Raw genomic sequence first — 112374 nt, forward strand, 5'->3', positions numbered from 1 at the left:
GATGGTCAGCATCATGAAGATGAATGCCTGCAGGGTGATGATCAGGATGTGGAAGATGGCCCAGGCCAGCTGCAGCACACCACCCAGACCGCCCAGCAGCATGCCGCCGCTGTACATGATGGCGATCAGGATGAAGATCAGTTCACCGGCATACAGGTTGCCGAACAGTCGCAGGGCCAGGGAGACCGGTTTGGCGATCAGGGTGACGAATTCGAGCAGGAAGTTCACCGGGATCAGCAGGATCTTCACGGCAATATTCTTGGCATTGAACGGGTGCAGGGTCAGTTCACCCAGGAAACCACCAATACCCTTGACCTTGATGCTGTAGAAGATGATCAGGGCGAACACCGATAGAGCCAGGCCCAGAGTGGCATTCGGGTCGGTGGTCGGAACCGCACGGAAATACAGATGCGGATCACCAACAATGGTGGCAGCCAGCATCGGCAGCCAGTCAACCGGCAGAAGATCCATGAAGTTCATCAGGAAAACCCAGACGAAAATGGTCAGGGCCAGAGGTGCGATCAGCGGATTGCGGCCGTGAAAGGTGTCCTTCACGCTGCTGTCGACAAAGCCGACGATGACCTCAATGAAATTCTGCAGCCCGCCGGGAGTATCCGAGGTTGCCTTGCTGGCCGCCAGGCGGAAAAGCGCAATGAAGATCAGGCCGAGAACTACGGACACTCCGAGAGTGTCCAAGTGAAAGGCCCAGAAACCCATTTCCTGAGCTTCTTGTGTGGTGTGGGCGAAACTCCAGCCATTTACCGGGTGCTGACCGAAGGTCAGATTCGACAAGTGGTGCTGGATGTAACCCGAAGCGGTATCTGCTGCCATTATTTGCCCCGAACGCTTTAAGGTCTTGAAAATGTCTTTATCAGTAGCGGGGCAAACCAGCTCACCATCAGGGTCAGCAGGTAGACACCGAACAGTGCCGGTGCCGCCAGTGGTTTCACGCCCGCAAACGTCAGTGCAAAAAGCACAAACGTCAAAATCAGTTTTCCCGCCTCGCCGGTATAAAAAGACCGGACGATCTCTCTCGCAGCCCTCGCACCGCTATGGCGGAACGCCTTGTGGGCAAAGTACAGGTTCGGCAGCCAGGCGATCACTCCGCCCAACAGGGCCGAATAGCCGGCCACGCTGCCGCGCCATTGCCAGCACGCCGCAGCGGCCAGCAGCAGTACGATGAGTTGAGCCACCAGCACCGGAAAGACCGGCAAACGATGGAAAGGCAGGCGCTTCGGCATGCGGCGTTCCATCTACTGGGACCTCGTCTATCGAACGCTTTTAACTCCATGAATTGGCATAAAAAGTGCCAATAAAATTGCGCGCAGAGTATAGGTGGCCTATCCCCCCCGTTCAACTGCACGGTAGTGTTTTCCGACCGTGCGCTACACCGCCAGATGTGGCGAATTGTTTCAACGGATATGGGCCAGCACGCCCTGCAACTCATCAAGGGAGTTGTAGCGGATAACCAGCTGCCCCTTGCCGCCGGAGCCATGTTTTATCTGCACTGGCGAGCCCAGGCGCTCTGCCAGCCGCTGTTCCAGGCGACTGATGTCAGGGTCAGTCTTGGCCTTCTGCGGGGCCGGTTTGGCGTTCAGCCACTGACGCACCAGGGCTTCAGTCTGGCGGACGGTAAGAGCGCGTGCGACAACATGTCGCGCAGCTTCGACCTGTCTTTCCAGGGGCAGACCGAGCAAAGCACGGGCATGGCCCATCTCCAGATCGCCATGAGCAAGCAGGGTCTTTATTTCGTCCGGCAAGGCGATCAGGCGCAACAGGTTGGCGATGGTGGCGCGGGACTTGCCAACTGCATCAGCGACCTGTTGCTGAGTCAGTTCGAATTCCTGCTGCAGCCGCTGCAGAGCGACAGCTTCCTCGATGGGGTTGAGATCTTCGCGCTGGATGTTCTCGATCAGCGCCATGGCAATCGCTGCTTCGTCCGGCAGCTCACGCACCATCGCCGGGATCTTCTCCTGACCAGCCAGTTGGCTGGCTCGCCAGCGGCGTTCACCGGCGACGATCTCGAAACGGCCACCACCAATGGGGCGCAGCACGATGGGCTGCATCACGCCCTGGGCACGGATCGAGGCAGCCAATTCTTCCAGGGCGGTCTGATCCATGTCGCGACGTGGCTGGTACTTGCCGCGCTGAATCAGATCCAGCGGCACATATTGCAGTTCGCGGGTGTCGGCCTTGGCGGCTTCCTCCTGCAGGGCACTGACGGTATTGCCTGCCAGCAGAGCGTCCAGACCTCGACCCAGACCTCGTTTCTTCGCAGCCATGCGGATGTTCCTTAAGCGGTAGCGGTTTTTGCGGCGGCGCGCTGACGACGCACCAGTTCGCCAGCCAGCGCCAGATAGGCGATGGCCCCACGGGATTGTTTGTCGTAGACCAGTGCCGGCATGCCAAAGCTGGGCGCCTCGGCCAGCCTCACGTTGCGCGGAATCACTGCGTCATAGAGCTTGTCGCCAAAGTGCGCCTTGAGCTGGGCACTGACATCGTTGGTCAGACTGATGCGCGGATCGTACATGGTGCGCAACAGCCCTTCGATCTGCAGCTTGGGGTTGAGCAATTGACTGATGCGCTGAATGCTGTTGACCAGATCGGAAAGTCCTTCCAGTGCGTAATACTCGCACTGCATGGGGATGATCACACCATCGGCCGCCACCAGCGCGTTGATGGTCAGCATGTTCAGTGATGGCGGACAGTCGATGAGGATGTAGTCGTAGTTCTCGCGGATCGGCGCCAGAGCGTAGCGCAGGCGGCTCTCCTTCATCTTCATTTCCAGCAGCGCAACTTCGGCCGCGGTCAGGTCGCGGTTGGCCGGCAGCAACTGGTAACCACCATGCTCGGAGTACTGCATGACCTGGCTGAGGTCGCATTCGCCGATCAGCACGTCATAGATGGAATGCTCCAGACTGTGCTTGTCGATGCCGCTCCCCATGGTGGCGTTGCCCTGCGGGTCGAGGTCAATCAACAGCACACGACGTTTGGTCGCCACCAGCGAAGCTGCCAGGTTGACGCAGGTCGTGGTCTTGCCGACGCCGCCCTTCTGGTTGGCAATCGCGAATACCTTGGCCATCTTCTTTCCCCCTAGACCGAGCGACGCAGTATCAGCAGATGGCGCTGACCTTGGCAACCGGGCACCCGCAGCACCTGCGTAGTCTCAAGTCGGAAGTCTGCCGGCAATGCCTGCAGCTCGTCATCCGGATGCACGCCCTTCATCGCCAGCCAGCGGGTGCCGGCGTCACCCAGATGACGCGTCCAGTTGCTGAAGTCTTCCAGGCTGCTGAAAGCCCGCGAACTGATGCCGTCGAACGGCTGAGGAGGACGGTAAGCCTCTACCCGGCTGTGGACAACCTCAAGGTTGGCAAGTTTCAGCTCCAGTTTGACCTGAGTCAGGAAACGGGTTTTCTTGCCATTGGAGTCGAGCAGGGTGAATTGCCGCTCGGGGAACATGATCGCCAGGGGAATGCCCGGCATGCCGCCGCCGCTGCCAACGTCCAGCCAGCGCTCGCCTCCGAGCTCTACATAGGGCACCACTGACAGGCTGTCGAGCAGATGGCGCGAAACCATCTCGTCCGGGTCACGCACTGCGGTAAGGTTATAGGCCTTGTTCCATTTGATCAGCAGGCCCAGGTAGGCGAGCAATTGTTCCTGCTGAAGGGCACCAAGCTCAATGCCGAGTTCACGGGCGCCCAGGACAAGCTCTTCGGCGTGACGTTGAGTAACCGACATCAGGCGCTCTGCTCCAGCTTCTGGCCGGCGCTGCGCTTTTTCAGATGAATCAGCAGCAGGGAAATGGCGGCCGGGGTGACGCCGGGAATACGCCCGGCCTGGCCAAGGGTGGCCGGACGGGCATTGCCCAGCTTGAACTGGATTTCCTTGGATAGCCCGGCAATGGCGGCGTAGTCCAGGTCATCCGGCAGGCGGGTGTCTTCGCTGGCTCTCAGGCGGGCGATCTCGTCCTGCTGACGCTCGATGTAGCCAGCGTACTTGGTTTTGATCTCCACCTGCTCAGCCACCTGATTATCCACAGCTGGTGCCACTGTCAGTTCGGCCAGGCTGGCATAGTCGATTTCCGGGCGAGCCAGCAGGTTAAGCAGATTGTACTCGTGGTTCAGCGGTGTGCCGAAACGCTCGGCTATAGCATCGCCCTGTGGTGTACCCGGACGCACCCAGGTGCTTTTCAGGCGCTGCTCTTCGGCGACGATGGCTTCGCGCTTAGCCTCAAAGGCTGCCCAGCGCACGTCATCCACCAACCCCAGTTCGCGGCCCTTCTCGGTAAGGCGCAGATCGGCGTTGTCCTCGCGCAGAATCAGCCTGTACTCGGCACGTGAAGTGAACATGCGGTAGGGCTCTTGCGTTCCCAGGGTGATCAGATCGTCGACCAGTACGCCGATGTAGGCCTCATCGCGGCGTGGGCACCAGGGCTCTTTGCCCTGTGCGCGGAGCGCGGCGTTGCAGCCGGCGAGCAGCCCCTGGGCACCGGCCTCTTCGTAACCGGTAGTGCCGTTGATCTGGCCGGCGAAGAACAGACCGCCGATGACCTTGGTCTCCAGGCTGTACTTGAGATCGCGCGGGTCGAAGTAGTCGTACTCGATGGCGTAGCCCGGGCGCACGATATGAGCGTTTTCCATACCGCGGATCGAACGCACGATCTGTAGCTGCACGTCAAACGGCAGCGATGTGGAGATGCCGTTGGGATACAACTCATGGGTGGTCAGTCCTTCAGGCTCGATAAACACCTGATGGCTGTCCTTGTCGGCAAAGCGGTGGATCTTGTCTTCGATCGACGGACAGTAACGCGGACCTACTCCTTCGATAACTCCCGAGTACATCGGCGAGCGATCCAGGTTGGCGGCGATGATTTCATGGGTGCGCGCGTTGGTATGGGTGATCCAGCAGCTGATTTGTCGCGGCTGATGCTCGCGTTTGCCGAGGAAGGACATCAGCGGCGTCGGGGTATCGCCCGGCTGCTCGGTCATCACCGAAAAATCCACGCTGCGGCCATCGATACGCGGCGGGGTACCGGTTTTCAGCCGGCCAACACGCAGCGGCAGCTCACGCAGGCGTTGGGCCAGGGCTATGGAGGGTGGATCACCGGCACGACCGCCGGAGTAATTCTGCAAGCCAATGTGGATAAGTCCGCCAAGGAAGGTACCGGTGGTCAGTACCACGGAATCCGCGTGAAACCTGAGGCCCATCTGGGTAACGACTCCCCGGACCTGATCGTTTTCCACAATCAGGTCATCGGCTGCCTGTTGAAAAATCCACAGATTGGGTTGGTTTTCCAGAATCTCGCGGATAGCCGCCTTGTACAGCACCCGGTCAGCCTGAGCGCGGGTGGCCCGAACAGCCGGGCCCTTGCGGCTGTTGAGGATACGGAACTGAATACCGCCTCGATCCGTAGCGCTCGCCATGGCGCCGCCCAAGGCGTCGATCTCCTTGACCAGGTGGCTCTTGCCGATACCACCAATGGCTGGGTTACAGCTCATTTGCCCAAGAGTCTCGACATTGTGGGTGAGCAGCAGGGTCTTCACGCCCATGCGTGCCGCAGCCAGAGCTGCTTCGGTACCGGCATGACCGCCGCCGATCACGATCACGTCAAAACGGGAAGGGAAATCCACCACGCACCTCGTGCCTGTTGAGAAGGGAAATTGGGGAAGGCGGCAAGTATAGGGATTTCGTTCTGCTGAATGAAGCCTTCTGCACAAAAAATAGCCAAATCTGAGATCAGTGTGCTGCTTTAACCTGCCCTGCCGATTACACCGTGTAAGGAAACCTGATGGCGAGCTTATAGGAATTAGAAAAATAGAATATTTATAAAGCTTGTTCTTTATGTTTATTAATAGGTTGGATCATTTCTGTGGATAAGCTCATGTAGCCCTTGCCCTGCAAGAGATTTGGCGAAGGAAAACACTGTGTTGATCCTGCTCTCTTCCGCTGAAAAAGCAGGGCATGGCCTGTGAGTCGAACGAGTTCTTATCAACAGGTGTTTTTTCCAGCGACTTGCCCAGAGACTTATGGGTATGGTTCAGGGCTGTTTTTCCACAGGTTTCAGGAAAGCAGAATAACTCCGTACAGGCGAGACGGACTCGCCCTTCAGGATCATCGTGGGAAAGAGATGAAGGGCACCGCGATACGATGCTTTGAATTACTTACCGATGCAGAAGCTGGAAAAGATCCTTCCCAGCAAATCGTCACTACTAAAGGCACCAGTGATCTCGCCAAGAGCCTGCTGGGCCATGCGCAGATCTTCAGCCAACAGTTCCCCGGCACCCAGCAGGGTTAGCTGCTGGCGACCGTGCTCAAGGTAGCGTTCGGCCTGGTGCAGAGCTTCCAGATGGCGTCGGCGTGCGCTGAAGCCGCTTTCGGCCGTTTGTTGATAGCCCATGCAGGCCTTAAGGTGATCGCGCAGTAGATCCAGGCCAGCGGCGGATTTGGCCGAAAGAGACAGGGTTACGTGTCCATCTCCACTGGTTTGCAGTGTGATGGCTTCGCCGGATAGATCAGCCTTGTTACGGATCAGCGTGACACGTGCTGGATCCGGGCGACTATCGAGAAATTCCGGCCAAAGAGCGAAGGGGTCGACTGCTTCCGGTGCGGTGGAGTCCACTACCAGAAGTACCCGGTCGGCCTCGCCGATGGCTTTGAGCGCACGTTCCACGCCGATACGTTCGACCTGGTCGTCGGTGTCGCGCAGCCCGGCGGTATCGACAACATGCAGCGGCATGTCGTCAATGTGGATATGTTCGCGCAGCACGTCACGGGTGGTACCGGCGATATCGGTGACGATGGCCGCCTCGCGGCCGGCCAGGGCGTTGAGCAGGCTTGACTTGCCTGCGTTGGGGCGGCCGGCAATGACCACCGTCATGCCATCGCGCAACAAAGCTCCCTGCCCTGCTTCGCGCAGCACGGCGCTCAGTTCGGCGCGCACTTCGTCCAGTTGAGCCAGTACCTTGCCGTCGGCAAGAAAGTCGATCTCCTCCTCGGGAAAATCGATGGACGCCTCGACATAGATACGCAGTCGGATCAGCGATTCGGTCAGCGCGTGTACACGACGGGAGAACTCCCCTTGCAGAGAACGCAGGGCGTTGCGAGCAGCCTGCTCGGAGCTGGCTTCGATCAGGTCGGCAATCGCTTCGGCCTGAGCCAGATCCAGCTTGTCGTTGAGGAAGGCACGTTCGCTGAACTCTCCCGGGCGTGCCAGGCGGGCACCCAACTGCAGGCAGCGCCGCAGCAGCAGGTCGAGCACCACCGGGCCTCCGTGTCCCTGCAGCTCCAGTACATCCTCGCCAGTGAAGGAATGCGGCCCGGGAAAGAAGATTGCCAGACCTTCGTCCAGAGGCTGGCGATCTTCGCCATAGAACGGCCCGTGATGGGCATAGCGCGGCTTGAGCGGCCGGCGACAGATGGAGTCGGCCAGTTGCCCAGCCAGCGGGCCTGAAATGCGCACTATTCCCACTCCACCACGGCCCTGGGCTGTGGCGACGGCGGCGATGGTGTCTCGGGCATGGTGCATAGCGGGCTCTCGTATTCGTCAGACAGCAAAACGCCCCGGTCAAGGGGCGTTTGCGGGTGGCCGTAAGAGGCTGGCAGGTCAGGCTCCGGCCGGCTTCGCTGCCGCTTCGATCCTGCGGGTAATGTACCACTGCTGGGCGATGGACAGGATGTTGTTGACCACCCAGTACAGTACCAGGCCTGCAGGGAACCACAGGAAGAAGAAAGTGAAGATGATCGGCATCAGTTTCAGTACGCGCGCCTGCATGGGATCCGGAGGCGTCGGGTTGAGCTGCTGCTGAATGAACATGGTGGCGCCCATGATGATCGGCAGAATGAAGAACGGATCCTTGATCGACAGGTCCGTGATCCACAGCAGCCAGGGCGCCTGGCGCATTTCCACGGATTCCAGCAGTACCCAGTACAGAGCGAGGAATACCGGCATCTGCACGAGAATCGGCAGGCAGCCGCCCAGCGGGTTTATCTTCTCCTTCTTGTACAGCTCCATCATCGCCTGAGACATCTTCTGGCGATCATCACCGTACTGCTCTTTGAGCGCTTGCAGCTTCGGCGATACCGCACGCATGCGGGCCATCGACTTGTAGCTGGCGGCCGACAGTGGGAAGAAGATCAGCTTGATGATGATGGTCAGAACAATGATGGACCAACCCCAGTTGCCCAGCAGGCCGTGAATTACTTCCAGCAGCCAGAAAATGGGTTGGGCGAGGAACCAGAGGAAACCGTAGTCGACGGTCAGCTCCAGGCCAGGGGACAACGAGCCCAGGTGCTCCTGCAGCTTGGGGCCGGCGTAGAGGACTGCACCGGTTTCGCCCTTGGCGCCGGCAGCGACCTGAAGTGCCGGACCGGTGAAGCCGACGATGTAGTTGCCCTGGCTGTCCTTGCGGGTCTGAACCAGGTTGCTGCTGTTGGCGTCCGGTACCCAGGCAGTGACGAAGTAGTGTTGCAGCCAGGCAACCCAGCCACCTTGCACAGTGTCCTTGAAGGGTTGCTTGTCGATGTCCTTCATCGACAGCTTTTTATAAGGCTCATCGGCCGTCCATACCGCAGCACCCAGATAGGTAGCGGTGCCGGTAGCAGTGGTGGAGGACGGATCGCCGCTGCTGTCACGCTTGAGTTGGGCAAACAGGTTTCCGCTCCAGGCCTGCTCGCTCTGGTTGTCGATCAGGTAGCGAACATCCACCTGATAGGCGGCCGGATCCACGCAGCCGGTTTTCTTCTGCTGCTGCTCACGGGCGGAGCACTGGGGGTTGAGGCCGCGCTTGAAGCTGTAGCGCTTGATGTAGTTCACACCGTTGTTGCTGTAGGTCAGATCGACCACCAGGCTGTCTTGGCCGTCGGCCAGGCTGTAGTTGTTCTTTGCACTGTGCCAGAGAGCGCGACCGGCAGAGCTGTCCGGAGCGTTCTGGCCGATCAGCCCGCTCTGTGCCAGGTAGGTGCGCTCACTGCCGTTGTCGAACAGCTGGAACGGGACATCCGGGCGATCCTGACGACGCGGGTATTGCGGCAGGCGCAGCTGTACCACATCGCCACCGCGTGGATCGATGGCCAGATCCAATACGTCGGTGGTGACGCGGATCAGTTCCTCATTGCGGGCAACAACCGGAGCAACTGTTGCTGCGCTGGGTTCAGCAACGGCTGTCGGCACATCATCGGTATTCTGGCTGGAGGACGCCGCAGGGGCATCCGGCAGGGCGGGCGTCAGCGATGCCGAGGTACTGGCCTCGGCAGGCAGGGCAGCCTGACCATAATCCTCGTTCCATTGAAGAACCATGAGGTAGGACACGACTGCCAGGGCGACGATCAGGATCGAGCGTTGGATATCCATGATTATTCGGCCATCGAAGGGGAACGGGATGAATTGGCGGGTGGAACCGGATCATAACCGCCGGGATTCCAGGGGTGACAACGGCCGAGACGGCGCGCTGCCAGCCAGCCACCGCGAACGAAGCCATGCTGTTCGATGGCTTCGTAGGCGTAGTTGGAGCAACTGGGGTAAAAGCGACAGTGGCATGCCATCAGCGGACTGATCGCATAGCGATACACCTGGATACAGGCTAGGGCCGCCTTACGCATGGGAGTGGTCGCTTGTCCCGGGGGAGTTTTCAGCGTTTTCGGTTGATCGGTTGCGGGCCAGACGTTTCCAAAGCTTGCCGAACTGGCGTGCCAGCTCAGCATTCTCCAGATCGCCCAGCCCCTTGCGGGCAACCACCACGATATCCCAGCCTGCCAGGCAGTCCTGGTTGAGACGGAAGGATTCGCGGATTTGACGCTTGATGCGGTTGCGTTCGACTGCGAGCTTGACGCTCTTCTTGCCGATCACCAAACCCAGGCGGGGGTGACCGAGCTGGTTGTCGCGCGCCAGTAGCAGGACATTTCTGCCCGGAGCCTTACCGCTGGGGGAGTCGAAGACTGCCTTGAATTGCCGGGGAGTGAGCAGTCGCTTATCCCGGCTGAAGCCTCGACTCACCACCTGTCTGGATGAATTAGACAGTCAGACGCTTGCGGCCCTTGGCGCGACGACGCGACAGGACGGCACGACCGTTCTTAGTAGCCATGCGAGCACGGAAACCGTGGGTACGAGCGCGCTTGATGGTGCTGGGTTGGAAAGTGCGTTTCATGGTGCTTTACCTGGGTGATCGACGAGGGTCGGAATGACCCTGGTTTAAAGAGACCGGCAATTCTAGTGAAAGCCTCGCGGCAGGTCAATTTCCAACCAGCCTTAATCGTCTGGTCCAGGCAGATAAAAGAAAGATAAGAAGAAAAGCATTTAAAGCTCTTTTTCTATATTTATGTATATAGGCAAGTCAGTCATCTGTGGAAAACCCCTTCAGAGCTTAGAGCTACCTGGCTTTGCTGATCTGATAAAGCTGTCCGGAACCCGTGTGCTTTCGGTGTGAAGGCTTGTGGCAGCCTGAGGATGAAAAGGATAATTATCCACAGAATAGGTTATCCCTCACCCTCTCCCCAGTGATTTACCCATGGTTCAGGAAGCCTTATCCACAAGTCTTGTTTGGTGCTGCCTGTATCATGATGGAGTAAATAACACCTTGATTTTGCTTGGCGATCTTCGTCTGCTCATGTGGATAACCTCGGCCTGGACCGGTACAATGACGATCGTTCAAGCATCGCCGCCTATATAGAGGTAGTCAGTGTCAGTGGAACTATGGCAGCAATGCGTCGAGCTATTGCGCGACGAATTGCCCGCTCAGCAATTCAACACCTGGATCCGTCCTCTACAGGTTGAAGCCGAAGGCGACGAGCTGCGCGTTTATGCGCCTAATCGCTTCGTGCTCGATTGGGTCAACGAAAAATACCTCAGTCGCCTGCTGGAGCTGTTGGGAGAGCGTAGCGATGGCATGGTTCCGGCGCTTTCACTGCTAATTGGCAGTCGGCGGGCTGCTACCGCACGAGTGGCACCAACAGCGCCGCTTTCGGCTGCTGCGCGTGTGGCTCAGCAGCAGGGACTGCAGCAATCCCGTACAGCTGTGACTAAACCTGCTGTATCGGTTCAGGAAACGTCGCATAACAGCTTCGACTCCATGGCCGGACAATTGCCGCCACCGCAGGTACCTGCGGTGGCACCACGTCCCGAGCGTACGGTACAGGTTGAAGGTGGGCTCAAGCACACCAGTTACCTGAACCGCACCTTCACCTTCGACAATTTCGTTGAGGGCAAGTCCAACCAACTGGCACGGGCTGCCGCCTGGCAGGTGGCCGACAATCTCAAGCATGGCTACAACCCGTTGTTTCTCTATGGCGGCGTAGGTCTTGGCAAGACTCACCTGATGCACGCTGTGGGTAACCATTTGTTGGCCAAGAACCCCAATGCCAAGGTGGTCTATCTGCATTCCGAGCGCTTCGTGGCCGACATGGTCAAGGCGTTGCAGCTCAATGCGATCAACGAGTTCAAGCGGTTCTACCGCTCAGTGGATGCACTCCTGATTGACGACATCCAGTTTTTCGCCAAGAAGGAGCGTTCCCAGGAAGAGTTTTTCCACACCTTCAATGCCCTGCTTGAGGGCGGTCAGCAGGTGATCATTACCAGCGACCGTTACCCGAAGGAAATCGAAGGGCTTGAGGAGCGCTTGAAGTCTCGCTTCGGCTGGGGTCTGACCGTCGCTGTTGAGCCGCCGGAGCTGGAAACTCGTGTCGCCATTCTGATGAAGAAGGCAGACCAGGCCAAGGTGGAACTGCCACACGACGCAGCATTCTTTATTGCCCAGCGCATTCGCTCCAACGTGCGTGAGTTGGAAGGTGCGCTGAAGCGGGTGATTGCTCATTCGCACTTTATGGGGCGTGAGATCACCATCGAGCTGATCCGAGAGTCACTCAAGGATCTGCTGGCTCTGCAGGACAAGCTGGTAAGCATCGACAATATCCAGCGCACCACTGCCGAGTACTACAAGATCAAAATGTCGGATCTGCTCTCCAAGCGGCGCTCGCGTTCCATTGCGCGGCCGCGGCAGGTGGCTATGGCGCTGTCGAAAGAGCTGACCAATCACAGCCTGCCGGAGATCGGCGTAGCCTTCGGCGGGCGGGATCATACTACGGTATTGCATGCATGCCGTAAGATTGCTGAACTTAGGGAATCCGACGCGGACATCCGTGAAGACTACAAGAATCTGTTGCGTACCCTGACCACCTGATCGCGATCGGGGTGAGGCAAAGACGAGCTCCTTAATTACGAATATCCACGAGGCAAGGGACTAGACCATGCATTTCACCATTCAACGCGAAGCCCTGTTGAAACCCCTGCAACTGGTCGCCGGCGTCGTGGAGCGACGCCAGACGCTGCCGGTACTGTCCAATGTGCTGATGGTGGTCGAGGGACAGCAACTGTCGCTGACCGGTACCGATCTGGAGGTTGAGCTGGTAGGCCGGGTCACGCTGGAGGATGCGGCTGAGCCGGGGGAAATCACCGTTCCGGCGCGCAAGCTGATGGACATCTGCAAGAGCCTTCCGGCCGATGCGCTGATCGACATCCGGGTCGACGAACAGAAGCTGCTGGTCAAGGCCGGTCGCAGCCGTTTCACGCTGTCCACTCTGCCCGCCAACGACTTTCCCGCTGTTGAGGAAGGCCCGGGCTCATTGACCTTCAACCTGCCACAGGCCAAGTTGCGCCGTCTGATTGACCGCACCAGTTTTGCCATGGCCCAGCAGGACGTGCGCTATTACCTCAACGGGATGCTGCTGGAAGTGCAAAACGGCTTGCTGCGTGCGGTGGCTACCGATGGCCATCGTCTGGCGCTGTGTTCGATGGAAGCCGCCATTCAGCAGGACGGCAAGCACCAGGTCATCGTGCCGCGCAAGGGGATTCTCGAACTGGCCCGCCTGCTTACCGAGCAGGATGCTGAGGTAAGCATCCTGCTGGGTCAGCACCATATTCGCGCCAATACCGGGGAATTTACCTTCACTTCCAAACTGGTTGACGGCAAGTTCCCGGACTACGAGCGCGTGCTGCCACGTGGTGGTGACAAGTTGGTAGTGGCGGATCGTCAGGGCCTGCGTGAGGCCTTCAGTCGTACTGCCATCCTGTCCAACGAAAAGTATCGTGGGATCCGTCTGACCCTGGCAGCAGATTTGCTGAAAATCCAGGCTAACAACCCCGAGCAGGAAGAAGCCGAGGAGGAAATTGCCATCGAGTACGCTGGCGGTAATCTGGAAATCGGCTTCAACGTCAGTTATCTGCTTGATGTGCTGGGTGTGATGACTGCTGAACAGGTTCGTCTGACTTTGTCTGACTCCAACAGCAGTGCCCTGCTGCAGGAAGCGGACAATGAGGATTCCGCCTACGTTGTCATGCCCATGCGCCTCTGATTCAACAGCATGGCCGGAGGGGGATAGATCCTCCGCTTTCAATTTCCTCCTCCGCTACTGTCTCTGTTCCGATCCCGCTTTAGAGCGGGATCGGTTTCCGCCAAAGGTCAACGGATGTCACTGAGCCGCATCACGATCACCGCGGTGCGAAATCTGCAGCCGGTTACCCTCTCCCCTTCCCCTCGCATCAATATCCTTCACGGTGCCAACGGCAGCGGCAAGACCAGTGTGCTGGAAGCCGTACATCTGTTGGGCCTGGCCCGCTCTTTTCGTAGTGCCCGTCTGCAACCGGTCATCCACTACGATCAGCCGAGTTGTACTGTCTTTGGGCAGGTTCAGCTGGGTGAGGGAAGTGTGGCCAACCTGGGAATTTTTCGAGATCGTCAGGGTGAATTACAAATCCGTATCGACGGACAGAATGTGCGAAGCGCAGCTCAGTTGGCCGACCTGTTGCCGTTACAGCTTATAAATCCGGATAGTTTTCGCCTGCTGGAGGGCGCACCGAAGATACGTCGACAGTTTCTCGATTGGGGAGTGTTCCACGTGGAACATCGCTTCCTCCGAGCTTGGCAACGATTGCAGAAGGCCCTGCGGCAGCGGAACTCGTGGCTGCGTCATGGTACACTTGACACGGTTTCGCAAGCCGCTTGGGATCGCGAACTGTGCAGTGCCAGCGAGGAAATCGATAGCTATCGTCGCGCCTACATACAGGCCCTTAAGCCGGTGTTCGAGCGCACGCTTGCCGAACTGCTACAGCTCAATGGGCTTACCCTGAGTTACTACCGTGGCTGGGACAAGGATCGTGCATTGAGCGAAGTGCTCGCCGCTTCCCTGCCCCGCGATCAGCAACTTGGACATACCCAGGCGGGGCCGCAGCGCGCTGACTTGCGTTTGCGCCTTGCTGGACACAATGCGGCAGAGATTTTGTCGCGCGGACAGCAGAAGCTGGTGGTGTGTGCGCTGCGTATTGCTCAGGGGCACCTGGTCAACGAGCGCAAGCGAGGCCAGTGTATCTATCTGGTGGACGATCTGCCGTCCGAACTGGATGAACAGCATCGCCGAGCCCTGTGCCGGCTGCTGGAAGAATTGCATTGTCAGGTGTTTATCACCTGTGTGGATTATGAATTGTTGAGGGAAGGCTGGCACAAGGATACGCCGGTTGCCATGTTCCACGTGGAACATGGTCGTATCACCCAGACCCAAGACCATCGGGAGTGAAGGCATGAGCGATAACCAAACGTACGACTCCTCCAGCATCAAGGTGCTGAAAGGGCTGGATGCCGTACGCAAACGTCCCGGGATGTATATCGGTGACACAGACGATGGTAGCGGTCTGCACCACATGGTGTTCGAGGTGGTCGACAACTCGATCGACGAGGCGCTGGCAGGTTACTGCAGCGAGATCAGCATCACCATTCACCCTGATGAATCCATCACCGTGCGTGACAACGGGCGTGGTATTCCGGTGGATATCCACAAGGATGAAGGGGTTTCCGCGGCCGAAGTGATCATGACCGTGCTTCATGCCGGCGGTAAGTTCGACGACAACAGTTACAAGGTATCGGGCGGCCTGCACGGCGTGGGTGTTTCCGTGGTCAACGCGCTGTCCAAGGAACTGGTGCTGACCATTCGCCGGGCCGGAAAGATCTGGGAACAGACCTATGTGCACGGCGTTCCGCAAGCCCCGCTCAGCCCTGTTGGAGAAACCGAAGGTACTGGTACGCAGATTCATTTCAAACCGTCTGAAGAGACCTTCCGCAACATCCACTTCAGTTGGGATATCCTGGCCAAGCGTCTACGTGAACTGTCTTTCCTGAATTCCGGCGTGGGTATCCTGCTGAAGGATGAGCGTACCGGGAAAGAAGAGCTGTTCAAATACGAAGGTGGCCTGAAGGCTTTCGTCGAGTTCCTCAACACCAACAAGAATGTGGTGAACCAGGTATTCCACTTCAGCGTTCAGAGGGAAGACGATGGTGTTGGCGTTGAGGTCGCCCTGCAGTGGAATGACAGCTTCAACGAGAACATCCTTTGCTTCACCAACAACATTCCTCAGCGTGACGGTGGTACTCACCTGGCGGGTTTCCGCTCTGCCCTCACCCGCCATCTGAACAACTACATTGAGCAGGAAGGTCTGGCTAAGAAATTCAAGGTTTCCACCACTGGCGACGACGCTCGTGAAGGCCTGACCGCGATCATCTCGGTGAAAGTGCCGGATCCGAAATTCAGCTCACAGACCAAGGACAAGCTGGTTTCCAGCGAGGTGAAGACTGCTGTCGAGCAGGAAATGGGCAAGTACTTCGCCGACTTCCTGCTGGAACACCCCAATGAAGCCAAGGCCGTGGTCGGCAAGATGATTGACGCCGCGCGTGCCCGAGAGGCTGCACGCAAGGCCCGCGAAATGACCCGTCGCAAGGGAGCTCTGGATATCGCCGGGCTGCCGGGAAAACTCGCGGATTGCCAGGAGAAGGATCCGGCGCTTTCCGAGCTCTACATCGTGGAGGGTGACTCCGCGGGCGGTTCTGCCAAGCAGGGTCGCAACCGCAAGACCCAGGCGATTCTGCCGCTCAAGGGCAAGATTCTTAACGTTGAAAAGGCTCGCTTCGACAAGATGCTTTCCTCGCAAGAGGTGGGCACCCTGATTACCGCACTGGGCTGCGGTATTGGTCGCGAGGAATACAATATCGACAAGTTGCGTTACCACAACATCATCATCATGACCGATGCTGACGTTGACGGTTCGCACATCCGTACCCTTCTGCTGACCTTCTTCTTCCGTCAACTGCCGGAACTGATCGAACGTGGCTACATCTACATCGCCCAGCCGCCGCTGTACAAGGTGAAAAAAGGCAAGCAGGAGCAATACATCAAGGACGACGAGGCCATGGAGGAATACATGACCCAGTCGGCTCTCGAAGATGCCAGCCTGCACGTCAACGAGAACGCCCCGGGACTGTCCGGCGAGGCGCTGGAGAAACTGGTGAGCGAATACCGGGCGGTGATGAAGACGCTGGATCGCCTGTCCCGTGTTTACCCGAAGGAAATCACCGAGCACCTGGTTTATCTGCCGCGCATCGGTCAGGAGAACCTGGCCGATCAGGCTTTCATGCAGCAGTGGCTGGAAGGCTTTACCGCGCGCCTGAAAGCCAGCGAAAAGTCCGGGCAAACCTACAGCGTCAGTCTGCGTGAGGATACCGAACGCCGCCTGTGGCTGCCGGAGGTGGAAATCACGGCTCACGGGCTGTCCAACTACACCACCTTCAACCGTGACTTCTTCGCCAGCAATGACTATCGCAGCGTCACTCTGCTGGGCGATCAACTCAACAACCTGTTGGAGCCCGGTGCCTACGTACAGCGTGGCGAGCGCAAGAAGCCGGTAGCCAGCTTCAAGGAAGCACTGGACTGGCTGATGACAGAAAGCACTCGCCGTCACAGTATCCAGCGCTACAAGGGGCTTGGCGAGATGAACCCGGATCAGTTGTGGGAAACCACCATGGATCCGGAAGTTCGGCGCATGCTGAAAGTGACGATTGAGGACGCCATCGCCGCCGATCAGATCTTCAATACTCTGATGGGCGACGCCGTGGAACCCCGCCGCGACTTTATCGAGGCCAATGCCCTGGCGGTGTCGAACCTGGATTTCTGATGGTTTTGTCGACGGGCAGGTTAATTGGCATGATTTAACGAGTTATTGTCATGACAATTTCTGTCACTACCCCGGCCTAGCGCCGGGGTTTTTCTTTGTAGATCAGGCAGTTGGACATAGCCACACAGTCCCGCATAGGTGTGCTGTGTAGTGAAGCTACAAGGAATAGGCGAAAAATCTCGTTTTGGCGTGGACGAATTCTGGGAGATTCGGCGGGGCGGATGGATCGCCTCAATTCATGCCAATCAAAATAGCATCGCCCATCAGTAGTCATTACTGATGGGCAGTGCGATGCGACCCGCTTGCGGCTTCTTTAAAACGAACCGCATGCTGATGTGCCTTCCACCCTTCCACCCTTCCACCCTTCCACCCTTCTGGAGGTGGGCAAAGTTATTTTGTAGTGGTCAAGCCATCCCGGACAGTGGGTTAAGGTTTTCTTCAGCAACGGCGGGCGGTAGCCCGTCGTTGAATTGATGCGGCCTGATCCAGTTGTAGCGATGCATCAGGTAGTGGCTGATGTCCCGTTGTGCCTCCTGGGCGGTTAGGTAACCGGTCGGCGGAACCCACTCCGACTTCAGGCTCCGGAACAACCGCTCCATCGGAGAGTTATCCCAGCAATTTCCCCGGCGGCTCATGCTCTGTTCCATCCGATATCGCCACAACCGTTGCCGAAACAGGCGACTGGCATATTGGCTGCCCTGATCGGAATGAAACAGCACCTGCTGTGGTTTTCCTCGTTGCTCGTAGGCCATATCCAGCGCCTTGATGACCAAGTCTGCATCCGGCTTGGCGGAGAATGCCCAGCCAATTATTCGTCGTGTATGCAGATCCAATACCGCCGCCAAGTAATGCCAGCGGCCTTGTGCCCAGATGTAGGTAATGTCGCCGCACCACACCTGGTTGGGGCGTTCGGTGTTGAACTCACGGTTCAGCCGGTTCGGGATATCTGGTCGCTCAACCGTAGCCTGCTTGTATGCGTGCGAGCCCGGCTGCTTGCCAATCAGGCCCAGCTCACGCATCAACCGACGTACACGAAAGCGGCCAATTCTCACGCCATCCTCACGCAGCATGCCCAGAATGCTTCGGCTGCCAGCCGAGCCTCGACACTGATTGCACAGCTGGTTGACCTGGCTGCGCAGTGCAACGCGGCGCGCATCAACACGGCAGCGTCGAAGGCGATAGGCGTAGTAGCAAGATCGCACCACGTTGAAGGCTGAACAGACCACTTCCACCGACTCCCGCTCACTTAACTGGTCTATCAGCGCGTACGATTGAGTTCGTCCGACATCAAGAGAGCGGTAGCCTTTTTTAGAATCGCTTTCTCCCGTTCCAGTCGGTCGATCCTGGTTTCCAGCTCTTGGATTTTCTGCTGCTCGGCGATGGCCAGCGCAAGCGCGCCACCTTGGAGACGGTCGGGCGGATTTTCTGAGGGAGTTGTGGCCTGAAGGGGGATTCGAACCGGGCTTCGCATAACACCGGTTCGGTTAGATGGCGGGGACGATCCCGCCCGCTGAAACGCCAGGAGTGATCGTGATGGATAAGCCGAGTCAGGCCGATGTTATTCACTGCGCGGTATGCGGCATTGACACGCGTGTATCTGGCTACGGTCAGCAATTTGGCAGCTTGCAAGCGCTGTGGGGGTATGGCTCGCAGCACGATGGCGAGCGTTACCGCGTGCATCTTTGCGAGCCATGTTTCTTCGGGACGTTGGCCTATCTTCGCGAGCAGCGCCGTATCCACACGATGTTTGATGATGATCAACCCACGGATAATCAGGAATTTGGAAGGGTTGCTCGCGATGACTTTTTTGGTGAGTCGTAACGAGCTTTTCGACGCCATGGTCGGGACGAACAAGACTACTTGCTGAGTGCCAGCAGACGCTTAACCCTACAGGCTCCTCTGCCAAAAGCGGAATGACCGCATAGTGCTCCGCATGCTCGGTCGCGGAACGCTCAATTTCCCGTAGCTCATTGACCGCCCGCTAATGTGATTACCGATCTGTAAGCCGAATACCTGGCCCACATTGGAGGCTGGATCAGTGCTCACCAGCAGCACCCGCTTGCCCTGACGGCTCAGCTCCAAGGCTGTCGCCTAGGCAATGGACGTCTTGCCGACCCCGTCCTTGCCGGTAAAAACAGGAAGCGCGGTGCAGTCGATAAAGCGCATGGCAGCCCCCTTAGCGGTGGTTGAGGCTGTTCTCGTACCAATTGCGTGTGTTGTTGACCATTCGTACCAGGCAGAGCATCACCGGCACTTCTATCAGCACGCCGACCACTGTCGCCAGGGCGGCGCCCGAGTTGAAACCGTACAGGACAATAGCCACGGCAACCGCCAGCTCGAAGAAGTTCGAAGCGCCGATCATGGTGGCCGGGCCTGCCACGTCATGGCGCACTTTCAGCGTATGGCAGAGCCAGTAACCCAGCGCCGCGATGAACAGTGTCTGCACCAGCAGGGGAATTGCGATGATGCCGATGACCAAAGGCTGCTCGACAATCGACTCCCCCTGGAAGGAGAACAGCAGCACTAGGGTTGCCAGCAGAGCCAGAATGGAGAACGGAGAGATTCTGGCCAGAGCCTTCTGAAAGCTCGCTTCGCCACGCTTCATCAAGTGAACTCGCAGAAACTGGGCGATGGCCAGCGGGATGACGATGTACATCACCACGGAAAGCAGCAAGGTGTCCCAGGGCACCGGGATCGAAGAGACGCCGAGCAGCAAGGCGACGATGGGCGCAAAGGCAAACACCATGACCAGATCGTTGAGCGCTACCTGGGTCAGTGTGAAGTTGGCATTGCCCTTACACAGGTTGCTCCAGACGAACACCATCGCCGTGCAGGGCGCCGCACCGAGCAGAATCAGGCCGGCCATATAGCTATCCAGCTCCTCGGCGGGTAGCCAGGGTGCAAACACCTGCTTGATGAAAAACCAGCCAATCAGCGCCATGGAAAACGGCTTGACCGCCCAGTTGACGAACAGGGTGACGAACATGCCGTTCTTCTGTTGGCGCACTTCACTGATTGCGCTGAAGTCGATCTTCATCAGCATCGGGATGATCATCACCCAGATCAGCAGACCGACCGGGATATTGACCTTGGCGACTTCCAGGGCGCCTACGGCCTGGGCCGCTTGCGGAACAACCAGGCCAAGGATGGTGCCCGCCACGATGCACAGGAACACCCACAGGGTCAGGTAACGCTCAAAAACACCCAGCGGAGCCCCGGAGGCCTGTTTCAGGGCGACTTCACACGCATTCGTCATCTTTGCTGCCTTCCTCGTTCGCCTGGCGCGCAGAGCGCCATATATTCACTTTTCCACATATTCGGAAAAGGTAATATATTGGCTCGCATGCATGTTGGATAGGGGGCAGCATGAGTCAGACAAAGCCAAATACAGAGCCCAACGGCAGCCAACCCATGTCGCCAATCGAGGTGTTCAAATGCCTGTCCGATGAGACGCGGGCGCGCATCGTTTTTCTGGTGACCCAGGAGCAGGAGCTGTGTGTCTGTGAACTGACCTCGGCACTGGAAGCAGCACAACCAAAGATTTCCCGACACCTGGCCATGCTGCGCAGCGGCGGCCTACTGGAAGATCGACGCAAAGGCCAGTGGGTGTACTACCGCTTGCATCCGCAGTTGCCGGAATGGGTGAGCGAGATCTTGAAAAAGACCCTGGACAGCAATGCCGAATGGTTGCGCCAGGACGTGCAGCGCCTCCGGCAAATGCGTGATCGCCTCGGGAGCAAGACTGCCTGCGATTAGACGCAAACGCTCAACTCGAAAGCGATGCACTCAAGTCCAAGCCGAACAGAAGCGGCCAGCTGTAGCCCAATAGGTAATGACCCCATGATTGACAATCTGCCCAACGTCGTCGAGGAGCTGTTTGACCGCTCTATCCCGGCAAAACTGAATCTCCCCGAAGGGGGGCACAAGCCGCGCATTCTGCTGCTCTATGGCTCCAACCGAGAGCGCTCCTACAGTCGACTGCTAACTCAGGAAGCGGCACGCTTGCTGGAAGCCTTCGGTGCGGAAACCAGAATCTTCAATCCTTCCGGCCTGCCCATGCCGGACGATACTGACAGCAGCCATCCCAAGGTCAAGGAACTCATCGACTTGGTGCTCTGGTCGGAAGGTCAGGTGTGGTGCTCACCGGAGCGCCATGGAGCCATGACCGGCGTGTTCAAATCGCAGATCGACTGGATACCGCTGGCCATGGGTGCCATCCGCCCCAGTCAGGGCAAGACCCTGGCCGTCATGCAGGTCTGTGGCGGCTCGCAATCCTTCAATGCGGTTAACCAGATGCGCGTTCTGGGGCGCTGGATGCGCATGTTTACTATCCCCAACCAATCGTCGGTGCCCAAGGCCTACCTTGAATTCGACGAGGCCGGACGCATGAAACCCTCCAGCTATTACGACCGCGTAGTGGACGTCATGGAGGAACTGGTCAAGTTCACCCTGCTGCTGCGGGGGCACAGCGACTATCTGGTCGACCGCTACTCGGAACGTAAAGAGTCCGCTGAAGAACTCTCCAGGCGCGTCAACCAACGCAACCTCTGACTGAAAGATATCGTTGCCGATAGGGCACAGGAGCACAGCATGCGAGTTCTCTTTATGTGCACAGCCAACAGCTGCCGCAGCATCCTGTCCGAGGCGATGTTCAATCATCTGGCCCCAGATGGCTTCGAAGCGGTCAGCTCTGGCAGCTTTCCCAAGGGGCAGGTGCTGCCGCGCAGCCTGACGACTCTGCAACAAGCTGGAATCTCCACCGAGGGGCTGAGCAGCAAGGGCAATGATGCGTTCGAGGGAAACCCTCCGGACATCGCCATCACGGTCTGCGACAAGGCTGCCGGCGAGGCCTGTCCGGTGTACTTCGGCTCGGCGCTGAAGGCCCACTGGGGGCTGGCGGATCCCTCGGACGTGCAAGGCACTGATAGCGAGGTGGATGCTGCCTTTCGAAGCATCCTGACGCGGATCGAGAAGCGCTGTCGTGCGTTCCTCGCCTTGCCCTTCGAACAGCTGAGCCGCGACGAACTCCAGCGTGAGCTTGACAGAATCGGAACGATCTAAGCGCGATATGAACACCGGAGGGTGAGATGTCACTTCAGGCCAAAATTGTTCTGCCGGATGAATTTCCCGCCCTTGCAAAAGCACTTCAGGACGCGGGGCTGCCAGCTGATGACATTGCTCTTCTTGGGCGAGTCTTCTACTCATTTTCCTTGGATGGGCAACACATCGGTTATGCCGGGTTAGAGATCTATGGCCCTGTCGCCTTGCTTCGTTCGGTATGGGTTGCGGAGCAGCATCGCCAGCGCGGGCTAGGCAGCCGAGTGGTCAGTGAGATGGAAAGGATCGCCTTTCAGAGCGGCGTCGAAAGCCTGCATCTTCTGACTAAGAACCAAGCTACATTCTTGGGTTTACCCCATTTCCACGGACGGTTCCACAACGCATGCGCGGATTATGAAAGTGCTCGTGTAATTAGCAGGGCCGCACGCGTCTGCTACGACTGATTTCATGCCAGACGAGCGAAGAGGTTTTCACTGGTGGTGTTGTCGCCGCAATGCCCGAAGGCTTGCCTTGTGATTGCCCCCGGAAATGTGTGAAGACCATTTTTATTGTTGCTTGAAGGCTTCCTCCTTCTCCCGGGCTCCCGCCACCCGCAGGGTATTACGCCCGGCATTCTTGGCGGCATAGAGTGCCGTGTCGGCCTGATGCAGCAGCTCAGTGAGATTCGTGTGTTCGTCCACATGCGATACGCCGCAAATACCGGCGCTGAAGCTTAGGTTGATGGAGTGTCCAGCAAATCGCGCCGGTTTGTCGCAGAAGGTGCGACGTAACTGGTCGACCAGTTGCAACGCTCCGTCCGCATCGGTACCGGGTAGCACCAGCAGGAACTCTTCCCCACCGTAGCGTCCTACATGATCATGCCTGCGTAAACGGCGTTGCAGGTGTGTAGCGCAGTACTTGAGCACGTCGTCGCCGATCAGATGGCCGTAACTGTCGTTGATCCGCTTGAAGTGGTCGACATCGAGCATAGCGATGGCCAGAGGAGTCTTCAGCCGGCAGGCACGCTCTATTTCATCGGTGAAATGTTCGATAATCGCCCGGCGGTTGGGGATACCAGTTAGCGTGTCGAGCATTGCCGTCTGGCGTAGCTGGGATTCGATGCGCTCGCGGGATAGCAACACCAGACCGAAAGACAGCATCAGCACCGTAGCTGCGCCGATGGAAACCGAGAAGGTCTGTTTCAGGTTGCTGACGTTGTAGTGCATTTCTGCCGGTGCACCGCTGAGTATCACCACAACGCGCATACCCAGACCAGTGAGACTGAGGGCAGAACCGAATAGCAGTACGCGGTGAGCCCGGCCGCCTGGCACGGAATATCGGCGACTGAAGTGGAAAACCAGCAGGCACTGGCACAGTAGCACCATACAAGCTGTCAGTTGGCGGGGTATCTGGGTGTTGAGCAGTACAGTCAGCAACACGACCTGTACTACGGGGAAAGTGAAGGCCAGTTTCCAGGGCGGCGGACGGCCGTGGATCAATGGCAGACTGACGGTATAGAAGGCCATGGCGGTCGACAGCAGGGTGTTGGCCAGCACGTAGCTGATCCACAGTGGCGCATGACCGAATAGGGTGTAACCAACATAGGCGAGTGAATGCGAGAGCATTCCAAGGCCGGTGGTGAGCATGCCATCTCGGTGATCCAGCCGGCCCACCAGAATCAAGCAACTGCCCATCAGCACCGCGACCAGTGCCACAGCACCGAACAGCGTCTGGGTATGGGCGACCATGATTTTCCATTGTCTTTATCGGGTGGTCTACTGTATTACAGTCGCCCGCTGACGAGATAGCAAAATGACATCCCTGCTTCTGTCGCGCACTATGTAAAAGATCTCCAACGTGGGGAGCACAACTGAGTAGAGACAGCCGAGTGCTGTTATGTGCCGTATCTGACCTTCACGCTGTGATTGCGGATGACCAGGTCGTCGGTAAAACCAGCCAGGCAGATGGCTGGAAGAGCCGGCAGCGTGCAGAGCAAAGGGGGATGCAGCTGCGACCAAAGGGCACTTGGCTGACGCTCACGTCATGGATCTGAAATCCGCCGCAGCAGGTTTTACAAGACTGGCTTGAGCGAATAGATGCCGAACTCTTTTCCCCGGGCGGTTATCCCGGATAACCCGTCCCGGCGCAGCTTCTGGCGGTGTGCTTTACGCGTTCGTCCGTGTCCTGCCGGTTAACGTATGCCCTGTGTGAGCCTCTTTCGCTTGATGGCTTTTTGCTATAAGACCAGCAAGATACGTGGCACCGTAGCCCTGCCCGGTCTTTTTATGAACATCTTATCCACAGTTAGCGGGCTTCGGCCGGCGTCTCTGCTGACAGTGCTTCACCACGCAGGGCTGCTTGCTGACATCTGACCCACTGGTAGGCGCGCTCGTTGAGTTCGGCGATAGCACGTGGGCCCTCCCCCTCGGCGTGCATAGGCGCGCCAATGATCACCTGAATGGTGCCGGGGCGCTTGCCCCAGCCTTCCTTGGGCCAGAATTCGCCGGCATTGTGTGCGATCGGCAATACCGGCAGACCAGCGTTCACCGCCAGCGCCGCTCCGCCACGGGAGAACTTGCCGAGTTGCTCCGGCGGGTTTCGCGTACCCTCGGGAAATACCAGCACCCAGGCACCCTGGCGCAGTCGCTCGTCGCCCTGGCGGGCCATCTGCTTGAGCGCCGCCTTGGGATTGCTGCGATCGATGGCGATAGGTTTGAGCAGAGCCATGCCCCAACCGAAGAACGGCACATGCAGCAGTTCACGCTTGACTACCTGTGATAGCGGCTCGAACAGCGCGGAGAGGAAGAAGGTTTCCCAGGTACTCTGGTGGTTGGCGAGAATCACGCAGGGGCGCTGGGGGATGTTCTCCAGGCCGCGTACCTCGTAGCGGATGCCGGCCACCACCCGAGCTAGCCAGACTGCGCAGCGACACCAGGTCTGAATGACGAAGCGATAGCGCTGACGAAATGGAAGTAGTGGTGCTACCAACAGACTGATCAGGCACCAGAAGAACGAACTGGACGACAGCAGCAGGTAGAAAAGCGTGGTTCTGAAAGCCTGCAGTATCGTCATGGAGCCTCGTACCTTAGGAAGTGAGCAGTTGGTCGGCGACCGCTGCGAGATCATCGAACACCAGGGTTCCTGGTGGCAACGGCCTGGTCAGGGTGCGTTCGCCCTTGCCGGTTTTTACCAGAACGGGCTGACAGTCGACGGTCAGCGCCGCCTGCAGGTCACTGCTGCTATCGCCGACGAACCAGACTCCTGCCAGATCTGTGGCGTAGTGTGCAGCAATCTGCCAAAGCAGGCCGGGCTTAGGCTTGCGACACTCGCAGTGGTCATCCGGCCCGTGCGGGCAGTAGGCGATCAGGCCAAGCTCACCACCCTGCTCTGTCACCAGTTGGCGCAGGCGTGCGTGCATCGATTCCAAAGTCGCCAGATCGTAGTAGCCGCGAGCGATGCCGGACTGGTTGGTGGCTACCGCCACGATCCAGCCGGACCTGGACAGACGTGCGATGGCACTGATCGACGAGGGGATCGGAATCCACTCGTCGAGTGACTTGATGTAGGCGTCGGAGTCTTCGTTAATGACGCCGTCGCGGTCGAGAATCAGCAGTTTCATTCGGCGATCCGGGGGCCGACGGGTGGGCGCGAAGGCTCCCACCCGGTCTGCCCGTGCCTCTTTCAGCCAAGCAGCGAGATGTCTGCCACGCCGAGGAACAGCCCGCGCAGGCGGGCCAGCAGGGCGTAACGGTTGGCGCGCACGCGGGCGTCCTCGGCGTTGACCAGTACCGCCTCGAAGAAGGCGTCTACCGGGTCGCGCAGATCCGCCAGTCGGGCCAGTGCCTCACGATACTGGCGTGCGACGGACAGCGGCTGCACGGCCTGGTCGGCCTGCTGAATGGCCGCGTGCAGGGCGAACTCGCTGGGGCTGTCGAAGTAGTGAGCCTCGACCTGTTCGGCGATACTGCCTTCGGCCTTGCTCAGCAGGTTCGATACACGCTTGTTGGCGGCGGCCAGGGCTTCGGCCTGTGGCAGTGCGCGGAACGCCTGCACGGCCTGTATGCGCTGGTCGAAGTCCAGTGCCGATACTGGGCTTACCGCGCGTACAGCCTGGTACACGGCGACATCGATGCCCTCGTCTTCGTAGCGGGCACGCAGGCGGTCGAAGATGAAGTCCAGTACCTGGGGGGCCAGGCCCTGGGCCTTGACCTTGTCGCCGTATTGGCCGATGGCGAAGTTCACCGCGGCGACCAGGTCGAGATCCAGGCCCTTCTCGATCAGGATGCGCAGTACGCCGAGAGCAGCACGACGCAGGGCATAGGGATCCTTGGAGCCGGTCGGCAGCATGCCAATGCCGAAGATGCCGACCAGGGTGTCGAGCTTGTCGGCCACCGCGACTGCAGCACCGGTGAGGGTGCTCGGCAGCTCGGCGCCGGCGCCACGCGGCATGTACTGTTCGTTCAACGCCAGGGCGACGTCTTCCGGTTCGCCATCGTTGAGTGCGTAGTAGTAACCGGCGATACCCTGCATTTCTGGGAACTCGCCGACCATCTCAGTGGCCAGGTCGCATTTGGACAGCAGGCCGGCACGGGCAGCGCGCTGCTCGTCACCACCGACCTGGCTGGCGATGAAACCGGCCAGCGCGGAGACGCGGCGAGCCTTGTCGAACACCGAGCCAAGCTGGGCCTGGAATACCACGTTGGCCAGGCGCTGGTTGAAGCTTTCCAGACTTTGCTTCTTGTCCTGTTTGAAGAAGAACTCGGCATCGGTCAGACGTGGACGCACCACCTTCTCGTTGCCGGCGACGATTTGTGCCGGATCCTTGGACTCGACGTTGGCCACGGTGATGAAGCGCGGCAGCAGCTTGCCGCCCGCATCGAGCAGGCAGAAGTACTTCTGGTTGTCCTGCATGGTGCTGATCAGCGCTTCCTGCGGAACCTCGAGGAAGCGTTCCTCGAAGGAGCAGACCAGCGGCACTGGCCACTCGACCAGCGCAGTGACTTCATCGAGTAGTGCCGGCGGCACGATGGCGGTGCCGTTCTCGGCTGCGGCCAGCTCGTCGACACGGCGGCTGATCAACTCGCGGCGCTCGGCGAAGTCGGCCAGCACGAAGGCGCTGCGCAGATCCTCGACGTAGCTGGCCGGGCTGCTGATGTGCACCTCGCGGTTGGCATGGAAGCGGTGACCACGAGACACGCGACCGGCCTTCTGTGCGAGGATCTCGCAGTCGACCACGGTGTCGCCGAACAGCATCACCAGCCACTGGGTCGGACGCACGAACTCGTCGCGGCGTGCGGCCCAGCGCATGCGTTTGGGGATCGGCAGGTCGTTCAGCGAGTCGCTGACGATGGTCGGCAGCAGGTTCACCGCCGGCTGGCCGGCAATGTGCTGGGCGTAGCGCAGTTTCGGGCCACTGCGGTCGATTTCGCTGATGTCCACGCCGCACTTGCGGGCGAAGCCCAGCGCGGCCTGGGTCGGGTTGCCGTCAGCGTCGAAGGCGGCCTGGATGGGCGGGCCGTCGAGGTTCATGCTGCGATCCGGCTGTTGGCTGGCCAGCTGTTCTACCAGTACTGCCAGACGACGCGGCGCGGCATATACGTGAGCGTTCGCATAGTTCAGGCCGGCGGCCTTCAGGCCTTTTTCAATACCGGCGAGGAAGGCGTCACCGAGAGATTTGAGCGCCTTCGGTGGCAGCTCTTCGGTACCCAGTTCGACCAGGAAATCTTGTGCACTCATGCTTGCGCCTCCAGCTTGGCCAGTACTTCGTCACGCAGTTCGGGGGTGGCCATGGGGAAGCCGAGTCGGGCGCGGGCCTGCAGGTAGCTCTGCGCCACGGCGCGGGCCAGGGTGCGCACGCGCAGGATGTACTGCTGGCGCGCGGTCACAGAGATGGCGCGGCGGGCATCCAGCAGGTTGAAGGTGTGCGAGGCCTTGAGCACCATCTCGTAGGTTGGCAGCGGCAGCTGCAGTTCGATCAGGCGGTTGGCTTCGCTCTCGTAGAAGTCGAACAGCTCGAACAGCTTCTCGACGTTGGCGTGCTCGAAGTTGTAGGTGGACTGCTCCACCTCGTTCTGATGGAACACGTCGCCGTAGGTCACGGTGCCGAACGGGCCGTCGGTCCAGATCAGGTCGTAGACCGAATCGACGCCCTGCAGGTACATGGCCAGGCGCTCCAGGCCGTAGGTGATCTCGCCGGTCACCGGGTAGCACTCGATGCCGCCAACCTGCTGGAAGTAGGTGAACTGGGTGACCTCCATGCCGTTGAGCCAGATTTCCCAGCCCAGCCCCCAGGCGCCGAGGGTCGGCGACTCCCAGTTGTCTTCGACAAAGCGGATGTCATGCACTTCCGGATCCAGGCCGATGGCCCTGAGCGAGCCCAGGTACAGCTCCTGGAAGTTTTCCGGATTGGGCTTCAACACCACCTGGAACTGGTAGTAGTGCTGCAGGCGGTTGGGGTTTTCGCCATAGCGGCCATCGGTCGGACGGCGCGAGGGCTGCACGTAGGCGGCGTTCCAGGTTTCTGGACCGACGGCGCGCAGGAAGGTGGCGGTATGGAAGGTTCCGGCGCCCACTTCCATGTCATAGGGTTGCAGCACCACGCAGCCCTGCTCGGCCCAGTAGTTCTGCAAGGCCAGGATCAGATCCTGGAAGGTGCGCACGGCAGGCTTGTTCTGGCTCACGAAAAAGTTACCTGTGGAGGCTTGCGAGGAAAGCTGGGGAGTATATCGAAACTCGACGCAGGCCGCAGGGTACGGCACGTTGGCATCGTCCCATCAGGTGCAATGGCTGTATTTATATCCAGATATATTGTCGTTATAGTCGCCGCATCATCCTGACCGAGGCTTTTTCCATGCCCCGCTGCTTCTGGTGTACCGACGATCCCCTGTACCAGGCCTATCACGACGAGGAGTGGGGTGTGCCGCAGCGCGATCCGCAGCATCTGTTCGAGATGCTGTTGCTCGAAGGCGCGCAGGCCGGTCTGTCGTGGATCACCGTGCTGAAGAAGCGCGAACGCTATCGCCAGGTGCTGCACGGTTTCGACCCCGAGCATCTGGCGCGGTTGAGCGATGACGAGATCGAGGTGCTGATGCAGGATCCGGGCATCATTCGCAACCGCCTCAAGCTCAGGGCCGTGCGGCAGAACGCCCGGGCCTGGCTGCAGCTGGAAGATCCGGCGGGTTTCCTCTGGTCGTTTGTCGGCGGCGCACCAAAGATCAATCATTTCAGCGAACGTAGCCAGGTGCCGGCGGTAACGGCGGAGGCCGCTGCCATGAGTAAGGCGTTGAAGAGAGCCGGTTTCACCTTTGTTGGGCCAACCATCTGCTATGCCTTCATGCAGGCCACCGGCATGGTGATGGATCACACAACCGATTGTGACCGCTATGAGCAACTGAAGGCCGGCTAAACGCCGGCTTTACTGACTGGGCTGACCTGCGCCGCTACAATTGATGCTTTTCTGAGCGGTAGGAGTCTGTCGTGGAAAAACTCAAGGGCGCCTTGGTGGTCGGCTTTTTGCGCCTGTTCGCGTTGCTGCCATGGCCTGTAGTGCAGGCGCTGGGCAACGCCATCGGCTGGCTGATGTGGAAGCTGCCGAACGGCTCGCGCGAAGTGGTGCGGATCAATTTGAGCAAGTGCTTCCCCGAGTTGAACGAGGCCGAACTGGACAAGCTGGTTGGACAAAGCCTCAAGGACATCGGCAAGACCCTCACCGAGAGCGCCTGTGCCTGGATCTGGCCGGCGCAGAAATCGCTCAAGCTGATCCGCGAAGTGGAAGGCCTGGAGGTGCTGCAGCAGGCCCTGGCCTCGGGCAAGGGTGTGGTCGGCATCACCAGTCACCTGGGCAACTGGGAAGTGCTCAACCACTTCTACTGCAACCAGTGCAAACCGATCATTTTCTATCGCCCGCCCAAGCTCAAGGCGGTCGATGAACTGCTGCAGAAGCAGCGCGTGCAGATGGGCAACCGCGTTGCGCCATCGACCAAGGAAGGCATCCTCAGCGTCATCAAGGAAGTGCGCAAGGGCGGCGCCGTGGGCATTCCGGCCGACCCCGAGCCGAGTCGCTCGTCGGGTGTGTTCGTGCCCTTTCTCGGTACCACCGCCCTGACCAGCAAGTTCGTCCCCGGCATGCTCAGCGGTGGCAAGGCAGTCGGCGTGTTCCTGCATGCGCTGCGCCTGCCGGACGGCAGCGGTTACAAGGTGATTCTCGAGGCGGCGCCCGAGGGCATGTACAGCGATAACGTCGAGGAAGGCGTGGCGGCCATGAGCGAAGTGGTCTCGCGCTACGTGCGCGCCTACCCGAGCCAGTACATGTGGAGCATGAAGCGCTTCAAGAAGCGTCCGGATGGCGAGGCCAAGTGGTACTGAAGCGGCTGCGTCAACCGCTCTAAAGCTCCAGTTCCAGCCTTTTGCCAGTGAAATCCCGCAATTTGCCGTGCAGCAGCAACTGGCGAATCCAGGGGCCGAGCAGATCCTGCCGGCCGTCGAGCATCTGCGCCGGCCCCCAGTGTCCGGCGCAGTCGGCGAAACGCTGATGCTGGGCGCTGACGGCTTCGAGGATGCGCTTGTCCTGGCGCAGCACCACGCCCAGTAGCGGCCGCATCACAGCCTGCTTCAGCCAGCCGGGTAGCCAGCCGCGGCGGCTGACGATGCGCGCGATCACCTGCAACTGACCGGCTTCGGCAGGGATCAGCCAGGCGCTGATCAGCAGCGTGAGCCGGCCGCGGGCGTCGCGGTACTCGATTTCCGCCAGGCCCGGCAGGCGGAAGCGGCCGAAACTCTCGCCGCGGCTGCCTTCGAACAGGCGCGAGATCAGCCCGGCCTGCTTGCCCTCCTCGCTGTAACGCGCCTCGATCCCGTCTTCCAGCGCGCGGATATCGGCGATCACCCGCTGGCGCCTGTCGTCGCGGCGAATCCAGCCGGCGTGGACGAAATGGGTATGGAAGGCGTCGAGGAAGTTCTCCGCCGCCTCCTGCAGGCTGCAACGCACCTGGTCGTGCATCCAGAACTGATCCACATCTTCCTGTACCGCGCCATTGGGATTGGGCAATGGCGGGGTCGGCAGCATGCTGTCGCGTACCCAGATCAGGCCGTGTGCCTCCAGCGTCTGCAGCGGCTGCAACAGCCTGGTGGTGCTGCCCTGGTCGAGACTGCCGGGGGCGCGGATGCACTGCCCGGCGCCGTCGAAACGCCAGCCGTGGTAGGGGCACTCGACCGCACCGTCGCGCACGCAACCGGCGCTGAGTGGCGCGAAGCGGTGCGGACAGCGATCCGGCAATGCCGCCGGGCGGCCGTCACTCTCGCGAAACAGCACCAGCGGCCGGCCATGCAGCACGCGCGCCAGCGGTCGGCGGGTGCCGAGCTGGTGGCTGGTCGCCAGCGGCCACCAGTACGCCAGAGGCTGCTCGGTCGGATTCATAGTTTCAGCTTCCTCATCAGCGGTACGCCCAGCCCCTGCAGCAGTGCGGCCAGGGTGCGCCAGACCAGGCGCTGGCGCAGTGGCAGGTGGGCGATATGCACCAGGCTGTACTCGATCTGCGGCTGACCGCCGCGCAGGCGCTTGAAGTGTGCCGCACCGGAGCTGAAGTTGAGCAGCATGTGGCGTCTGGCCGCCTCCTCCAGGCACAGCCGGGTCAGCTGGCGATAGAGCCCGGTGCGCTGTGGCAGTGCGGTGTCATAGCCGACGATGGGCGCGCTGAGCACGCTATCGCTGGCGAACCAGCCGGCGACCCCGTCGATGCGCCCGCAGGCCGCGCGCATTACGCGCAGTTCGAGCCAGCCGTCCCGCTGGCCCTGTTCCAGCCAGGCCGCGCTGTAATGCGGGTTGAGAACGCTGTACTTGTCCAGATAGAGCAGGTTGTAGAGCGCTTCGATGCGCTCGAACTCGGCGTGGCTGAGGTTTGCTCCGGTCTCCACCCGGTAACCGCTGCGCCGCAGCAGCGTGGCATCGAGCCGGCAGTTGTGGTGACGCAGATAGGCGCTGTCGGCGCCGTCGCGGCCATCGAACAGATAGATCTGGCGGCTGGGCACGGCGAGGTAGCCGAGCGCGTGCAGGCGTTCCAGCAGTACGCCATTGCTAGCCGGGTTGAGCGAGCGAAAGCCGAAGGCATGAGTCGGAAAGCGCTGGCGCAGCAGTGCGGTCAGCTCCTCCAGTCCTTCGCCCTGCCAGTGCGTCGGGTACAGATTGGTCGACAGCAGCCAGTTGTTGACCTGCACGATGCGGTCGATGCGGGCGCTGCGCAGCAGCCGTTCGACGCCATCGACCAGCGGCTTGAGCAGTTTCGCCAGCGGCCGGCTGGGCAGACGCTGCAACTCGTCACGGGCATAACCGCTGTAGGCGGTCAGGGGCGAGACCACGTAGCAGTTGTCGATTCGCTCGCCGCCCTGGTTGATCGATACCGGCATCTGCCAGCGGCCCAGATCGAGCAGTTGCAGTTCGCAGGCAAGGTTGCCGATACCGCGTTCGGCATGTTCGCGGACGTAACGCGCGGCGGCGCTGTCGAGCTGCGCCAGCTGTGGATCGTCGGCAGTCAGCAGCTTCATGACCCTGGCGCTCCATCGAGCGGCTGGCCGTCCCATTCGATATCCGCTGTCGAGGCTGCCAGCAGACCGCGTCGGCGCCTCAGCGCACGTACCGCAATCTCGCCGACACCGAGCAGCTGCGCCGCCAGCGGACCGAGGTCGCCGCCGCGCAGGATCACGTCGCGCGCCGCGCGGTAGTCGGACCAGAAGCGGCGGCTGGCGAGATGACGCGGGGCGCCGATCAGCAGCATCGCCAGCGCCACCATGCGCGGCGCCGGGCTCGGCAGCAGCGGTTCGCCGGGCGTGTTCAGGGCGTTCACCAGCGCCGTGGGCCGGTCGCCGAACAGATGGATGCCGCTGGTTGCGCGCGGGTTGCATTCGAGGACGTGAAAGCGCCCCTGGGCATCGGTGATGAAGTCGAAGCCGACCTGGCCGGTATAGCCGGTGGCGCGGCCAAAGTCCTCGACGAACGCCTGCACGGCTTGCGGCCGTACCGGCTGGAAATAGATACCCGAGCCGCGCCCGACGCGGTACAGCGGCCGGTAGCAGGCATGGGCGCGCAACTGTCCGTCGACCAGCAGGCTGAAGCTGCAGTGCTCGTCGCCGGCAACGAAGCGCTGGGCGACCCAGGGCTGCTCCGCTGTCGGCCGCAACGCCTCGACGGCGCGCGCATGCGGGCGAATCAGGGTGCGTGAGGCAAAGCGCGAGTAGGCCGGCTTGAACACCCAGTCGCCGTGCTCGGCGGCCAGGGCGAGGCAGTCTTCGCGGCTTTGCAGCAGGCGTGTATCGGGCGCTTCCAGCGGCCAGCCGCGGCTCATTTCGGCGAAACGGCCCTTGTGATGCAGGCGGTGCAGCAGCTCGAAATCGCTGGTCAGCACCCGGCACAACGGCGCCAGTTGCGCCAGGCCATGGGCCAGGTAGAAGGCTTCCTCGCAGGTCGGCACGATCAGCTCGATGCCGTCCTGGCGAACGCGCCCGGCCAGGGCCTCGATCCAGGCCTGCGGGTTGCTGCGCGGCTCCGGCAGGCGGACGAAATGGTCCACCGCCCGGCTGGAACGCGCCAGTGGCCAGGCCAGCGAGTCGCCGACGCTGACGGTCCAGCCGCTGGCGGCAAATGCCCGGGCCCATTCCAGACAGGCCGGCGCCCGCGCGCCGAGGATCAGTACGTGCATGGCGTTTCCTCCGGGCGGCGCTGCAGCAGCAGGCGGCGGCGCTTGGCGCCGGGCGCATCCGCCTGCCATTGGCTGACATGCAGCGTTGCAGGCTGCACCTGCTGTTGTTTAAAGAATCTCGTCAGTGCCTGACGCAGGGCCGCCTCCGCCGGGTCATGCTGCGCCGCCTGCAGTTGCAGCTGCCAGTCCATGCCGTCCTGGCAGATGCGCCACTGCTCCAGCTGCGTGGCGGCGGTGGCGACGGCGCGGCGCAGCAGGTCGGGATAGAGCGGGCGCAGGCCACTGCCATCCAGCGCCGGCAGCCACAGCACTTCATCGGCGCGGCCCTCGATGGCGGCCAGGGTGCGTTCGGCGCGGCCGCAGGGGCAGGGCTCGGGCGCCAGTTGCAGGATGTCGTTGAGGCGATAGCGCACGATGATCTGCGTGGTGCGCGAGAAGTCGGTGACCAGCGGCTGGAAGCGCCGCTGCTGGTTGTCCAGCCACTGCGGCTCGATCAGCAGGTGGCTTTCGTTCAGGTGCAGGTTGCCGTGCTCGCAGCTGTAGCCGAGAAAGCCTTCGCTGGCCTGGTAAATCTGCGCCGGGCGGCGGCCGAACACCTGCTCGATGCGCCGGGCATCCTCTTCCTCCAGCACCTCGGCCACCGAGACCAGATGCCGTGGGGCGATGTTCAGGCGCCCGCTCGCCTGCAGCTCGGCCAGGCCGCGCAGCACCGTGGCCGGGGCCACCAGCACATGCGGCTGCTGACCTTCGAGTTTGCCCAGCGCGGCGTCCAGGCCGAGCAGCAGGTCATGGAAGACGAAGTCGATACGGCGGCTGGACAGCGTGGTGTACAGCCGGCTGTTGGCGCGCAGGAAGAAGGCGATGCGCAGCGGCGGCCGCCACGGCAGCAGATGGCCGAGCAGGCCTGTCGGCAAGGTGCGCGCCAGCAGCGTGCCGGCCCAGCGTTCGCGTTCCTCGCGGCTGACCAGAAAGACCCCGCGATGGCCGGATGTGCCGCTGGAAAGGCCAACGGTCAGTTCGCCCAGCTGCGGGCTGAAATCCCGCGACTGTTCGGCCTGCAGCGCAACCTCCAGAGCAGGCTGCAGCTCGATGCCGCGGCTGTTGCAGGCGCCGAATTCGCTCATCAGCAGCGCCTTGTCCATCTCCGGCCAGCGCTCCAGCGGCAGCCCGCGAAAGGCGCGCAGGCGCGGCGCCTGCGGCGCGGTTTCACGCAGAAAGCGCCGCAGCTGGCGCGCCTGCCAGGCCTCCAGCCGGCGCCGGTCGGAGAAGCGCAGCCACCAGCGGCTGTGGATGAAGCTGCCGGCAACCCGCAGCAGGCTGCGCAGATGCTCAAGGCCGTGCATGCAATGCCTCTGCGGCGATTTCGCAGTGCGACGGTAGGATCAGCAGCGACGGTTCGCGACGGGCCAGCTCGCCGATGGCGGCGAAGGTCTGGCGATAGGTGCGTATCCCGCTGCTGCTGAAGCACAGGGTCGGGGCCGGTGGCAAGCGGCCTTCGCGGCAGGCAGGCAGCGAATAGCAGGCGTCGGCCACCAGCAGCAGCGGCCCGCCGCTGGCGTCGGGGATGCACAGGCCGAGCTGGCCGTGGCTGTGGCCGGGCAGCGCGACACCGAGCAGGCTGCCATCGCTGAGCAGGTCGAAGCCTTGCGTGAAGGGTGCCATCCACGCCGGCAGCGAGCGCTGCGGACAGTCGTCGGCATGTTCCAGGCGCGTGGCGAAATCGTCCGGCAGCATACCCGGCAGCCGTCCCTGCACGGTGGCGCGCCAGCGTCTGCCGCGCAGTGCCAGCACATGCTCGCTCTCGGTACGCAGGGCGATGATGCGGGCCTGGGGAAAGTCACGCAGACCGGCGACATGGTCGCCATGAAAATGCGAGACGATCACTGCGCCGATATCCTCGCGGCGGATGCCGCGTGCGGCGAGCTGCGCCGACAGGCACTCGTGGGCAGGGAGATGCACCGGTAACAGGCTGCCGTAGAGGCGCTCGGGAAACACGGCGGTGGCATCGAGAAAGTGCTGCGCATAGCCGGTGTCGTAGAGCATCCAGCCGCGCGTCGGGTGGCGCAGCAGGGCGCAGTAGGAAGGAAAGTCCACCTGATGCAGCCCGGCTCCGCGCGCAGCCATGCAGGCCAGGTGGCGGCAACTGCCGACTCGCAGCCAGGCGACGTCGATCGATGCGCTCATCGGCTGTGCTCCAGCCACCAGGCTGCGTGGCGGCGAATGCCCTCTTCGAGATCGACACCGGGCTGCCAGCCCAGCTCGCGGCGAATCGCCGAGGTATCCAGCGTCTGGCTGAAGGCGAGTACGCCGGCGCTGTAGCGGGTCAGCAGCGGCTCCCTGCCGCCGCTCAGATGCGCGCCGGCTTCGAACAGGCGGGCGACGCCGGACACCAGCGGCCAGGGCAGCCGGCGGGTGTGCAGCGGCAGTGCGAAGGCCGTGGCGACGCGCTCCAGCAGATGGTCGAGGCGGATCGCTTGGCCATTGCTGACGTTGTACAGGTTGTAGCGACGCGGCAAGGGGCGGGTGAGGCCGAGCCAGACGGCATCGACCAGGTTGTCGATATAGGTCAGGTCGAGTTCGGCCCGCCCGCCGCGCATCAGCGGAATCGCACCACGGCGCATCACACGCAGCATGCGCGGCATCAGCGTGGCGTCCCATGGGCCGAACACGGCGCGCGGACGCAGCACCACGGTCTGCGCGATATCGGCTTCCCGCAGCAGCGTCTCGGCCATGCCCTTGGTTTGCGCATATCGGTTTACCGGGGGCGGCAGGGGATCGTCCTCGCGTACGCCGAGGCGGTCCTGAAAGGCGAAGTACAGGCTCGGTGTCGAGAGATGCACCAGGCGCTCGATGCCATGCGAGCGGCAGGCGTGAATGACCTCCTCGGTCGAGGCGACGTTGGCGCGCCGAAACGCCTCGGCGCTGCCCCATGGCGCCGACAGCGCGGCGCAGTGCACCAGGGCATCGGCGCCTGCGGCGGCTTCGCTCAATGCCGCCTGCGCCTGCGGCGTGCCGTGTTCGACGGGCAGGAAGCGCATCGCGCCAGGGGCGTGGGCCAGGACTTCATCGGCGGCCTCGCGGCTGCGGCCGCAGAACACCACCTCGCAACCCTCGGCAGCCAGGCGCCAGGCGATATGCCGTCCGACGAAGCCGGTGCCTCCGGTGAGCAGAACCTTCATTGCAGCTCCAGCAGCATGCCGCCCAGCGAAAGCCCGGCGCCGGTGCCGAGTAGCAGCACGCGCTGGCCGGCGTCGATACGACCGTCGCGCAGGCCGATGTCGAGGGCGGTCGGCAGCGAGGCGGCCACCTGATTGCCGTACTCGGCAAAAATGTCAATCACCTGCTCGCTGGCAAAACCCAGGCGTTTGCGCAGGTGTTCCATCGCCAGGTGACTGGCCTGGTGCGGAACCACCCGGTCGATTTGCACCTGCTGCAAGCCCGCCTCATCGAGCAGTGATTGCAGAAATGCCGGCAGATGAGTCGAGGCCAGGCGGAATACCGCCTTGCCCTGCATGCTGAAGCGGCTCAGTGCGGCGAAGTTCTGCTCGCCGCGCGACGGATGATGACGTGAGCCGCCCGCGGCGATCTGGCACAGCGTGGCGCCCTCGGAGTAGGTGCGCAGCTGCGCCGCGAGAATGTTCAGCCTCAGCCCGTCGCCATCGTGCCCGAGCACCACAGCGGCGGCGCCGTCGCCGAAGATGGCGGCGCTGTGCAGCTGCTGCCAGTCCAGGCCGCAGGAGGCGATATCGGCGCATACCAGCAGCACCCGGCGATAACGCCCGGCTGCCAGCGCCCAGGAAATCTGATCCAGGGCAGCGATGAAGCCCAGGCAGCTGGCGTTGATGTCGAAGGCGGGAATGCCGCTTGCGCCCAGGCCAAGTTCGCGGTGGATGAGCGCGGCATTGCAGGGCATGCCCTGATCCATGGTGCCGCTGGCGGCGATCACGCAGTCGAGCTCCCCGGCAGTCAGCCCGGCGGCCTGCAGCGCCTTCTGCGCGGCCTGCGAGGCAAGGGCGGCGGCAGTGTCTGCGGCAGATGCCACGGCGCGGCTGCGTACGCCGCTCAGGCGTTCGGTGCTGCCGTCGGGCAGGCCGAGAGAACGGTCGATTTCGCTGCTCTTCAGGCGCTGCGCTGGCAGGGCATGGCCGCTACCCAGCAGTGTCAGGATGCGGCGCGGTAAGGAGTCGACTGGCATGCACAGTCCATTGTTCAGGCATCGGTTGTAGCCCGCCATGATGAACCAGCGGGGCGTTCAAGCCTACTCCCCATGCAGCCTTGCGCTGTTTTTTCGTGAGCCAGGGCGCTATTGCTCCCGGAGCGCTCGTCAGTATCCGGCGGCGGCCGCCATTCGGCGCTTTGTGTGTGCGTGCCCGGGGTAGCAAACTGCTCTGGTCTCAGCGCAGCACGAGGGCTCGCCTGAGCTTTTTGCTGGGCGCCTGCGCGCTAATGCGTTATTAAGGGCGACATCGCTTGTCCATTCATGGAGCCGTCATGTCGAACCAGCGTCAGCAGGTGCGTACCCCGATGAAGTGTCGGATCAAGATCAGCCATCCGAATTTCGGTGAACTGCTGGCGCAGACACGCGACCTGTCCGACAGCGGCGTCTATGTGAAGCACCCGGATATGGCGGCTCTGTCGATTGGCGCGGAAGTGACCGGCCAGGTGCAGGACCTGCCCTTTCCCGCGCCGGTACTGAAGATGGAAGTGATGCGCGTGGACGCCGAAGGGGCTGGCCTGCGGTTTATCGGCGAAGCCTGAACGAGGCTGCCCAACCGGCAGGCGCAATGAATGCCGGATGACGCTCCAGCAGGCGCTTCAGCCGTGATTTTTTGCCGGCTTCGGCGCCGCTGAAGTGCATCAGTGCGCTTCGTTGACCGCGCTGAGAAAGGCCTGCGTGCGCTCCTGTTGCGGGTTGCCGAACAGCTGCTCCGGGGTGCCCTGTTCGTGAATGCAGCCCTGGTGGAAGAAGCACACACGGTCGGCGAACTCGCGGGCGAAGCCCATCTGGTGAGTGACCATCAGCATGGTCAGGTTGTGTTCGCTGCCCAGGCGGCGGATCACGTTGAGCACCTCGCCGCACAGTTCGGGGTCGAGTGCCGAAGTCACCTCGTCGAACAGCATCACCTTGGGCCGCATGGCCAGGGCGCGGGCGATGGCCACGCGTTGCTGCTGGCCGCCCGATAGCTGCGAGGGATAGTGGCCGAGCTTCTCGCCCAGACCGACCATCGCCAGCAGGTCCTCGGCGCGTTCCGTGGCTTCCTTCTTGCTCATGCCCAGCACCTGCACCGGAGCCTCGATGACGTTCTGCAGCGCGCTCATGTGCGGGAACAGGTTGAAGCTCTGGAACACCATGCCGATCTTGCCGCGCACCTTGCGCTGGTGGCTGGCGCTGGCCGGCACCAGGCGGCCAGCGCGCGCGGGCATGTGGGTCAGCGGCTCGCCGTCGACCATGATCAGGCCTTCGTCGATGGTCTCCAGGGTCATCAGTGCGCGCAGCAGGGTGGACTTGCCCGAGCCGCTGGGGCCGATGATGGCGACCTTCTCGCCCTCGTTCACCTCGAGGTTGAGGTTGTTCAGGCAGGTGAAGTTGCCGTAACGCTTGGTCACGTCGGTGAAGCGGACGATGGGCTGGGTCATGGTCGAATTCTCTGCCGCGGCGGGCGAATGGAGAAAGGCGGTCATCGTGGGGTTACCTCCAGGCGGTCTTCCATGCGCCGCACGCACCAGGCCAGAGCCAGGCTGAGGGCAAGGAAGAACAGGCCAACCATGGTGATGGGTTCAAGGTAGCGGAAACTCTCGGAGCCGATGTTCTTGGCCTGCTGCATGATCTCGACCACGGTGATGGCCGACAGCACCGGCGTGTCCTTGAGCATCGCCACCAGGTAGTTGCCCAGTGCCGGCAGGATCGGGCGCAGCGCCTGCGGCAGGATGATGTTGCGGTAGGCGGTCAGCGGCGCCATGTTCAGCGCCGTCACCGCCTCCCACTGGCCGCGCGGCACGGCGTCGAGGCCGGCGCGGTACACCTCGGCGGTGTAGCAGGCGTAGTGCAGGGCAATGCCGAGGATGCCCGCCTGCAGCGCGGTGAGGTTCAGTCCGTAGTTGGGGAACACGTAGAACAGGAAGTACACCTGGATCAGCAGTGGCGTGCTGCGGATGAACTCGATCAGCCCGGCCACCGGCCAGGACAGCCACAGCTGGTTGCTGCGCCGGGCGATGGCCAGCAGCAGGCCGACGACGATGGCGATGGCGAAGCCGGCGAAGGTGATCAGCAGGGTATTGAGCGAGGCCTTGAGCAGGTCCGGGAGGATGCTCAGGGCGAAATCCCAGTCGAAGAAGTTCATTGCAGGCCACCTCGGATTCGGCCACGGCTGAGGCGGAGTTCAACCATGCGCATGCCCAGGTTGATCACCTGCGCCATGAGGAAGTACAGCACCAGTGCCAGGGCGAAGATCTCCAGGGTCATGAAGGTCGCCTGATCCAGCTGGCGGGAGCGGAAGGCGAGGTCGGACAGGGTGATCAGCGACACCAGGGAGGTGTTCTTCAAAAGCTCGATCAGCAGGTTGGTGCCGGGCGGAATCGCAGCCAGCAGCGCCTGCGGCAGGATGATGCGCAGGAAGCGTTTCGATGGCCGCATGTTCAGAGCGGTACAGGCCTCGTACTGGCCCTTGGCCACCGAGCGGATGGCACCGCGCATCACCTCCGCGCCATAGGCACCGATGTGCAGGCCGAGGCCGACGATGGCCACGGTGTAGGCGCTCATCTCGACGTTGAACGGCGGCATCGGCAGCACGAAGTACAGCCAGAACAGCTGCACCAGCAGCGAGGTGCCGCGGAATATCTCGATATAGGTGATGGCCAGCCAGCGCAGCGGGGCGATGGGTGACAGCCGGCCGAGGGCGGCGATGACTGCCGAGACGATGGCCAGCAGCGAGCCCCAGAAGGTGACTTGCACGGTGACCCAGGCGCCTTGCAGCAGCAGGGGAAGAAGATCGGTCATGAATGTCTACCGCTCTATGTTCGAAAACGTGCCACGCACTATGGTGCGTGGCGGGGTTCGCTCATTACTGGCCGCAGAGTTCGGCGGCGGTCTTGTCGGTGATGTTGGACTGGTCGAAACCGAAGGGCTTGACCGTGGCCAGGTGCTCTTCGCTGCCGATCCACTCCTTCAGCTGGGCATTGACCGCATCACGCAGTTCCTTGTCTTCCGGACGGAAGGCCAGGGCGCCGTAGCCGGTGTGGGCGGGATCGTCCTTGAACTCGGCGATGGCTTCCACGCTGCTGCCGCCTTTCTCGGCCAGGCCCTTCATGGTCAGCTGAGTGCCGACCGCGGCATCGGCACGACCGGCGCGCACCGCCTGCAGCTGCGCGGTGGTGTCCGGCACCTGGAGGATCTGACTGTCGCTGATGCCGGCATTGCGGGCATAGGCCAGGTTCACCGTGCCGGACATGATCGCCAGCTTGGCACCGCTCTTGGCGATGTCTTCGTAGCTGTGCAGATTCTTCGGATTGCCGGCCTTGGTCAGCAGGGTGTCGGGCAGCTGGTAGTGCGGATCGGTGAACAGCACCTGCTTGCAGCGCTCGGGCGTGATGTACATGCCGGCGGCGATCAGGTCGAAGCGACTGGCGCGCAGGCCGGGGATCAGCGAACCCCATTCGGTCAGCACCGGATTGACCTTCTCGACGCCCATGCGCTCGAAGATCTTCTTGACGATTTCCGGCGATTCACCGGTAACGCTGCCGTCGAGGGCGGTATAGGCGAACGGCGTTTCGTTGGCGTAACCGATGCGTACGCTGCTGCTGTCCCTGACCTTGTCCAGGGTCGAGGCCTGAGCACAGACCGTGAAGCCGGCTAGCAGGACGGAGGTCAGCGCGAGGCGGCTGAAGCGAGAGGGGATAACGCTACTCATCTTGGTATTCTCCTGTTTCTTGTAGTCCGCCAGTGGCGGTGTGCTGTGTTAGGAGGCAGGTAAATCAAGAGCGTTGTTGGCGCGCTATGCGCCGGGTGGCATTTTTGGAGGTCTGTTTCCACCCGTGGCTCAAGCATACAAAGGCTTTTTTCGCTGCGGCATTGCACTAGGACAATTGAATCGCAACCCCGCACGCGTGATGCTGGGGCACAGTCGCCAGTAGAGAGCCGTCGATGCAGAACTGGAAGAAGGCCCTGGCCAACGCGCGCCCGGGCGAGTCGAAATACAAGCTCCTGGTTCAGGCGGTCGCCGCCGATATCGAACAGGGTACCCTGATCGAAGGCCAGCGGTTGCCACCGCAACGTCAGGTTTCGGATGCGCTGGGCATCAGCGTGCAGACCGTGACCAACGCCTACAAGGAACTGGAACGCCAGGGCCGCGTGCGCTGCGAGGTGGGGCGTGGCAGCTTCGTTTCAAGGCGCACCAGCGAGCGCGTGGCCACCAGCATGCTCGACCGTACCGAGCAGGCGCTGATGGACTTCTCCAATGCGCGCATTCTGCATACTGACGCCCACGACCGCCTGTGGCGGCAGACCTGCCTGGAGTTGGCGCAGGAGGTCGACCAGCCGTGGATTCACGCCTTTCGTCCGATCGCCGGCATGCAGCATCAGCGCGAGGCCGCGGTGCGCTGGCTGGCGCGTCTGGGCATGGATGTCGGCACCGAGGACGTGTTGCTGACCAGCGGCGCTGCCCACGCCATCTTCCTTGCTCTGGCCACATTGGCCGGGCCAGACGACGTGGTGCTCTGCGAAGGCCTGACCGACCACGGCGCTATCGGCAGTTCGCAGGTGCTCGGTTTCACCCTCAAGGGCCTGGAGATGGATCGCTACGGGCTCAATCCCGAGCATTTCGAGGACATGTGTGGCAACGAGCGCATCACCGCGCTGGTCTGCACGCCCAACCTGAACAATCCCACCAGTGCGCTGATGCCCGACGAGCGCCGCCGCGAGATCGCCGAAATCGCCCGCCGCTATGGCGTGTACATCATCGAGGACGACGTCTACGGCCCGCTGCTGGCCGGTCAGCAGGTCACGCGGCCGCTCAGCCACTATGCACCGGAGCTGTCGTTCTATTGCACCAGCATGACCAAGTCGGTGCTCACCGGTCTGCGCATCGGCTATCTGGTGATGCCCAAGCGCCTGGCTTTGCGCACCGAGAGCATCCTGCGGGTCAACAGCTGGATGGCGCCGTCGCTGCTGGGTGAGATCGCCACACGCTGGATCAATTCCGGCGAGGCCGAGGATCTGGTGCAGCTGCAGCGCCAGCTGCTGGCCAACCGGCAGGCGCTGGTGGAAAAGGAACTGGGCGAGCACCTGATCGGCAACCACCCCTATTCGCTGAACAGCTGGCTGCGCGTGCCCGAAGGCTGGGATACCGACAGCCTGCTGCGTGAGCTGCGCCGGCGCAACGTCGCGCTGACCCTGCCCGATCCCTTCGTTCCGCCGGGCATGCCGCGGCCGCGCGCGGTACGCCTGTGCGTCGGTGCCGAATGCAGTGAAGCGAAGATGCGCCAGGGCGTGCGGATCGTGCGTGACGTCTTCGAGCAGTACCCGAAGGTGCATGATTTCTAGCACGGTAAGAAGTTTCGCGGCTGAAGCCGCTCCTACAACATCTCCGACGGTATAAGGATTTAGCCCCCTCTCCCGCTTGCGGGAGAGGGTTGGGGAGAGGGGCTCTTGTAGCCCGGATGAAATTCGGGAGTGGTTTGTTCCAATGCTTCCCGGATTTCATCCAGGCTACAAGCGGGTGCACGCGGCGCACCCTACGGTCGACGTGTCTGTAGGGTGCGCCATGCGCACCGATTTCCACGCGGTACAAACGCCCAGATAAAAAATCGTCCTAGTACATTCAGCCTCTCAATTTCCCGCCCATATACTCGGCCGCACACCTTCACGGAACGTGCGCCATGTCTTCCATCCCCTTCGATGACCTGCTTCAGGCCCGCCAGCGTATCGCCGGCCTGGTACGCCAGACGACGCTGGAGCATTCGCCCAGCCTCAGCCGCCTGGCCGGTGTGCCGGTATGGTTGAAGCTGGAGTCGCAGCAGGCCACCGGCAGCTTCAAGCTGCGTGGTGCGAGCAACGCAGTGGCGCAGCTGGATGATGCGCAGAAGCGCCTCGGCGTGGTCACTGCGTCCACCGGCAACCACGGCCGCGCGCTGGCCTTCGCCGCCGCGCAGCAGGGCGTGAAGGCGATCGTCTGCCTCTCCGAGCTGGTGCCGCAGAACAAGGTGCGCGCCATTCGTGAACTGGGCGCCGAGGTGGTGATCAGCGGTCGCAGCCAGGACGACGCCCAGCTCGAAGCCCTGCGCATCGCCCGCGATCAGGGCGCCGCGTTCATCCCGCCCTTCGACCACCCGCACGTGATCGCCGGCCAGGGCAGCCTGGGCCTGGAGATTCTCGAGCAGTGTCCGGACGTCTGCGAAGTGCTGGTGCCGTTGTCCGGCGGTGGCCTGTTCGCCGGCGTGGCGCTGGCGATCAAGGCGGCCAGCCCGGCGATTCGCACCCACGGCATCAGCATGCAGCTGGGCGCGGCGATGCACGCCAGCCTGCAGGCCGGCGAGCCGGTGGAGGTGCAAGAGCTGCCGACCCTGGCCGACTCGCTCGGCGGCGGCATCGGCCTGGACAACCGTTACACCTTCGCCATCACCCGTGAGCTGTGCGACCAGGTTCATCTGCTCGACGAAGCCTCCATCGCCCGCGGCATTCGCCATGCCTACCGCGAGGAGCGGCTGGTAGTCGAAGGCGCCGCAGCGGTGGGCATCGCCGCCCTGCTCGATGGCCTGATCGAGCCGCGCGGCCCGGTGGTGGTGGTGATCAGCGGCCGCAATATCGATATCGACCAACACCTGCGCGTGCTCAATGGCGCAGACGCCTGAGGAACCTCCATGGCCAAGACCCTGATTCTCAACCAGGCCGATCTGCGCGATTGCGTCGGCCTCGACACTGACAGCCTTGAGGTGGTGGAGAACGCCTTCCGTCTGCTCGCCACCGCTGCCGTGGCGATGCCGCCGATCCTGCGTCTGGACGTGCCCGAGCATAATGGCGAGGTGGACGTGAAGACCGCCTACCTGCCCGGCGTGGCGCACTTCGCGATCAAGGTCAGCCCCGGCTTCTTCGACAATCCCAAGCTCGGCCTGCCCAGCCTCAATGGCCTGATGATGCTGTTCTCGGCGCAGACCGGCCTGGCTGATGCGCTACTGCTGGATAACGGCTACCTCACCGCGGTGCGTACTGCTGCCGCTGGCGCCATCGCCGCCAAATGGCTGGCCCGCGAAGACGCCAAGGTGGTCGCCATCCTCGGTGCCGGCGAGCAGGCACGCCTGCAGTTGCAGGCCCTGCGCCTGGTGCGCGATGTAAGCGAGGTGCGTATCTGGGCGCGTGATCCCGCCAAGGCCCAGGCCATGGCCGCCGAGCTGGACGATGCGCGCGCGGTGGACAGCGTCGACGCGGCGCTAGATGGAGCCGATATCGCCATCACCACCACGCCCAGTCGCGAGCCGCTGATCCAGCCGCAACACCTGCGCTCCGGCCTGCATATCACTGCCATGGGCTCGGATGCCGAGCACAAGAACGAGATCGCCCCCGCCGTGCTGGCGCGGGTCGATGCCTATGTCCCCGACCGCCTGAGCCAGACCCGCGTGCTCGGCGAGCTGCACCACGCCATCGCCGCCGGCCTGGTCGCTGCCGATGCCGACTTCGCCGAACTCGGCCAGGTGATCGCCGGCCAGCGCCCGGGGCGCACCTCGGCTGCGCAGATCACTCTGTGCGACCTGACCGGTACCGGCGCGCAGGACACCGCCATCGCCAGTCTTGCCTACCAGCGCGCCGTCGCGGCCGGCAAAGGCCTCAGTTTCGATTCCTGAAACCTACGGGCGCGGCACGCCGCGCCTGAATAACCGTTCCATCACGAGGGCAACGCAATGTCCGAAATCGTCGTCAACCTCCCCTTCAGCCGGGAGGAATATGCCCAGCGTCTGGCCAAGACGCGCAGCGCCATGCAGGCCAGGGGCATCGAGCTGCTGATCGTCACCGACCCGTCCAACATGGCCTGGCTCACCGGCTATGACGGCTGGTCGTTCTACGTGCACCAGTGCGTGCTGCTGGCGCTCGATGGCGAGCCGGTCTGGTATGGCCGTGGTCAGGACGCCAACGGTGCCAAGCGCACGGTGTTCATGCAGCAGAGCAACATCGTCGGTTATCCCGACCACTACGTGCAGTCCACCGAGCGCCACCCGATGGACTACCTGTCCAGGGAGGTCATCACCGCGCGTGGCTGGGACAGGCTGACCATCGGCGTCGAGCTGGACAACTACTACTTCAGCGCCGCTGCCTACGCCTCGCTGCAGCGCAACCTGCCCAACGCCCGTTTCGTCGACTCCACCGCGCTGGTCAACTGGCAGCGGGCGATCAAGTCGCCCACCGAGATCGGCTACATGCGCATCGCGGCGAAGATCGTCGAGCAGATGCATGCGGCGATCTTCGACAAGATCGAGCCGGGCCTGCGCAAGAACGAGCTGGTGGCCGAGATCTACCGCACCGGCATCCTCGGTGCCGACGGTCATGGTGGTGACTACCCGGCCATCGTGCCGTTGCTGCCCACCGGCGCCGATGCCAGCGCGCCGCACCTGACCTGGGACGACTCGCCGATGATCAGCGGCGCCGGCACCTTCTTCGAGATCGCCGGCTGCTACAAGCGCTATCACTGCCCGCTGTCGCGCACCATCTACCTGGGCAAGCCGCCACAGCATTTCCTCGACGGCGAGAAGGCCGTGGTCGAAGGCATCGCCGCCGGCCTGGAGGCCGCCAAGCCGGGCAATACCACCGGCGATATCGCCCGCGCCTTCTTCAAGGTGCTGGAGAAGTTCGGCATCCACAAGGACAGCCGCTGCGGCTACCCCATCGGTATCAGCTACCCGCCAGACTGGGGCGAGCGCACCATGAGCCTGCGCCCGAGCGATGAAAGCGTGCTGCAACCGGGGATGACCTTCCACTTCATGCCCGGCCTGTGGCTGGACGACTGGGGCCTGGAAATCACCGAGTCGATTCTGATCACCGACAGCGGCGTGGAAACCTTCTGCGATGTGCCGCGCAAGCTGTTCGTGAAGGACTGACGCCATGACCGACGTTCTGCGCGACAACCCCATCAGCCCCACGGTCGATTTCGACCGTGACGGCGTACAGCACGGCTTTCTCAAGCTGCCCTATTCCCGCGACGATTCGGCCTGGGGCGCGGTGATGATTCCGGTTACCGTGGTGAAGAACGGCAGCGGCCCCACCGCCCTGCTTACCGGCGGCAACCATGGTGACGAGTACGAAGGCCCGCTGGCGTTGAGCAAGCTGGCCCAGCGCCTGCGCGCCGAGGACGTCACTGGCCGCGTGATCATCGTGCCGTTCATGAACACTCCGGCGGTGCAGGCCGGCACCCGCACCTCGCCCATCGACAAGGGCAACCTCAACCGCAGCTTCCCCGGCAAGCCGGATGGCACGGTGACGCAGAAGATCGCCGACTACTTTCAGCGCACCCTGCTGCCGCTGGCCGATGTGGTGCTGGATATCCACTCCGGCGGCAAGACCCTGGATTTTCTGCCCTTCGCCGCCTGCCACGTGTTGCCGGACAAGGATCAGGACGCCGCCTGCGCCGCCGGCATGCGCGCCTTCGCCGCGCCCTACTGCATGCGCATGCTGGAGCTGGATGCGGTGGGCATGTACGACACCGCCGCCGAGGAGCAGGGCAAGGTGTTCGTCACCACCGAGCTGGGTGGCGGCGGCAGCAGCACGGCGAAAAGCCTGGCCATCGCCGAGCGTGGCGTGCGCAACCTGCTGATCCACTTCGGCCTGCTGCAGGGCGAAATCGAGGCCGGCGAGTCGGTGATGCTGGACATGCCCGATGGCGACTGCTTCGTCGCCAGCGAAGACGATGGCCTGCTGGAGATGTGCCGCGACCTCGGCGAGACGGTGGAAAAGGGCGAGGTGATCGCCCGGGTACACAGCGTGCGCCGCACCGGCGAGCCGGCCCGGGAATACCGCGCCAGACGCAGCGGCCTGCTCGCTGCCCGGCATTTCCCCGGGCTGGTGAAAAGTGGCGATACCCTCGCGGTGGTCGCCGACGTGGTGGGCTGAGAGGAGCGCGCATGCACAAGCTCGACCGCTATGACCTGAAGATCCTGCGCATCCTTTCCGAGGATGGGCGGATCACCAAGTCGGCCCTGGCCGAGGCGATCAACCTCTCGGTGACGCCGGCCTGGGAGCGGGTGCGCAAGCTGGAAGGCGCCGGGCTGATCAAGGGCTATCGTGCGCAGATCGACTGGGCGGCGCTGTTCAGGAGCCAGCAGGTGCTGGTGGAAATCACCCTGGCGCGGCACACCGCCCAGGACATGCGCCGCTTCGAGCAGCGCCTGGCCGAGGTGCCGGAGGTGGGCTTCTGCTACGCCACCGGCGGCGGCGTCGACTACATCGCCATGATCCGCGCCCGCGACATCGACCACTACCAGCGTTTCGTCGACCAGCTGCTGCTGGAAGACCTGGGCATCGAGCGCTACTTCACCTACATCGTCACCAAGACCATCAAGGCGGACGCCTCGGGCGCGCCCACTGAGTTGGACGACTAGAGCTTCGCTTTAACCGCCGCCAGCCCTTCACCGCCATCACGGGTTTTCACGCCCTCCAGCCAGCCGTCGAGCACCGCGGGATTGGCCTTTACCCAGCTCCTGATCGCCGTGGCATTGGCGACGCGGCGGTTGAGCACTTCGTCCATGATGGTGTTCTCCATCTCCTGGGTGAACTTCAGGTTGCTCAGCAGCTTGCCCACGTTCGGGCATTCGGCCACATAACCCTTGCGCGCCAGGGTGTTGACCGAGCCGGTGCTGCCAAAGAATTTCTCGCCGCCCTTGAGGTACTGCATATCGAACTGCACGTTCATCGGGTGCGGCGTCCAGCCGAGGAACACCACGAACTCGTCGCGCTTCACCGCCCGCCCGACCTGCACCAGCATCGCCTGCTCGCTGGATTCCACCAGTTGCCAGTCGCCCAGGCCGAACTCGTTACCTTCGATCATCTGGCGGATGTAGTCGTTGGCCGGCGAGCCGGAGCCGATGCCGTAGATCTTCCTGCCGAACTGGTCGGCGAATCTGGCCAGATCGCTGAAGTCCTTCACGCCGGCTTCGTGGACGTAGGTTGGCACGGCCAGGGTGTATTCGGTGCCGCCGAGGTTTTCCACCACCTTGTCGACCTGGCCGCTTTCCACGTAGCGCTCATAGTCGTGCTGGCCGGCCGGCATCCAGTTGCCGAGGAACACGTCCACCTGGCCCTTCTGCAGCCCGGCGAAGATGATCGGCACTGCCAGCGTGCGGGTCTGCGGTTTGTAGCCGAGGCTGTCGAGCAGCAGGCTGGCGATACCGTTGGTCACGGCGATATCGCTCCAGCCCGGGTCGGCGAGGGTCACGGTGGAGCAGTTGGCACTTTCGGTTTGCGCCTGGGCGCCGCAGGTGAAGGCCAGCAGCGAGGCGCCAATCAGGATGGCTTTGAGCGTCATGAGTGAATCCTTTCAGGTGAGTCGCGCCCTGACCTTAACGGGCGAGAGCGCACGGCTCAACCACCGGCTCGCGATTGGACGCGATCGAGCGGAAACAAGAAGGATCAGCGGCCAACCGTTCGTCGAGTCTTCTGCCACGAAAGTGAACCAGGGGCTTGCCCGGGCTGTCCCTCACCGGGACGGGCAGGAGGCTGGTTTTCGATGCAATGCCTTGATTCGGAAGGTCCTCCGCGCAAGGTGTGTCACCAGGGTCACTGAGTTTGAAGAAGTTTTTCACGTCATTTTTTCTGGGGGGCGCTCTTTTACTGGGGATTTGTACCCAGGCCTCCGCCACCTTTCGCATTCACACCATCCCGGCTGCCCCGCAAGCGGCCGAGCAGAAACCGGCCCGCGAGGTGATCGACCGCGCCCTCGGTGCCCTGGGGACACCTTATCGCTGGGGCGGCACCAGCCCTCGCCAGGGCTTCGACTGCAGCGGTCTGGTGCAATACGCATTCAAGACCCAGGACGACCTCGAACTGCCGCGTACTTCCAGAGACCTGGCGCGGCTGGATGCGCCCACAGTGAGGCGCAGCGATCTGCAGCCGGGCGACCTGCTGTTTTTCCGCATTCGCAGCGGTTCGGTGGATCACGTGGCCATCTACATCGGCGAGGGACGTTTCGTCCATGCACCGCGGCGCGGCACCAGGGTGCGCATCGACCGTCTCAACGATACCTACTGGCAGCGCCATTTCCAGTTGGCCAAGCGCGTCGTGCCGACGGCCTGATCAGGTCCTGAAGGTTTCCAGGCGCTGTTTCTGCTGGCCGTCGGCGGCAAAGTTGTCGGCTGCCAGCCAGCGCTCGAAGGCCTCTCGGCGCACGGCCCATTCACCGTCGATGATGGCGAACCAGGCGGTGTCGCGGTTTCTGCCCTTGCGCACCATGTGCTGGCGAAAGAGCCCTTCGTGGACGAAGCCGAAGCGCTCGGCGGCGCGCCTGGAACGCGCGTTGGCGTTGTCGCACTTCCACTCCAGGCGGCGATAGCCGAGATCGTCGAAGGCGTGGCGGGCCAGCAGGTAAACCGCCTCGGTCGCGCCAGGTGTGCGCTGCATCGACGCCCCGAAGACCACGTGGCCGATCTCGATGCTACCGTCCTGCGGGGTGATGCGCAGGTAACTGAACAGCCCCAGGGCGCGCCCCGAGCCCTGCTCCAGCACCGTGTAGAACAGTGGATCGCGGCTGCCGGCATTTTTGGTGAGCCAGGCATCGAATGCGCCGCGTTCGTTGAACGGGCCATAGGGCAAATAGTCCCACAGCGCCGGGTCCGGCCCCTGCAGAGCGGCCCACAGATCATCGCCGTGGCGTGTGGCGTCGAGTGCCTCCAGACGTACGAAACGGCCCGGCAGCGTACGCTGATCCGGCGTCGGGCGAGGTTGCCAGTGGCTGAGGTCCCGGGTCATCAAAACAGCTTCCTGTACTGGATGAAGCCGGAGCGATCGGCAATACGGTCGTAGAGCTGGCGCCCGCGGTAGTTGGCTTCCTGAGTCAGCCAGTGCACGCGGCTGGCGCCGGCTGCCCGGGCCTGTGCATAGACATGTTCGATCAGCGCAGCACCGATGCCGCTGCCGCGAGTGTTTTCGGCCACGTACAGATCCTGCAGGTAGCAGTAGTCGCCCTCGGTCCAGCAACTGCGGTGGTAGATGAAATGCACCAGGCCGACGGCCTGGCCATCGAGCCAGGCGAGCGCGGCATGCATGGGTTCGGCCGGGTCGAGAAAGCGCTGCCAGGTCAGTGCGCTGGCCGCAGCGGGGATCTCGGTCTGGTAGAAGCGCTGGTAGCCGTGCCACAGCGGCAGCCAGGCAGCGTGGTCATCGGTGCCGATAGGGCGGATTTCGAGCATGGCGGTGTTCCTCTCAGTCCAGGGTGGACATACGGGCGGCAAGTTCGTGGTTGCGCGGGCTGGGTGAGGCGCTCAGCCCGGCACGCACGCCTGCCTGGTCGGCAGCCGAGCGGTTCTGGCCGAGCTTCCACTTGCCCTGCAGACGACGGATCGGCAGTGCGAAACCGACGATGGCGCGGAGCATGGTGTCGAGGTATTCGCGTGGTGCATCGCTAACCGCCCAGGGCTGCGCCTGCTGACGCTCGTGGCGGTCGCTGAGACGGCTGACCAGCTGCAGCAGGCGTTCGGGCTCATCGAACACTTCGGCCTGGCCCCAGGCGTGCACGGCGATGTAGTTCCAGGTCGGCACCACCTTGCCGTGCTCGGCCTTGGCCGGATACCAGCCCGGGTGGACGTAGGCGTCCGGGCCGTTGAACACCACCAGCGCTTCGGCGCCGCTGGCGAGGTCGCGCCAGTGCGGGTTGGCGCGGGCGAAATGGCCGTACAGAGTGCCGAACTCACCCTCGCCCGGCTCCAGCAGCAGCGGCAGATGGCTGGCCTGCAGGCCCTGTTCGCCAGAGCTGGTCAGCACGGCCAGGCCACTGGCATCGATCTGTGCATGGAGGGTGGCCAGGTCGTCCTGGCGGAATGCAGAGGGGCAATACATGGGCGTCTCCTGGTTTCGATGCGCCCATGCTAGGCAGGATATTGGTTCCCTGTAAGATCCATTTACAGGCAGTTTCATGGAGCCAATCATGCCCGCTACGCCACCCTTGCCGGTCGATCTGTCCGGTATCCGCCTCGACCCTGCAGCCGGCCTGTCGCGCCAGCTCTATCAGGCGTTGCGCGAACGCATTCTCGATGGTCGCCTGCCGGGCAATACGCGTCTGCCGGCCAGTCGTGACCTGGCCAGGCAGTTGGCGATATCGCGCAATACCGTGACCCGTGCCTTCGACCAGTTGTACGCCGAGGGCTATGTCGAAGGTCGGGTGGGTGACGGCACCTATGTGGCCGATCTGGCCCTGGCGCGGCCGGTTGTGCCAGCCATACCCTGCGCACCGGATCCGGGTGCCTCGCTGCAGCGCCATTCTCTGCCCGCTCCGCTGACGGGGGCGCCGCGTGCCTTCCGTATCGGCGTGCCGGCTTTCGACCTGTTCCCCTTCGACACCTGGGCGCGCCTGCAGGCACGCTTCTGGCGTCGGCCCTCGCCTGAGCGCCTGGGCTATGGCGACCCGGCCGGCGATCGCACGCTGCGCGAACTGGTGGCCGCCTATCTGCGCAACGCCCGCGGGCTGGCCTGTGACCCGCGGCAGGTCGTGATCACCTGCGGCGCCCAGCAGGCGATCAGCCTCTGCGCGCAGTTGCTGGTGCAGCCAGGCGACCGGGTAGCGGTGGAAAACCCGGGCTATCGCGCCGCCGCTTACGCCTTTGCCGTGGCGGGCGCCGACCTGCGTGGCGTGCCGCTCGATGGCGAGGGCATGGAGACCACGGCGCTGGTAGCCATCGAGGGCTGTCGCCTGGCCTATGTGACGCCGTCGCACCAGTACCCGACCGGCGTCACCCTGTCGCTGGCGCGGCGCCTGGAGTTGCTGGAATGGGCCGAGCGCCAGGACGGCTGGATCGTCGAGGACGACTACGATGGCGAATACCGCTACAGCGGCACGCCGCTGGCACCGCTGGCCGCGCTGGATCGTCAGGGTCGCGTGCTGTACGTCGGCACCTTCTGCAAGATCGCCTTCCCGGCGCTGCGCCTGGGCTATCTGGTGCTGCCGCCGGCACTGGCGGAGGCCTTTGCCCAGCGCCAGGCGCTGCAGATGCGTCATAGCGAGATCGGCACTCAGGCGGTGATGGCCGAGTTCATCGCCGCCGGGCATTTCCAGCGTCACGTGCGGCGCATGCGGCAGGCGGCACGACAGCGTCGCGATGCCCTGGTACGGGCCTGGCCGCAGACGCTGCCCGGCTGTGCGCCGCTGCCGTGTGTGGAGGCCGGGCTGCACCTGTGCGTACGGGTCGACAGCCTGGCCCGCGAGCGCGAACTGGTCAGTGCCGCGCGGGCAGCCGGAGTGGAGATGAACGCGCTCAGCGATTACTGGCTGGAGGACAGCGTCGAGCCTGGCGATGCCCGTGCCGGGCTGGTGCTGGGTTTCGCGGCAGTGCCCGAGGCGCAGATCGACGAAGCGGTGCGGGAGCTGCGGCGGGCCTGGCGTCTGTCGTAATGCTCGGCAAGCCAGGTGTCGGCGGCCATGCCCGCCTGATTCTTGCACGCGCGGGTAGCTTCGTCGGAAAACCTATCCCGAAAGTCAACAACAGGCTAGAATGCGCGCCGCTCGACGCCATATCGGCGGCGGCAGTGGGTTCCCTCACCCCACTCCATGAAAAAGGACGCAGACATGACCCTGATTCCCGCATCGGTCAGCCGCCCCGTGCTGGCCGGCCTGATCGCCTTCCACATCCTCATCATCATCGCCAGCAACTACCTGGTGCAGCTGCCGATCACCCTGTTCGGCTGGCATACCACCTGGGGCGCGTTCAGTTTCCCGTTCATCTTCCTGGCCACCGACCTCACCGTGCGCCTGATCGGCAAGCATGCCGCGCGGGTGGTGATCGCCCGGGTCATGCTGCCGGCGCTGCTGGCTTCCTACGTGGTCTCGGTGCTGTTCCACGAGGGGGCTTTCGGCGGCCTGGCGTCGCTCGGCGAGTTCAACCTGTTCGTGTTCCGTATCGCCGTGGCCAGCTTCCTCGCCTATGCCTTCGGCCAGTTGCTCGATATTCAGGTGTTCGACCGCCTGCGTACGATGCGCCAGTGGTGGATCGCCCCCACCGCCTCGACCATCCTCGGCAACCTGCTGGATACCTTCCTGTTCTTCTCGGTGGCCTTCTGGCGCAGCGACGACCAGTTCATGGCCGTCAACTGGGTGGAAATCGCCACGGTGGACTACGTGATCAAGCTGGCCATCAGCCTGATGCTGTTCGTGCCGCTGTACGGCATGCTGCTCAGCGCCATCATCCGCGCCCTGCCGCAGCGACCGGTGACGGCCGCCTGAGGCGGCGGCAAAAACCTGCTGCCGACGGTCTTCGTACAGAAAAATCTGCGGTCACGCCGCTCCGGCTTGGAAAAAACGCCAAGCCGCCCTTCCCTAACATGTCTCCCATGCCCATCTGCCCGGAGACATCGCCATGCCCCTCGATCATCCCCTGCTGTTCAAATCGCTGTGCTACGTCGACGGCCACTGGGTGCACAGTGACGACGGCGCCAGCGTGGCGGTACAGAATCCCGCCGACCAGAGCGTGATCGGCCATGTGCCAATGCTTGGCGAGAAACAGATCAGCGCTGCGGTGGATGCCGCCCAGCGCGCCTTCGCCAGCTGGCGCGAACAGAGCCTGGATGCCCGTGCAGGCCTGCTACGGCGCTGGGCCGAACTGATCCTGCAACATCAGGAAGATCTGGCGCGCATTCTCAGTCAGGAGCAGGGCAAGCCGCTGGCCGAAGCCCGTGGCGAGATCCGCTACGCGGCCAGCTTCATCCCCTGGTTCGCCGAAGAGGCGCGCCGGCTATACGGCCAGACCATCCCCAGCCATATCCCCGGTGCCCAGCTCGGCACGCTGAAGGAGCCGGTCGGCGTCTGCGCCCTGCTCACGCCGTGGAATTTCCCCAGTGCGATGATCACTCGCAAGGCCGCTGCCGCCCTGGCGGCCGGCTGCACCGTGGTGGTCAAGCCGGCGCACGAGACGCCCTACAGTGCCTTTGCCCTGGCCCAGCTGGCCGAGGAGGCGGGGTTTCCCGCCGGCGTGTTCAACGTGGTGCTGGGCGAGCCACAGATGGCCATGGAGACGCTGGTCAAGGACACCCGCGTGCGTTCGGTGAGCTTCACCGGCTCGACCCGGGTCGGCAAGCTGGTGCTGCAGGCCGCCGCCGAGGACGTGAAGAAGGTGGCGCTGGAGCTGGGTGGCAATGCGCCGCTGATCGTCTGCGCCGATGCCGATCTCGACCACGCCGTGCAGGTGGCGCTGGATGCCAAGTTCCAGACCTCGGGGCAGGACTGCTGCGCGGCCAACCGTATTCTGGTGGAACGCCCGGTCTATGAAGAATTCCTGCAGCGCTTCGCTAGGGCCGTGCGCGGCCTGCGTGTCGGCCCCGGCAGCGACGAGCGCAACCAGATCGGCCCGCTGATGCACCAGGCCGCGCTGGATGCCACGGCCGCGCGCGTCGCCGATGCCGTCGAACGGGGCGCGCGTCTGCTCGCCGGCGGCGAGCCGCATGCACTGGGCGGCTGGTTCTGGCAGCCGACGCTGCTGGCCGATGTCACCGACGACATGCGCATCTACCGCGAGGAAAACTTCGCCCCCATCGCCGGCGTCCGCGCCTTCGACAGCCTGGATGAGGCCGTGGCCATGGCCAATGACACCGAATACGGCCTGGCCGCCTACATTTGTTCCAACCGCGTGGACGTCGTCCACCCGCTGATTCGCCGCCTCGATCACGCCATGGTGGCGGTCAACGGCACCAAGTTCACCGGCCACCCGATTCCCTTCGGTGGCATGAAAGCCTCCGGCCTCGGCCGCGAGGGTGGTACGGAAGGCTTCGAGCCCTTCGTCGAAACCAAGTACTTCTGCATCCATCATCAGGGCCAGCGCTACTGAGCCCCACCCGGAGGATTTCCATGAGCCATTACGACGAGCTGTTCGCCCAGGACCGTGCCCACTTCATGCACCCGTCCACTCACGCCCACGATCACGCCAGCGGCGCGCTCAAGGGACGCATCATCAAAAGCGCCTCGGGCATTCGCATCAAGGATCACGAAGGTCGCGAGCTGATCGACGCCTTCGCCGGTCTGTACTGCGTGAACATCGGCTACGGCCGCACCGAGGTGGCCGAGGCGATCTACAAGCAGGCCAAGGAGCTGGCCTACTACCACACCTACGTCGGTCACTCGACCGAGGCCATCATCGAGCTGTCGGCGCGCATCATCGACTGGGCGCCCAAGGGTATGAAGAAGGTCTACTACGGCATGTCCGGCTCGGACGCCAACGAGACCCAGATCAAGCTGGTGCGTTACTACAACAACGTGCTCGGGCGCCCGGCGAAGAAGAAGATCATCTCGCGCCAGCGCGGCTACCACGGCTCGGGCATCATGACCGGCAGCCTCACCGGCCTGGCCAGCTTCCACCAGCATTTCGACCTGCCGCAGCCGGACATCAAGCACGCCGCCTGCCCGCACTTCTACAAGGCGCCGGCCGGCATGGACGAGGCAGCCTTCGTCCGCCACTGCGCCGAGGATCTGGAGAAACTGATCCTCGCCGAAGGCCCGGATACCGTGGCCGCCTTTATCGGTGAACCGGTGATGGGCACCGGCGGCATCATCGTCCCGCCCAAGGGTTACTGGGAGGCGATCCAGGCCGTACTGGCCAAGTACGACATCCTGCTGATCGCCGACGAAGTGGTCTGCGCCTTCGGCCGCCTCGGTACGCCGATGGGCAGTCAGATGTTCGGCATGCAGCCGGACCTGATCACCACCGCCAAGGGCCTGACCAGCGCCTACGCACCGCTTTCCGCGGTGATCGTCGGCGAGAAGGTATGGAGCGTGATCGAAGAGGCCTCCGCCCGCGACGGCGCCATGGGCCATGGCTGGACCTATTCCGGCCACCCGATCTGCGCCGCTGCGGCGCTGGCCAACCTGGACATCCTGGAGAAGGAAAACATCGCCGCCAATGCCGCCGAAGTCGGCGCCTACCTCAACCAGCAGCTGCGCCAGACCTTCGAAGGTCATCCGCTGGTCGGTGAAGTGCGTGGCGTCGGCATGCTCGCCGCGCTGGAGTTCATGGCCGACCGCGAGGCACGCACGCCGTTCGATGCATCGCTCAAGGTGGGTCCGCGGGTCTCCGCCGCATGCCTGGAACGCGGTATGATCGCCCGTGCCATGCCGCACGGCGACATCCTCGGCTTCGCCCCGCCGCTGGTGCTGAGCCGCGCCGAAGCGGACGAGGTGGTGGGCATCGCCAAGGCCGCAGTGGATGCGGTGGCCAGCGAGGTGCTCTGAGTCGAGCAGTGCGCAAGGTGGATGGCTGCGGCCATCCGCCCTCACCCATCCCCACCGTTTCGGATATCGATCTAGCGCGGCTGGGCCGCCGCCACCGGCAGCGCCTGCAGGCGCGACAGGTGCAGGGCTACGGCCAGCGCCACCAGCAGCAACGAGCCGATGAACAGGCCGAGGCCGTCCCAGCCGGCTGCCTGCCAGAACACGCCGCCCAGGGTACCGGCCACGCTGGAGCCGACGTAGTAGCAGAACAGGTACAGCGACGACGCCTGCCCCTTGGCCTGGGTGGCACGGCGGCCGATCCAGCTGCTCGCCACCGAGTGGGCGCCGAAGAAGCCGAAGGTGAACAGCAGCATGCCCACCAGTACCGCCGCCAGGTTGTCGACGATGGTCAGGGCCAGCCCGCCGAGCATCAGGCCGATGACCGCCCACAGCACCTTGCGCCGGCCCAGCTTGTCGGCCAGTGCGCCAATTTGCGCCGAGCTGTAGATACCGGACAGGTACACCACCGAGAGCAGGCCGATGCTGGTCTGGTCCAGGCGGAACGGCGCCTCGATCAGGCGGTAGCCGATGTAATTGAACAGGGTGACGAAACTGCCCATCAGCAGGAAGCCGAGCAGGAACAGCCAGGGCAACCCGGCATCGCGGAACTGCAGGATGTAGCCCTGCAGCAGGCTGCGTGGGCGCAGCGAGCGTGGGCGGAAGTTGCGCGACACCGGCAGCAGGCGCCAGAACAGCAGCCCGGCCAGTACGCCTAGGCCGCCAAGTGTGCCCAGCACGGCGTGCCAGGACATGTAGTCGACCAGTACCCCGCTGAGCAGGCGCCCGCTCATGCCGCCGATGGCGTTGCCACCGATATACACGCCCATGGCCAGGCCCAGGTGCAGCGGGTCGATTTCCTCACAGAGGTAGCTCATGGCCACGGCCGCCAGGCCGCTCAGGGCCAGGCCGACCAGTGCGCGCATCAGCAGCACGCCTTCCCAGGTCGGCATCAGCGCGCTGCCGACGGTGAACAGCGCCGCGGCCAGCAGCGAGACCACCATCACCGGCTTGCGTCCGAGCGCATCGGACAGCGGGCCGGTGATCAGCAGGCCGACGGCCATGGTGATGGTCGACACCGAGAGAATCAGGCTGCTCTGCGCCGCGCTCAGGGCGAACTGCTGCGACAGCATGGGCATCATCGGCTGCACGCAGTAGAGCAAGGCAAAGGTGGCGAAACCGCCGCAGCACATCGCCAGCAGGGTGCGCAAAAAGGCGTGGGTGCCCTTCTCGATATAGACGGGAGCCGCAGTCAGGCTGCCAGGAGCAGGCTCCTCGTCGGCGGGTACGCACTCGTTGGGCGCGTGGGGAACGGGTTGGCGCATGGTGACCTCGTGGGCGTGCGTTTTTCGGGCAAAGACCTGCCGTCACGCAGGGATCTGCCCGCGCGAGGACTGTTCTTGTCGTTGGAATGCCACAAGGATAAGTAGGACGCTATTTTTCATCCAATATAATATTCGACACCAATGATATGTTTTGCGACTTATGGAGGGCTCATGGAGCTGCGTCACCTGCGCTATTTCGTCGCCGTCGCCGAGGAGCTGCATTTCGGCCGGGCCGCCGAACTGCTGGGCATTTCCCAGCCGCCGCTGAGCCAGCAGATCCAGGCGCTGGAGCAGGAGTTGGGCGTGCGCCTGTTCGAGCGCAGCAACCGGCATGTGGCGCTGACCGATGCCGGCCGGCTGTTTCTCGAGGAAACCCGGCAGACCCTGGCCCAGGTCAGTCGCTCGGTGGATGTGGTGCGGCGCGCCGAGCAGGGCGAGATCGGCGAGCTGCAGATTGGCTTCACCGCGTCCGCGCCCTTCGTCTCGATGATCCCCCGCGCAGTGTTCGCATTCCGTCAGGCCTTTCCTGCCGTGCACCTGAATCTGCAGGAGATGACCAGCAGCGAGGTCAGCCAGGCGCTGATCGAACGTAAGCTGCAGATCGGCATGATCCGCCCGCTGGAGCTGCCGGCCCAGCTGGAAGCGGTGGAGTTGCTGCGCGAGCCGCTGATGGCCCTGCTACACGCCAATCATCCGCTGGCCGCTGACGAGGATCAGGGGTTGGCGCTGGCCGAGTTGGCCGACGAGCCGTTCGTGTTCTTTCCACGGGGTCATGGCACCGGGCTTTACCCGCAGTTGTTCAACCTGGCGCGCCAGGCCGGTTTCAGCCCACGGGTCAGCCAGGAAGCGCACGAAGCGATGACCATCATCGGCCTGGTGGCCGCCGGTCTCGGGGTTTCGGTGTTGCCCTCGTCGTTTCGTCGGGTGCGGATCGACGGGGTGGTGTTTCGCCCGCTGCTCGACGCCGATGCCACCACCGCGGTCTGGCTGGTCAAGCGTCGCCAGGAGCATTCGCCGCTGGCGCAGGCCTTCGTCGATCTGCTGACCCGGGAAGTGCAGGCGATGCAGTAGGTCGCGGACAGGGCGTGGTCTGCCCGCTGCTCAGGGGCGGGCGGGCTTGTCCAGCTTGCGCAGGAACACGGTCATTTCCTTCTCCGCCTGCTTGTCGCCCTTGTGCTGCGCAGCGGCGATGCCCTGTTGCCATGCCGCCCGTGCGCCGTCCGCATCTCCGCCTGTTTGAAGAGCCTTGCCCAGCAGCTTCCAGGCGGCGGAATAGTTCGGGTCGAGTTCGACGCAGCGTTGCAGGTGCTCGGCTGCCAGCGCGGCGTTGCCGCCATCCAGATATGCCTTGCCCAGACCGAAGCGCAGCAGGGCGTTATCCCGACCGGCGTCCAGCATCTTTTCCAGTGCCTCGGTACTCATCAATCCTCCCGCCGTAGCCGGCCACTTCAGAAGAAGGTCAAGCCTGCCTGGAACAGCCGCTCGACATCACGGATGTACTTCTTGTCGACGACGAACAGGATCACGTGGTCGCCGGCTTCTATCACCGTATTGTCGTGGGCAATCAGCACTTCCTCGTCACGGATCACCGCACCGATGGTGGTGCTCGGCGGCAGGGCTATGTCGCGGATCATGCGGCCGATCACCTTGCTCGATTTGGCATCGCCGTGGGCAATTACTTCCAGTGCCTCGGCCGCGCCGCGACGCAGGCTGTGCACGCTCTCGATATCGCCACGACGCACATGGGTGAGCAGGGTGCCGATGGTGGCCAACTGCGGGCTGATGGCAATGTCGATCTCGCCACCCTGCACCAGATCCACATAGGCCGGGTTGTTGATCAGCGCCATCACCTTGCGCGCGCCCATGCGCTTGGCCAGCAGCGAGGACATGATGTTGGCCTCGTCATCGTTGGTCAGAGCCAGGAAGATGTCGGCGTCGTTGATGTTTTCTTCCAGCAACAGATCACGGTCGGAGGCGCTGCCCTGCAGCACGATGGTGCTTTCCAGGCTTTCCGAAAGATGCCGGCAGCGTGCCGGGTTCATCTCGATGATCTTCACCTGATAGCGGCTTTCGATGGCTTCGGCCAGACGCTCGCCAATATGTCCGCCACCGGCGATGACCACCTTCCGGTAGTCGTCCTCAAGTCGGCGCATCTCGCTCATCACCGCACGGATGTGCGCCCGCGCAGCGATGAAGAACACCTCGTCGTCGGCCTCGATGACAGTGTCGCCCTTCGGCATGATTGGCCGGTTGCGGCGGAAGATCGCTGCCACCCGGGTATCGACATTGGGCATATGGGCGCGGAGCTGACGCAGTTGCTGACCAACCAGAGGCCCACCGTAGTAGGCCTTGACCGCGACCAGCTGCGCCTTGCCTTCGGCAAAGTCGATGACCTGCAACGAGCCCGGGTATTCGATCAGGCGCTTGATGTAGTTGGTCACCACCTGCTCCGGGCTGATCAGCACGTCAACCGGAATCGCCTCGTTGCAGAACAATGCCTCGCGGGTCAGGTAAGCGGTCTCACGAACACGGGCGATGCGCGTAGGGGTGTGAAACAGGGTATAGGCTACCTGACAGGCGATCATGTTGACTTCATCGCTGTTGGTAACTGCCACCAGCATGTCGGCATCGTCGGCACCGGCCTGGCGCAGCACCGTGGGGAAGGAGGCCTTGCCCTGCACGGTGCGGATATCGAGACGATCGCCAAGATCGCGCAGGCGGTCGCCATCGGTATCTACCACGGTGATGTCGTTGGCTTCACTGGCCAGGTGTTCCGCCAGGGTGCCACCTACCTGGCCGGCGCCGAGAATAATGATCTTCACTGAAGGGCTCCGTTTGGCCTGTGCACAGCCAGGCCAGTACCTGTGGCAGGCCGCAGCAGGGCGTCTACATGGCGCAGCAGTGTACCGCTGCAGTCGGCGCTTTCCGAGTCCGTTTTGTGCGGTGGATCAGCTTAGCCGCTTGTGCAGCTTCGCGTAATAGAAACCGTCGTGACCGTCCGGCTGCGGCAGCAGTTGACGACCATGGCCAGGCTGCAGGCCAAAGGCTCCGTCTATCGGCAGTTCGCAGGCATCGGCAGTACGGCTGAGGAAGGCGGCGATGGTGTCACTGTTCTCCATCGGCAGCACCGAGCAGGTGGCGTAGAGCAGGATGCCGCCAGGCGCCAGGGTCGGCCACAGGGCGTCGAGCAACTGGCCCTGCAGTTGGGCCAGGGCAGGGATGTCCTCGGGCTGGCGGGTCAGCTTGATGTCCGGGTGACGGCGAATCACGCCAGTGGCAGAGCAGGGCGCATCGAGCAGGATGCGCTGGAACGGCGAGCCATCCCACCAGGCTGCAGTATCGCGGCCGTCGGCGGCGATCAGCCGGGCTTCGAGACCGAGCCGGTGGAGATTTTCCCGCACCCGCGCCAGCCGTCTGGGCTCCAGATCGAGAGCCAGTACCTCGGCCAGCGCCGGTTCGGCTTCCAGCAGATGACAGGTCTTGCCGCCTGGCGCAGCACAGGCATCCAGCACACGCTGACCAGGCGCCAGGTCAAGCAGATCCGCGGCCAACTGCGCGGCTTCGTCCTGAACACTGACGCGACCTTCGGCAAAGCCGGGCAGGCTGGTGACATCACATGGACGCAGCAGACGTACGCCGTCGCGGCTGAACCGGCAGGCCTCGGCCTCGAAACCGGCAGCGCGCAGCTCGCTCAGGTAGGCGTCACGACTGCCGTGACGGCGATTGACCCGCAGGATCAGCGGCGGGTGGACGTTGTTGGCAGCGCAGATAGCCTGCCAGCGCTCCGGCCAATGGGCCTTGAGCGTCTTTTGCAGCCAGCGTGGATGTGCGGTGTGCAGCACTGGGTCACGATCCAGCTCGGCATACAGAGCCTCATGCTCGCGCTGGGCACGGCGCAGCACCGCATTGAGCAGGCCCTTGGCCCAGGGTTTCTTCAAAGCGCCGGCGCAGCCTACCGTCTCACCAATGGCAGCATGCTCGGGAATGCGGCTGTGCAGCAGCTGATAGAGACCGACCAGCAACAAGGCTTCCACATCCCTGTCGGCAGCCTTGAAGGGTTTCTCCAGCAGTTTCCCGGCCAACAGTTGCAGACGCGGCTGCCAGCGTGCCGTGCCGAAAGCCAGATCCTGCGCCAGCGCCCGATCGTGCGCGGCGACCCGCTCCAGCTGCGGCGGCAGACTGCTACCCAGCGAAGCCTTGCCGGAGAGCACGGCCGTCAGGGCACGTGCAGCCGCCAGACGCGGATTCATTGCCCCAGTACCAGGCCAGGCGCGAACTGCTCGCGGCGACTGTTATAGAGGTCGGCAAACGCCAGCGGCTTGCCGCCGGGCAGCTGCAGGCGGGTCAGGCGCAACGCACCCTCGCCACAGGCTACGGTCAGGCCGTGCTTGTCGGCTGCGAGGATGCTGCCCGGCGCGCCTTGTCCCTGGCCGAGTTCGGCAGCGTGTACTTTCAGCGTTTCACCAGCCAGCGTGGTATGGCAGATCGGCCAGGGGTGGAAGGCGCGCACCAGGCGCTCCAGCTCGGCGGCCGGCCGACTGAAGTCGAGCCGTGCCTCGTCCTTGCTCAGTTTGTGCGCGTAGTTGGCCAAGGCATCATCCTGCACTTCACCCCTCAGCGTGCCGGCTTCCAGGCCATCAATCGCCTGCAGCACCGCCTGCGGGCCAAGCTGGGCCAGGCGGTCATGCAGCGTGCCGCCAGTATCGTCGGGGCTGATTGACGTGCTGACCTTGAGCAGCATCGGCCCGGTATCCAGGCCCGCCTCCATCTGCATCACGGTAACGCCGCTTTCGGCGTCACCGGCCTGCACAGCACGCTGGATCGGCGCCGCACCACGCCAACGCGGCAGCAACGAGGCGTGACTATTGATGCAGCCCAGACGCGGGGTGTCGAGTACCGCCTGCGGCAAGATAAGCCCATAGGCCACCACTACCATCAGATCCGGCCTGAGCTCTGCCAGCTCGGCCTGCGCCTCCTCGTTACGCAGGCTGGCCGGCTGGTAGACCGGGATGCCATGAGCGACAGCAAGTTGCTTGACCGGGCTGGGCATCAGCTTCTGCCCGCGCCCGGCCGGACGATCCGGCTGGGTATAGACAGCCACGACCTGGTGGTTGCTGGTCAGCAGAGCTTTAAGATGTTCGGCGGCAAATTCCGGGGTGCCGGCAAAAACGATACGCATGGGGTCACCAAAGAAAAAGGCTTGCCTGGCAGGTCACATGGAAACTACTGCGCTCGGTTATGCCGCGTTGAAAACAGGCTCGGACTGCTCATTTACAGCTCGTAAACTCCGCGTCCTCGTCTGTTTTCGCCTTGCCTAACCTTCGCTCGTGACGTTTCCATGCGACCTGCTACGCAAGCCTTGGGAATAAATGAATCAGGCGCGCTGGCGATGCTGTTTTTCCAGCTTCTTCTTGATCCGGTCACGCTTGAGGTTGGACAGGTAGTCGACGAACAGCTTGCCGTTGAGGTGGTCACATTCGTGCTGGATGCACACGGCTAGCAGACCCTCGGCGATCAGCTCGAAGGGCTTGCCGTCGCGATCCAGCGCACGGATCTTCACCTTCTGCGGACGATCGACGTTCTCGTAGAAGCCGGGCACCGAGAGGCAGCCCTCCTGATATTGATCCATCTGATCGGTCAGTGGCTCGAACTCGGGGTTGATAAACACCCGCGGCTCGGACTTGTCCTCGGACAGATCCATCACCACAACACGCTTGTGCACATTCACCTGGGTCGCGGCCAGGCCGATGCCCGGCGCGTCATACATGGTCTCGAACATGTCGTCGACCAACTGGCGAATGGAATCATCCACGACATCCACCGGCTTGGCGATGGTGCGCAGGCGTGGATCAGGAAATTCGAGGATATTCAGGATCGCCATATGCGTTTGTGATGCACTTGTAGAATAAAGTCAAAATCCGCTGCTAAGATGATGAACAGCATTGAAAAACGGCTTCACGCCGCGAATTCAGCGGGTTTGACACGCGGCGCTAGGGCGCTTCACGTGAAGGCACATAATAAAGGGATTCACCGAATGAGGAAATCACTACTCGCCCTGCTGCTCACTGCAGCTGGCGGCATGGCGATGGCCGGCATGGCCCAGGCCGAAGTGCAACTCAAGGAAGGCCATCCGGAACGCTATACCGTAGTCAAGGGCGATACCCTCTGGGACATTTCCGGCAAGTTCCTGCGTCAGCCGTGGAAGTGGCCGGAAATCTGGCACGCCAACCCCCAGGTTGCCAACCCTCATCTGATCTATCCCGGTGACACCCTCAACCTTGTCTACATCGACGGCCAGCCGCGCCTGATGCTCAATCGCGGCGAGTCGCGCGGCACCATCAAGCTGTCACCTCAGGTGCGCAGCATACCGATGGCCGAGGCGATCCCGACCATTCCGCTGGAGGCGATCAACAGCTTCCTGTTGAGCAACCGCATCGTCAACTCCCCCGAGGAATTCAACGACAAGCCCTATATCGTCGCCGGCAACGCCGAGCGCGTGATCAGCGGCGCCGGCGACCGTGTCTACGCTCGCGGCCAGTTTGATCTGGAACGTCCGGTCTATGGCATCTTCCGGCAGGGCAAGACCTATCTGGATCCGAACACCAATGAATTCCTTGGGATCAACGCCGACGACATCGGCAGTGGCGAGATCGTCGCGCAAGAGAATGACATCGGTACCCTGGTGCTGAGCCGCTCGACCCAGGAAGTGCGTCTTGGCGACCGCCTGTTCCCCACCGAGGAACGCCCGATCAACTCCACCTTCATGCCCAGCGAGCCGTCCTCCGAGATCGACGGTCTGATCCTCGACGTACCGCGCGGCGTCACCCAGGTCGGCCAGTTCGACGTGGTAACCCTGAACAAGGGCTCCCGTGACGGTCTGGAAGTGGGCAACGTGCTGGCGGTGTACAAGACTGGTGAAACCGTGCGCGACCGTGTCACCGGCGAGAGCGTGAAGATTCCGGACGAGCGCTCTGGCCTGCTGATGGTGTTCCGCACCTACGACAAGCTCAGCTACGGCCTGGTGCTGGTCGCCAACCGCCAGTTGGCGGTAATGGACAAAGTACGCAACCCGTAATGCCCGATGAGCCCCGCTGATGCGGGGCTCATGCTTTGCGCGCCAGGATGGCGCGTCCGCCGTTCAGGGAAGAACCAGCATGCCTGTTCCTGCCAGCCTTTCCCCCGCCGAACTGGAAGCGCGCCTGCGCCTGCACCTGCTGCCGGAGCTGGGCCCACGCCGTTTCCGCAAGCTGCTGACAGCCTTCGGCAGCGCCTCGGCGGCACTCAGTGCCCCAGCCGGTGCCTGGCGGGCGCTGGGCTTGCCGGCCGGCTGTTCCGAACCACGACGCAGTGCGGAAATTCGCCAGAAGGCGGCGGCCGCTCTGAACTGGCTGGAAGATCCCACACAACACCTGCTGATGTGGGACGATCCACGTTACCCGGCGCTACTGGCCGAGCTGCCCGACGCACCGCCGCTATTGTTCGTGGCCGGCGATGTGGAGCTGCTGCAGCGCCCGCAACTGGCGCTGGTCGGCAGCCGGCGTGCCTCTCCGCCAGGACTGGACAACGCCCGGGCATTTTCCCGCAGCCTGGCAGCCGGTGGTTTCGTCATCACCAGCGGGCTTGCCCTGGGCATCGACGGCGCCGCCCACCAGGGTGCGCTGGAAGCAGGCGGCCATACCCTGGCGGTTCTCGGCACCGGACTGCAGTGCCTCTATCCCAGACGCCATGCCGGACTGGCAGCACGGATCATCGCCCAGGGCGGTGCACTGGTATCGGAACTACCGCTGGACAGCCCGCCACAGGCGGCCAACTTCCCGCGGCGTAATCGCATCATCAGCGGCCTGTCGCTCGGTGTGCTGGTGATCGAGGCCAGCCCGTCCAGCGGATCCTTGATCACCGCCCGGCTGGCCGCCGAGCAGGGCCGTGAGGTCTACGCCATTCCCGGCTCGATCCATCATCCGGGAGCCCGTGGCTGTCATCATCTGATCCGTGAGGGCGCCATTCTGGTGGAGAGTATCGAGCATATCCTCGAAGCCCTGCGCGGCTGGCAGACACCTGTCGGCCAGCCTTGCGCAGCAATGAGCAATACACCGGATCACCCACTGCTAACCCTCCTGCACGCCGCACCGCTCAGTACCGAGGCGCTGGTTCAGGCCAGCGGCCAACCGCTGGCCGAGGTGTTGGCCGCCCTAACCGAGCTGGAACTCGATAGCCGGGTCTGCAACCAGGCGGGGCTCTGGATGGCCCGCACGCCCTAGGCTCTGTATGAAATTGCCCGTGCCCGGCGACTTGTCCTTGCATGCACGAGAAGCCGCTGAAGAAAGAGCTACGAAAGTCGCCTCAAGCCAATGTCATCGCTGATGGCACTGTTCATACGGCTTACAGACGAGTTCTAGCTGCATATTTGCGTCTACAGTCGGCCGAACGAGTTGGATAGACTGCCGGCCATTCGTTCAGCGGGAGACAGCCGATGGCCAGCAACTGGCAGATACAGCAGACAGCGCAAGTGGTACGCCAGGGCGGGGTAATCGCCTATCCGACCGAAGCGGTCTGGGGGCTGGGTTGCGACCCATGGAACGAGACGGCGGTGTACCGCCTACTGGCACTCAAGGAGCGGCCAGTGCACAAGGGCCTGATCCTGGTTGCCGGAAGTATGGAGCAGTTCGACTTCCTCCTCGATGACCTGCCGGACATCTGGCGCCAGCGCCTGGCCGACAGTTGGCCCGGACCGAACACCTGGCTGGTGCCACACCGTGAACTGCTGCCCGAATGGATTACCGGTGAGCACGACAGCGTAGCCCTGCGCGTCAGCGACCACCCGCTGGTGCAGGCACTGTGCCGCGAGGCCGGGCCTATCGTATCCACCTCAGCCAACCCGGCTGGCCGCCCCTCGGCGCGCTCGCGCCTGCGCGTTGAACAGTACTTTCACGACCAGTTGGACAAGGTACTCGGTGGTGCGCTTGGCGGGCGCAAAAATCCCAGCCTGATCCGCGATCTGCGCAGCGGTGAAGTGATCCGACCGTCCTGAAATTGGCAGCGGCTGCCCGGAAACCTCCAGGCTGCCGCCGAATCAAGAGGTCAGGGCAGCAGGATGGTCGAGCCGGTGGTCTGCCGAGCGCTCAGTGCATCCTGCGCGGCAGCCGCCTCCTTCAGCGGATAACGATTGCTGATGTCCACCTGCAGCTTGCCACTTTCGATCATGCCGAACAGTTCGTCGGCCATCGCCTGCAGGCGCTGCGGGGTATCCGCGTAACCAGCCAGCGTCGGGCGGGTGACGTAGAGCGAGCCTTTCTGCGCCAGGATGCCGAGGTTGACCCCGGTGACCGCGCCGGAGGCGTTACCGAAGCTGACCAGCAGGCCGCGCGGAGCCACGCAATCCAGCGAGGTCTCCCAGGTGCTCTGACCGACGCCGTCGTAGACTACCGGGCACTTGGCCCCGTCGGTCAGCTCCAGCACGCGCTGCAGCACATCCTCGTGGCTATAGACGATGGTCGCCCAAGCGCCCAACTCGCGGGCACGGGCGGCCTTTTCCGCCGAACTGACCGTGCCGATCAGGCGCACGCCCAGCGCCCTGGCCCACTGACAGGCGATGGAGCCGACACCGCCGGCTGCGGCGTGGAACAGGACGGTCTCGCCGCCCTTGAGCTCGAAGGTCTGGCGCAGCAGGTACTGTACGGTGAGGCCCTTGAGCATGACCGCGGCGGCCTGCTCGAAGCTGATGCTGTCGGGCAGGTGCACGAGCTTTTCCGCCGGTAGCACATGCAGCTCACTGTAAGCCCCAAGAGGGCCGGTGGCGTAGGCCACGCGATCACCCACGGCAAAGCCCTCGACGGCACTGCCCACCGCCTCGACCACCCCGGCCCCCTCGGTGCCCAGACCCGACGGCAACGCAGGTGGCGGATAGAGCCCCGTGCGGTAGTAGGTGTCGATGAAGTTCAGACCAATGGCACGGTTGGCCACCCGTACCTCGTGCGGGCCAGGCTCGGCCGGCTGGTAGTCAAGGTATTGCAGCACTTCGCTGGTGCCGTGCTGGGAAAACTGGATGCGCTTGGCCATGGCAACTCCTCATTGGCGCCGGCCGCCCGGAGACGGCGAAGCCTCTATCCAAACGCCCTGCTTGATCGGCGTCAACTACGGGGTGAGCTGCGGGAATGTTATGCTGCCGACCGATTTCATATTCGCCCCGCTCAAGGTGCCGCCGTGACTGACCGTACCGAGGCCGTGAAGGCCTACCTGCTCGACCTGCAAGACCGCATCTGCTCCGCCCTGCAAACCGAAGACGGCAAGGCCGTATTTGTCGAAGACGCCTGGCAGCGTCCCGCTGGTGGCGGCGGGCGCACCCGGGTGATCGAGAACGGCGCGCTGATCGAGAAAGGCGGAGTCAATTTCTCCCATGTGTTTGGCGCCAACCTGCCGCCCTCGGCCAGTGCCCACCGTCCGGAACTGGCCGGTCGCGGTTTCCAGGCACTCGGCGTGTCGCTGGTGATCCACCCGGAAAACCCCTACGTGCCGACTTCGCACGCCAATGTGCGCTTCTTCAGCGCCGAGAAGGCAGGCGAAGAGCCGGTCTGGTGGTTCGGTGGCGGCTTCGACCTGACGCCCTACTACGCCAACGAGGAAGACTGCGTGCACTGGCACCAGGTGGCCCGTGATGCCTGCGCGCCGTTCGGCGCCGAGGTCTATCCGAAGTTCAAGGCCTGGTGCGACCGCTATTTCCACCTCAAGCACCGCGGTGAGCCGCGCGGCATCGGCGGGTTGTTCTTCGACGACCTCAACGAATGGGACTTCGACACCTGCTTCGCCTTCATGCGCGCCATCGGCGATGCCTATCTGCAGGCCTACCTGCCCATCGTGCAGCGCCGCAAGCTCACCCCCTTCGGCGAGCGTGAGCGCGAGTTCCAGGCCTACCGCCGCGGTCGCTACGTGGAGTTCAATCTGGTGTTCGATCGCGGCACCCTGTTCGGCCTGCAGTCCGGCGGGCGTACCGAGTCGATCCTCATGTCGCTGCCGCCGCACGTGCGCTGGGGCTACGACTGGAAGCCGGAGCCGGGCAGCGAGGAGGCGCGCCTGACCGAGTACTTCCTCACCGATCGTGACTGGCTTTCGGCCTGATTCCGCAGCCCGGCCTACACAACAGGATTTCTCATGGACCGCTACTGCGTCTTCGGCAACCCCATCGGCCACAGCAAATCACCGCTGATCCATCGTCTGTTCGCCGAGCAGACCGGCCAGGCGCTGACCTACGATGCGCGCCTGGCACCGCTGGATGACTTCGCCGGCGATGCCCGATCCTTCTTCCACGATGGCCTTGGCGCCAACGTCACTGTGCCATTCAAGGAGGAGGCCTTCCGCCTTGCCGACCAGCTCAGCGAACGTGCCCGCCGCGCCGGTGCAGTGAACACTCTGAAGAAGCTGGCAGACGGTCGCCTGCTCGGTGACAACACCGACGGCGCCGGGCTGACCCGCGACCTGCAGGACAACGCCGGTTTCAGCCTGGCCGGCAAACGCATCCTCATCCTTGGCGCCGGAGGCGCCGTTCGTGGCGTACTGGAACCCTTCCTGGCGCAGAAGCCGGCGGTGCTGGTGATCGCCAACCGCACCGTAAGCAAGGCCGAGCAACTGGTGCGCGAGTTCGCCGATCTCGGCCCGCTGGTCGCCGCCGGTTTTGACTGGATCGATGCGCCGGTCGACCTGATCGTCAACGGCACCTCGGCCAGCCTGGGCGGTGAGCTGCCGCCGATTGCACCTGGCCTGATCCAGCCCGGACATACGCTCTGCTACGACATGATGTATGCCCGCGAGGCCACTCCCTTCAACCGCTGGGCCGCCGAGCAGGGCGCGGCGCGCTGCCTGGACGGCCTCGGCATGCTGGTCGAGCAGGCAGCGGAGGCCTTCGAGCTGTGGCGTGGCGTGCGTCCGGACACCGCACCGGTGCTGGCCGAACTGCGCCGCCAACTGGCGGGCTAGCGCCCATGGACGAACGGACGCTGCCACGGGTGCGGGGTTACCACGCCCACGTCTACTTCGATGCCGGCACCCTCGATCAGGCCCGTGCGCTGTGCGAAGAAGCCGCGCGGCGTTTCCCGCTGAAGATGGGACGGATGCACGAGCGCCCGGTCGGGCCGCATCCGGACTGGAGCTGCCAACTGGCCTTCCGTCCCGATCTGTTTGGCGAGCTGGTGCCCTGGCTGATGCTGCGGCGCAACGGTCTTAACGTGCTGATCCACCCGCTGACCGGCAACGATCTGCGCGATCACCGCGACTGGGCCATGTGGCTGGGACAGTCGCGGCCTCTGGATCTGAGCCTGTTTGACACAGACCGCTAACCCTCCTGCCTGCGATTCAGGACTCAACCTGCAGCAGGCAATCCGGATCGGCAACGACGAGTTCGGCCAGTACCTGCGGCCGCGCCCGACGCAGCACCAGGCAACGCTGCTGCGTCCGTAGACGCTGTGCCTCCTGCCGCAGCATCTGCACCCCGGCGTAGTCGATAAAGTTGACGTAGCGGGCATCGAGCACCACCCGCGTTGCCCGGCTGCCCTGCAGCAGCAGTTGGATGTACGGACAGGCGCCGAAGAAGATCGAACCCTCAATGCGCAGCACTTCGGCGTCACCATCCTGCCAGCGCCGTACCTGCGGTTGCGCGGTGCGCTTGAGATAAAAGAACAGCGACGCCAGCACCCCGGCATAGATGGCCGTCTGCAACTCCAGCAGCAATGTGGCCATAGTGCTCAACAGCAGCACCGTGAATTCCGTCCGGCTGCCTCGCCATAGCGCACCAATCGCCGGCCTGTCCACCAGGTTCCAGCAAATCAACAGGATTCCTGCTGCCATCACCGGCAACGGCACATAAGTCAGCCAGCCGGCACCGAGCAGCGTCAGCAGCGCAACCAGCAATGCCGAAAACAGTCCGGCCAGCGGCGTGCATGCCCCAGCCGAAAGGTTCAGCGCCGAGCGGGTGAAGGAACCGGCCGAAAGAAATGCGGAAAACCAGGGGCCGACCAGATTCGACAGGCCTTGGGCACAGGTTTCCTGATTGGCATCAAACGGCTGCCCGACTCGCAGCGTCAGTGCGCGGGCAATGGACAGACTGGTTACCAGACCAAGCATGCCGCAGGCTACCGCCGCCGGCAGCAGCTGCAGCACGTCGTCCAACCGCAGATCCGGCAGGACAAAGGGTGGCAGGCGCCCATCAAAGGGCGCGACCCGGGCAATCGCATCGCCGTAGTCTGCCGGCAGGGCGGAGCAGAGCAGGCTGCCAAGCAGCAAGCCAAACAGCAGTGCCAGCGCCCCGGAGCAGACGCGGCGTAACAACAACATCAATAGCAGGCTGACGCCGGCCAGAGCCAGGCTTGGCCCGTGCGCCTGCGGCAAGTGGCCGAACAGCACCAGCAGGCTGCTCAGCGCCGTGGCCTGGCCAGCCAGCTCAAGCCCCAGCAGAGCCGGCCCCTGGCCGATGGCAATAACCAGTGCGGCCCCCAGAGTGAAGCCGAGCATTACCGACGGCGAGACGAAGTTAACCAGCGTACCGAAGCGCAGCATACCAAGCAGCCACTGGAATAACCCGGCGAGCAGGCTCAGCAGCAGTAGCAGAGCGATATAGCGCTCGCTGCCAGGTTCGGCCAGCGGGCTGACGCTGCTGAACAGAACGACGGCAATGGCTGCTGTAGGGCCGCAAATCAGCAGCCTGGACGAACCCCACAGACAGGCAACCATCACCGGCACCACCGCCGCATACAACCCATACTCCGCCGGCAGCCCGGCGATCAGCGCGTAGGCCAGCGACTGCGGCAGTGCCAGAATGGCGCCACCGAGACCGGCCAGCGCATCCCTGCGCAGGCTGCGTCGATCAACGCCCGGCAGCCAGCGCAGAAACGGCAGCAATGACTGCCACTCAGGCAGTGCCATGGGGATACCGACAAGGGCAGGGCAGGCCCATCACAAGCGGCTCCTAACTGCGGCCAGAGCATCGCCGCCATCGAGCGTAGTAACGCCGTCGAGCCAGCCGTCGAGTACCTGCGGGTGAGCAGCGATCCAGTCGCGGACGGCCTCGTCATTGCCGGCCTGCTTGCCCAGCACCCGGTTCATGATGCTGTTTTCCATTTCCTGGGTGAAAGTCAGGTTACCCAGCAGCCGGCCGACATTTGGACATTCAGCCACGTAACCCTTGCGTGCCAGCGTGTTGACCTGGCCACTCTCGCCAAAATAGCGTTCGCCGCCGCGCAGGTAGCGCATGTCGTACTGCACGTTCATCGGGTGCGGCGTCCAGCCGAGGAACACCACGAACTCGTTGCGCTTCACCGCCCGGCCCACCTGCACCAGCATGGCCTGCTCGCTGGACTCCACCAGCTTCCAGTCGCCCAGACCGAACTCGTCGGCCTCGATCATCTGGCGGATCGTCTCGTTGGCCGGCGAACCGGAGGCGATACCGTAGAGTTTCCGGGCGAACCGCTCGGCATGCGCATCAAGATCGGAAAAGGTCTTGACTCCGGCCTCGTAGGCGTAGGCGGGCACCGCCAGGGTGTACTCGGTGCCGCTAAGGTTCTCCGTCACCTTGTCCACCTGGCCGCTGGCGACGAACTTGTCGTAGTGGCTCTGCTGCGCCGGCATCCAGTTGCCGAGGAACACGTCGATCTGGCCTTTCTGCAGCCCGGCAAAGATGATCGGCACCGCCAGGGTCCGGCTTTCCGCCCTATAGCCGAGGTTCTCGAGCAGGAATCGGGCGATGCCGTTGGTCACCGCAATATCGCTCCAGCCGGGATCGCCCAGCCGCACCGTGGCGCAGCCGGCGTCCTCGGCAAGAACCTGGCCAGTACTGGTGAGCGCGGCGGCAAGTAACAGCACGCAGGATCGCTTCATGGCATTTCTCCTTCTTCTGGTGTGCGGCAGGGGAGTCAGACCCTGGGGAAGCGAGCACGCCGCTCCAGGTCGTCAAGATCGATGTGGTTGCGCATGTACTGTTGGCTGGCGTCGACCCATGGCTGGTGATCCCAACTGGTACGCCGACCACGGGCGAGGGCATCGGCCACCAGACGGCGTCGGCGCTGACTGGCCAGAGTGGCGGCGTGGATTGCCGGAATGTCCCAGCGCTCGCGAGCCTCGGCGAGGAAGCCGGCCAGAATGTCGCGGTGTCCGGGGTCTCCAGCCAGGTTATGAAGCTCATCCGGATCGCTGGCGAGGTTGAACAGCAGCAGCGGATCCTGCTCGGAGTAGATGAACTTCCAGGGACCTCGACGGATCATCATCAGCGGGCTGGTAGTGCCTTCGGCCATGTATTCACCGAGCACCTCATCGTGCCCACCGCTGCCCTGCAGGTGCGGCAGCAGCGAGCGTCCCTCCAGCGCCAGACCTTCATCCATCTGGCCGCCGGCCAGCTCGACCAGGGTCGGCAGTAGATCAAGGGTCGATACCGACTGACGCACCCGGCGGGCAGCGAAGCGCCCGGGCGCATGCACCAGCAGCGGCACGCGGGCGGACATCTCGAACCAGTGCATCTTGTACCAGAGGCCCCGCTCACCCAGCATGTCGCCGTGGTCGCCGGAAAAGACAATCAGCGTGTCCTCGGCCAGACCGCAATCCTTCAGGGTCTTCAGCAATCTGCCAATGTTGTCGTCGATATAGCTGCAGGCACCGAAGTAGGCGCGCCGCGCATCGCGGATCTTTTCCGCCGGCAACGGCTTGTCCCACAGGTCGATGACCCTGAGCAGGCGCTGCGAATGCGGATCCTGCTCACCTTGCGGGATGTGCCGGCGTGGCAGGGGGATATCCACGCCCTCATAGCGATCCCAGTATTCGCGGGGGATGGTGTAGGGGTCGTGCGGGTGGGTCATCGATACGGTCAGGCAGAACGGCTGCTCGGGCGTCAGCCGCACATGGTCGTAGAGATACTGGCAGGCCTTGAACATCACCTCCTCGTCGAAGTCCAGCTGGTTGCTGCGCACGCAGGGGCCGGCCTGCAGCACCGAGGACATGTTGTGGTACCAACTGGCGCGCACCTCGGGCTCGTCCCAGTTCACCGCCCAACCGTAGTCGGCCGGGTAGATATCGCTGGTCAGGCGCTCCTCGTAGCCGTGCAACTGATCCGGGCCGCAGAAGTGCATCTTCCCCGATAGGGCGGTGCGGTAGCCGAGGCGGCGCAGATAGTGGGCATAGGTCGGAACGTCGGCGGGAAAGTCGGCGGCGTTGTCATAGGCGCCGATCTTCGACGGCAATCGGCCGCTGACCAGGGTGAAGCGCGACGGCGCGCACAGCGGGCTGTTGCAGTAGGCCGAGTCGAACACCACCGCCTGCTCGGCCAGCTTCATCAGGTGGGGCATCTGCACCGGCGAGGCGGCATCGTGCAGCGGCAGGATCGGCGCGGCCATCTGGTCGGCCATGATGAAAAGGATGTTCGGACGCTTCATGGTGGCAGCTGTTCCATAGATCTGGTTTATGCGAAATTTTCGCTACCATGATTTCGCTGAACAATGGCAGGGTAAACCTGGCTGACGGCAATACCTCGGATAAGCAGAACTTATGTTTAAACATCTTGATGCGATCCCCCTCGAAGCCCTGCGGGTTTTCGAGTCTGCAGCACGCCAGCTCAGCTTCACCGCCGCCGCTGGCGAGCTGGGTAGCAGCCAACCGGCCGTGAGCCAGCAGATCAAGCGTCTGGAGCAGCAACTGGCAACGCGTCTGTTCGATCGTGTCTACCGTGGCATCGTCCTCACCGAAGCCGGCGAACTGCTGCTGATGCATGTGCAGGAAGGCCTGGCCAGCCTCGACACCGGCCTGGCCGCCATCACCGCGCGTCAGCAGCACGAGGTGCTGCAGGTGGCCACCGACTTTGCCTTCGCCGCCTACTGGCTGATGCCCAGACTGCCACGCTTCAACCGCCTGTATCCGGAGGTGGATGTCAGCCTGGTGACCAGCGAACGTGACCCGACCTCGGTGGCCAGCGAAATCGATGTTGCCGTGCTGTTCGGTGACGGCCGCTTCAAGCATGGCGAAGCGCACCTGCTGTTCCACGAGGAAGTGTTTCCGGTATGCAGTCCACGCCTACTGGGGGGCCGGGCGGCGACTGCGGCCACCACCCTGTTGACCGAACTGCCGCTGCTGCACCTGCGCCCGGAACACCGCTCACGCTGGTTCGAATGGGAGGGACTGTTCCGTGTCCTCGGCATCGCCAGCCCGCCGACACCAGGTGCCCTGCGCTTCGATAACTACACGCTGTTGATCCAGGCCGCCATCGCAGGGCAAGGTGTGGCCATCGGCTGGCGCCATCTGGTGGATGAACTTCTCGCTCAGGGACTGCTCTGTCGTCTGGGTGACGCTGAAGCATATTCGGCGCTTGGCTATTACCTGGTGCTGCCCGAGCGCAAGCGTCGCCAGCGCCTGACCGCGCGTTTCGTCGACTGGCTGCAGGCCGAACTGAATTCTCCGGCAGCGAGCGTTTGATCGGACCATACTGCAATAGCAAAGCGTGAGTCCCTATACTGAGCGGCGCCGCACAGGTCGGTCTTTCTTCATTGCCGGCCGCGGCCTTTCCACTCCAACCGGTGAAGTGAACCGTGAAACTCCGTCATTCGATATTGGGCCTGCTGCTGTGTGGCAGCCTTGTTGTTTCGAACCTCCAGGCCGCGCCGGCCCAGCCCAAGCAGGAGCTGGCCGCAGGTAGCGCCCTGCTGATCGATCTGAAGACCGGCCAGGAACTGTATTCCAGCAACCCGGACCTGCGCCTGCCGGTTGCCTCCGTCACCAAGCTGATGACCGCCATGGTGGTACTCGACGCCAAGCTGTCGCTGGACGAGGTGCTGCCGATCACCATCCGCGACACCAAGGAAATGCAGGGCGTGTTCTCCCGCGTGCGCATCGGCAGCGAGATCACCCGCCGCGAAATGCTGCACCTGGCGCTGATGTCCTCGGAAAACCGCGCGGCTGCCAGCCTCGCTCACCATTATCCGGGTGGCCACGCGGCCTTCGTCGCGGCGATGAACGCCAAGGCCAGGGCACTGGGCATGCACAACAGCCATTTCGTCGAGCCCACCGGGCTGTCCGAGCGGAATGTCGCCACCGCACGCGATCTGGCGCTGATGGTCAAGGCCGCCAACGGCTACCCGCTGATCCGTCAGTTCAGTACCGACTCCGAGGCTACTGTGGCGTTCCGCAAGCCGAACTACACCCTGGGTTTTCGTAATACCAACGCCCTGGTGCGTAAGCCTGACTGGGAGATAGCCCTGAGCAAGACTGGCTTCACCAATGCTGCTGGCCGTTGTCTGGTCATGCTGACCTCGATGAACCGGCGCTCGGTCGCATTCGTGGTGCTCGGCGCCTTCGGCAAGTATACCCACATGGCCGATGCCAACCGGCTCAAGCGCTGGCTGGAAACGGGCAAGGTTACCCCGGTTCCGGCGGCCGCGCTCAGCTATAAGCAGCAAAAGCTGGCCGAGTGGAACCTGCAGTGAAGGCGTAATCCCTCGACTCAGCGGCCGCCGGCGATATCGATCAGCGCGCCAGTGGTATAGGAGGCGCTGTCCTCAAGGAGCCAGAGGATGGCTTCGGCGACCTCCTCGGCGCGTCCGGCCCGGCCCAGCGGTGTGGTTTTGCCCAGTCGCTCGGCTCGATCCGGCTGGCCGCCGCTGGCGTGGATCTCGGTATCGATCAGCCCCGGGCGGACTGCGTTGACCCTTACTCCCTCGCTACCCAGCTCCTTGGCCAAGCCTCGGGTGAGCACATCCAGCGCGCCCTTGGCACCGGCGTAGTCGACATATTCGAACGGAGCGCCGAGGCTGGCGGCGATGGACGAGACCAGAACCATCGAGCCGCCCTCGCCGCCCCGACTGCGGGCCATGCGTCGGGCACCTTCGCGGGCGGTCAGGTAGCTGCCCAGCACATTGATGTCGAACATCCGCCGCAGGCGTTCGCTGCTCATCTCCAGTAACGGCATCGGCGGCGCCACGACCCCGGCATTGACCACTAGACCATGCAGTGGGCCGAGCGTGTCCATGGCCTCGAAAATACCCAGCAGTTCCTCCTCGTGGGCTACATCTCCGGGCAGTGCGATAGCCTGGCCGCCGGCCGCGACAATCAGCTTCACCACTTCTTCGGCAGCGGCGTGATCCTGACGGTAGTTCACTCCTACGCTCCAGCCACGACTCGCGGCCAGTAGCGCGGTGGCGCGGCCGATGCCGCGGCTGGCTCCGGTGATCAACAGATTCTTGCTCATGACGATAGGCCCCTGATCGGTTGACTGAAGATAGGCATCAATGCTGACAGCCTCGCATGAGGCAGGTGGCAGTAGATAGATCTTTTGTGCGCACGCTTTTGGTGCGCATGCTGGATCAAACGAGTGCGCGCGCATCATGGTGGATCATTTTCGCGGTTTGCCGTGTCCTTACGTCACCTTCTGTGCGTCGCAATAACGGACAGGCAATGCTTGCAGGAGGCCAGCCTGCGCCAGAACTGCCCGACAATCGCCGCGATGATTGGCTGAAGATTGACCGATAGTCGTAGAAATTCTCTGCTGAATCTTTGGGGCGCAGTTTTTGCTGGAAGAAACAGCAAGTTTCGATTTACTCCAGAAAACTCTGTAAGCGGCGCGCCGTTCGACCGCTCCATATCCTCTGCTGTCGCTATCAGCCCGGGACTGACATAAGGAACCGCGATGGAACACAACGTCTCACTCATCACCATGCTGGCAGGCGGCTTTGGCCTTGCGCTGATCTTCGGCTTTATCGCCGAGAAGATCCGCCTGCCGGCATTGGTCGGTTATTTGTTCGCCGGTATTGTCATGAGCCCTGCCACTCCCGGCTTTGCTGCGGATATGGAGTTGGCGCCGCAGTTGCTGGAGATTGGCGTGATGCTGCTGATGTTCGGCGTCGGCCTGCACTTCTCGCTCAAGGATCTGCTGGCCGTAAAGAAGATCGCCCTGCCCGGTGCCGTGGTGCAGATGGGGCTGGCTACCGGACTGGGACTGGGCATCGCCAGCTGGTGGGGCTGGACCTTTGGCGAAAGTCTGCTGCTGGGGTTGTCGCTGTCCTGCGCGAGCACCGTGGTGCTGCTCAAGGCGTTGGAAACCCGTGGCATTCTCGACTCGATGAATGGCCGCATCGCGGTTGGCTGGCTGGTGGTGGAAGATCTGGCCACGGTGCTGGTGCTGGTACTGCTACCGCCGCTGGCCGGTGCGCTCGGCGGCAACAGCCCGACGGCCGATGCCAGCATGCCGCTGTGGTACGTATTGGGACTGACTTTGCTGCAGGTTGCCGGCTTTATTGCGGTAATGCTGCTGGTCGGTCGCCGTTTGCTGCCATGGCTGCTCCTGCAGATTGCCAAGACAGGCTCGCGCGAGTTGTTCACTCTTTCGGTAGTAGCGGCTGCCATCGGCATCGCCTATGGGGCATCCGTGCTGTTCCATGTGTCCTTTGCCCTCGGGGCATTCTTCGCCGGGACAGTCATGCGCGAGTCGGATCTGTCTCACCGTGCAGCGGAAGAATCGCTACCGCTGCGCGATGCCTTCTCGGTGCTGTTCTTCGTTTCCGTGGGCATGCTGTTCGACCCCCTGGTGCTGGTGGACGAGCCGCTTCACGTACTGGCGGTGGTCGGCATCATCATCGTTGGCAAGGGCCTGGCGGCAGTGTTTATCGTGTTGGCCTTCCGCTATCCGCTGAACACTGCGCTAACCGTGGCCGCGAGCCTGGCGCAGATCGGTGAGTTTTCCTTCATCCTGGCCGGGCTGGGCCTGGCGCTCGGCCTGTTGCCGCAGGAAGGCATGAGCCTGGTACTGGCCGGGGCGCTGATTTCCATTGCGCTGAACCCTTTAGTATTCGGTCTGGTGCAGCCGTTCAAGGCCATGGTTCTCAAGCGTTCGGCTCTGGCCAGGCGCCTGGAGCACCGTGCCGATCCACTGGCTGTGCTGCCTACCAGTACAGAGAAGAAATACCTCGAAGGTCAGGTGGTGGTGGTCGGCTTCGGCCGTGTCGGTCGACGCATCACCTCTGCATTGCAGCAGCGGCATATACCCTTCGTGGTGGTAGAGCAGAACCGCGAGCGCGTCGAGCAGATCCGCGCCGAGGGCCTGGCAGCGGTCAGCGGCGACTCTGGCGATCCGGGCACACTGATCCAGGCGCATATCGCCAAGGCTTCGATGCTGGTGATTGCTACGCCGGATCCGCTGAATGTGCAGCGCATGGTGGAAATCGCCCGTACGCTGAACCCGGGCATCGAGGTGGTGATTCGTACCCACAGTGCCAATGCGATGCAGATCTTCCGCCGCGAAGGTCTTGGCGAGGTGTTCTTCGACGAGGAAGAACTGGCACGTGGTATGAAGAACCACATCCTCTCCAAGTTTGCCCCGGTACATGAGGCTGTTCACCAGCCGGCACACGGGCACTAGGCTCTGTACAAGAAGTGTCGGCGCTCGGCGAATTTTCGTACAGAACCTGATCCGGCGTCGCGCCGGGTGTTGCTATAGCGGCACCCGGGGGGGCGCCCGGCGGACATGACGCCCGCTGCTACAGCCGCTACCATGCGCGCCCCCTCAGCGATTCATTGCTCTCTCCATGAAACTCGCACGTCTGCGTGCCGACCTGCTGGCCGGTCTGACTTCACCTTCGCCCTGGTGCCCGAGTGCATCGCCTTTGCTCTGGTGGCCCAGATCAACCCGCTGATGGGCCTGTATGGTGCCATCATCATTTGCACTCTGACCGCGCTGTTCGGCGGTCGGCCGGGGATGATTTCTGGCGCCGCCGGCTCGATGGCGGTGGTGATTGTCGCGCTGGTGGTTCAGCATGGCGTAGAGTACCTGCTAGCTGCGGTTCTGCTGGGCGGGTTGATCATGCTGCTGTTTGGCTTGTTACGTCTGGGCAAGCTGGTGCGCATGGTGCCTCTTCCGGTGATGCTGGGCTTCGTCAATGGCCTGGCGATCATCATTGCCCTGGCCCAACTGGAGCATTTCAAGGACAGTGAGCAGTGGCTGAGCGGATCTTCTCTGCAACTGATGCTCGGCCTGGTAGGGCTTACCATGCTTATCGTCTATTTGCTGCCGAAGCTGACACGTGCGGTTCCACCCGCTCTGGTGGCGATCCTCGGCATCGGTGTGTTGGTCTGGTTGCTTGATCTGCCAACTCGCACTCTGGGCGACATGGCGCAGATCGCCGGCGGTCTGCCCTCCTTCGCCCTGCCCGATATTCCCTGGAACCTGGAAACTCTGACAATCATTGCGCCCTATGCCGTGCTGATGGCTTTGGTCGGGCTGTTGGAGACCCTGCTGACGCTGAACCTCACCGACGAAATTACCGCCAGCCGCGGCCATCCTGACCGTGAGTGCGTCGCCCTCGGTGTGGCCAACATGACCTCTGGAGTCTTCGGTGGTATGGGGGGCTGCGCGATGATCGGGCAGACGGTGATCAACCTTGGCTCCGGTGGTCGTGGACGCTTGTCAGGCGTGGTTGCCGGGGTGATGATCCTGCTCTTCGTGCTGTTTCTCTCGCCGCTCATTGAGCGCATCCCGCTGGCGGCGCTGGTGGGGGTGATGTTCGTGGTGGCGCAGCAGACCTTCGCCTGGGGCTCGCTGCGCGTAGCTGGCAAGGTGCCGGTCAACGACGTGCTGGTGATCGTCGTGGTGACCGCCATCACCGTCGCCACCGACCTGGCTACAGCGGTGCTCTGTGGCATCGTCCTCGCAGCGCTCAACTTCGCCTGGCAGCATGCCCGCGAACTCTATGCCGACAGCGATGTGCAGGCCGATGGCAGCAAGCTCTACCGCGTGCACGGCACGCTGTTCTTCGCCTCCTGCACCACCTTCCTGGCGCAGTTCGAGCCAGCCGATGATCCGCAGCAGGTGACTCTGGACTGCCGTCACCTGAGCGTTGTCGACTACTCGGCCATCGCCGCACTGAAAACCCTGCGTGAGCGTTACCAACGCGCCGGCAAGCAGCTGCGCGTGGTGCATCTGTCCGAGCGTTGCAAGCAATTGCTCAAGCGCGCCGGCTCGGACCATTGAGTGGAGCCCGGTGACAATCATCAAGCAAGTGTGACTGCCATCACTCCGTGCCGTGGAGGCATGCCAATGTGCTTGCTACCATCCGCCGCCCAATACAGAGCCGGTCGACTAGGCAGACCACAAATGCAAGGAGTCAGCATGAAAAAGACCACTTTGGCCATTGCCATCCCTCTCTCCATTGTCGGCGTCTCCGTTGTCGGTGCCTGGTACACCGGCTCTCAGGTTGAACAGCACCTGCAGGTCGGTATCGACCAGGCTAACGCCTCGCTGCAGGAGCAGGTGCCGTATCTCAATCCCCGGGTGCAACTGGTCGAGTTCGAGAGGGGCTTTTTCTCCAGCCGGGCTCGCTACAGCTTCAGTTTTTCTCCTGAGCCCGATGCGGAGCCGCTAACGCTGGAGGTCAGCGATGACCTCGAGCATGGTCCGTTCCCATTGTCGCGACTGGCCGCAGGCCAGATCTCCCCTGTGATGGCGCAGAGCCATTTCCGTTTGCAGCAGAGCGCGTTGACCGCGCCGCTGTTCGAGGCTGCCGGCGGCAAGCCACCGCTTACTGGTGAAGCGACTGTGCACTACGACCAGAGCCAGAGCGCTCGCATCGACCTGGCGTCGCTGAGCTACGGCAGCCCCGAAGGAACCTTGCGTACTTCCCCGGCCAGTCTGACCATCAGCGTTTCCAGCGATCGCAAGCGCATCGGCTTCAGCGGGCAACTGGCAGAGTTCGATTTTGCCGAGACTGGCTATGATCAGCCGGTTAGCATGCAACTGCGAGACCTGAGACTGCAGGCTGACAAGCAGGAAAATGCCAACGGTTTTGCCTTGGGGCCGAGCTCGGTGATGATCAGGCGCATGCTGATCCAGCCATCTGCACAGATGCAGGTCGAACTGCAGGACGCGGTGATCGAGGAGGCCCTGACCCAGAACGGCGACAACCTCGATCAAAGCCTTGCCTATCGCATTGACCGGCTTCGGGTGCAGGAGCAGGACATCGGCAGTGTGAAGCTGGCCCTCAGTGTCCGTCATCTGGAGCAGACTGCGCTCAGGGAGCTCGAAGTTGCCTATAACCAACTGGTGCTGGGTGCCTTGGGGGATGAGGAGCCGGGCAGCGACACCGGGGAAAAGTTCAAGCGGCTGATCCTTGCCCTGCTGGAGGGCGGCCCGATGCTGGCTCTGGACGAGTTTTCGCTGAATACCGCCAACGGCCAGGGCAAGGTCGTGCTGACCTTCAGTCTGCGCAAGCCGGCAGATAACGTCGTGACTCCGGACGAAATGGTGCAGAGTGCGCTGGCCTCGCTACAGGCCGATTACCGGTTGGACAAGGCGCTGATCGGCGATCTGATCACGCTTCAAGGCACCCTGGAAGGCGCGGCTGCTGGTGTCGACCCACAGGATATTGCCATGCAGGCGCAGATGATGACCGAGATGTTCAGCGGTATGGCGCTGGCATCGCAGTGGGTCGTGGAAGATGGCGATGCACTGCGCGGCTCACTGAGTTACGCCGACGGCAAGGTGACCTTCAACGGCAGGCCCATGAGTGTGGACGAGTTTCTGACCTTTGCCATGAGCGGTGTTCAGGGCCCGGTAGGGCTGGAGGACAGCAGCGAGTTGGAGCAATACGATCCGGAATGATCCGGCCTGTTTGTAGACGCCCGCCTGATGCGGGCGCTTGCCTTTCTAGGCGTCGTAGCGCATCAGGTATTCCGCCTCTGCGGTCGCCGCGTCGAGTTGTCGGGCGATCACCACAAAACCCCGTCGGCGATAGAACTCCACGCTAGGCTGGTTGCGCTGGTACACCGTCAGGCTCAGCGGTGTACAGCGTGCCTTGGCGTGTTCCAGCAGTTGTCCGCCGTAGCCGCGGCCCTGCGCCTCGGGACTGACGAACAGCGCCGCCAGGCGCTCGCCGACCAGCGCATAGAACCCTTTTACCTCGTGATTCTGCTCGCCAACGTACACTTCGGCCGATGGCAGGTAGAGATTGCGCATGGCCTCCAGTTGTCCGAGCCAGAATGTCTCATCGATGAAGTCATGGGCCTTGATCGAAGCCTGCAGCCATAGGTCGAGGATGGTGTCGGTGTCGTGCTCGGTGGTGGGGCGGATAAGCATGGAAGTCCTGGCGTCGGCAAAAACGCGCGCCAGCTTAGCGCCAAGGGCGCCTCGCGTCAGCCGTGTTGGCTGCCGGGAAGCCGTATGGCGGCCTCCCGGGATCTCTCCAGGTTCAGCGACGGGCGCCGCGTACCCCTTCGGCCAGTTCGCGGCACAGGCCGAGCACGCCGTCGATGGCCTGCTGCGGGCTCTGCGCCTCGGCGATCTTGTCGATCAGCGCCGAGCCGACCACCGCGCCTTCGGCGCGCTTGGCCACTTCGGCAGCATGGGCCGGGGTGCGGATGCCGAAGCCGATGCACACCGGCAGATCGGTATGGCGACGCAGACGCGCCACCGCTTCCTCGACATGCTCCATGGTCGCCGCACCGGCGCCGGTGACACCCGCCACCGACACGTAGTAGACGAAACCGGAGCTGCCGGCCAGCACGGTCGGCAGGCGCTCGTCGTCGGTGGTCGGGGTGGTCAGGCGGATGAAGTCGATGCCTGCGCTCTGCGCGGGCTCGCACAGCTCATCGTTGTGCTCCGGCGGCAGGTCGACCACGATCAGTCCGTCGACACCGGCAGCCTTGGCATCGGCGATGAAGCGCTCCACGCCGTAGACGAAGATCGGGTTGTAGTAGCCCATCAGCACCAGCGGCGTGCTCTGGTTACCCGTACGGAACTCGCGAACCATCTGCAGGGTTTTCTGCATGTTCTGCCTGCCATCCAGCGCGCGGATGTTGGCGAGCTGGATGGCCGGGCCGTCGGCCATCGGATCGGTGAACGGCATGCCCAGCTCGATCACATCGGCACCGGCTTCCGGCAGGCCCTTGAGGATGCTCAGCGAGGTGGCGTAGTCGGGGTCGCCGGCGGTGACGAAGGTCACCAGCGCGGCGCGGTTTTCCGCTTTCAGTTCGGCGAAACGGTTCTGCAGGCGGCTCATGCGTGTTTCTCCTGTTCGCCCATGTGGTGCATCACGGTCTGCATGTCCTTGTCGCCACGACCGGACAGGTTGACCACCATCAGATGGTTCCTCGGCAGCTTCGGTGCGCGCTTGAAGGCTTCAGCCAGTGCGTGGGCACTTTCCAGGGCCGGGATGATGCCCTCCAGGCGGCAGCAGTCGTGGAAGGCTTCGAGGGCTTCGTCATCGCTGATCGGCACGTATTCGACGCGCTTGATTTCATGCAGCCAGGCATGTTCCGGGCCTACGCCCGGGTAGTCGAGGCCGGCGGAAATCGAGTGGGCGTCGATGATCTGGCCGTCGCCATCCTGCAGCAGGAAGGTACGGTTGCCGTGCAGCACGCCCGGCGTGCCGCCGGTCATGCTTGCCGCATGCTTGCCAGTGTCGATGCCGTGACCGGCGGCTTCGACGCCGACGATCTGCACGCCTTGGTCATCGAGGAAGGGGTGGAACAGGCCGATGGCGTTGGAGCCGCCGCCGATGCAGGCCACCAGCGAGTCGGGCAGGCGCCCTTCCTTCTCGAGGATCTGCTCGCGTACTTCGTTGCCGATCACCGACTGGAAGTCGCGCACCATGGCCGGGTACGGGTGCGGGCCGGCGGCAGTGCCGATCAGGTAGAAGGTGTTGTGGACGTTGGTCACCCAGTCGCGCAGGGCCTCGTTCATGGCGTCCTTGAGGGTGCCGGTGCCGGCGGTGACCGGGATCACCTCGGCGCCGAGCAGCTTCATGCGAAAGACGTTGGCCTGCTGGCGGTCGATGTCGGTGGTGCCCATGTACACCACGCACTGCATGCCGAAGCGCGCGGCCACGGTGGCGGTGGCCACGCCGTGCATGCCGGCGCCGGTCTCGGCGATGATGCGCTGCTTGCCCATGCGCTTGGCCAGGAGGATCTGGCCGATGCAGTTGTTGATCTTGTGCGCGCCGGTGTGGTTCAGGTCTTCGCGCTTGAGGTAGATCTTCGCTCCGCCTAAGTGTTCGGAAAGTCGCTCGGCGTAGTACAGCGGGCTGGCGCGGCCGATGTAGTCGCGCTGGAAGTAGGCCAGTTCTTCGAGGAAGGCCGGATCGCTCTTGGCCTTCTCGTATTCGGCGGCCAGCGAGTTGATCAGCGGCATCAGGGTTTCGGCGACGAATTGACCGCCGAAGCGGCCGAACAGGCCACGGGCATCGGGGCCGGTGCGAAACGAATTCTGTGAACCAGACATGGCGGATATCCGTTGGTGGGTCAGACGATGGGGCCAGTGTAAGGTGGGCAGGCGCCATTAAAAACCGATAATTTTGCGCGTATATGTGATTTTTTCTGACATATTGATCGCATGAAGAGATTCTGAAGTCCTGAAATTCCGGCGTTGACGAGTGTTTTATTGCTTCGGCTGGGCATCTGGATTATGTCTTGTGCTCACAAATCGAAAAGCCGTTCGATGCTTGTTGATGACCTGGCTGGCGGTTACCGGCGGTTTTCTTTCACCCTTGCAGGATTTCCCATGAGTCGCGACCTGCTTCCACTCAATGCTCTGCGAGCCTTCGATGCCGCAGCGCGGTTGCAGAGCATCAGCCGTGCCGCCGAGGAACTGCATGTGACCCACGGCGCGGTAAGCCGGCAAATCCGTCAGTTGGAACTGCGGCTTGGCCTGGCACTGTTCGAGAAGGATGGCCGGGGCATCCGCCTGACTGCGGCCGGCCTGCGCCTGCGCGATGCTACCAGCGAGGCTTTCGAGCGCCTGCGCGAAACCTGCGCTACGCTGCGCCGCGAAACCGAGGAGCGCCCTTTCGTGCTTGGCTGTCCGGGCAGCCTGCTGGCGCGCTGGTTTATCCCACGGCTCGACCGCCTGCAGCGAGAGCTGCCGGAGCTACGTCTACAGCTCTCGACCCGCCAGGGCGAACTGGATCCACGCAGCACCGAAGTGGATGCCACCCTGCATTTTGCCGAACCGCCCTGGCCGGCCGACATGCAGGTATTCGAGCTGGCCACTGAGCGGATCGGTCCGGTACTCAGCCCGCACTACGGCAACCATGCACAACTGCTGAGGGCTGCGCCTGAGGCGTTGTACGACGAGCAACTGCTGCACACCACCTCGCGCCCCCAGGCCTGGCCGCAGTGGGCCAGCGCCCAGGGCCTGTCACCGCAGCGACTGCATCAGGGCCAGGGTTTCGAGCACCTTTACTATCTGCTGGAGGCGGCAGTCGCCGGGCTCGGCGTGGCCATTGCCCCGCAACTGCTGGTGGCCGACGACCTGGCCAACGGCCGTCTGCTTGCGCCCTGGGGCTTTATCGAGACACCAGGCCGACTGGCTCTCTGGGCCGGCCAGACCGACCGGCGCAGCGAACAACTGGCGGACTGGCTGCGGAACGAGTTGGCTTAGCCCCGTTGACCGGATCGAAGGCGCTATGACTTCGACCCTTTATGCCTCGGCAGCTTGTGCAAACTATTGGGAAACCGCCGAAGACGCCCGTGGTGCCTGGATCGGGCCTGCGCGGAGGCGAGGTTATCCATGGCGCGCTGCGCAGGGAGTTGCCAGGGTGGCTAGTCGGCCCACTGCCGCCCATGGCGCTCGAGCAGGTGCTGCAATTGCTCCGGGCCGTCGCTGCCGGCTGGGTAGGGTTTCGGGTTCTGGTAGTACTGATGCCAACCCTGCAGGATCGGATCCACCCATTGCCAGGCCGCTTCCACCTCGTCGCGGCGCATGAACAGTGTCGAGTCGCCTTCGATCACGTCCAGCAGCAGGCGTTCGTATGCATCCCAGCGGCGCTGCTGGCTGAAGGCGTTGGCCAGGTTCAGATCCAGCTCCACAGGTTTGAGGTGCATGCCCTTGCCCGGGTTTTTGGCCATCAGTTGCAGGCTGATACGCTCCTCCGGTTGCAGGCGGATCAGCAGCTGATTGGCCTCGCTGCCGTTGAACAGGCGATGTGGCACCGGTTTGAACTGGATGAGGATTTCCGAGGCTTTCCTGGCCAGGCGCTTGCCTGTACGCAGATAAAATGGCACGCCGGCCCAGCGCCAGTTGTCGATCTCTGCCTGCACGGCGACGAAGGTTTCGGTGTCGCTGTCGTTGTCGACATTCTTCTCGAAGTAATAGGCGGGCACGTCGTGACCGCCGATCTTGCCGGCGGTGTATTGGCCGCGCACGGTCTTGTCCTGTACATCGAGGCCGCTGATGGGTTTGAGCGCCTCAAGGATCTTCACTTTCTCGTTGCGCACGGACTCGGCGTCGAAGCGTACCGGCGCCTCCATGGCTACCAGACAGAGCAGTTGCAGCAGGTGGTTCTGCACCATGTCACGCATGGCGCCGGCCTGGTCGTAGTAGGCGCCGCGGTTCTCCACGCCGAGGGTCTCGCAGACGCTGATCTGCACGTGGTCGATGTGTCCGGCGCGCCATACCGGTTCGAACAGAGCATTGGCGAAGCGCAGGGCCATGAGGTTCTGTACGGTTTCCTTGCCCAGGTAGTGATCGATGCGGAACACGCGTGACTCATCGAATACCGCACCAATGGCGGCATTGATCGCTCGCGCTGATTCCAGCGAGTGGCCGATGGGCTTTTCCAGCACGATGCGTGCACGGGGGCCGGCCAGCCCGGCGTTGGCCAGGTGCGCGGCGATGTCCTGAAACAGGTTGGGTGCGGTGGCTAGGTAGTAGACCCGTACACGTTCCGGGTCACGTCCGATGCGTTGGGCCAGGCGGCCGAAGTCGGCACTTTGCGCGGCGTCCATGGGGAAGTAGTCGAGGCGTTCGGCAAAGCTGGCCCAGATGTCGCTGTTGAAGTCGGCGCGTGCTACCTGGGCTCGGCAATGACGTTCGGCCAGGGCCTGGTAGGCGCTGCGACTGTGATTACTGCGAGCCAGAGAGAGGATGCGCATGTCGCGGTGCAGGCGACCTTCTCGGTGCAGGTGATAGAGCGCGGGAAGCAGCTTGTGCAGAGCCAGGTCGCCCGTGCCCCCGAAAACCAGCATGTCGCAGGAAATAGTCAAGGGAAACTCTCCAAATCGGTAGAGCAAGCCACGCCGATCTGCCTGTCTCCGGGAAGTGCCCCGGTAATGCGCGGCAGTAACGAAAATTGCCCGGTTCGCGCAGAGCGTCCGGCGTGAGAGTGCTCTCGCAATGCCTTGCGGCTCCTCCGGCGCGCCTTGCCGTGCAGCGTCTTACGCTTCTGCTTGCGAGGCTCTTGTCAGTAAGTTGGTTACCGCTAACAAGAACCGGTTCATGCAGACAGACAAGCCGTGTAGTATAACTACAAACGCACTACGGTAAGCGCACGACGGCAAGCCGTCCGAGCAGGGCCTGGCAAGGCTCCTAGTAGAACCTTTTAGCATAGAGCCTATCTCCGTGAATCTGTTGCAACACATCGCTCAGTCGCGCAACCTGCTGCGCAAGTCCGAACTCAAGGTGGCCGATCACGTCCTGCTCGATCCGGCTTCGGTCATGCACAGTTCTATGGCTGAGCTGGCCCATGGTGTTGGCGTTAGCGAACCGACCATCGTGCGCTTTTGCCGGGCCATTGGTTGTAGCGGCTTTCAGGATCTCAAGCTGAAGCTTGCCCAGAGCCTGGCCGCCGGGGCAAGTTTTGGCCAGTTCGCCATTCACGAAGACGACTCGGTCACCGACTTCAGCCTGAAAATCTTTGACACCACTCTGCATACCCTGATGGAGGTGCGCGAGAAACTCGATCCGGCGGCGTTGGAGCGGGCCATTACCGCCTGTGCCCAGGCGCAGCGTGTGGAGTTTTACGGTTTCGGCGCCTCCGGCGCGGTGGCTACCGATGCCCAGCACAAATTCTTCCGCCTGCTGCTCAATGCTGCCGCCTATTCCGATCCGCACATGCAGGCCATGAGCGCAGTGACGCTCAAGCCCGGTGACGTGGCCATCTGCATCTCCCAGTCCGGGCGTTCCAAGGATCTGCTTATCACAGCCAATCTGGTTCGCGAGGCTGGCGCCAACCTGATTACCCTGTGCCCGAGCCAGACGCCGCTGGCCGACCTGGCCACGGTCAACCTGGCCATCGACGTGCAGGAGGACACCGAGATCTACACCCCACTGACCTCGCGTATCGCCCACCTGGTGGTGATCGACGTGCTGGCCATGGGTGTGGCCATGGCGCGTGGGCCGAGCCTGGTCAACCACCTCAAGAGTGTCAAGCGCAGCCTGCGCAGTTTGCGTCTGTCACCCAAGTCGGTGCGCAGCAGCGAGGAGTAGCGGCTGTCGTCAGGTTGTCACGGAAGCGTCGTCGGGCCGTCATGCCAACGGACGATGCTGGAGGCTCCAGTCCTCGTTCCGGGAGAACCGACATGCCGCGTTACTTCGCTGAGCTGAATCTGCCTGCCCCGACTGACGCCAGTGCCCGTCGCAAGTTGCAGGAGCAAAGGCGGATGGCCTACCGCAAGGCCATTGAGCACTATGCCGAGCAACGTCGTCTGCAGCGTGATCTGGCCGACTTCCCCGAGCTGCACGAGCCGTCTAGGGCTGCCTGAGGTTTACCGGGACTGTGCCGATTTCGTCACGACGGCGGGGTAAATCGCTCAAGCGCCGGCGGGCGCAGCAGGCCACTGTAAAGGGCCATCCGCTAGGAGTTCGCCATGCCCCGCCTGACGCTCGACCAGGCCCATCGACTGGCCGCCGACATCCTCCGCCATGCCGGCTTCAGTGAGGCCTTCGCCCAGGCCATCGCCGCCACCGTGACCGCCGGCGAGCGCGATGGCTGCAAGTCCCACGGCCTGTGGCGCCTGCTCGGCATCGTGCGCACCCTCAAGGCTGGCAAGGCGGTGGCCGACGCCGAGCCGGAGGTGATCGACCAGGCGCCGTCGCTGGTGCGGGTCGATGCCCGTGGCGGCTTCTCCCAGCTGGCCTTCGCCGCCGGCCTGCCGCTGCTGGCCGACAAGGCCCGGCGCAACGGCATCGCCGCCATGGCGATCAATCGCTGCGTGCACTTCTCCGCGCTGTGGGCGGAAATGGAGGCGATCACCGAGCTGGGCCTGGTGGCGCTGGCGTGCAACCCGACCCAGGCCTACGTGGCGCCCACCGGCGGCAGCCGCCCGCTGTTCGGCACCAATCCCATCGCCTTCGGCTGGCCGCGGGCCGGTGGCCATCCCTTCGTCTTCGACTTCGCCACCAGCGCCGTGGCCCGTGGCGAGATCGAGCTGCACCGCCGCTCCGGCGAGCCGCTACCGGCCGGCTGGGGCGTGGACCGCAACGGCCAGTCGTGCAGCGATGCCGCCGAGGTGCTTGACCACGGCGCCATGCTGACCTTCGGCGGGCACAAGGGCTCGGCCCTGTCGGCGATGATCGAGCTGATCGCCGGGCCGCTGATCGGCGACCTGACCAGCGTCGAGTCCGGCGCCTTCGACGAGGGCCACAACGCCCTGCCGTACCACGGCGAGCTGATCATCGCGCTGGCCCCGCAGCGCTTCCTCGGCGAGCAGGCCGAGCAGCACCTGGCCCGCGCCGAGGCGCTGTTCGAGGCGATCCAGGGGCAGGGTGCGCGGCTGCCGTCGCAACGCCGCTATGCGGCCCGGGCGAAGAGCCTGGTCGACGGTGTGGAGATCGACGACGGCCTGTACTGCGACCTCAAGGCTCTGCTGACCTAGGCTTTCTCCAGCTCCAGGGGCTGTACCACCAGCAGCTCCACCTGGCCGCGCCGGCAGTTGCGCACGCTCTGCGGGGCCGTCGCCTCGCCCGGCTCGCAGTCGTCCTGCAGGCGGCAGCGGGGACGGCAGGAACGGGCAGTCCACCGGCCCGCTGCAGGGCATGGCGTCGTGGGGCGAGGACGCCGGCGTACTGCTGTTTGGCGACGCTCTGTTCGTCCCGGCACGGCGGGACGGGCGCCCGCAGTGAGCCGGTAGCAGCGCACTCAAGGCCGGAGGAAGGGCAAAAAACCCCGGCGAACCGGGGCTGAGGGAGAGAAGCGCTGGTGTCTGAGCCGACACAATTTGTGTTTCAGGCCAGTGCTTCTCGCGTGGTCACGCCGTCAACCAGGCGGGCGATGCCCAGAGGGTTGGCGTTCTTCAGGGGATCGGGGAGCAGTTCGTCCGGGCAGTTCTGGTAGCACACCGGGCGCAGGAAGCGATCGATGGCCAGGCTGCCGACCGAGGTGCCGCGGGCGTCCGAGGTGGCCGGGTAGGGGCCGCCGTGGACCATCGCGTCGCACACTTCCACGCCGGTCGGGTAGCCGTTGAACAGCACCCGGCCGACCTTCTGCTCGAGCAGCGGCAGCAGGTCGCCATGGGCTTGCAGATCGGCCGGCTCGGCGGTCAGGGTGGCGGTGAGCTGGCCGCGCAGGCCGCCCAGGGCACGGATCAGCTCGGCCTTGTCGGCTACTTCGATGACCACGGTGACCGGACCGAACACTTCTTCCTGGAGCAGCTCGTCACCTTCCAGCAGCAGCGAGACATCGGCCTGGAACAGCTGCGGGCGGGCCTGGCGGCCTTCCTGCGGCTGGCCGGCCAGGTGCTTCACCCCCGGATGGGCGTGCAGTGCGGAGATGCCGCGCTCGTAGCTCTTCAGGGTGCCGGCGTTGAGCATGGTCTGCGCCGGGCGCTGGCCGATCTCGGCGATCAGGTTGGCGACGAACAGGCTGAAGGCCGGCGAGGCGATGCCGATGACCAGGCCGGGGTTGGTGCAGAACTGGCCGCAGCCGAGCACCACCGAGTCGGCCAGCTCGCGGGCGATCTTCTCGCCGCGCGCCTCGAGGGCGGCGGGCAGCATCAGCACCGGGTTGATCGAGCTCATCTCGGCGAACACCGGGATCGGATGCGGGCGCGCGGCAGCCATGTCGCACAGGGCGCGACCACCCTTCAGCGAGCCGGTGAAGCCGACCGCCTGGATCGCCGGGTGCTTGACCAGCCACTCGCCGACGCTTCCGCCGTAGACCATGTTGAACACGCCCGCGGGCATGCCGGTGGCCTCGGCGGCGCGGATGATGGCCTGGGCCACCAGCTCGGCGGTGACCATGTGGCCGCTATGGGCCTTGAACACCACCGGGCAACCGGCGGCGAAGGCCGCGGCGGTGTCACCGCCGGCGGTGGAGAAGGCCAGCGGGAAGTTGCTGGCGCCGAACACGGCGACCGGGCCGACGCCGGTGCGGTACTGGCGCAGGTCCGGGCGCGGCAGCGGCTGGCGCTCGGGCAGGGCGCGGTCGATGCGCGCGCCGAGGAAGTCGCCGCGGCGCAGGACCTTGGCGAACAGGCGCATCTGGCCGCTGGTGCGGCCGCGTTCGCCCTGGATGCGCGCGGTCGGCAGGGCGGTCTCGCGGCAAACCAGCTGGACGAAGTCGTCGCCGAGGCCGTCGATTTCGTTGGCGATGGCGTCGAGGAACTGCGCGCGGCGCTCCGGGCTCAGGGCGCGGAAGGCCGGGTAGGCGGCTTCGGCGGCGCGGGCGGCGGCGTCCACCTCGGCCTCGGTGGCCTGGTGGAAACTGTAGGGCAGGGCCTCGCCAGTGGTGGCGTCGAGGCTCTGCAGCAGGGTCTCGCCTGCAGCGCTGCGGCCGCCGGCGATGAAATTGTGGCCAGTGATGGCGGACATGGTGAACTCCTGTCGGGGGCCGGTGAACGGTTCAGCGGGGCCGGCCGGGTGCGCTGGGGGCACCCGGCCGTGGCGCGGCGGTCAGGCCAGGCCGTTCTCGGCGGACCAGTTGGCGAACCACTGACGGAACAGCTTGTACTGGGTCTCGGCGTAGTTGCGCTGGGCGTCGCTGAGCACGTCGGTCTCGTTGAAGTGCAGGCTGTACTCCTGATCGCCGTTCAGCACCATCAGGTACTTGTAGTAGAGGACCAGGTCGCAGCCTTCGTCGAAGGACGACAGCACGTCCAGCGCCTCGGACAGCTCGTGGGCGCGACGGCGGGCCACGGCGTCGCCCTTGGCGGCCTGCTTGCTCAGCTCGACCAGCAGCAGCACTTCGCGCGGCAGCACGTTGCCGATGCCGGTGATGGCACCGGTGGCACCGCAGTTGACGAAGCCGTGCATGACCTGGGTGTCGACACCGGCCATGAGGATCACTTCGTCGTCCTGGGAGGTGATGTGCTCGGCGGCGTAGCGCATGTCGGCGGCACCGCCGAACTCCTTGAAGCCGATCAGGTTGGAGTACTTGCGACGCAGCTTGAAGAACAGGTCGGCGCGGGTGGCGAAGCCGTAGTACGGGCTGTTGTAGATCACCGCCGGCAGCTTCGGAGCGGCTTCCAGGATGGCCGAGAAGTGGGCTTCCTGGGCGGCCAGCGAGGCGCCACGGGACAGTACGCGGGGGATGACCATCAGGCCGTGGGCGCCGACCTTGGCGGCGTGGGCGGCATGGGATACCGCTTCGCGGGTGTTCACCGCACCGGTGCCGACGATGGTCGGGATGCCGGCGGCGACCAGGCGGGCAACACCTTCCTGGCGCTCGGCTTCGGTGAGCAGCGGCCAGTCGCCCATGGAACCGCAGTAGACCACGGCGCTCATGCCGGCCTCGATCAGCTGCTTGCCCTTGCGTACCAGGGCGTCGAAGTCCGGCTTGCGGTCCGGCGTACAGGGGGTCATCAGGGCCGGGATGGTGCCGGTGAAGATGTTGCTGCTCATGGTTGCCTCCTAATGTATTGTATTTCGTATACGAAAATAACTGGCCGTATTCGGCCCGTTTCTCCAGGGCCGGCTGGGGCCCGCTTCATGACGCCGGTCTGGCGGCGTCGTTCAACAGCTTGTGTCGTCGCTTGTGGCAACGGGGCAGGGCGGACGTCTTTCGCCATCCACCATGTGCTTCCTGGGTGGCGGATGCACGCTCCGGATCTCAGGGCCCGGGTTCGACCGGCCAGGTATCGGAAAGGCGATAACCGGCTGGCCAGGGGTCGCTCGGGTCGAGCAGGTGCTGGTGCGTACCGGTGATCCAGGCCCGGCCGGACAGGCAGGGATGGATGGCCGGACGCCCGGCGACTTCGGTGAGGCCGGCGATGCGGCAGTGGAACTCGGAACCGATGATGGAGCGGCCGACGAAGCGTTCGCCGTCCTGCATCAGGCCCTTGGCATGCAGTACTGCCATGCGCGCCGAGCAGCCGGTGCCACAGGGCGAGCGGTCGATCTTGCCGGGGCGGATGACCACCGCATTGGCGGCGGTCAGCACGCCGTCGACGCGCTCAACCGGTGCTGCGATCTGGCAGAACGAGATGTGGTCCCAGTCCTTGTTCAGCGGATGGACGAAGCCCAGCTGCTCGTTGGCCGCGCGGGTGATCTTGATGCCGGTGGCCACCAGGTCGGCGGCCTCGTCGGCGGTCAGGGCGAAGCCCAGGGGGCGGGCGTCGGCGATGACGAAGCTGTCGCCGCCATAGGCGGTGTCGACCTTGAGGCTGCCGATGCCTTCGACCTCGATCATGGCGTCCAGCCTGTCGGCGAAGGACGGCACGTTCTTCACCTCGACGCGCTGCACCTTGCCGTCACGGCACTGGGCCACGGCCTCGATCAGGCCGCCCGGGGCCTCGAGGACCAGGCGGGTTTCCGGCTCGGTCATCGGCAGGATGCCGCTGTCCAGCAGCACGGTGGACACGCACAGCGAGTTGGACCCGGACATGGGCGGCGTGTCGACCGGCTCCATGATGATCCAGGCCATCTGCGCCCGAGGGTCCTTGGCCGGCACCAGTAGGTTGACGTGGCGGAACACGCCGCCGCGCGGCTCGTTCAGCACGAAGTTGCGCAGTTCCTCGTCGCGGGCGATCCAGCGCGACTGTTCCCAGATGGTGTCGCCGGGGGGCGGCGCGACGCCGCCGACGATGACGTCACCCACCTCGCCTTCGGCGTGGCAGCTGACCACATGGATGACCTTGCTCGAACGCATGTAGCTCTCCTGATCCGCGAGGCAATGCCCCTCGCGCCAACCCTCTCCCGCCGGGAGAGGGGCTCGTTACAGTACCGACTTGAGGAAGTCCGCGGTTTCCGGCTTCTGCGGGTTGCCGATGACCTGATCGGGCGAACCGATCTCGTGCACCAGGCCGTTGCGGAAGAACGCCACGCGGTCCGAGACGTCGCGGGCGAAGCGGATCTCGTGGGTGACCAGGATCATGGTCATGCCTTCCTCGGCGAGCAGGCGCATGGTGTCCAGCACTTCGCCCACCAGCTGCGGGTCGAGGGCGCTGGTGGCCTCGTCGAACAGCATGTAGTCCGGGCTCATGGCCAGCGCGCGGGCAATCGCCATGCGTTGCTGCTGGCCGCCGGAGAGCTTGCTGGGGAAGACCTTGAGCTTTTCCGCCAGGCCCACGTGGCTGAGCTGCTTGACGGCCATGGCCTCGGCTTCTTCCTTGCTCAGGCCGAGCACCTTGCGCGGTGCCAGCATGACGTTCTCCAGCACGGTCAGGTGGGGGAAGGCGTTCCACTGCTGGAACACGATGCCGATCTTCTGGCGCAGCTTGTTCAGGTCGGTGCCCGGGGCGTGCACCTCGGTGCCGTCGACGCGGATGCTGCCCTTCTGGATCGGCTCCAGGCCGTTGATGCACATCAGCAGGGTCGACTTGCCGGAGCCGGAGCCGCCGATGATCGACACCACCTCACCCTTGTTCACCGTCAGACTGACGCCCTTGATGACTTCGAGGTCGCCGAAGGATTTGTGGACGTTGTCGATCTCAATCATTTTCCTGCCACCTTTTTTCCAGCCGGGCGCCGAGTTGGGCCACCACCAGGCTCATGACGTAGTAGATGAGGCCGGCGATGCACAGCACCAGCAACGGCTCCTGAATGCGGGTAACGATGGTCTGCGAGGCGCGCAGCAGCTCGATGATGCCGATCCACATGACCAGCGCGGTGTCCTTCATCACGCTGAGCACCAGATTGAGCCAGCCGGGGAAGGCCACGCGGGTGGCGATCGGCAGGACGATGTAGCGCAGATCCTGCATGTAGCTCATGCCCAGCGAGCGTGCGGCACGGCGCAGGTTGGCCGGTACCGCCAGTACGCCGCTGCGGACGATCTCGGTACAGAAGGCCGCGGCATAAACGCCGAGCACGATGCAGCCGACGGTAAAGGCGCTGATGTTCAGCCCGACGATGCTCTTCAGGGCATTGAACAGGACGAACTGGATCAGCAGCGGCACGCTGCGGAATACGTCGAGCAGCCAGGCCAGTGGCAGGCTGAGGTGTGGCAGGGCGGCGCGCAGCAGGCCGAACAGCACACCGGCGAGGGTGCCGATGAGCATGGCGCCGGCGGTCAGTTGGAGGGTGACCCAGGCACCCTGCAGCATGAACAGCAGATCCGTGGAGGCGAGGCTGGTTTCGAACATGCGCGTGCCTCCTCAGTAGCGGAACAGGCGCCAGGCCATCAGCCGTGCGGCCAGCACGATGGTCTTGGCGATCAGGTAGTAGAGCACCGCCGCCAGGGCGAAGTACTCGAAGGTACGGAAGGTCTTCACGTTGTAGTCCTGGGTGACGCCGGTGAGGTCGTTGTTGAGACCGACGATGACACCCAGCGAGGTCATCAGCACGGCCCAGACCATCTGGTTGGACAGCGGGTGGAAAACGATGCGCAGCAGCTGCGGGACGATGATCAGGCGGTAGGCCTGAAAGGCGCTCATGCCCAGCGAGCGGGCCGCCTTCATCTGCGTCTCCGGCACCGCCTTGAGGCCGCCGCGGAAGTTCTCCGCCAGGTAGCCGGCATTGTTGAAGGTGATCCCCGCCAGCAGTGCGACCCAGGAGCTGACGTGCAGGCCGAAGCTGCCGAGGCCGAAGTAGAGGATGTAGATCTGGAACAGCGAAGGCGTGTTGCGGGCGATGGAGACCCAGGTATTGGCGAAATGCCGCGGTACCGGGTTCTTCATCTGCCGCATCACCGTCAGCAGCAGGGCGATCACGGTGCCCAGGAGCATCGACAGAGCTGCCGTCTCCAGGGTCACCCAGGCGCCGGCCAGCATGTCCGGCAGGGCTTTGAACGCTGAGCGCCAGTGGAAGGAATAGTCGAACATCGGTCAGTGGATTCCTTGCGCTTGAGGTTGAGCCAACCAGGCCGGTGGAGTGCCCGGATGGCGTCCGCTGCAGGCGGCCTCGACACAGGCGGCGAGATTGCCGAAGTGCACCTGGCGGCCGGCCAGGCCCGGAGCGTAGTGGGCGTACTTGCCCGAATTCGTCATCAGGTTGCGGGTGTTGGGCGGCACCACCGGCTCGCCGAGCATGCACCAGCAGGTGTCGGTGATCAGGGTCGCGCCGAACTGCTCCAGCGTGGCCACGTGGCCGGCGCGGGCGGCCTGCTCGTGCACGGCACGGCCGCAGGTCACCACCAGGGCGGTGTCCAGGTGACGTCGGCGCCCGGCACAGAGTGCGGCCAGGCGGGCCAGCTCGCCGAGCGAGGCATGCGGATTGCCCAGTGCCACCAGGCCGACATCCGCCGAGTTGGCGCTGTTGAGCGCCTCCCAGCTGTCGCGCAGGTCGTCGGCGCCGACCCGCAGCCGGCGCTCCGGTGCATTTCCACCCAGCGCACTGGCAACGTCCGGCGCCTCCGGGGTGACTCCGGCGATATGGAACATCGGCACCGCCGAGGTGGTGGCGAAGGCGGCGCCGAAGGCCTTGAGGTCGTCGTTGCTCGGCGCGCAGCGTTCCAGCCCGGTGAGCACCGGGATGTTGCTGCCGGTGATCAGGCCGACGTGATAGCCGAGCAGCGGCCAGAAGCTGTCGTCCGGCTGTGGTGGCATCTCTACCTCGATCAGCAGGCTGGCGTGACGGCCCTCGTCCAGGTGGCTGCCGATGCGCGGCGCGCGGCCGCAGAGGGCGATGCAGATATCGAGGAAGTCCGGGTATTTGAGGGTGCGGGCGGCGAGCACGCTGTTGGCGTAGACCACCGCGTTGGACTCGGCCCAGACAATCTGCTCGCCTGCTGCCGGCGCGCTGTCCAGCAGGTAGGGCGCGCAGGTGAAGCTCATGCTCGCGCCCATGGCCATGTAGACGTCGCCCAGCGCGCTGGCCGGTTCGCCCAGTGCCGGGTCGATGCCCAGGGCACGCCACTGGCGCTGATCCACCGAAATGGCGTTGAGAGTGGTCGGTACACAGACCCGTGCGCCCCAGTCCAGCAACTGGCGGGCAAAGCGCAGACTGGCCGGGCCGGTATAGATGCAGCCGTCGATATGAGCCTGGCTCACGTCCAGCAGTTCTTCGGCACCCAGCAGCTCGGCCATGGCCAACACCAGCTGCATGGCCACCTGCGCCGCCCGTCCCTGCTCGCCAGCCAGCAGCGCCTGGTCACGCGCACTCAGGCGCAGTCTGGGCGCTGGCGGGGCGTCTGCCGGCTGCCCGGCACTCTCGTCTGGCCGGCCTGCCGGCAATTGCAGGGCGTGGTCGTCGACGCGAACCGGCTGGCCGTCATGCCCGGCCAGCCGGGCGAATGCCGCCGGACCGATGCACAGCACCGGCAGCGTCCGGCCGAACACCTGCCTGGCCACTAGCGCGCCGAGACTGAGGATCGGGTCGGCCTCGGCCAGCACCAGCGCTGCCGGCGCCCGGTTGCCGAGGATCAGTTCCAGCAGCACGCTGCTGCCGGTGCATGAGCCTCGACCGCCGGGGATGGCCAGTACGCGGCCACTGACCGACTGACCGCTCAGTGGGTGGTGACGGTCGATTACCTTGCCACTGAGCGGATCGACCCCCCCCCAGAAGCTCAGGCCGACATCGGCATGCAGCAGCGGGCCCTGGCCGCTGCCGGTGACCAGGCCGCGACCGCAGATACGGGTTGTCGGCATCGTCATGTTCTCCGCCCGCCCGCGCTCAGTAGTAGACGTTGGGGATGGTCAGACTGGCCGGCCTGATCTCGTCGCCGACCCACTTCTGCCACAGCTCGTCATAGCGACCGCTACGTACCTGCTGGCTGACGAACAGGTTCAGGTAGTTGAGCAGGCCGTACTCGCTGCGCTTGGCGGCCAGCGACACATAGTCGACCACGTAGGGGGCGTCACCGGCGACCTTCAGACCCTTGTACTTGCCGGACTTGAGCGTGGCGGCAGCCACGGTGTTGGTCACCACGGTGGCGTCGATGTGGCCCTGGGCCACGGCCAGGATGGTGTCGTTTTGCGTCTGGTAGGCGCGGAAGCTGCCTTCGCCCCAGGCCTTCTGGTCCTTTTCCAGGGCGATGGCCTCGTAGGTGCCGCTGGTGTTGCCCAGCTTCTTGCCCCTGAGATCGGCGTAGCTGTCAATGCCGGCGTCTTCGCGGGTCAGCACGACCATCTGGAAGGCGAAGTAGGGGATGGTCATGCCTACGGTCTTGGCACGCTCCAGAGTGTCGGAGGTGGAGGCGACGATCACGTCGGCGCGGCCGGAAACCAGCGCCGGAATGCGATCCGGGAAGGGAGTCTCGACCACCTCAGGGGTGACGCCGAGTACCTTCGCCAGGTCGTTGCAGTAATCCACGTCGAAGCCGGTCGGCTGATTGTTGGCGTCGCGGAAACCCATGGGTGGGAAATCCAGGGTGACCGCACAGCGTAGTTTTCCGGACTCGATGATGTCGTCGAGCTTGTCGGCCTGGGCGTTGGCGGCCAGGGTGGAGATGATGACCGCGCTGAGAGCAAGGGCGAGCGTCTTTTGGAACATATGCAGCCTCATGTGTCGTGGGGTGTGGCGGTTGAATTTTCGTATTACGGATTTCGTATACGATATCTTTAAAAGCAATAGGCATGCCCGAATGCTCAGGCCATGGCGGAGGGCCGGTAGCTGGTGGATTTCCGGGGAAATGCCGTGAGGTAGTCGCTGGAATGGGGCGTCACCAGCGGTGACGCGGCGCTACCCGAGGAAGCGGGGCTGCGGCGAAAGGTAACAGGCGGCGCGTTCCCGGCAGGCCAGCCGGTAGTCGCTGGGCGACAGGCCGGTGAGCTGGCGGAACTGCCGGCTGAAGGCGCTGTGATCGGTGTAGCCGCAGTGCAGGGCGATCTCGGTGATCGGCATGTCACCCTGCAACAGCTGGCTGGCGGCATTGAGCCGGGCCCGGTGGATCATCTGCCGTGGGGTGAGCTGGAAGATCCGCTTGCACAGACGCTCGAGCTGCGCCACGGAAAGCCCGGTCAGCGCGGTCAGTTCAGCCAAACTGATGGGACGGCCGTAATGCTGACGAATGTAGTCGTCGACGGCGGCCAGCTTCTGGTAGGCCGGGTGGCTGTCCAGCGGCGCCTGCAGGTCGCAGGAGACGCCGGCCATGCCGATGACGCGGCCGTCATCGGCACGCAGGGCCAGTTTGTGGGTCAGGCACCAGCCCGGCAGGCGGCCCGGATAGAGGTGCGGCTCCAACTGTTCCTGCAGCTGGTCGCCGCTCTCCAGTACCTGGCGGTCCTGCGCGCTGTAGCGGGCGCCGAAGCGCGCTGGAAAGACTTCCTCGGCGGTGCGTCCGAGCAGCTCGGACTTGTCCCTGCAGCCGCAGCGGCTGGCCAGGGTCTGGTTGACCAGCACATAACGCGCCTGCGGATCCTTGATGAAGAACACCACCCCGGACATGGCATCGAGCAGTGGGGCGATGGCCTCCAGCTGCTGCACCAGGGTGGCGAGATCGGTCAGCGGGCGTGGGAGCAGATCGAGCATGGGAGGCTTGGGCTGGTGGCAAAGGCCTGAGCATACGGCCAAGCCGAGCCGCCCGGGTAGTGCCGGATCAGTCCGGGTGTGGCGCCAGCTGCAGCAGGGTTTCGATGCGCGCCGGGCTGAACGGTGGCCGCGGTGCCGGCGGCTGCCAGCCGAACAGCGTCTGGGCGGCGCCGCCGCAGGTACGGCCCTGGCAGGCGCCCATGCCGCAGCGGCTGGCCATCTTGGCCTGGCTCCAGCCCTGGTGGTCGCACACGGCCGACAGCGGCACGTCCTCGCAGCGGCAGATCAGGGTGTCCGGCCTGGCCAGCCCTTTCACCGCATCGCCCAGCACGAAGGCGCGGTTCAGCGCGTGGGCGAAGCCGTGCCAGCGCTGGCGCTGCGACCACAGGCGCTGCGCCGCGTTGCGCTCGCCCACTGCCGCGTGGCCGGCGATGGCGCCTTCCACCAGGGCCTTCTCGCTTCCCCCGAAGCCGGTGCTTTCGCCGGCGGCGTAGACCCCCGCCAGGGTGGTGGCCTGCCAGGCGTCGACGGCGATGGCGTCACGCTCGATGCGACAGCCCAGGGCCTGGCCCAGCTGCAGGTTGGGGATCAGCCCGAAGCCGCAGGCCAGGCGCTCGCAGGCGATCTCGCGAATCGTACCGCCGATGCTCACGCGCACCGCCTCCAGGCGACCGTCGCCGAGCGCCTCGAGCACATGGCTGCCGGCCCGGTAGCCCGGATGGAGCAGGCCGAAGGACTGCAGCAGCTTGTGTGGCCAGCGTGGCAGTTGGGCGGCAAAGCCGGCCACGGCCGACCAGGGGGCCTGCTCGAGGATGTTCAGCACCCTGGCGCCGTTGTCCTTGGCCGTGGCGGCGCTGGCCAGCAGCAGCGGGCCGCTGCCGGCGATGACGATGCGCTCGCCGGCCACCGGCATGCCGCCCTTGATCAGCGCCTGCAGGCCGCCGGCGCCGGTGACGCCGGGCAGCGTCCAGCCGGGGAAGGGCAGCAGCAGCTCGCGGGCGCCGGTGCAGAGGATCAGCCGGTCGTATTCGATGACCGTGCCGCGCTCGGCATCTTCCACCAATAGCGCCTTGGGGCCGGCCAGGGCCACCACACGGCTGCCCGGCAGGTGTTCGATGTTGGCCTGGGCCTGCAGGCGCTGGCGGTAGTCGCGGGCTAGCGGCGGCAGGTGCGCCTGCGGGCCGCCGCGCCAGATCTGCCCGCCGGCGGCGGGGTTGTCATCGAGCACGGCGATGCGCGCCCCACTGGCGGCGGCGGCCAGGGCCGCGGCCATGCCGGCGGGGCCGGCACCGATGATGAGGATGTCTACTTTCATGGCCGGCTCTCCACCTGCATGCCGTCACGGCAGAGGGTCTGGCAGGCCAGGCGGCGCTGGCCGTCGATGGTGATCCGGCACTCCTGGCAGACGCCCATGCCGCACACCGGCGCGCGGCGCTGGCCGCTGACCGAGGTACGGCTGGTGCCGTCGCCGCCGAGCATCAGTGCGGCGGCCACCGTGGTGCCTTCGGCCACCTTGAGCGGGCGGTCGTCGAGAATCAGTTCAGGCATGCGCGCGTACTCCGGCAAAGCGTTGCGGCAGATAGGGTTCCAGCGCCAGCGCCAGCGCCAGCGGCGCGGGCTCGTCGAACAGCTGGGCGATGAGCAGGTCGGCACTGCCCGGGGCGGTGGTGACGCCCAGGCCCTCATGGCCGACCGCCAGCCACAGGCCGGGGCGTTGCGGGTGCTCGCCGAGCAGCGGCAGGCCGTCCGGGCTGGCGGCGCGGAAGCCGGTCCAGGCACGGATGCCGTTGAGCCTGGCCAGGCCCGGCATGTAGTCGACGGCGCGCTGCAGCAGTCTGGCCAGCATCCAGGGTTCGACCTCGGGGTCAGTGGTGTTGAACTGGCGCGAGGCGCCGATGAACAGCTGGCCGGTCGGCCGCGGCTGGATATTGGCGGCGGTGGATGGCCCGCTGGCGTTGTGCGCGCTGGTGACGTAGCCCAGCTCCACCAGGGTGTGGCTGATGCGTCCCGGGTAGCGGTCGGTGATCAGCAGGTGGCCCTTCTTCGGCTCCACCGGCAGTTCCGGGCACAGATCGGTGACATGGGTGCCGCCGGCCAGGATGGTCGCCTGGGCGCTGAGCCAGGAACCGTCCTCGAGGCGCACGCGGGCACCGTTGATCTCGACCACGCGGGCCTGGCGCTGCTCGATCAGCGGGTGGTCGAGGAGCCAGCGGGCGGCGTTGGGCGCGTAGATGATGCCGTCGCCGTTCACCCGCAGGCCGCCGTGCAGGCCCTCGCACAGCTCTGGCTCGGCGGCGCGCAGGGCGGCGGCGCCGAGCAGTTCGCAGTCCATGCCGTGGTCGCGCATTACCTGGTACTTGGCTTCGGCCACCGCCATCTCCTCGGCGTTGGCGGCCAGCCACAGGGTGCCGTTCTGCCGGTAGGTGCAATTCTCCGGCATCTCCGGCGCCCATTCGCGCCAGCGCTGCACCGAGTACTGGCTAAGAGCGAGTTCCGCCGGGTTGTCGTCGAGCACGATCAGGTGGCCCATGCCGGCGGCCGTGGCGGCGCGCAGGCCGGCGTCCAGCACCAGCACGCGCTGGCCGCGCCTGGCCAGCTCGCGGGCGCAGGCGGCACCGACGATGCCGCCGCCGATGATGATGAAATCGGCGCCGTCCTTCACAGGCGGATGCCCCAGGCGAAGGGATCGTCCGCCTCGATCAGCAGGGTGGCCTCGGCGCTGATGTGGGCGCGGCCGCGAATGGTCGGCACGATGCGGCCGTTCTCGGCGCTTTCGTAGCTGCCCTCGAACTGGCTGCCGATCACGCTGGCCTGGCGCCACAGCTGGCCCGGCTGCAGCTTGCCGTCGGCGGCCAGGCAGGCCAGCTTGGCGCTGGTGCCGGTGCCGCAGGGCGAGCGGTCGTAGGCCTTGCCGGGGCACAGCACGAAGTTGCGGCTGTCGGCCTGGTCGTCGTCGGCGAACAGCTCGATATGGTCGATCAGGCCGCCGTCCTCACCGCGGATGCCCTGGTTTTCCAGGGCCTGCTGCACGGCCACCGAGTAGGCGGTCAGGGCTTCCAGGTTGTCGCCGGCCACGCGCTGGCCGTGGTCGCTGATCAGGAAGAACCAGTTGCCGCCCCAGGCGATGTCGCCCGTGACACTGCCGTAAGCCGGCACGTCGAGGGTCACTGCCTTGCGGTAGCGGTAGGCCGGCACGTTGCGCACGCTCACCGAGCGGTCTTCATGCAGGGTCGCCTCGACGGTGCCGACGGGCGTCTCGATCCTGTGCACGCCCGGGCCGATCTTGCCCAGGTGCGCCAGGGAGACCACCAGGCCGATGGTGCCGTGGCCGCACATGCCGAGGTAGCCGGTGTTGTTGAAGAAGATGACTCCGGCACAGGCGCCGGGGTCGACCGGCTCGCACAGCAGGGCGCCGACCAGCACGTCGCTGCCGCGCGGTTCCAGCACGCTGGCGGCGCGCCACTGGTCGAAACTCTCGGCGAGCAGCTGGCGGCGTTCGGCCATGCTGCCCTTGCCGAGATCCGGAAAACCCTCGAACACCAGGCGTGTGGGCTCGCCGCCGGTGTGTGAATCAAGCACGCGGATACGCTGCATCGGACTGCCTCCGGGATGATGGGATGGCGTCAAGGGTGACGCTGACGAGGCCCGGCAGGCTTGAGGATTTTCCTCTGCCGTGATGACGAAATCAGCACAGTAGTGGCGCCCGTCGGGGCGCCCTTCAGAGTCGGTTGGGCAGGTGTGCGTAGAGTGTTTGGCAGACGCCGTTGATGTGCGTCTCGATCAGCTCCGCGGCACGCTCGGCATCTGCGGCACGGCAGGCGGCAATGATCTCTCGGTGCTCCTGGTCGGCGCGTGCCTTGCCCTCGGACAGGCTCATCTGCATGCGCAGGTAACGCTCCAGCTTGTCGTGGATCGAACGGATCAGGCCGACCAGAAACGGCCGCTTCGCCGGCTCGTAGAGACAGGCGTGCAGCTGCCAGTTGAGTTCGGCCCAGCGGCCGACATCCTCCTCGCCGAGGAAGGCCTCGCAGATGCGTTCGGCGCTGGCGAAGGTCGTCTCGTCCATGTTCGGAACCGCCAGGCGGATGGCCTGGACTTCCAGCAGCACCCGCACCTCGAACATCTGCGCCAGCTCCGGCTCGGAGATGCGTGTCACCACCGCACCGCGGTTGCGCTGGAACATCACCAGCCCTTCGGCCTCGAGACGCTTGAGAGCTTCGCGCACGGGGATCTTGCTGACGTTGAACAGCCGGGCGATGTCGTCCTGGCGGATCGGCTCGTCCTCAGCGAACTGGCCGGACACTATGGCGTCGCGCAGATGCCTGGCGATGATCTCCGAAGCGGTCGGCGTGAGGCCCAGGTTGGGGGCATTGAAGCGCGGGAGAGACACTGTCGGGTTCCACCTGTCTGAAGTTGACGGTATATCTTATACGTTTGCCCAGGGTGCGGCAGCTGGCGGTTCTGCCGAATCATGCCCTGGCTCCGCCCCCCCCCTGTTGGAAGCGATCGTCGAGTCGGGCGATGCTGGTGCGTTCGCGGCGGATGAAGTCGACGAAGGCCTGCGCCACCGGCGACAGACGCCGGCCGCGAATGTTGACCACGCACCAGCTGCGTTGCAGTGGCAGCTCGCTGACCGGCAGTTCGCAGAGCAGCCCCTGGCGCAACTCCAGGCGCACGGCGTGACGCGGCAGCATGGCCAGTCCGAGCCCGGCCAGCACCGCCTCGCGCTGGGCCTCCAGCGAGCCGATCTCCATCTGCATGGGGAAATGCGCGCGCTTCTGGTGGCAGTACTCCTCGCATGCACGGCGGGTGCCCGAACCGTTCTCGCGCACCAGCAGTGGATAGCCGGTCAGCGCTTGCAGATCCAGTTTCGGCGCCTGCGTCAGCGGGTGCCCGGCCGCGGCGACGGCGATGATCGGGTTGTTGAGGAAGGGCAGGAAGTCCAGCGCCATATCCTGCGGTACCTGGCTCATGATCATCAGGTCGTCGCGGCTCTGGGTCAGGCGGCGCACGGCTAGGCTGTGGTTGACCACCGTCAGGTTCAGGCCGACTTCCGGGTGGTGACGGCGGAATTCGGCGAACAGGTGCGGGGTGAAGTACTTGGCACTGGACTCCACGCACAGGTTGAGCTGGCCCTGCAGCGAGCCGCGCAGATCCGAGAGCTGCATGTCGAGGCTCTCCAGACGGCCGAAAATGTCGCTGCTGGCGCGACGCAAGGCCTCGGCTGCTTCCGTCCGGTAGAGCTTCTTGCCGACGTACTCGAACAGCGGCTGGCCGACCAGCTCCTCCAGTTGACGAATTTGCAGACTGACCGCCGGTTGGGTCAGTGCCATTTCCTCGGCGGCACGGCTGTAGGAGCCGTGCTCGCAGACGGCGCGGAACACTTGGAGCTGACGCAATGTCATTCGCATCAAGGACTTGCGCATTTCTTCGGGCCTCTTTCGCCAATGCATAAGTAATGACTTATGCATTGTCTAATAATTATTGATTTTTGTTAATTCGTGAGGGCGATTAGCTTAGCGGGGCATCCGGCGTGTTGGCCGGTGCCCGTTACAGCTTTGCGCTGAGGATTCGAACCGTGATCAAGAAGATTCTGATCGCCAACCGTGGTGAGATTGCTGTCCGCATCGTGCGTGCCTGCGCCGAGATGGGTATCCGCTCGGTGGCCATCTACTCCGAGGCAGACCGCCATGCGCTGCACGTAAAACGTGCCGACGAGGCGCACAGTGTCGGCGAAGAGCCGCTGGCCGGCTACCTGAACCCGCGCAAGCTGGTCAACCTGGCCGTGGAAACCGGTTGCGATGCGCTGCATCCGGGTTACGGCTTCCTTTCGGAGAATCCTGAGCTGGCGGAAATCTGCGCTGAGCGCGGCATCCGCTTCATTGGCCCGAGCGCGGAGGTTATCCGCCGCATGGGCGACAAGACCGAGGCCCGTCGCAGCATGATCGCTGCCGGTGTACCGGTCACCCCGGGCACCGAAGGCAACGTCGCGGATCTGGACGAGGCACTGCGTGAAGCCGAACGTATCGGCTACCCGGTGATGCTCAAGGCCACCAGCGGCGGTGGCGGGCGCGGTATTCGCCGCTGCAATAGCCGTGAGGAGCTGGAACAGGCCTATCCGCGGGTGATTTCCGAGGCAACCAAGGCCTTCGGCAATGCCGAGGTGTTCCTGGAGAAGTGCATCGTCAATCCCAAGCACATTGAGGCGCAGATTCTCGCCGACAGTCATGGCAACGTGGTGCATCTGTATGAGCGCGACTGCTCGATCCAGCGCCGCAACCAGAAGCTGATCGAAATCGCCCCCAGCCCGCAGCTGACTCCCGAGCAGCGCGCCTATATCGGCGATCTGGCGGTACGTGCGGCGCAGGCGGTGGGCTATGAGAACGCCGGTACCGTGGAGTTTCTGCTCGCCGAGGGCGAGGTGTACTTCATGGAGATGAACACCCGGGTGCAGGTTGAACACACCATCACCGAGGAAATCACCGGGATCGATATCGTCCGCGAGCAGATCCGCATCGCCAGCGGCCTGCCGCTGTCGGTCAAGCAGGAAGACATCATCCATCGCGGCTATGCCCTGCAGTTCCGCATCAACGCCGAGGATCCGAAGAACAACTTCTTGCCATCCTTCGGCAAGATCACCCGCTACTACGCGCCGGGCGGTCCAGGCGTGCGCACCGATACGGCAATCTACACCGGTTACACCATCCCGCCGCATTACGACTCGATGTGCCTAAAGCTGATTGTCTGGGCGCTGACCTGGGAGGAGGCGCTGGATCGCGGCCTGCGCGCGCTGGATGACATGCGCGTGCAGGGTGTGAAAACCACCGCGCCCTATTACCAGGAAATCCTGCGTAGCGAAGAGTTCCGCAGCGCCGAGTTCAATACCAGCTTCGTCGAGAGCCACCCGGAACTGACCGAGTACTCGATCAAACGCCATCCGTCGCACCTGGCCATCGCCATCGCCACCGCCATTGCTGCCCACGCCGGCCTGTAGGGAACACCCATGAGCAAGAAGATCAACGTTACCGATACCGTACTGCGTGATGCCCATCAGTCGCTGTTGGCGACCCGCATGCGCACCGAAGACATGCTGCCGATCTGCGACAAGCTGGATAAGGTCGGCTACTGGTCGCTGGAAGTCTGGGGCGGCGCCACCTTCGACTCGTGCGTGCGCTTCCTCAAGGAAGACCCATGGGAACGTCTGCGCCAGCTCAAGGCGGCGCTGCCCAACACCCGCCTGCAGATGCTCCTGCGCGGGCAGAACCTGCTTGGCTATCGTCACTACAGTGATGACGTGGTGCGTGCCTTCGTGGCCAAGGCAGCGGTCAACGGCATCGACGTATTCCGCATCTTCGATGCGATGAACGACGTGCGCAATCTGCGTACCGCCATCGAGGCGGTCAAGGCCGCCGGCAAGCATGCCCAGGGGACCATCGCTTATACCACCAGCCCGGTGCACACCATTGAGGCTTTCGTCGAGCAGGCCAAGGCCATGCAGGCGATGGGCATCGATTCCATCGCCATCAAGGACATGGCCGGCCTGCTCACCCCTTATGCCACCTTCGAGCTGGTCAAGGCGCTGAAGGCCGAAGTCGACCTACCGGTATTCATCCACAGCCACGACACCGCAGGTCTTGGCGCCATGTGCCAGCTCAAGGCCATCGAGGCCGGTGCTACCCATATCGATACCGCCATTTCCAGCCTGGCCTGGGGCACCAGTCACCCGGGAACCGAGTCGATGGTTGCCGCCCTCAAGGGAACCGAATACGACACCGGCCTGGATCTGGCGCTGATCCAGGAAATCGGCATGTACTTCCACGCCGTGCGCAAGAAGTACCACCAGTTCGAGAGCGAGTTCACCGGCGTGGATACCCGCGTTCAGGTCAACCAGGTGCCGGGTGGGATGATTTCCAACCTGGCCAACCAGCTCAAGGAGCAGGGCGCTCTGAGTCGCATGAATGAGGTGCTGGAGGAGATCCCGCGAGTACGCGCCGACCTTGGCTACCCACCGCTGGTTACGCCGACTTCGCAGATCGTCGGTACTCAGGCGTTCTTCAACGTGCTTGCCGGCGAGCGCTACAAGACCATCACCAACGAGGTGAAGCTGTACCTGCAGGGCCGCTACGGCAAGGCGCCGGGACATGTCGACGAGGAGCTGCGTCAGCAGGCCATCGGTAGCGAGGAAGTTATCGACGTGCGCCCGGCGGATCTGCTCAAGCCCGAGCTGGCTCGCCTGCGCGAGGAGATTGGCAGCCTGGCCAAGTCTGAGGAGGACGTGCTGACCTACGCCATGTTCCCGGACATTGGGCGCAAGTTCCTGGAAGAACGCGAGGCCGGCACTCTCAAACCGGAAGCCCTGTTGCCCATCCCCGGCGGCAAGGGTGTAGCGGTCGCGGACGAAGGCGTACCGACCGAGTTCGTCATCGACGTCCACGGCGAAACCTATCGCGTCGACATCACCGGCGTCGGGGTCAAGGGCGAGGGCAAGCGCCACTTCTACCTGTCCATCGACGGCATGCCGGAAGAGGTGGTGTTCGAGCCGCTCAACACTTTCGTTGCCGGAGCTGGCGACAAGCGCAAACAGGCCAGCGCACCGGGCGATGTGTCCACCACCATGCCGGGCAACATCGTCGATGTTCTGGTCAAGGCAGGTGATGTGGTCAAGGCCGGCCAGGCGCTGCTGATTACTGAAGCGATGAAGATGGAAACCGAAGTGCAGGCACCGGTTGCCGGCACGGTCAAGGCCGTTCACGTGGCCAAGGGCGACCGCGTCAATCCGGGCGAAGTGCTGGTTGAAATCGAGGAAGGTTAACCTCTATGGAGTCCGGCCTGTTGGATGGGCAAGTTTGACGGGGGTGTAACCCGGGCTCCTTTTTTATTCTGTGGCAGCTGGCTGCATGCGTTCGGCAAACGCCGAGCGCGTCTGCCGGATGCCGTCTCCCCAGCTTGCCTTCAAGCGGGTCTGCCGTTTCTCTGGCCATGCCCCTGGTGCGTCAGCACGGCACGGGCGATCAGCACCGCCTGTGCGGGGCATGGCCCTTTCCTTTTGCCAGGGTGGACATGTGTGCTGATCCTCATCAGCTGCGCCGCTGAGAGCATCTGCCTGAGGCTCGGCCGACGCAGCTGCGCCGGCCGAAGTCATCAGGATTTTGGAAAGCGTGCGCGAGGCGTAGCCATCGGAATCCGATCGCCGTCCAGCGGCAGAAAGGTCCCCATTTCCGCATCATAGGCTTTGATATTGCTGGTTTCGATGTCGTATACCCAGCCGTGGATGAACAGCTCGCCGCGGGCCAGCTTGGCTGCCACCGAGGGGTGAGTACGCAGGTGGTTGAGCTGGGCCACCACGTTTTCCTCTGTGAGCGCTTCGAGCGCTTCGCTCTCACTGCTGCACTGGCAGTTTTCGGCCACCACGGTACGTGCCACCTCTGCGTGGCGCAGCCAGGCCTTGACCGTTGGCATTGCCTTGAGGGTCTCGGGGTGGAGTACCGCTTTCATTGCGCCACAGTCGGAATGGCCGCAGATAACAATGTGCTGCACGCCCAGAGCCATCACCGCGTACTCGATGGCGGTGGAGACGCCGCCCATCATCTGGCCGTAGGCCGGCACCACGTTGCCGACATTGCGGTTGACGAACAGGTCGCCCGGCGAGCTTTGGGTGATCAGCTCAGGTACTACGCGCGAATCGGCGCAGGTGATGAACATGGCTCGCGGATTCTGCGCCTTGGCCAGCTTCTTGAAGAGCTCCTCCTGCTCCGGGAACACCTCGTTGCGGAAGCGTTTGAAGCCGCTGACGATATTCTGCAGTGCCTGTTCGGCCGTTTCACTGCCCTCGTGAGCAGGAAGCGGTATCACTTGATGTTTGTAAGGCATGCCTGACCTCTGTTCTTGGAGTTCGCGAAGCCCGTCCGAGCAGCCCACGGGCGGCAAGTTTTCGGACAGACTCTAGAACGACAGCCGCTGTGCGATGCGAGTCACACGCAAGTGTCGTCGTCATTACCGGGATCGACAACCGGTAGCCGTGCGGCATTTGTGCCTAATCCCGATGGGTTTTGCCCTGTAGCTTTGTTGGCTGCGAAATGGTTCGACAAGGCTTGTGACAATCGGTTGCGGGGAAAGCCTGTATGCCCTGCCTTGTTGTCTATGCCACCGCCCTCCCCGGCAGGGACGATGCAATGTGGCAGAGCTATACCTCTTACAGCAGGTTCAGCTGCGCACCAGGCGGGCAGAACTGCGAGCAGTCCAGCGCAAAGCTGTCGCGACGATCCAGGCCGAGCTTGCGTCGCGCAAGACGGAAGCGCTGCGCCAGCAGGTCGGCGAACAAACCCTCGCCGCGCATCCGGCTACCGAAGCGGCTGTCATTGTTCCTGCCGCCGCGGCTCTGACGGACCAGGCTCATCACGTGTGTGGCTCGCTCCGGAAAATGCGCCTGCAGCCACTCCTCGAACAACCCGGCCAGCTCCAGCGGAAGACGTAGCAGCACATAGCCGGCCGAGCGTGCGCCGGCATCGCGCGCGGCTTCGAGCAGTGCCTCCAGCTCCCGGTCGTTGATCTGCGGAATGATCGGCGCGCACATCACCAACACCGGCACTCCTGCCTCATGCAGTGCGCGCATGGTGCGCAGGCGCGCCGCCGGGGCTGCCGCACGCGGTTCCATGATGCGTTTGAGCTGATCATCCAGGGTGGTCAGGCTGATGGCTACGCTAACCAGATTCAGGCTGGCCAACTGGCTAAGCAGATCCAGATCACGCAGGATCAGCGAGCCCTTGGTGATGATGTGCAGCGGATGGCGGTAGCGCAGCAGAATTTCCAGCGCCTGACGAGTCAGCCGCTGCTCGCGTTCGATGGGCTGATAGGCATCGGTGTTGACGCCCAGAGCAATAGGCTGCGCTCTGTAGCCAGGCTTTTGCAGCTGTTCCTCCAGGCGCTCGGCCAGGTTGGTCTTGGCGATCAGGCGGGTTTCGAAATCGATGCCCGGCGACAGATCCCAATAGGCGTGGCTGGGGCGGGCAAAACAGTAGATGCAGCCGTGTTCACAGCCACGGTAGGGGTTTACCGAACGATCGAAGCCGACATCCGGCGAGCTGTTGCGGGTAATGATGCTTTTGGCCAGCTCGCTGCGAACTTCGGTGGCGCAGCTCGACGGTGTTTCCTCTTGATACCAACCGTCATCTTCACGCTCGATGTGCAGCGGCGCGTAGCGGTTATGCGGGGTGCTGGCGGTGCCACGGCCACGTGGCGGCAGGCGGACGGTCATACTCGGGCTCCCTGGTAAGCTGTATAAATATACAGTTATCTGGTGCCCGGGCAAGCTCCGTATGTCTGCCTCAGGTGGAGGCCTGCTCCGCAGTCTGTGGTCGATCGGCATAGCGCTGTGCGAGTACTGCGCAGACCATCAGCTGGATCTGGTGGA

The 112374-nt window shown here is 63.7% G+C and carries 105 protein-coding genes and 3 pseudogenes (2 of these 108 cut by a window edge); 41 read left to right on the plus strand and 67 right to left on the minus strand.

What is annotated here, in order from left to right:
- The 11 genes from atpB to rpmH all read right to left on the minus strand — a co-directional run.
- Positions 1 to 831 carry the 5' portion of a F0F1 ATP synthase subunit A gene (gene atpB, locus NCCP436_RS00295; RefSeq protein WP_220801798.1) on the minus strand. The gene continues 36 nt to the left of window position 1, outside the view, so 831 of the gene's 867 nt are visible here — the first part of the coding sequence; its start codon is at positions 829 to 831; its stop codon lies beyond the left edge, outside the window.
- A gap of 17 nt (positions 832 to 848) precedes the next feature.
- Positions 849 to 1253, minus strand: coding sequence for a F0F1 ATP synthase subunit I (locus NCCP436_RS00300; RefSeq protein WP_375709455.1), 405 nt, complete (start codon positions 1251 to 1253; stop codon positions 849 to 851).
- Positions 1254 to 1412: 159 nt separating this feature from the next.
- Positions 1413 to 2282, minus strand: coding sequence for a ParB/RepB/Spo0J family partition protein (locus tag NCCP436_RS00305; RefSeq protein WP_220801800.1), 870 nt, complete (start codon positions 2280 to 2282; stop codon positions 1413 to 1415).
- 11 nt (positions 2283 to 2293) lie between these two features.
- The gene (locus NCCP436_RS00310) at positions 2294 to 3082 is read right to left on the minus strand and encodes a ParA family protein (protein ID WP_220801801.1); all 789 of its coding nucleotides are present in this window, start codon (positions 3080 to 3082) and stop codon (positions 2294 to 2296) included.
- Between the two features lie 11 nt (positions 3083 to 3093).
- Positions 3094 to 3741, minus strand: a complete 648-nt coding sequence (gene rsmG / locus NCCP436_RS00315; RefSeq protein WP_220802119.1) for a 16S rRNA (guanine(527)-N(7))-methyltransferase RsmG — start codon at positions 3739 to 3741, stop codon at positions 3094 to 3096.
- A complete protein-coding gene (gene mnmG, locus NCCP436_RS00320; RefSeq protein ID WP_220801802.1) occupies positions 3738 to 5630 on the minus strand; it encodes a tRNA uridine-5-carboxymethylaminomethyl(34) synthesis enzyme MnmG in 1893 nt (630 codons plus the stop codon). The genes rsmG and mnmG overlap by 4 nt, the downstream gene beginning before the upstream one ends.
- A 527-nt stretch (positions 5631 to 6157) precedes the next feature.
- The gene (mnmE, locus tag NCCP436_RS00325; protein WP_220801803.1) at positions 6158 to 7525 is read right to left on the minus strand and encodes a tRNA uridine-5-carboxymethylaminomethyl(34) synthesis GTPase MnmE; all 1368 of its coding nucleotides are present in this window, start codon (positions 7523 to 7525) and stop codon (positions 6158 to 6160) included.
- Positions 7526 to 7603: 78 nt separating this feature from the next.
- Positions 7604 to 9349: a membrane protein insertase YidC gene (gene yidC / locus NCCP436_RS00330; protein ID WP_220801804.1), complete on the minus strand. Its 1746-nt coding sequence runs from the start codon at positions 9347 to 9349 to the stop codon at positions 7604 to 7606.
- 2 nt (positions 9350 to 9351) lie between these two features.
- Positions 9352 to 9597, minus strand: coding sequence for a membrane protein insertion efficiency factor YidD (gene yidD / locus NCCP436_RS00335; protein WP_220801805.1), 246 nt, complete (start codon positions 9595 to 9597; stop codon positions 9352 to 9354).
- Entirely contained in the window at positions 9590 to 9991 is a 402-nt protein-coding gene (gene rnpA, locus NCCP436_RS00340) for a ribonuclease P protein component (protein WP_220801806.1), read from the minus strand. The genes yidD and rnpA overlap by 8 nt, the downstream gene beginning before the upstream one ends.
- Positions 9992 to 10007: 16 nt before the next feature.
- A complete protein-coding gene (rpmH, locus tag NCCP436_RS00345; RefSeq protein WP_003246698.1) occupies positions 10008 to 10142 on the minus strand; it encodes a 50S ribosomal protein L34 in 135 nt (44 codons plus the stop codon).
- A gap of 531 nt (positions 10143 to 10673) precedes the next feature.
- On the opposite strand from rpmH, the gene dnaA reads away from it, so the two are divergent.
- The 4 genes from dnaA (at position 10674) to gyrB (ending at position 16984) form a co-directional block, all read left to right on the plus strand.
- Positions 10674 to 12170 carry a chromosomal replication initiator protein DnaA gene (gene dnaA / locus NCCP436_RS00350; protein ID WP_220801807.1) on the plus strand — a complete coding sequence of 499 codons (1497 nt, stop codon included), beginning with the start codon at positions 10674 to 10676 and terminating at the stop codon, positions 12168 to 12170.
- 67 nt (positions 12171 to 12237) lie between these two features.
- Positions 12238 to 13341, plus strand: coding sequence for a DNA polymerase III subunit beta (dnaN, locus tag NCCP436_RS00355; RefSeq protein WP_220801808.1), 1104 nt, complete (start codon positions 12238 to 12240; stop codon positions 13339 to 13341).
- Between the two features lie 114 nt (positions 13342 to 13455).
- A complete protein-coding gene (gene recF, locus NCCP436_RS00360) occupies positions 13456 to 14559 on the plus strand; it encodes a DNA replication/repair protein RecF (RefSeq protein ID WP_220801809.1) in 1104 nt (367 codons plus the stop codon).
- 4 nt (positions 14560 to 14563) lie between these two features.
- The gene (gene gyrB, locus NCCP436_RS00365) at positions 14564 to 16984 is read left to right on the plus strand and encodes a DNA topoisomerase (ATP-hydrolyzing) subunit B (protein ID WP_220801810.1); all 2421 of its coding nucleotides are present in this window, start codon (positions 14564 to 14566) and stop codon (positions 16982 to 16984) included.
- 404 nt (positions 16985 to 17388) lie between these two features.
- On the opposite strand, the pseudogene NCCP436_RS00370 reads toward gyrB, so the two are convergent.
- Positions 17389 to 18359: pseudogene (locus tag NCCP436_RS00370) on the minus strand (IS3 family transposase); the annotation flags it as partial.
- Positions 18360 to 18517: 158 nt separating this feature from the next.
- Between NCCP436_RS00370 and NCCP436_RS00375 the strand changes: the two are divergent.
- A complete protein-coding gene (locus NCCP436_RS00375) occupies positions 18518 to 18805 on the plus strand; it encodes a hypothetical protein (protein WP_220801811.1) in 288 nt (95 codons plus the stop codon).
- A gap of 162 nt (positions 18806 to 18967) precedes the next feature.
- Here NCCP436_RS00375 and NCCP436_RS00380 read toward each other — a convergent pair.
- Together NCCP436_RS00380 and arsB are read right to left on the minus strand one after the other, a co-directional pair.
- Positions 18968 to 19155, minus strand: a pseudogene (locus NCCP436_RS00380) (ArsA-related P-loop ATPase); the annotation flags it as partial.
- A gap of 5 nt (positions 19156 to 19160) precedes the next feature.
- Complete coding sequence (gene arsB / locus NCCP436_RS00385) at positions 19161 to 20240, minus strand: ACR3 family arsenite efflux transporter (protein WP_220801812.1); 1080 nt, start codon at positions 20238 to 20240, stop codon at positions 19161 to 19163.
- Between the two features lie 155 nt (positions 20241 to 20395).
- Between arsB and NCCP436_RS00390 the strand changes: the two genes are divergently transcribed.
- The 4 genes from NCCP436_RS00390 to NCCP436_RS00405 all read left to right on the plus strand — a co-directional run bounded on the left by NCCP436_RS00390 (position 20396) and on the right by NCCP436_RS00405 (position 22485).
- Complete coding sequence (locus NCCP436_RS00390) at positions 20396 to 20740, plus strand: metalloregulator ArsR/SmtB family transcription factor (protein WP_259651421.1); 345 nt, start codon at positions 20396 to 20398, stop codon at positions 20738 to 20740.
- Positions 20741 to 20824: 84 nt separating this feature from the next.
- Positions 20825 to 21535, plus strand: a complete 711-nt coding sequence (gene arsH / locus NCCP436_RS00395; protein WP_220801814.1) for an arsenical resistance protein ArsH — start codon at positions 20825 to 20827, stop codon at positions 21533 to 21535.
- Positions 21536 to 21574: 39 nt separating this feature from the next.
- Complete coding sequence (locus NCCP436_RS00400; RefSeq protein WP_220801815.1) at positions 21575 to 22045, plus strand: arsenate reductase ArsC; 471 nt, start codon at positions 21575 to 21577, stop codon at positions 22043 to 22045.
- A gap of 26 nt (positions 22046 to 22071) precedes the next feature.
- Entirely contained in the window at positions 22072 to 22485 is a 414-nt protein-coding gene (locus NCCP436_RS00405; protein WP_220801816.1) for a GNAT family N-acetyltransferase, read from the plus strand.
- 102 nt (positions 22486 to 22587) lie between these two features.
- Here the strand turns inward: NCCP436_RS00405 and NCCP436_RS00410 are convergent, their stop codons facing one another.
- The 5 genes from NCCP436_RS00410 to glyQ form a co-directional block, all read right to left on the minus strand.
- Positions 22588 to 23769 (minus strand): GGDEF domain-containing protein, encoded by a 1182-nt coding sequence (locus NCCP436_RS00410; protein ID WP_220801817.1) that lies wholly within the window; start codon positions 23767 to 23769, stop codon positions 22588 to 22590.
- A gap of 556 nt (positions 23770 to 24325) precedes the next feature.
- Positions 24326 to 25093: a 1-acyl-sn-glycerol-3-phosphate acyltransferase gene (locus NCCP436_RS00415; RefSeq protein ID WP_220801818.1), complete on the minus strand. Its 768-nt coding sequence runs from the start codon at positions 25091 to 25093 to the stop codon at positions 24326 to 24328.
- 13 nt (positions 25094 to 25106) lie between these two features.
- Positions 25107 to 25640: a D-glycero-beta-D-manno-heptose 1,7-bisphosphate 7-phosphatase gene (gene gmhB, locus NCCP436_RS00420; RefSeq protein WP_220801819.1), complete on the minus strand. Its 534-nt coding sequence runs from the start codon at positions 25638 to 25640 to the stop codon at positions 25107 to 25109.
- Positions 25641 to 25702: 62 nt separating this feature from the next.
- A complete protein-coding gene (glyS, locus tag NCCP436_RS00425; protein ID WP_220801820.1) occupies positions 25703 to 27757 on the minus strand; it encodes a glycine--tRNA ligase subunit beta in 2055 nt (684 codons plus the stop codon).
- Positions 27754 to 28701 carry a glycine--tRNA ligase subunit alpha gene (gene glyQ / locus NCCP436_RS00430; RefSeq protein ID WP_220801821.1) on the minus strand — a complete coding sequence of 316 codons (948 nt, stop codon included), beginning with the start codon at positions 28699 to 28701 and terminating at the stop codon, positions 27754 to 27756. Before glyQ ends, glyS begins: the two co-directional genes overlap by 4 nt.
- Before the next feature lie 170 nt (positions 28702 to 28871).
- On the opposite strand from glyQ, the gene NCCP436_RS00435 reads away from it, so the two are divergent.
- Positions 28872 to 29426, plus strand: coding sequence for a DNA-3-methyladenine glycosylase I (locus NCCP436_RS00435; protein WP_220801822.1), 555 nt, complete (start codon positions 28872 to 28874; stop codon positions 29424 to 29426).
- A 71-nt stretch (positions 29427 to 29497) separates the two neighbouring features.
- Positions 29498 to 30385 (plus strand): lysophospholipid acyltransferase, encoded by an 888-nt coding sequence (locus tag NCCP436_RS00440; RefSeq protein WP_220801823.1) that lies wholly within the window; start codon positions 29498 to 29500, stop codon positions 30383 to 30385.
- A 19-nt stretch (positions 30386 to 30404) separates the two neighbouring features.
- Here the strand turns inward: NCCP436_RS00440 and NCCP436_RS00445 are convergent, their stop codons facing one another.
- The 7 genes from NCCP436_RS00445 to NCCP436_RS00475 are packed head-to-tail and all read right to left on the minus strand — an operon-like array spanning position 30405 to position 37906.
- Positions 30405 to 31436, minus strand: a complete 1032-nt coding sequence (locus NCCP436_RS00445) for a Rieske 2Fe-2S domain-containing protein (RefSeq protein ID WP_220801824.1) — start codon at positions 31434 to 31436, stop codon at positions 30405 to 30407.
- Positions 31433 to 32560: a GNAT family N-acetyltransferase gene (locus tag NCCP436_RS00450; protein WP_220801825.1), complete on the minus strand. Its 1128-nt coding sequence runs from the start codon at positions 32558 to 32560 to the stop codon at positions 31433 to 31435. The genes NCCP436_RS00445 and NCCP436_RS00450 overlap by 4 nt, the downstream gene beginning before the upstream one ends.
- A complete protein-coding gene (locus NCCP436_RS00455; RefSeq protein WP_220801826.1) occupies positions 32557 to 33711 on the minus strand; it encodes an ATP-grasp domain-containing protein in 1155 nt (384 codons plus the stop codon). The genes NCCP436_RS00450 and NCCP436_RS00455 overlap by 4 nt, the downstream gene beginning before the upstream one ends.
- Entirely contained in the window at positions 33699 to 35054 is a 1356-nt protein-coding gene (locus NCCP436_RS00460) for a F390 synthetase-related protein (protein ID WP_220801827.1), read from the minus strand. The genes NCCP436_RS00455 and NCCP436_RS00460 overlap by 13 nt, the downstream gene beginning before the upstream one ends.
- Positions 35041 to 35895, minus strand: a complete 855-nt coding sequence (locus NCCP436_RS00465) for an MBL fold metallo-hydrolase (protein WP_220801828.1) — start codon at positions 35893 to 35895, stop codon at positions 35041 to 35043. Before NCCP436_RS00465 ends, NCCP436_RS00460 begins: the two co-directional genes overlap by 14 nt.
- A complete protein-coding gene (locus NCCP436_RS00470) occupies positions 35892 to 36890 on the minus strand; it encodes an NAD(P)-dependent oxidoreductase (protein ID WP_220801829.1) in 999 nt (332 codons plus the stop codon). Before NCCP436_RS00470 ends, NCCP436_RS00465 begins: the two co-directional genes overlap by 4 nt.
- Complete coding sequence (locus NCCP436_RS00475; protein ID WP_220801830.1) at positions 36887 to 37906, minus strand: 3-oxoacyl-[acyl-carrier-protein] synthase III C-terminal domain-containing protein; 1020 nt, start codon at positions 37904 to 37906, stop codon at positions 36887 to 36889. Before NCCP436_RS00475 ends, NCCP436_RS00470 begins: the two co-directional genes overlap by 4 nt.
- Before the next feature lie 296 nt (positions 37907 to 38202).
- On the opposite strand from NCCP436_RS00475, the gene NCCP436_RS00480 reads away from it, so the two are divergent.
- Positions 38203 to 38469, plus strand: a complete 267-nt coding sequence (locus tag NCCP436_RS00480) for a PilZ domain-containing protein (RefSeq protein WP_220801831.1) — start codon at positions 38203 to 38205, stop codon at positions 38467 to 38469.
- Positions 38470 to 38568: 99 nt separating this feature from the next.
- On the opposite strand, the gene ehuA is transcribed toward NCCP436_RS00480, so the two are convergent.
- The 4 genes from ehuA to ehuB all read right to left on the minus strand — a co-directional run bounded on the left by ehuA (position 38569) and on the right by ehuB (position 41618).
- On the minus strand, positions 38569 to 39348 hold the full coding sequence (ehuA, locus tag NCCP436_RS00485; RefSeq protein WP_259651422.1) for an ectoine/hydroxyectoine ABC transporter ATP-binding protein EhuA: 780 nt from the start codon (positions 39346 to 39348) through the stop codon (positions 38569 to 38571).
- A gap of 41 nt (positions 39349 to 39389) precedes the next feature.
- Positions 39390 to 40052, minus strand: a complete 663-nt coding sequence (gene ehuD, locus NCCP436_RS00490) for an ectoine/hydroxyectoine ABC transporter permease subunit EhuD (protein ID WP_220801832.1) — start codon at positions 40050 to 40052, stop codon at positions 39390 to 39392.
- Positions 40049 to 40708 (minus strand): ectoine/hydroxyectoine ABC transporter permease subunit EhuC, encoded by a 660-nt coding sequence (gene ehuC, locus NCCP436_RS00495; RefSeq protein ID WP_220801833.1) that lies wholly within the window; start codon positions 40706 to 40708, stop codon positions 40049 to 40051. Before ehuC ends, ehuD begins: the two co-directional genes overlap by 4 nt.
- A gap of 64 nt (positions 40709 to 40772) precedes the next feature.
- Complete coding sequence (gene ehuB / locus NCCP436_RS00500) at positions 40773 to 41618, minus strand: ectoine/hydroxyectoine ABC transporter substrate-binding protein EhuB (RefSeq protein WP_220801834.1); 846 nt, start codon at positions 41616 to 41618, stop codon at positions 40773 to 40775.
- A 233-nt stretch (positions 41619 to 41851) separates the two neighbouring features.
- Here ehuB and NCCP436_RS00505 point away from each other — a divergent pair, with 233 nt between their 5' ends.
- The 6 genes from NCCP436_RS00505 to NCCP436_RS00530 all read left to right on the plus strand — a co-directional run bounded on the left by NCCP436_RS00505 (position 41852) and on the right by NCCP436_RS00530 (position 48288).
- A complete protein-coding gene (locus tag NCCP436_RS00505; RefSeq protein ID WP_220801835.1) occupies positions 41852 to 43249 on the plus strand; it encodes a PLP-dependent aminotransferase family protein in 1398 nt (465 codons plus the stop codon).
- Between the two features lie 335 nt (positions 43250 to 43584).
- Positions 43585 to 44556 carry a hydroxyectoine utilization dehydratase EutB gene (gene eutB / locus NCCP436_RS00510; protein ID WP_220801836.1) on the plus strand — a complete coding sequence of 324 codons (972 nt, stop codon included), beginning with the start codon at positions 43585 to 43587 and terminating at the stop codon, positions 44554 to 44556.
- A gap of 9 nt (positions 44557 to 44565) precedes the next feature.
- Positions 44566 to 45543, plus strand: a complete 978-nt coding sequence (gene eutC / locus NCCP436_RS00515) for an ectoine utilization protein EutC (RefSeq protein WP_220801837.1) — start codon at positions 44566 to 44568, stop codon at positions 45541 to 45543.
- Positions 45544 to 45600: 57 nt separating this feature from the next.
- Positions 45601 to 46791, plus strand: coding sequence for an ectoine hydrolase DoeA (gene doeA, locus NCCP436_RS00520; RefSeq protein ID WP_220801838.1), 1191 nt, complete (start codon positions 45601 to 45603; stop codon positions 46789 to 46791).
- A gap of 4 nt (positions 46792 to 46795) precedes the next feature.
- Positions 46796 to 47800, plus strand: a complete 1005-nt coding sequence (gene doeB / locus NCCP436_RS00525; protein WP_220801839.1) for a N(2)-acetyl-L-2,4-diaminobutanoate deacetylase DoeB — start codon at positions 46796 to 46798, stop codon at positions 47798 to 47800.
- An 11-nt stretch (positions 47801 to 47811) separates the two neighbouring features.
- Positions 47812 to 48288, plus strand: coding sequence for an Lrp/AsnC family transcriptional regulator (locus NCCP436_RS00530; protein ID WP_220801840.1), 477 nt, complete (start codon positions 47812 to 47814; stop codon positions 48286 to 48288).
- Here the strand turns inward: NCCP436_RS00530 and choX (NCCP436_RS00535) are convergent.
- On the minus strand, positions 48285 to 49211 hold the full coding sequence (gene choX, locus NCCP436_RS00535) for a choline ABC transporter substrate-binding protein (protein WP_220801841.1): 927 nt from the start codon (positions 49209 to 49211) through the stop codon (positions 48285 to 48287). The two genes, NCCP436_RS00530 and choX (NCCP436_RS00535), sit on opposite strands and share 4 nt — an antisense overlap.
- Positions 49212 to 49471: 260 nt before the next feature.
- Between choX (NCCP436_RS00535) and NCCP436_RS00540 the strand changes: the two genes are divergently transcribed.
- Complete coding sequence (locus NCCP436_RS00540; protein ID WP_259651423.1) at positions 49472 to 49978, plus strand: C40 family peptidase; 507 nt, start codon at positions 49472 to 49474, stop codon at positions 49976 to 49978.
- On the opposite strand, the gene NCCP436_RS00545 is transcribed toward NCCP436_RS00540, so the two are convergent.
- Genes NCCP436_RS00545 through NCCP436_RS00555 form a run of 3 tightly spaced genes read right to left on the minus strand, consistent with a single transcriptional unit; the run spans position 49979 to position 51736 of the window.
- Positions 49979 to 50650, minus strand: a complete 672-nt coding sequence (locus tag NCCP436_RS00545; protein ID WP_220801842.1) for a GNAT family N-acetyltransferase — start codon at positions 50648 to 50650, stop codon at positions 49979 to 49981.
- Positions 50650 to 51090, minus strand: a complete 441-nt coding sequence (locus tag NCCP436_RS00550; RefSeq protein WP_220801843.1) for a GNAT family N-acetyltransferase — start codon at positions 51088 to 51090, stop codon at positions 50650 to 50652. The genes NCCP436_RS00545 and NCCP436_RS00550 overlap by 1 nt, the downstream gene beginning before the upstream one ends.
- Positions 51091 to 51103: 13 nt before the next feature.
- The gene (locus NCCP436_RS00555; protein WP_220801844.1) at positions 51104 to 51736 is read right to left on the minus strand and encodes an FMN-binding negative transcriptional regulator; all 633 of its coding nucleotides are present in this window, start codon (positions 51734 to 51736) and stop codon (positions 51104 to 51106) included.
- Positions 51737 to 51824: 88 nt separating this feature from the next.
- Here NCCP436_RS00555 and NCCP436_RS00560 point away from each other — a divergent pair, with 88 nt between their 5' ends.
- The 4 genes from NCCP436_RS00560 to NCCP436_RS00575 all read left to right on the plus strand — a co-directional run bounded on the left by NCCP436_RS00560 (position 51825) and on the right by NCCP436_RS00575 (position 57107).
- Entirely contained in the window at positions 51825 to 53285 is a 1461-nt protein-coding gene (locus NCCP436_RS00560) for a PLP-dependent aminotransferase family protein (protein ID WP_220801845.1), read from the plus strand.
- 174 nt (positions 53286 to 53459) lie between these two features.
- A complete protein-coding gene (locus NCCP436_RS00565) occupies positions 53460 to 54113 on the plus strand; it encodes a 7-cyano-7-deazaguanine/7-aminomethyl-7-deazaguanine transporter (protein WP_220801846.1) in 654 nt (217 codons plus the stop codon).
- A gap of 133 nt (positions 54114 to 54246) precedes the next feature.
- Positions 54247 to 55710, plus strand: coding sequence for an NAD-dependent succinate-semialdehyde dehydrogenase (locus NCCP436_RS00570; RefSeq protein ID WP_220801847.1), 1464 nt, complete (start codon positions 54247 to 54249; stop codon positions 55708 to 55710).
- Between the two features lie 20 nt (positions 55711 to 55730).
- Positions 55731 to 57107, plus strand: a complete 1377-nt coding sequence (locus NCCP436_RS00575; protein WP_220801848.1) for an aspartate aminotransferase family protein — start codon at positions 55731 to 55733, stop codon at positions 57105 to 57107.
- A 71-nt stretch (positions 57108 to 57178) separates the two neighbouring features.
- Here the strand turns inward: NCCP436_RS00575 and NCCP436_RS00580 are convergent, their stop codons facing one another.
- Positions 57179 to 58468 (minus strand): MFS transporter, encoded by a 1290-nt coding sequence (locus NCCP436_RS00580; protein WP_220801849.1) that lies wholly within the window; start codon positions 58466 to 58468, stop codon positions 57179 to 57181.
- Between the two features lie 171 nt (positions 58469 to 58639).
- Between NCCP436_RS00580 and NCCP436_RS00585 the strand changes: the two genes are divergently transcribed.
- Positions 58640 to 59539 (plus strand): LysR family transcriptional regulator, encoded by a 900-nt coding sequence (locus tag NCCP436_RS00585; protein ID WP_220801850.1) that lies wholly within the window; start codon positions 58640 to 58642, stop codon positions 59537 to 59539.
- A 30-nt stretch (positions 59540 to 59569) separates the two neighbouring features.
- Here the strand turns inward: NCCP436_RS00585 and NCCP436_RS00590 are convergent, their stop codons facing one another.
- The 5 genes from NCCP436_RS00590 to def all read right to left on the minus strand — a co-directional run bounded on the left by NCCP436_RS00590 (position 59570) and on the right by def (position 64349).
- Complete coding sequence (locus tag NCCP436_RS00590; protein WP_220801851.1) at positions 59570 to 59890, minus strand: tetratricopeptide repeat protein; 321 nt, start codon at positions 59888 to 59890, stop codon at positions 59570 to 59572.
- A gap of 26 nt (positions 59891 to 59916) precedes the next feature.
- A complete protein-coding gene (gene trkA, locus NCCP436_RS00595; RefSeq protein ID WP_220801852.1) occupies positions 59917 to 61290 on the minus strand; it encodes a Trk system potassium transporter TrkA in 1374 nt (457 codons plus the stop codon).
- A gap of 126 nt (positions 61291 to 61416) precedes the next feature.
- The gene (rsmB, locus tag NCCP436_RS00600; protein WP_220801853.1) at positions 61417 to 62718 is read right to left on the minus strand and encodes a 16S rRNA (cytosine(967)-C(5))-methyltransferase RsmB; all 1302 of its coding nucleotides are present in this window, start codon (positions 62716 to 62718) and stop codon (positions 61417 to 61419) included.
- On the minus strand, positions 62715 to 63647 hold the full coding sequence (fmt, locus tag NCCP436_RS00605) for a methionyl-tRNA formyltransferase (protein ID WP_220801854.1): 933 nt from the start codon (positions 63645 to 63647) through the stop codon (positions 62715 to 62717). The genes rsmB and fmt overlap by 4 nt, the downstream gene beginning before the upstream one ends.
- Positions 63648 to 63842: 195 nt before the next feature.
- The gene (gene def, locus NCCP436_RS00610) at positions 63843 to 64349 is read right to left on the minus strand and encodes a peptide deformylase (RefSeq protein ID WP_220801855.1); all 507 of its coding nucleotides are present in this window, start codon (positions 64347 to 64349) and stop codon (positions 63843 to 63845) included.
- 153 nt (positions 64350 to 64502) lie between these two features.
- On the opposite strand from def, the gene NCCP436_RS00615 reads away from it, so the two are divergent.
- From NCCP436_RS00615 to NCCP436_RS00625, 3 genes are all read left to right on the plus strand, one after another.
- Positions 64503 to 65543, plus strand: a complete 1041-nt coding sequence (locus tag NCCP436_RS00615) for a LysM peptidoglycan-binding domain-containing protein (protein ID WP_220801856.1) — start codon at positions 64503 to 64505, stop codon at positions 65541 to 65543.
- A gap of 79 nt (positions 65544 to 65622) precedes the next feature.
- On the plus strand, positions 65623 to 66726 hold the full coding sequence (gene dprA / locus NCCP436_RS00620; RefSeq protein ID WP_220801857.1) for a DNA-processing protein DprA: 1104 nt from the start codon (positions 65623 to 65625) through the stop codon (positions 66724 to 66726).
- Between the two features lie 212 nt (positions 66727 to 66938).
- Positions 66939 to 67496 (plus strand): L-threonylcarbamoyladenylate synthase, encoded by a 558-nt coding sequence (locus NCCP436_RS00625; RefSeq protein WP_220801858.1) that lies wholly within the window; start codon positions 66939 to 66941, stop codon positions 67494 to 67496.
- Between the two features lie 50 nt (positions 67497 to 67546).
- Here the strand turns inward: NCCP436_RS00625 and NCCP436_RS00630 are convergent, their stop codons facing one another.
- Positions 67547 to 68524, minus strand: coding sequence for an NADPH:quinone reductase (locus tag NCCP436_RS00630; protein ID WP_220801859.1), 978 nt, complete (start codon positions 68522 to 68524; stop codon positions 67547 to 67549).
- A 144-nt stretch (positions 68525 to 68668) separates the two neighbouring features.
- On the opposite strand from NCCP436_RS00630, the gene hemF reads away from it, so the two are divergent.
- The 3 genes from hemF to NCCP436_RS00645 are packed head-to-tail and all read left to right on the plus strand — an operon-like array spanning position 68669 to position 70794.
- Entirely contained in the window at positions 68669 to 69580 is a 912-nt protein-coding gene (gene hemF / locus NCCP436_RS00635) for an oxygen-dependent coproporphyrinogen oxidase (protein ID WP_220801860.1), read from the plus strand.
- Positions 69581 to 69613: 33 nt separating this feature from the next.
- A complete protein-coding gene (gene aroE, locus NCCP436_RS00640) occupies positions 69614 to 70435 on the plus strand; it encodes a shikimate dehydrogenase (protein WP_220801861.1) in 822 nt (273 codons plus the stop codon).
- A 5-nt stretch (positions 70436 to 70440) separates the two neighbouring features.
- A complete protein-coding gene (locus NCCP436_RS00645; protein WP_220801862.1) occupies positions 70441 to 70794 on the plus strand; it encodes a DOPA 4,5-dioxygenase family protein in 354 nt (117 codons plus the stop codon).
- A 16-nt stretch (positions 70795 to 70810) separates the two neighbouring features.
- Here the strand turns inward: NCCP436_RS00645 and NCCP436_RS00650 are convergent, their stop codons facing one another.
- From NCCP436_RS00650 to betC, 3 genes are read right to left on the minus strand one after another with little or no spacing between them, the layout of a single operon-like run.
- A complete protein-coding gene (locus tag NCCP436_RS00650; protein WP_220801863.1) occupies positions 70811 to 72376 on the minus strand; it encodes a SulP family inorganic anion transporter in 1566 nt (521 codons plus the stop codon).
- A 30-nt stretch (positions 72377 to 72406) separates the two neighbouring features.
- Positions 72407 to 73327 carry a choline ABC transporter substrate-binding protein gene (gene choX, locus NCCP436_RS00655; protein WP_220801864.1) on the minus strand — a complete coding sequence of 307 codons (921 nt, stop codon included), beginning with the start codon at positions 73325 to 73327 and terminating at the stop codon, positions 72407 to 72409.
- Between the two features lie 35 nt (positions 73328 to 73362).
- A complete protein-coding gene (betC, locus tag NCCP436_RS00660) occupies positions 73363 to 74871 on the minus strand; it encodes a choline-sulfatase (protein WP_220801865.1) in 1509 nt (502 codons plus the stop codon).
- Between the two features lie 112 nt (positions 74872 to 74983).
- Here betC and NCCP436_RS00665 point away from each other — a divergent pair, with 112 nt between their 5' ends.
- Together NCCP436_RS00665 and pbpG are read left to right on the plus strand one after the other, a co-directional pair.
- Positions 74984 to 75904, plus strand: a complete 921-nt coding sequence (locus NCCP436_RS00665; protein ID WP_220801866.1) for a choline sulfate utilization transcriptional regulator — start codon at positions 74984 to 74986, stop codon at positions 75902 to 75904.
- A 113-nt stretch (positions 75905 to 76017) separates the two neighbouring features.
- Positions 76018 to 76911: a D-alanyl-D-alanine endopeptidase gene (pbpG, locus tag NCCP436_RS00670; protein ID WP_220801867.1), complete on the plus strand. Its 894-nt coding sequence runs from the start codon at positions 76018 to 76020 to the stop codon at positions 76909 to 76911.
- Between the two features lie 17 nt (positions 76912 to 76928).
- On the opposite strand, the gene NCCP436_RS00675 is transcribed toward pbpG, so the two are convergent.
- Complete coding sequence (locus NCCP436_RS00675) at positions 76929 to 77672, minus strand: SDR family oxidoreductase (RefSeq protein ID WP_220801868.1); 744 nt, start codon at positions 77670 to 77672, stop codon at positions 76929 to 76931.
- A 438-nt stretch (positions 77673 to 78110) separates the two neighbouring features.
- On the opposite strand from NCCP436_RS00675, the gene ybaL reads away from it, so the two are divergent.
- The 3 genes and pseudogenes from ybaL (at position 78111) to NCCP436_RS00690 (ending at position 83072) form a co-directional block, all read left to right on the plus strand.
- Positions 78111 to 79838 (plus strand): YbaL family putative K(+) efflux transporter, encoded by a 1728-nt coding sequence (gene ybaL, locus NCCP436_RS00680; RefSeq protein ID WP_220801869.1) that lies wholly within the window; start codon positions 78111 to 78113, stop codon positions 79836 to 79838.
- A gap of 166 nt (positions 79839 to 80004) precedes the next feature.
- Positions 80005 to 81446 (plus strand): annotated as a pseudogene (locus NCCP436_RS00685) (SulP family inorganic anion transporter).
- Between the two features lie 138 nt (positions 81447 to 81584).
- Positions 81585 to 83072: a YdgA family protein gene (locus NCCP436_RS00690; protein WP_220801870.1), complete on the plus strand. Its 1488-nt coding sequence runs from the start codon at positions 81585 to 81587 to the stop codon at positions 83070 to 83072.
- A 45-nt stretch (positions 83073 to 83117) separates the two neighbouring features.
- Here the strand turns inward: NCCP436_RS00690 and NCCP436_RS00695 are convergent, their stop codons facing one another.
- The 3 genes from NCCP436_RS00695 to trpB form a co-directional block, all read right to left on the minus strand.
- On the minus strand, positions 83118 to 83546 hold the full coding sequence (locus NCCP436_RS00695) for an N-acetyltransferase (RefSeq protein WP_220801871.1): 429 nt from the start codon (positions 83544 to 83546) through the stop codon (positions 83118 to 83120).
- 112 nt (positions 83547 to 83658) lie between these two features.
- Positions 83659 to 84468, minus strand: coding sequence for a tryptophan synthase subunit alpha (trpA, locus tag NCCP436_RS00700; RefSeq protein ID WP_220801872.1), 810 nt, complete (start codon positions 84466 to 84468; stop codon positions 83659 to 83661).
- Positions 84465 to 85688: a tryptophan synthase subunit beta gene (gene trpB / locus NCCP436_RS00705; protein WP_220801873.1), complete on the minus strand. Its 1224-nt coding sequence runs from the start codon at positions 85686 to 85688 to the stop codon at positions 84465 to 84467. Before trpB ends, trpA begins: the two co-directional genes overlap by 4 nt.
- Before the next feature lie 279 nt (positions 85689 to 85967).
- Here trpB and NCCP436_RS00710 point away from each other — a divergent pair, with 279 nt between their 5' ends.
- A complete protein-coding gene (locus NCCP436_RS00710) occupies positions 85968 to 86846 on the plus strand; it encodes a LysR family transcriptional regulator (protein ID WP_220801874.1) in 879 nt (292 codons plus the stop codon).
- A 161-nt stretch (positions 86847 to 87007) separates the two neighbouring features.
- Here NCCP436_RS00710 and zwf read toward each other — a convergent pair whose 3' ends face one another.
- A complete protein-coding gene (gene zwf, locus NCCP436_RS00715) occupies positions 87008 to 88432 on the minus strand; it encodes a glucose-6-phosphate dehydrogenase (protein WP_220802122.1) in 1425 nt (474 codons plus the stop codon).
- A 373-nt stretch (positions 88433 to 88805) separates the two neighbouring features.
- On the opposite strand from zwf, the gene hexR reads away from it, so the two are divergent.
- The 3 genes from hexR (at position 88806) to NCCP436_RS00730 (ending at position 91060) form a co-directional block, all read left to right on the plus strand.
- Positions 88806 to 89672, plus strand: a complete 867-nt coding sequence (hexR, locus tag NCCP436_RS00720) for a transcriptional regulator HexR (RefSeq protein ID WP_220801875.1) — start codon at positions 88806 to 88808, stop codon at positions 89670 to 89672.
- Positions 89673 to 89764: 92 nt separating this feature from the next.
- Positions 89765 to 89947, plus strand: coding sequence for a PA3496 family putative envelope integrity protein (locus tag NCCP436_RS00725; protein WP_220801876.1), 183 nt, complete (start codon positions 89765 to 89767; stop codon positions 89945 to 89947).
- A 105-nt stretch (positions 89948 to 90052) separates the two neighbouring features.
- Positions 90053 to 91060: an Ldh family oxidoreductase gene (locus NCCP436_RS00730; protein WP_220801877.1), complete on the plus strand. Its 1008-nt coding sequence runs from the start codon at positions 90053 to 90055 to the stop codon at positions 91058 to 91060.
- 349 nt (positions 91061 to 91409) lie between these two features.
- Here NCCP436_RS00730 and NCCP436_RS00735 read toward each other — a convergent pair whose 3' ends face one another.
- The 15 genes from NCCP436_RS00735 to NCCP436_RS00805 all read right to left on the minus strand — a co-directional run bounded on the left by NCCP436_RS00735 (position 91410) and on the right by NCCP436_RS00805 (position 106390).
- Positions 91410 to 92993, minus strand: a complete 1584-nt coding sequence (locus tag NCCP436_RS00735) for an aldehyde dehydrogenase (NADP(+)) (protein WP_220801878.1) — start codon at positions 92991 to 92993, stop codon at positions 91410 to 91412.
- An 81-nt stretch (positions 92994 to 93074) separates the two neighbouring features.
- Positions 93075 to 94022, minus strand: coding sequence for a dihydrodipicolinate synthase family protein (locus NCCP436_RS00740; RefSeq protein WP_220801879.1), 948 nt, complete (start codon positions 94020 to 94022; stop codon positions 93075 to 93077).
- A 208-nt stretch (positions 94023 to 94230) separates the two neighbouring features.
- Positions 94231 to 95268 (minus strand): proline racemase family protein, encoded by a 1038-nt coding sequence (locus NCCP436_RS00745; RefSeq protein WP_220801880.1) that lies wholly within the window; start codon positions 95266 to 95268, stop codon positions 94231 to 94233.
- A 66-nt stretch (positions 95269 to 95334) separates the two neighbouring features.
- On the minus strand, positions 95335 to 96057 hold the full coding sequence (locus tag NCCP436_RS00750) for an amino acid ABC transporter ATP-binding protein (protein ID WP_220801881.1): 723 nt from the start codon (positions 96055 to 96057) through the stop codon (positions 95335 to 95337).
- Positions 96050 to 96700: an amino acid ABC transporter permease gene (locus tag NCCP436_RS00755; RefSeq protein WP_220801882.1), complete on the minus strand. Its 651-nt coding sequence runs from the start codon at positions 96698 to 96700 to the stop codon at positions 96050 to 96052. Before NCCP436_RS00755 ends, NCCP436_RS00750 begins: the two co-directional genes overlap by 8 nt.
- A gap of 12 nt (positions 96701 to 96712) precedes the next feature.
- The gene (locus tag NCCP436_RS00760) at positions 96713 to 97378 is read right to left on the minus strand and encodes an amino acid ABC transporter permease (protein WP_220801883.1); all 666 of its coding nucleotides are present in this window, start codon (positions 97376 to 97378) and stop codon (positions 96713 to 96715) included.
- A 3-nt stretch (positions 97379 to 97381) separates the two neighbouring features.
- Positions 97382 to 99142, minus strand: coding sequence for an aconitase X (locus NCCP436_RS00765; RefSeq protein ID WP_375709456.1), 1761 nt, complete (start codon positions 99140 to 99142; stop codon positions 97382 to 97384).
- A gap of 25 nt (positions 99143 to 99167) precedes the next feature.
- On the minus strand, positions 99168 to 99986 hold the full coding sequence (locus tag NCCP436_RS00770) for a transporter substrate-binding domain-containing protein (RefSeq protein ID WP_220801885.1): 819 nt from the start codon (positions 99984 to 99986) through the stop codon (positions 99168 to 99170).
- A gap of 189 nt (positions 99987 to 100175) precedes the next feature.
- The gene (locus tag NCCP436_RS00775) at positions 100176 to 100964 is read right to left on the minus strand and encodes an AraC family transcriptional regulator (protein WP_220801886.1); all 789 of its coding nucleotides are present in this window, start codon (positions 100962 to 100964) and stop codon (positions 100176 to 100178) included.
- A 67-nt stretch (positions 100965 to 101031) separates the two neighbouring features.
- Positions 101032 to 102279: an FAD/NAD(P)-binding oxidoreductase gene (locus NCCP436_RS00780; protein ID WP_220801887.1), complete on the minus strand. Its 1248-nt coding sequence runs from the start codon at positions 102277 to 102279 to the stop codon at positions 101032 to 101034.
- A complete protein-coding gene (locus NCCP436_RS00785; RefSeq protein ID WP_220801888.1) occupies positions 102276 to 102512 on the minus strand; it encodes a (2Fe-2S)-binding protein in 237 nt (78 codons plus the stop codon). The genes NCCP436_RS00780 and NCCP436_RS00785 overlap by 4 nt, the downstream gene beginning before the upstream one ends.
- Entirely contained in the window at positions 102505 to 103626 is a 1122-nt protein-coding gene (locus NCCP436_RS00790) for an FAD-binding oxidoreductase (protein WP_220801889.1), read from the minus strand. The genes NCCP436_RS00785 and NCCP436_RS00790 overlap by 8 nt, the downstream gene beginning before the upstream one ends.
- Positions 103623 to 104558 (minus strand): 4-hydroxyproline epimerase, encoded by a 936-nt coding sequence (locus NCCP436_RS00795; RefSeq protein ID WP_220801890.1) that lies wholly within the window; start codon positions 104556 to 104558, stop codon positions 103623 to 103625. Before NCCP436_RS00795 ends, NCCP436_RS00790 begins: the two co-directional genes overlap by 4 nt.
- Before the next feature lie 124 nt (positions 104559 to 104682).
- The gene (locus tag NCCP436_RS00800; RefSeq protein WP_220801891.1) at positions 104683 to 105354 is read right to left on the minus strand and encodes a GntR family transcriptional regulator; all 672 of its coding nucleotides are present in this window, start codon (positions 105352 to 105354) and stop codon (positions 104683 to 104685) included.
- 79 nt (positions 105355 to 105433) lie between these two features.
- Positions 105434 to 106390: a LysR family transcriptional regulator gene (locus NCCP436_RS00805; protein WP_309295048.1), complete on the minus strand. Its 957-nt coding sequence runs from the start codon at positions 106388 to 106390 to the stop codon at positions 105434 to 105436.
- 152 nt (positions 106391 to 106542) lie between these two features.
- On the opposite strand from NCCP436_RS00805, the gene NCCP436_RS00810 reads away from it, so the two are divergent.
- The gene (locus tag NCCP436_RS00810) at positions 106543 to 107958 is read left to right on the plus strand and encodes an acetyl-CoA carboxylase biotin carboxylase subunit (protein WP_220801892.1); all 1416 of its coding nucleotides are present in this window, start codon (positions 106543 to 106545) and stop codon (positions 107956 to 107958) included.
- A gap of 9 nt (positions 107959 to 107967) precedes the next feature.
- Complete coding sequence (oadA, locus tag NCCP436_RS00815; RefSeq protein ID WP_220801893.1) at positions 107968 to 109776, plus strand: sodium-extruding oxaloacetate decarboxylase subunit alpha; 1809 nt, start codon at positions 107968 to 107970, stop codon at positions 109774 to 109776.
- A 329-nt stretch (positions 109777 to 110105) separates the two neighbouring features.
- Here oadA and NCCP436_RS00820 read toward each other — a convergent pair whose 3' ends face one another.
- From NCCP436_RS00820 to NCCP436_RS00830, 3 genes are all read right to left on the minus strand, one after another.
- A complete protein-coding gene (locus tag NCCP436_RS00820; protein WP_220801894.1) occupies positions 110106 to 110834 on the minus strand; it encodes a carbonic anhydrase in 729 nt (242 codons plus the stop codon).
- Between the two features lie 322 nt (positions 110835 to 111156).
- Entirely contained in the window at positions 111157 to 112218 is a 1062-nt protein-coding gene (locus NCCP436_RS00825; protein WP_220801895.1) for a PA0069 family radical SAM protein, read from the minus strand.
- A gap of 70 nt (positions 112219 to 112288) precedes the next feature.
- On the minus strand, positions 112289 to 112374 hold the end of the coding sequence (locus NCCP436_RS00830) for a bile acid:sodium symporter family protein (protein ID WP_220801896.1). 901 nt of this gene lie beyond the right edge of the window; 86 of the gene's 987 nt are visible here — the last part of the coding sequence; the start codon falls outside the window, past its right edge; it ends in the stop codon at positions 112289 to 112291.

The organism is Pseudomonas sp. NCCP-436, assembly GCF_019656335.1.
In the GTDB taxonomy this organism is placed as follows: Bacteria; Pseudomonadota; Gammaproteobacteria; order Pseudomonadales; family Pseudomonadaceae; genus Aquipseudomonas.

What these genes read in the sequence shown, in the direction of transcription:
- NCCP436_RS00300 (WP_375709455.1), bottom strand. Translation starts at nt 1,253, where the DNA reads ATGGAACGCCGCATGCCGAAGCGCCTGCCTTTCCATCGTTTGCCGGTC.
- NCCP436_RS00305 (WP_220801800.1), bottom strand. Translation starts at nt 2,282, where the DNA reads ATGGCTGCGAAGAAACGAGGTCTGGGTCGAGGTCTGGACGCTCTGCTG.
- NCCP436_RS00310 (WP_220801801.1), bottom strand. Translation starts at nt 3,082, where the DNA reads ATGGCCAAGGTATTCGCGATTGCCAACCAGAAGGGCGGCGTCGGCAAG.
- mnmE (WP_220801803.1), bottom strand. Translation starts at nt 7,525, where the DNA reads ATGCACCATGCCCGAGACACCATCGCCGCCGTCGCCACAGCCCAGGGC.
- yidC (WP_220801804.1), bottom strand. Translation starts at nt 9,349, where the DNA reads ATGGATATCCAACGCTCGATCCTGATCGTCGCCCTGGCAGTCGTGTCC.
- yidD (WP_220801805.1), bottom strand. Translation starts at nt 9,597, where the DNA reads ATGCGTAAGGCGGCCCTAGCCTGTATCCAGGTGTATCGCTATGCGATC.
- rpmH (WP_003246698.1), bottom strand. Translation starts at nt 10,142, where the DNA reads ATGAAACGCACTTTCCAACCCAGCACCATCAAGCGCGCTCGTACCCAC.
- dnaN (WP_220801808.1), top strand. Translation starts at nt 12,238, where the DNA reads ATGCATTTCACCATTCAACGCGAAGCCCTGTTGAAACCCCTGCAACTG.
- recF (WP_220801809.1), top strand. Translation starts at nt 13,456, where the DNA reads ATGTCACTGAGCCGCATCACGATCACCGCGGTGCGAAATCTGCAGCCG.
- gyrB (WP_220801810.1), top strand. Translation starts at nt 14,564, where the DNA reads ATGAGCGATAACCAAACGTACGACTCCTCCAGCATCAAGGTGCTGAAA.
- NCCP436_RS00375 (WP_220801811.1), top strand. Translation starts at nt 18,518, where the DNA reads ATGGATAAGCCGAGTCAGGCCGATGTTATTCACTGCGCGGTATGCGGC.
- arsB (WP_220801812.1), bottom strand. Translation starts at nt 20,240, where the DNA reads ATGACGAATGCGTGTGAAGTCGCCCTGAAACAGGCCTCCGGGGCTCCG.
- NCCP436_RS00390 (WP_259651421.1), top strand. Translation starts at nt 20,396, where the DNA reads ATGTCGCCAATCGAGGTGTTCAAATGCCTGTCCGATGAGACGCGGGCG.
- arsH (WP_220801814.1), top strand. Translation starts at nt 20,825, where the DNA reads ATGATTGACAATCTGCCCAACGTCGTCGAGGAGCTGTTTGACCGCTCT.
- NCCP436_RS00400 (WP_220801815.1), top strand. Translation starts at nt 21,575, where the DNA reads ATGCGAGTTCTCTTTATGTGCACAGCCAACAGCTGCCGCAGCATCCTG.
- NCCP436_RS00405 (WP_220801816.1), top strand. Translation starts at nt 22,072, where the DNA reads ATGTCACTTCAGGCCAAAATTGTTCTGCCGGATGAATTTCCCGCCCTT.
- NCCP436_RS00410 (WP_220801817.1), bottom strand. Translation starts at nt 23,769, where the DNA reads ATGGTCGCCCATACCCAGACGCTGTTCGGTGCTGTGGCACTGGTCGCG.
- NCCP436_RS00415 (WP_220801818.1), bottom strand. Translation starts at nt 25,093, where the DNA reads ATGACGATACTGCAGGCTTTCAGAACCACGCTTTTCTACCTGCTGCTG.
- gmhB (WP_220801819.1), bottom strand. Translation starts at nt 25,640, where the DNA reads ATGAAACTGCTGATTCTCGACCGCGACGGCGTCATTAACGAAGACTCC.
- glyS (WP_220801820.1), bottom strand. Translation starts at nt 27,757, where the DNA reads ATGAGTGCACAAGATTTCCTGGTCGAACTGGGTACCGAAGAGCTGCCA.
- NCCP436_RS00435 (WP_220801822.1), top strand. Translation starts at nt 28,872, where the DNA reads ATGCCCCGCTGCTTCTGGTGTACCGACGATCCCCTGTACCAGGCCTAT.
- NCCP436_RS00445 (WP_220801824.1), bottom strand. Translation starts at nt 31,436, where the DNA reads ATGAATCCGACCGAGCAGCCTCTGGCGTACTGGTGGCCGCTGGCGACC.
- NCCP436_RS00450 (WP_220801825.1), bottom strand. Translation starts at nt 32,560, where the DNA reads ATGAAGCTGCTGACTGCCGACGATCCACAGCTGGCGCAGCTCGACAGC.
- NCCP436_RS00455 (WP_220801826.1), bottom strand. Translation starts at nt 33,711, where the DNA reads ATGCACGTACTGATCCTCGGCGCGCGGGCGCCGGCCTGTCTGGAATGG.
- NCCP436_RS00460 (WP_220801827.1), bottom strand. Translation starts at nt 35,054, where the DNA reads ATGCACGGCCTTGAGCATCTGCGCAGCCTGCTGCGGGTTGCCGGCAGC.
- NCCP436_RS00465 (WP_220801828.1), bottom strand. Translation starts at nt 35,895, where the DNA reads ATGAGCGCATCGATCGACGTCGCCTGGCTGCGAGTCGGCAGTTGCCGC.
- NCCP436_RS00470 (WP_220801829.1), bottom strand. Translation starts at nt 36,890, where the DNA reads ATGAAGGTTCTGCTCACCGGAGGCACCGGCTTCGTCGGACGGCATATC.
- NCCP436_RS00475 (WP_220801830.1), bottom strand. Translation starts at nt 37,906, where the DNA reads ATGCCAGTCGACTCCTTACCGCGCCGCATCCTGACACTGCTGGGTAGC.
- NCCP436_RS00480 (WP_220801831.1), top strand. Translation starts at nt 38,203, where the DNA reads ATGTCGAACCAGCGTCAGCAGGTGCGTACCCCGATGAAGTGTCGGATC.
- ehuA (WP_259651422.1), bottom strand. Translation starts at nt 39,348, where the DNA reads ATGACCCAGCCCATCGTCCGCTTCACCGACGTGACCAAGCGTTACGGC.
- ehuD (WP_220801832.1), bottom strand. Translation starts at nt 40,052, where the DNA reads ATGAACTTCTTCGACTGGGATTTCGCCCTGAGCATCCTCCCGGACCTG.
- ehuC (WP_220801833.1), bottom strand. Translation starts at nt 40,708, where the DNA reads ATGACCGATCTTCTTCCCCTGCTGCTGCAAGGCGCCTGGGTCACCGTG.
- ehuB (WP_220801834.1), bottom strand. Translation starts at nt 41,618, where the DNA reads ATGAGTAGCGTTATCCCCTCTCGCTTCAGCCGCCTCGCGCTGACCTCC.
- NCCP436_RS00505 (WP_220801835.1), top strand. Translation starts at nt 41,852, where the DNA reads ATGCAGAACTGGAAGAAGGCCCTGGCCAACGCGCGCCCGGGCGAGTCG.
- eutB (WP_220801836.1), top strand. Translation starts at nt 43,585, where the DNA reads ATGTCTTCCATCCCCTTCGATGACCTGCTTCAGGCCCGCCAGCGTATC.
- eutC (WP_220801837.1), top strand. Translation starts at nt 44,566, where the DNA reads ATGGCCAAGACCCTGATTCTCAACCAGGCCGATCTGCGCGATTGCGTC.
- doeA (WP_220801838.1), top strand. Translation starts at nt 45,601, where the DNA reads ATGTCCGAAATCGTCGTCAACCTCCCCTTCAGCCGGGAGGAATATGCC.
- doeB (WP_220801839.1), top strand. Translation starts at nt 46,796, where the DNA reads ATGACCGACGTTCTGCGCGACAACCCCATCAGCCCCACGGTCGATTTC.
- NCCP436_RS00530 (WP_220801840.1), top strand. Translation starts at nt 47,812, where the DNA reads ATGCACAAGCTCGACCGCTATGACCTGAAGATCCTGCGCATCCTTTCC.
- choX (WP_220801841.1), bottom strand. Translation starts at nt 49,211, where the DNA reads ATGACGCTCAAAGCCATCCTGATTGGCGCCTCGCTGCTGGCCTTCACC.
- NCCP436_RS00545 (WP_220801842.1), bottom strand. Translation starts at nt 50,650, where the DNA reads ATGACCCGGGACCTCAGCCACTGGCAACCTCGCCCGACGCCGGATCAG.
- NCCP436_RS00550 (WP_220801843.1), bottom strand. Translation starts at nt 51,090, where the DNA reads ATGCTCGAAATCCGCCCTATCGGCACCGATGACCACGCTGCCTGGCTG.
- NCCP436_RS00555 (WP_220801844.1), bottom strand. Translation starts at nt 51,736, where the DNA reads ATGTATTGCCCCTCTGCATTCCGCCAGGACGACCTGGCCACCCTCCAT.
- NCCP436_RS00560 (WP_220801845.1), top strand. Translation starts at nt 51,825, where the DNA reads ATGCCCGCTACGCCACCCTTGCCGGTCGATCTGTCCGGTATCCGCCTC.
- NCCP436_RS00565 (WP_220801846.1), top strand. Translation starts at nt 53,460, where the DNA reads ATGACCCTGATTCCCGCATCGGTCAGCCGCCCCGTGCTGGCCGGCCTG.
- NCCP436_RS00570 (WP_220801847.1), top strand. Translation starts at nt 54,247, where the DNA reads ATGCCCCTCGATCATCCCCTGCTGTTCAAATCGCTGTGCTACGTCGAC.
- NCCP436_RS00575 (WP_220801848.1), top strand. Translation starts at nt 55,731, where the DNA reads ATGAGCCATTACGACGAGCTGTTCGCCCAGGACCGTGCCCACTTCATG.
- NCCP436_RS00580 (WP_220801849.1), bottom strand. Translation starts at nt 58,468, where the DNA reads ATGCGCCAACCCGTTCCCCACGCGCCCAACGAGTGCGTACCCGCCGAC.
- NCCP436_RS00585 (WP_220801850.1), top strand. Translation starts at nt 58,640, where the DNA reads ATGGAGCTGCGTCACCTGCGCTATTTCGTCGCCGTCGCCGAGGAGCTG.
- NCCP436_RS00590 (WP_220801851.1), bottom strand. Translation starts at nt 59,890, where the DNA reads ATGAGTACCGAGGCACTGGAAAAGATGCTGGACGCCGGTCGGGATAAC.
- rsmB (WP_220801853.1), bottom strand. Translation starts at nt 62,718, where the DNA reads ATGAATCCGCGTCTGGCGGCTGCACGTGCCCTGACGGCCGTGCTCTCC.
- fmt (WP_220801854.1), bottom strand. Translation starts at nt 63,647, where the DNA reads ATGCGTATCGTTTTTGCCGGCACCCCGGAATTTGCCGCCGAACATCTT.
- def (WP_220801855.1), bottom strand. Translation starts at nt 64,349, where the DNA reads ATGGCGATCCTGAATATCCTCGAATTTCCTGATCCACGCCTGCGCACC.
- NCCP436_RS00615 (WP_220801856.1), top strand. Translation starts at nt 64,503, where the DNA reads ATGAGGAAATCACTACTCGCCCTGCTGCTCACTGCAGCTGGCGGCATG.
- dprA (WP_220801857.1), top strand. Translation starts at nt 65,623, where the DNA reads ATGCCTGTTCCTGCCAGCCTTTCCCCCGCCGAACTGGAAGCGCGCCTG.
- NCCP436_RS00625 (WP_220801858.1), top strand. Translation starts at nt 66,939, where the DNA reads ATGGCCAGCAACTGGCAGATACAGCAGACAGCGCAAGTGGTACGCCAG.
- NCCP436_RS00630 (WP_220801859.1), bottom strand. Translation starts at nt 68,524, where the DNA reads ATGGCCAAGCGCATCCAGTTTTCCCAGCACGGCACCAGCGAAGTGCTG.
- aroE (WP_220801861.1), top strand. Translation starts at nt 69,614, where the DNA reads ATGGACCGCTACTGCGTCTTCGGCAACCCCATCGGCCACAGCAAATCA.
- NCCP436_RS00645 (WP_220801862.1), top strand. Translation starts at nt 70,441, where the DNA reads ATGGACGAACGGACGCTGCCACGGGTGCGGGGTTACCACGCCCACGTC.
- NCCP436_RS00650 (WP_220801863.1), bottom strand. Translation starts at nt 72,376, where the DNA reads ATGGCACTGCCTGAGTGGCAGTCATTGCTGCCGTTTCTGCGCTGGCTG.
- choX (WP_220801864.1), bottom strand. Translation starts at nt 73,327, where the DNA reads ATGAAGCGATCCTGCGTGCTGTTACTTGCCGCCGCGCTCACCAGTACT.
- betC (WP_220801865.1), bottom strand. Translation starts at nt 74,871, where the DNA reads ATGAAGCGTCCGAACATCCTTTTCATCATGGCCGACCAGATGGCCGCG.
- NCCP436_RS00665 (WP_220801866.1), top strand. Translation starts at nt 74,984, where the DNA reads ATGTTTAAACATCTTGATGCGATCCCCCTCGAAGCCCTGCGGGTTTTC.
- NCCP436_RS00675 (WP_220801868.1), bottom strand. Translation starts at nt 77,672, where the DNA reads ATGAGCAAGAATCTGTTGATCACCGGAGCCAGCCGCGGCATCGGCCGC.
- ybaL (WP_220801869.1), top strand. Translation starts at nt 78,111, where the DNA reads ATGGAACACAACGTCTCACTCATCACCATGCTGGCAGGCGGCTTTGGC.
- NCCP436_RS00690 (WP_220801870.1), top strand. Translation starts at nt 81,585, where the DNA reads ATGAAAAAGACCACTTTGGCCATTGCCATCCCTCTCTCCATTGTCGGC.
- NCCP436_RS00695 (WP_220801871.1), bottom strand. Translation starts at nt 83,546, where the DNA reads ATGCTTATCCGCCCCACCACCGAGCACGACACCGACACCATCCTCGAC.
- trpA (WP_220801872.1), bottom strand. Translation starts at nt 84,468, where the DNA reads ATGAGCCGCCTGCAGAACCGTTTCGCCGAACTGAAAGCGGAAAACCGC.
- trpB (WP_220801873.1), bottom strand. Translation starts at nt 85,688, where the DNA reads ATGTCTGGTTCACAGAATTCGTTTCGCACCGGCCCCGATGCCCGTGGC.
- NCCP436_RS00710 (WP_220801874.1), top strand. Translation starts at nt 85,968, where the DNA reads ATGAGTCGCGACCTGCTTCCACTCAATGCTCTGCGAGCCTTCGATGCC.
- zwf (WP_220802122.1), bottom strand. Translation starts at nt 88,432, where the DNA reads ATGCTGGTTTTCGGGGGCACGGGCGACCTGGCTCTGCACAAGCTGCTT.
- NCCP436_RS00725 (WP_220801876.1), top strand. Translation starts at nt 89,765, where the DNA reads ATGCCGCGTTACTTCGCTGAGCTGAATCTGCCTGCCCCGACTGACGCC.
- NCCP436_RS00730 (WP_220801877.1), top strand. Translation starts at nt 90,053, where the DNA reads ATGCCCCGCCTGACGCTCGACCAGGCCCATCGACTGGCCGCCGACATC.
- NCCP436_RS00735 (WP_220801878.1), bottom strand. Translation starts at nt 92,993, where the DNA reads ATGTCCGCCATCACTGGCCACAATTTCATCGCCGGCGGCCGCAGCGCT.
- NCCP436_RS00740 (WP_220801879.1), bottom strand. Translation starts at nt 94,022, where the DNA reads ATGAGCAGCAACATCTTCACCGGCACCATCCCGGCCCTGATGACCCCC.
- NCCP436_RS00745 (WP_220801880.1), bottom strand. Translation starts at nt 95,268, where the DNA reads ATGCGTTCGAGCAAGGTCATCCATGTGGTCAGCTGCCACGCCGAAGGC.
- NCCP436_RS00750 (WP_220801881.1), bottom strand. Translation starts at nt 96,057, where the DNA reads ATGATTGAGATCGACAACGTCCACAAATCCTTCGGCGACCTCGAAGTC.
- NCCP436_RS00755 (WP_220801882.1), bottom strand. Translation starts at nt 96,700, where the DNA reads ATGTTCGAAACCAGCCTCGCCTCCACGGATCTGCTGTTCATGCTGCAG.
- NCCP436_RS00760 (WP_220801883.1), bottom strand. Translation starts at nt 97,378, where the DNA reads ATGTTCGACTATTCCTTCCACTGGCGCTCAGCGTTCAAAGCCCTGCCG.
- NCCP436_RS00765 (WP_375709456.1), bottom strand. Translation starts at nt 99,142, where the DNA reads ATGCCGACAACCCGTATCTGCGGTCGCGGCCTGGTCACCGGCAGCGGC.
- NCCP436_RS00770 (WP_220801885.1), bottom strand. Translation starts at nt 99,986, where the DNA reads ATGTTCCAAAAGACGCTCGCCCTTGCTCTCAGCGCGGTCATCATCTCC.
- NCCP436_RS00775 (WP_220801886.1), bottom strand. Translation starts at nt 100,964, where the DNA reads ATGCTCGATCTGCTCCCACGCCCGCTGACCGATCTCGCCACCCTGGTG.
- NCCP436_RS00780 (WP_220801887.1), bottom strand. Translation starts at nt 102,279, where the DNA reads ATGAAAGTAGACATCCTCATCATCGGTGCCGGCCCCGCCGGCATGGCC.
- NCCP436_RS00785 (WP_220801888.1), bottom strand. Translation starts at nt 102,512, where the DNA reads ATGCCTGAACTGATTCTCGACGACCGCCCGCTCAAGGTGGCCGAAGGC.
- NCCP436_RS00795 (WP_220801890.1), bottom strand. Translation starts at nt 104,558, where the DNA reads ATGCAGCGTATCCGCGTGCTTGATTCACACACCGGCGGCGAGCCCACA.
- NCCP436_RS00805 (WP_309295048.1), bottom strand. Translation starts at nt 106,390, where the DNA reads ATGCGCAAGTCCTTGATGCGAATGACATTGCGTCAGCTCCAAGTGTTC.
- oadA (WP_220801893.1), top strand. Translation starts at nt 107,968, where the DNA reads ATGAGCAAGAAGATCAACGTTACCGATACCGTACTGCGTGATGCCCAT.
- NCCP436_RS00820 (WP_220801894.1), bottom strand. Translation starts at nt 110,834, where the DNA reads ATGCCTTACAAACATCAAGTGATACCGCTTCCTGCTCACGAGGGCAGT.
- NCCP436_RS00825 (WP_220801895.1), bottom strand. Translation starts at nt 112,218, where the DNA reads ATGACCGTCCGCCTGCCGCCACGTGGCCGTGGCACCGCCAGCACCCCG.